103 protein-coding genes and 1 pseudogene (2 of these 104 running past the window's edge) are annotated in these 115343 nt (G+C 43.4%); 48 read left to right on the top strand and 56 right to left on the bottom strand.

Annotated features, from left to right (window positions below; genetic code table 11):
* The 4 genes from OCU38_RS07435 to OCU38_RS07420 form a co-directional block, all read right to left on the bottom strand.
* Positions 1 to 634: the 5' portion of a hypothetical protein gene (locus tag OCU38_RS07435; RefSeq protein WP_261822590.1), read on the bottom strand. Its footprint begins 248 nt before the window's first position; only the first 634 of its 882 coding nucleotides appear in the window; it begins with the start codon at positions 632 to 634; its stop codon lies off the left edge, out of view.
* A gap of 592 nt (positions 635 to 1226) precedes the next feature.
* The gene (locus tag OCU38_RS07430; protein WP_261822589.1) at positions 1227 to 1919 is read right to left on the bottom strand and encodes a pseudouridine synthase; all 693 of its coding nucleotides are present in this window, start codon (positions 1917 to 1919) and stop codon (positions 1227 to 1229) included.
* A gap of 149 nt (positions 1920 to 2068) precedes the next feature.
* A complete protein-coding gene (locus OCU38_RS07425; protein ID WP_261822588.1) occupies positions 2069 to 2659 on the bottom strand; it encodes a hypothetical protein in 591 nt (196 codons plus the stop codon).
* 103 nt (positions 2660 to 2762) lie between these two features.
* On the bottom strand, positions 2763 to 3113 hold the full coding sequence (locus OCU38_RS07420) for a hypothetical protein (RefSeq protein WP_023403659.1): 351 nt from the start codon (positions 3111 to 3113) through the stop codon (positions 2763 to 2765).
* 202 nt (positions 3114 to 3315) lie between these two features.
* Between OCU38_RS07420 and OCU38_RS07415 the strand changes: the two genes are divergently transcribed.
* A complete protein-coding gene (locus OCU38_RS07415) occupies positions 3316 to 3570 on the top strand; it encodes a YdcH family protein (protein ID WP_261822587.1) in 255 nt (84 codons plus the stop codon).
* Positions 3571 to 3679: 109 nt separating this feature from the next.
* Here OCU38_RS07415 and OCU38_RS07410 read toward each other — a convergent pair whose 3' ends face one another.
* Complete coding sequence (locus OCU38_RS07410; protein ID WP_261822586.1) at positions 3680 to 4588, bottom strand: hypothetical protein; 909 nt, start codon at positions 4586 to 4588, stop codon at positions 3680 to 3682.
* 216 nt (positions 4589 to 4804) lie between these two features.
* Here OCU38_RS07410 and ompV point away from each other — a divergent pair, with 216 nt between their 5' ends.
* The gene (ompV, locus tag OCU38_RS07405) at positions 4805 to 5581 is read left to right on the top strand and encodes an outer membrane protein OmpV (RefSeq protein WP_261822585.1); all 777 of its coding nucleotides are present in this window, start codon (positions 4805 to 4807) and stop codon (positions 5579 to 5581) included.
* A gap of 14 nt (positions 5582 to 5595) precedes the next feature.
* A complete protein-coding gene (locus tag OCU38_RS07400; protein ID WP_261822584.1) occupies positions 5596 to 6054 on the top strand; it encodes a CC0125/CC1285 family lipoprotein in 459 nt (152 codons plus the stop codon).
* A gap of 396 nt (positions 6055 to 6450) precedes the next feature.
* Here the strand turns inward: OCU38_RS07400 and OCU38_RS07395 are convergent, their stop codons facing one another.
* The 8 genes from OCU38_RS07395 to OCU38_RS07360 form a co-directional block, all read right to left on the bottom strand.
* Positions 6451 to 7809, bottom strand: coding sequence for an ATP-binding protein (locus tag OCU38_RS07395; protein WP_261822583.1), 1359 nt, complete (start codon positions 7807 to 7809; stop codon positions 6451 to 6453).
* An 18-nt stretch (positions 7810 to 7827) separates the two neighbouring features.
* Positions 7828 to 8520 carry a response regulator gene (locus OCU38_RS07390; RefSeq protein ID WP_261822582.1) on the bottom strand — a complete coding sequence of 231 codons (693 nt, stop codon included), beginning with the start codon at positions 8518 to 8520 and terminating at the stop codon, positions 7828 to 7830.
* Positions 8517 to 8903, bottom strand: coding sequence for a DUF3019 domain-containing protein (locus OCU38_RS07385; RefSeq protein WP_261822581.1), 387 nt, complete (start codon positions 8901 to 8903; stop codon positions 8517 to 8519). The genes OCU38_RS07390 and OCU38_RS07385 overlap by 4 nt, the downstream gene beginning before the upstream one ends.
* Before the next feature lie 8 nt (positions 8904 to 8911).
* Positions 8912 to 9802 carry a MipA/OmpV family protein gene (locus tag OCU38_RS07380; protein WP_261822580.1) on the bottom strand — a complete coding sequence of 297 codons (891 nt, stop codon included), beginning with the start codon at positions 9800 to 9802 and terminating at the stop codon, positions 8912 to 8914.
* A 218-nt stretch (positions 9803 to 10020) separates the two neighbouring features.
* Positions 10021 to 11142 carry an ABC transporter ATP-binding protein gene (locus tag OCU38_RS07375; protein WP_261822579.1) on the bottom strand — a complete coding sequence of 374 codons (1122 nt, stop codon included), beginning with the start codon at positions 11140 to 11142 and terminating at the stop codon, positions 10021 to 10023.
* Between the two features lie 106 nt (positions 11143 to 11248).
* Positions 11249 to 11731: a glycosidase gene (locus OCU38_RS07370; RefSeq protein ID WP_261822578.1), complete on the bottom strand. Its 483-nt coding sequence runs from the start codon at positions 11729 to 11731 to the stop codon at positions 11249 to 11251.
* Positions 11732 to 11850: 119 nt separating this feature from the next.
* Positions 11851 to 12882: a UDP-3-O-(3-hydroxymyristoyl)glucosamine N-acyltransferase gene (gene lpxD / locus OCU38_RS07365; protein WP_261822577.1), complete on the bottom strand. Its 1032-nt coding sequence runs from the start codon at positions 12880 to 12882 to the stop codon at positions 11851 to 11853.
* Positions 12883 to 12905: 23 nt separating this feature from the next.
* Positions 12906 to 13949 (bottom strand): porin, encoded by a 1044-nt coding sequence (locus tag OCU38_RS07360; RefSeq protein ID WP_261822576.1) that lies wholly within the window; start codon positions 13947 to 13949, stop codon positions 12906 to 12908.
* A 410-nt stretch (positions 13950 to 14359) separates the two neighbouring features.
* Here OCU38_RS07360 and OCU38_RS07355 point away from each other — a divergent pair, with 410 nt between their 5' ends.
* The 5 genes from OCU38_RS07355 (at position 14360) to OCU38_RS07335 (ending at position 20459) form a co-directional block, all read left to right on the top strand.
* Positions 14360 to 15586 carry a sugar ABC transporter substrate-binding protein gene (locus OCU38_RS07355; protein WP_261822575.1) on the top strand — a complete coding sequence of 409 codons (1227 nt, stop codon included), beginning with the start codon at positions 14360 to 14362 and terminating at the stop codon, positions 15584 to 15586.
* A gap of 9 nt (positions 15587 to 15595) precedes the next feature.
* Entirely contained in the window at positions 15596 to 16879 is a 1284-nt protein-coding gene (locus OCU38_RS07350) for a carbohydrate ABC transporter permease (protein WP_261822574.1), read from the top strand.
* A 2-nt stretch (positions 16880 to 16881) separates the two neighbouring features.
* Complete coding sequence (locus OCU38_RS07345) at positions 16882 to 17715, top strand: sugar ABC transporter permease (protein ID WP_261822573.1); 834 nt, start codon at positions 16882 to 16884, stop codon at positions 17713 to 17715.
* 17 nt (positions 17716 to 17732) lie between these two features.
* Positions 17733 to 19514 (top strand): glycoside hydrolase family 13 protein, encoded by a 1782-nt coding sequence (locus OCU38_RS07340; RefSeq protein WP_261822572.1) that lies wholly within the window; start codon positions 17733 to 17735, stop codon positions 19512 to 19514.
* Between the two features lie 114 nt (positions 19515 to 19628).
* Positions 19629 to 20459 (top strand): TrmB family transcriptional regulator, encoded by an 831-nt coding sequence (locus tag OCU38_RS07335; RefSeq protein ID WP_390625214.1) that lies wholly within the window; start codon positions 19629 to 19631, stop codon positions 20457 to 20459.
* 302 nt (positions 20460 to 20761) lie between these two features.
* On the opposite strand, the gene OCU38_RS07330 is transcribed toward OCU38_RS07335, so the two are convergent.
* From OCU38_RS07330 to artP, 5 genes are all read right to left on the bottom strand, one after another.
* Positions 20762 to 22426, bottom strand: coding sequence for an AMP-binding protein (locus OCU38_RS07330; RefSeq protein ID WP_261822571.1), 1665 nt, complete (start codon positions 22424 to 22426; stop codon positions 20762 to 20764).
* Positions 22427 to 22609: 183 nt separating this feature from the next.
* A complete protein-coding gene (gene artM / locus OCU38_RS07325; protein WP_261822570.1) occupies positions 22610 to 23281 on the bottom strand; it encodes an arginine ABC transporter permease ArtM in 672 nt (223 codons plus the stop codon).
* Positions 23278 to 23967, bottom strand: a complete 690-nt coding sequence (artQ, locus tag OCU38_RS07320; RefSeq protein ID WP_261822569.1) for an arginine ABC transporter permease ArtQ — start codon at positions 23965 to 23967, stop codon at positions 23278 to 23280. The genes artM and artQ overlap by 4 nt, the downstream gene beginning before the upstream one ends.
* Position 23968: 1 nt before the next feature.
* Complete coding sequence (locus OCU38_RS07315) at positions 23969 to 24703, bottom strand: arginine ABC transporter substrate-binding protein (protein ID WP_261822568.1); 735 nt, start codon at positions 24701 to 24703, stop codon at positions 23969 to 23971.
* A 57-nt stretch (positions 24704 to 24760) separates the two neighbouring features.
* The gene (artP, locus tag OCU38_RS07310) at positions 24761 to 25489 is read right to left on the bottom strand and encodes an arginine ABC transporter ATP-binding protein ArtP (protein WP_261822567.1); all 729 of its coding nucleotides are present in this window, start codon (positions 25487 to 25489) and stop codon (positions 24761 to 24763) included.
* 439 nt (positions 25490 to 25928) lie between these two features.
* On the opposite strand from artP, the gene OCU38_RS07305 reads away from it, so the two are divergent.
* The 3 genes from OCU38_RS07305 to recQ all read left to right on the top strand — a co-directional run bounded on the left by OCU38_RS07305 (position 25929) and on the right by recQ (position 28967).
* Positions 25929 to 26222, top strand: coding sequence for a hypothetical protein (locus tag OCU38_RS07305; RefSeq protein ID WP_261822566.1), 294 nt, complete (start codon positions 25929 to 25931; stop codon positions 26220 to 26222).
* A 20-nt stretch (positions 26223 to 26242) separates the two neighbouring features.
* Complete coding sequence (locus OCU38_RS07300) at positions 26243 to 26587, top strand: rhodanese-like domain-containing protein (protein ID WP_261822565.1); 345 nt, start codon at positions 26243 to 26245, stop codon at positions 26585 to 26587.
* A gap of 163 nt (positions 26588 to 26750) precedes the next feature.
* Complete coding sequence (gene recQ / locus OCU38_RS07295; protein WP_261822564.1) at positions 26751 to 28967, top strand: DNA helicase RecQ; 2217 nt, start codon at positions 26751 to 26753, stop codon at positions 28965 to 28967.
* A gap of 47 nt (positions 28968 to 29014) precedes the next feature.
* Here recQ and OCU38_RS07290 read toward each other — a convergent pair whose 3' ends face one another.
* The 7 genes from OCU38_RS07290 to OCU38_RS07260 all read right to left on the bottom strand — a co-directional run bounded on the left by OCU38_RS07290 (position 29015) and on the right by OCU38_RS07260 (position 36434).
* Positions 29015 to 30712, bottom strand: coding sequence for an RluA family pseudouridine synthase (locus OCU38_RS07290; RefSeq protein WP_261822563.1), 1698 nt, complete (start codon positions 30710 to 30712; stop codon positions 29015 to 29017).
* Positions 30713 to 30886: 174 nt separating this feature from the next.
* Positions 30887 to 32695, bottom strand: coding sequence for a bifunctional molybdopterin-guanine dinucleotide biosynthesis adaptor protein MobB/molybdopterin molybdotransferase MoeA (locus OCU38_RS07285; protein ID WP_261822562.1), 1809 nt, complete (start codon positions 32693 to 32695; stop codon positions 30887 to 30889).
* 3 nt (positions 32696 to 32698) lie between these two features.
* Positions 32699 to 33268 (bottom strand): molybdenum cofactor guanylyltransferase MobA, encoded by a 570-nt coding sequence (mobA, locus tag OCU38_RS07280; RefSeq protein ID WP_261822561.1) that lies wholly within the window; start codon positions 33266 to 33268, stop codon positions 32699 to 32701.
* Positions 33265 to 33993, bottom strand: a complete 729-nt coding sequence (locus OCU38_RS07275) for an ABC transporter ATP-binding protein (protein ID WP_261822560.1) — start codon at positions 33991 to 33993, stop codon at positions 33265 to 33267. Before OCU38_RS07275 ends, mobA begins: the two co-directional genes overlap by 4 nt.
* Positions 33994 to 34005: 12 nt before the next feature.
* Positions 34006 to 34704 (bottom strand): ABC transporter permease, encoded by a 699-nt coding sequence (locus tag OCU38_RS07270; protein WP_261822559.1) that lies wholly within the window; start codon positions 34702 to 34704, stop codon positions 34006 to 34008.
* On the bottom strand, positions 34704 to 35564 hold the full coding sequence (locus tag OCU38_RS07265; protein ID WP_390625257.1) for a substrate-binding domain-containing protein: 861 nt from the start codon (positions 35562 to 35564) through the stop codon (positions 34704 to 34706). Before OCU38_RS07265 ends, OCU38_RS07270 begins: the two co-directional genes overlap by 1 nt.
* Positions 35565 to 35582: 18 nt before the next feature.
* A complete protein-coding gene (locus OCU38_RS07260; protein WP_261822558.1) occupies positions 35583 to 36434 on the bottom strand; it encodes a formate dehydrogenase accessory sulfurtransferase FdhD in 852 nt (283 codons plus the stop codon).
* A gap of 130 nt (positions 36435 to 36564) precedes the next feature.
* On the opposite strand from OCU38_RS07260, the gene OCU38_RS07255 reads away from it, so the two are divergent.
* From OCU38_RS07255 to OCU38_RS07215, 9 genes are all read left to right on the top strand, one after another.
* A complete protein-coding gene (locus OCU38_RS07255) occupies positions 36565 to 36990 on the top strand; it encodes a DUF3305 domain-containing protein (RefSeq protein ID WP_261822557.1) in 426 nt (141 codons plus the stop codon).
* Between the two features lie 36 nt (positions 36991 to 37026).
* Positions 37027 to 37779, top strand: coding sequence for a DUF3306 domain-containing protein (locus OCU38_RS07250; RefSeq protein WP_261822556.1), 753 nt, complete (start codon positions 37027 to 37029; stop codon positions 37777 to 37779).
* Between the two features lie 192 nt (positions 37780 to 37971).
* Positions 37972 to 39642 carry a 4Fe-4S dicluster domain-containing protein gene (locus tag OCU38_RS07245; RefSeq protein ID WP_261822555.1) on the top strand — a complete coding sequence of 557 codons (1671 nt, stop codon included), beginning with the start codon at positions 37972 to 37974 and terminating at the stop codon, positions 39640 to 39642.
* Positions 39643 to 39650: 8 nt separating this feature from the next.
* Positions 39651 to 40250, top strand: coding sequence for a TorD/DmsD family molecular chaperone (locus tag OCU38_RS07240; RefSeq protein ID WP_261822554.1), 600 nt, complete (start codon positions 39651 to 39653; stop codon positions 40248 to 40250).
* 15 nt (positions 40251 to 40265) lie between these two features.
* A complete protein-coding gene (locus OCU38_RS07235) occupies positions 40266 to 40466 on the top strand; it encodes a hypothetical protein (protein WP_261822553.1) in 201 nt (66 codons plus the stop codon).
* A gap of 12 nt (positions 40467 to 40478) precedes the next feature.
* Entirely contained in the window at positions 40479 to 43334 is a 2856-nt protein-coding gene (locus OCU38_RS07230) for a formate dehydrogenase subunit alpha (protein ID WP_261822552.1), read from the top strand.
* Positions 43335 to 43347: 13 nt separating this feature from the next.
* Positions 43348 to 43956: a formate dehydrogenase FDH3 subunit beta gene (gene fdh3B, locus OCU38_RS07225; protein ID WP_261822551.1), complete on the top strand. Its 609-nt coding sequence runs from the start codon at positions 43348 to 43350 to the stop codon at positions 43954 to 43956.
* Positions 43957 to 44011: 55 nt separating this feature from the next.
* Entirely contained in the window at positions 44012 to 45007 is a 996-nt protein-coding gene (locus OCU38_RS07220) for a formate dehydrogenase subunit gamma (RefSeq protein WP_373277886.1), read from the top strand.
* Complete coding sequence (locus OCU38_RS07215; protein WP_261822550.1) at positions 45000 to 45419, top strand: hypothetical protein; 420 nt, start codon at positions 45000 to 45002, stop codon at positions 45417 to 45419. The genes OCU38_RS07220 and OCU38_RS07215 overlap by 8 nt, the downstream gene beginning before the upstream one ends.
* A gap of 77 nt (positions 45420 to 45496) precedes the next feature.
* On the opposite strand, the gene OCU38_RS07210 is transcribed toward OCU38_RS07215, so the two are convergent.
* Positions 45497 to 46732: a DEAD/DEAH box helicase gene (locus tag OCU38_RS07210; protein ID WP_261822549.1), complete on the bottom strand. Its 1236-nt coding sequence runs from the start codon at positions 46730 to 46732 to the stop codon at positions 45497 to 45499.
* Between the two features lie 27 nt (positions 46733 to 46759).
* Positions 46760 to 47236: a YehS family protein gene (locus OCU38_RS07205; protein ID WP_261822548.1), complete on the bottom strand. Its 477-nt coding sequence runs from the start codon at positions 47234 to 47236 to the stop codon at positions 46760 to 46762.
* Between the two features lie 227 nt (positions 47237 to 47463).
* On the opposite strand from OCU38_RS07205, the gene OCU38_RS07200 reads away from it, so the two are divergent.
* Entirely contained in the window at positions 47464 to 47766 is a 303-nt protein-coding gene (locus tag OCU38_RS07200; RefSeq protein WP_261822547.1) for a DUF3861 domain-containing protein, read from the top strand.
* A gap of 132 nt (positions 47767 to 47898) precedes the next feature.
* Here OCU38_RS07200 and OCU38_RS07195 read toward each other — a convergent pair whose 3' ends face one another.
* Positions 47899 to 48855, bottom strand: coding sequence for an AEC family transporter (locus OCU38_RS07195; protein WP_261822546.1), 957 nt, complete (start codon positions 48853 to 48855; stop codon positions 47899 to 47901).
* 225 nt (positions 48856 to 49080) lie between these two features.
* Between OCU38_RS07195 and OCU38_RS07190 the strand changes: the two genes are divergently transcribed.
* Entirely contained in the window at positions 49081 to 51072 is a 1992-nt protein-coding gene (locus OCU38_RS07190) for a peptidase U32 family protein (RefSeq protein ID WP_261822545.1), read from the top strand.
* 350 nt (positions 51073 to 51422) lie between these two features.
* Positions 51423 to 52349 (top strand): hypothetical protein, encoded by a 927-nt coding sequence (locus tag OCU38_RS07185; RefSeq protein WP_261822544.1) that lies wholly within the window; start codon positions 51423 to 51425, stop codon positions 52347 to 52349.
* Positions 52350 to 52474: 125 nt separating this feature from the next.
* On the opposite strand, the gene OCU38_RS07180 is transcribed toward OCU38_RS07185, so the two are convergent.
* The 4 genes from OCU38_RS07180 to OCU38_RS07165 all read right to left on the bottom strand — a co-directional run bounded on the left by OCU38_RS07180 (position 52475) and on the right by OCU38_RS07165 (position 58034).
* The gene (locus tag OCU38_RS07180; RefSeq protein WP_261822543.1) at positions 52475 to 53686 is read right to left on the bottom strand and encodes an IS256 family transposase; all 1212 of its coding nucleotides are present in this window, start codon (positions 53684 to 53686) and stop codon (positions 52475 to 52477) included.
* A gap of 226 nt (positions 53687 to 53912) precedes the next feature.
* A complete protein-coding gene (locus OCU38_RS07175; protein ID WP_261822542.1) occupies positions 53913 to 55412 on the bottom strand; it encodes a HEPN domain-containing protein in 1500 nt (499 codons plus the stop codon).
* A 339-nt stretch (positions 55413 to 55751) separates the two neighbouring features.
* Positions 55752 to 57020, bottom strand: a complete 1269-nt coding sequence (locus tag OCU38_RS07170; protein ID WP_261822541.1) for an NRAMP family divalent metal transporter — start codon at positions 57018 to 57020, stop codon at positions 55752 to 55754.
* A gap of 153 nt (positions 57021 to 57173) precedes the next feature.
* Positions 57174 to 58034: a DMT family transporter gene (locus OCU38_RS07165; RefSeq protein ID WP_261822540.1), complete on the bottom strand. Its 861-nt coding sequence runs from the start codon at positions 58032 to 58034 to the stop codon at positions 57174 to 57176.
* A 374-nt stretch (positions 58035 to 58408) separates the two neighbouring features.
* Between OCU38_RS07165 and OCU38_RS07160 the strand changes: the two genes are divergently transcribed.
* Positions 58409 to 59329: a ParB/Srx family N-terminal domain-containing protein gene (locus OCU38_RS07160; protein ID WP_261822539.1), complete on the top strand. Its 921-nt coding sequence runs from the start codon at positions 58409 to 58411 to the stop codon at positions 59327 to 59329.
* 94 nt (positions 59330 to 59423) lie between these two features.
* Here the strand turns inward: OCU38_RS07160 and OCU38_RS07155 are convergent, their stop codons facing one another.
* Complete coding sequence (locus OCU38_RS07155) at positions 59424 to 59879, bottom strand: DUF411 domain-containing protein (RefSeq protein WP_261822538.1); 456 nt, start codon at positions 59877 to 59879, stop codon at positions 59424 to 59426.
* A gap of 115 nt (positions 59880 to 59994) precedes the next feature.
* On the bottom strand, positions 59995 to 60393 hold the full coding sequence (locus tag OCU38_RS07150) for a hypothetical protein (protein ID WP_261822537.1): 399 nt from the start codon (positions 60391 to 60393) through the stop codon (positions 59995 to 59997).
* Positions 60394 to 60760: 367 nt separating this feature from the next.
* Here OCU38_RS07150 and OCU38_RS07145 point away from each other — a divergent pair, with 367 nt between their 5' ends.
* The 4 genes from OCU38_RS07145 (at position 60761) to OCU38_RS07130 (ending at position 65933) form a co-directional block, all read left to right on the top strand.
* On the top strand, positions 60761 to 61177 hold the full coding sequence (locus OCU38_RS07145; RefSeq protein WP_261822536.1) for a MerR family transcriptional regulator: 417 nt from the start codon (positions 60761 to 60763) through the stop codon (positions 61175 to 61177).
* Positions 61174 to 63924: a heavy metal translocating P-type ATPase gene (locus OCU38_RS07140; protein WP_261822535.1), complete on the top strand. Its 2751-nt coding sequence runs from the start codon at positions 61174 to 61176 to the stop codon at positions 63922 to 63924. The genes OCU38_RS07145 and OCU38_RS07140 overlap by 4 nt, the downstream gene beginning before the upstream one ends.
* A 207-nt stretch (positions 63925 to 64131) precedes the next feature.
* Positions 64132 to 65472 (top strand): hypothetical protein, encoded by a 1341-nt coding sequence (locus tag OCU38_RS07135; protein WP_021712816.1) that lies wholly within the window; start codon positions 64132 to 64134, stop codon positions 65470 to 65472.
* A gap of 26 nt (positions 65473 to 65498) precedes the next feature.
* Positions 65499 to 65933 (top strand): hypothetical protein, encoded by a 435-nt coding sequence (locus tag OCU38_RS07130; protein WP_261822534.1) that lies wholly within the window; start codon positions 65499 to 65501, stop codon positions 65931 to 65933.
* On the opposite strand, the gene OCU38_RS07125 is transcribed toward OCU38_RS07130, so the two are convergent.
* On the bottom strand, positions 65917 to 67278 hold the full coding sequence (locus OCU38_RS07125) for a BamA/TamA family outer membrane protein (RefSeq protein ID WP_261822533.1): 1362 nt from the start codon (positions 67276 to 67278) through the stop codon (positions 65917 to 65919). The two genes, OCU38_RS07130 and OCU38_RS07125, sit on opposite strands and share 17 nt — an antisense overlap.
* Before the next feature lie 340 nt (positions 67279 to 67618).
* Between OCU38_RS07125 and OCU38_RS07120 the strand changes: the two are divergent.
* Together OCU38_RS07120 and OCU38_RS07115 are read left to right on the top strand one after the other, a co-directional pair.
* A pseudogene (locus OCU38_RS07120) lies at positions 67619 to 68635 on the top strand (IS110 family transposase).
* A gap of 663 nt (positions 68636 to 69298) precedes the next feature.
* Positions 69299 to 70087 carry an HNH endonuclease signature motif containing protein gene (locus tag OCU38_RS07115; protein ID WP_261822532.1) on the top strand — a complete coding sequence of 263 codons (789 nt, stop codon included), beginning with the start codon at positions 69299 to 69301 and terminating at the stop codon, positions 70085 to 70087.
* A 253-nt stretch (positions 70088 to 70340) separates the two neighbouring features.
* Here OCU38_RS07115 and OCU38_RS07110 read toward each other — a convergent pair whose 3' ends face one another.
* From OCU38_RS07110 to OCU38_RS07100, 3 genes are all read right to left on the bottom strand, one after another.
* A complete protein-coding gene (locus OCU38_RS07110) occupies positions 70341 to 71726 on the bottom strand; it encodes an SLC13 family permease (protein ID WP_261822531.1) in 1386 nt (461 codons plus the stop codon).
* 307 nt (positions 71727 to 72033) lie between these two features.
* Positions 72034 to 73443 carry a PTS glucose transporter subunit IIBC gene (ptsG, locus tag OCU38_RS07105; protein ID WP_261822530.1) on the bottom strand — a complete coding sequence of 470 codons (1410 nt, stop codon included), beginning with the start codon at positions 73441 to 73443 and terminating at the stop codon, positions 72034 to 72036.
* Between the two features lie 325 nt (positions 73444 to 73768).
* A complete protein-coding gene (locus OCU38_RS07100; protein ID WP_261824253.1) occupies positions 73769 to 74248 on the bottom strand; it encodes an opioid growth factor receptor-related protein in 480 nt (159 codons plus the stop codon).
* A gap of 256 nt (positions 74249 to 74504) precedes the next feature.
* Between OCU38_RS07100 and phnD the strand changes: the two genes are divergently transcribed.
* The 4 genes from phnD to phnE (OCU38_RS07080) all read left to right on the top strand — a co-directional run bounded on the left by phnD (position 74505) and on the right by phnE (OCU38_RS07080) (position 78001).
* The gene (gene phnD / locus OCU38_RS07095) at positions 74505 to 75443 is read left to right on the top strand and encodes a phosphate/phosphite/phosphonate ABC transporter substrate-binding protein (protein ID WP_261822529.1); all 939 of its coding nucleotides are present in this window, start codon (positions 74505 to 74507) and stop codon (positions 75441 to 75443) included.
* 130 nt (positions 75444 to 75573) lie between these two features.
* The gene (gene phnC, locus OCU38_RS07090; RefSeq protein ID WP_261822528.1) at positions 75574 to 76392 is read left to right on the top strand and encodes a phosphonate ABC transporter ATP-binding protein; all 819 of its coding nucleotides are present in this window, start codon (positions 75574 to 75576) and stop codon (positions 76390 to 76392) included.
* Positions 76389 to 77189, top strand: a complete 801-nt coding sequence (gene phnE, locus OCU38_RS07085; protein ID WP_261822527.1) for a phosphonate ABC transporter, permease protein PhnE — start codon at positions 76389 to 76391, stop codon at positions 77187 to 77189. Before phnC ends, phnE (OCU38_RS07085) begins: the two co-directional genes overlap by 4 nt.
* On the top strand, positions 77189 to 78001 hold the full coding sequence (phnE, locus tag OCU38_RS07080; protein WP_261822526.1) for a phosphonate ABC transporter, permease protein PhnE: 813 nt from the start codon (positions 77189 to 77191) through the stop codon (positions 77999 to 78001). The genes phnE (OCU38_RS07085) and phnE (OCU38_RS07080) overlap by 1 nt, the downstream gene beginning before the upstream one ends.
* Before the next feature lie 74 nt (positions 78002 to 78075).
* Here the strand turns inward: phnE (OCU38_RS07080) and OCU38_RS07075 are convergent, their stop codons facing one another.
* The gene (locus OCU38_RS07075; RefSeq protein WP_261822525.1) at positions 78076 to 78744 is read right to left on the bottom strand and encodes a YoaK family protein; all 669 of its coding nucleotides are present in this window, start codon (positions 78742 to 78744) and stop codon (positions 78076 to 78078) included.
* A 197-nt stretch (positions 78745 to 78941) separates the two neighbouring features.
* Complete coding sequence (locus OCU38_RS07070) at positions 78942 to 79103, bottom strand: hypothetical protein (RefSeq protein ID WP_162889469.1); 162 nt, start codon at positions 79101 to 79103, stop codon at positions 78942 to 78944.
* 228 nt (positions 79104 to 79331) lie between these two features.
* On the opposite strand from OCU38_RS07070, the gene trhA reads away from it, so the two are divergent.
* From trhA to OCU38_RS07050, 4 genes are all read left to right on the top strand, one after another.
* On the top strand, positions 79332 to 79985 hold the full coding sequence (gene trhA, locus OCU38_RS07065) for a PAQR family membrane homeostasis protein TrhA (protein ID WP_415846785.1): 654 nt from the start codon (positions 79332 to 79334) through the stop codon (positions 79983 to 79985).
* Between the two features lie 63 nt (positions 79986 to 80048).
* The gene (locus tag OCU38_RS07060) at positions 80049 to 80747 is read left to right on the top strand and encodes a hypothetical protein (protein WP_261822523.1); all 699 of its coding nucleotides are present in this window, start codon (positions 80049 to 80051) and stop codon (positions 80745 to 80747) included.
* Positions 80748 to 80751: 4 nt separating this feature from the next.
* The gene (locus OCU38_RS07055) at positions 80752 to 81306 is read left to right on the top strand and encodes a DUF2301 domain-containing membrane protein (protein ID WP_261822522.1); all 555 of its coding nucleotides are present in this window, start codon (positions 80752 to 80754) and stop codon (positions 81304 to 81306) included.
* A gap of 132 nt (positions 81307 to 81438) precedes the next feature.
* Positions 81439 to 81849 (top strand): VF530 family protein, encoded by a 411-nt coding sequence (locus OCU38_RS07050; RefSeq protein WP_040890200.1) that lies wholly within the window; start codon positions 81439 to 81441, stop codon positions 81847 to 81849.
* 30 nt (positions 81850 to 81879) lie between these two features.
* Here the strand turns inward: OCU38_RS07050 and arfB are convergent, their stop codons facing one another.
* The 6 genes from arfB to OCU38_RS07020 form a co-directional block, all read right to left on the bottom strand.
* Positions 81880 to 82293: an alternative ribosome rescue aminoacyl-tRNA hydrolase ArfB gene (arfB, locus tag OCU38_RS07045; protein WP_021712833.1), complete on the bottom strand. Its 414-nt coding sequence runs from the start codon at positions 82291 to 82293 to the stop codon at positions 81880 to 81882.
* Position 82294: 1 nt separating this feature from the next.
* Positions 82295 to 84862 carry a DEAD/DEAH box helicase gene (locus tag OCU38_RS07040; protein WP_261822521.1) on the bottom strand — a complete coding sequence of 856 codons (2568 nt, stop codon included), beginning with the start codon at positions 84860 to 84862 and terminating at the stop codon, positions 82295 to 82297.
* A gap of 16 nt (positions 84863 to 84878) precedes the next feature.
* Complete coding sequence (locus tag OCU38_RS07035) at positions 84879 to 85472, bottom strand: class I SAM-dependent methyltransferase (protein WP_261822520.1); 594 nt, start codon at positions 85470 to 85472, stop codon at positions 84879 to 84881.
* Positions 85473 to 85614: 142 nt separating this feature from the next.
* The gene (locus tag OCU38_RS07030) at positions 85615 to 85887 is read right to left on the bottom strand and encodes a hypothetical protein (protein WP_261822519.1); all 273 of its coding nucleotides are present in this window, start codon (positions 85885 to 85887) and stop codon (positions 85615 to 85617) included.
* 438 nt (positions 85888 to 86325) lie between these two features.
* Positions 86326 to 87555, bottom strand: coding sequence for a peptidase T (gene pepT, locus OCU38_RS07025; RefSeq protein WP_261822518.1), 1230 nt, complete (start codon positions 87553 to 87555; stop codon positions 86326 to 86328).
* A 129-nt stretch (positions 87556 to 87684) separates the two neighbouring features.
* Positions 87685 to 88623, bottom strand: coding sequence for a 1-aminocyclopropane-1-carboxylate deaminase/D-cysteine desulfhydrase (locus OCU38_RS07020; RefSeq protein WP_261822517.1), 939 nt, complete (start codon positions 88621 to 88623; stop codon positions 87685 to 87687).
* Positions 88624 to 88736: 113 nt separating this feature from the next.
* Between OCU38_RS07020 and OCU38_RS07015 the strand changes: the two genes are divergently transcribed.
* Positions 88737 to 89117 carry a GtrA family protein gene (locus OCU38_RS07015; protein ID WP_261822516.1) on the top strand — a complete coding sequence of 127 codons (381 nt, stop codon included), beginning with the start codon at positions 88737 to 88739 and terminating at the stop codon, positions 89115 to 89117.
* 127 nt (positions 89118 to 89244) lie between these two features.
* On the opposite strand, the gene OCU38_RS07010 is transcribed toward OCU38_RS07015, so the two are convergent.
* The 4 genes from OCU38_RS07010 to OCU38_RS06995 all read right to left on the bottom strand — a co-directional run bounded on the left by OCU38_RS07010 (position 89245) and on the right by OCU38_RS06995 (position 96627).
* Entirely contained in the window at positions 89245 to 90627 is a 1383-nt protein-coding gene (locus OCU38_RS07010; RefSeq protein ID WP_261822515.1) for a peptide MFS transporter, read from the bottom strand.
* 342 nt (positions 90628 to 90969) lie between these two features.
* A complete protein-coding gene (gene sstT / locus OCU38_RS07005) occupies positions 90970 to 92178 on the bottom strand; it encodes a serine/threonine transporter SstT (RefSeq protein WP_261822514.1) in 1209 nt (402 codons plus the stop codon).
* Between the two features lie 288 nt (positions 92179 to 92466).
* The gene (locus OCU38_RS07000) at positions 92467 to 95538 is read right to left on the bottom strand and encodes an efflux RND transporter permease subunit (RefSeq protein ID WP_261822513.1); all 3072 of its coding nucleotides are present in this window, start codon (positions 95536 to 95538) and stop codon (positions 92467 to 92469) included.
* Between the two features lie 3 nt (positions 95539 to 95541).
* Positions 95542 to 96627, bottom strand: a complete 1086-nt coding sequence (locus tag OCU38_RS06995; RefSeq protein ID WP_390625213.1) for an efflux RND transporter periplasmic adaptor subunit — start codon at positions 96625 to 96627, stop codon at positions 95542 to 95544.
* A gap of 142 nt (positions 96628 to 96769) precedes the next feature.
* Between OCU38_RS06995 and OCU38_RS06990 the strand changes: the two genes are divergently transcribed.
* Positions 96770 to 97369 (top strand): TetR/AcrR family transcriptional regulator, encoded by a 600-nt coding sequence (locus tag OCU38_RS06990; protein ID WP_261822512.1) that lies wholly within the window; start codon positions 96770 to 96772, stop codon positions 97367 to 97369.
* A 195-nt stretch (positions 97370 to 97564) separates the two neighbouring features.
* Positions 97565 to 99190, top strand: a complete 1626-nt coding sequence (locus OCU38_RS06985) for a peptide ABC transporter substrate-binding protein (RefSeq protein WP_261822511.1) — start codon at positions 97565 to 97567, stop codon at positions 99188 to 99190.
* A gap of 140 nt (positions 99191 to 99330) precedes the next feature.
* Here the strand turns inward: OCU38_RS06985 and OCU38_RS06980 are convergent, their stop codons facing one another.
* Positions 99331 to 100119: a lipase family protein gene (locus tag OCU38_RS06980; protein WP_261822510.1), complete on the bottom strand. Its 789-nt coding sequence runs from the start codon at positions 100117 to 100119 to the stop codon at positions 99331 to 99333.
* A gap of 161 nt (positions 100120 to 100280) precedes the next feature.
* Between OCU38_RS06980 and OCU38_RS06975 the strand changes: the two genes are divergently transcribed.
* Entirely contained in the window at positions 100281 to 102755 is a 2475-nt protein-coding gene (locus OCU38_RS06975; RefSeq protein WP_261822509.1) for an MMPL family transporter, read from the top strand.
* 85 nt (positions 102756 to 102840) lie between these two features.
* On the opposite strand, the gene OCU38_RS06970 is transcribed toward OCU38_RS06975, so the two are convergent.
* On the bottom strand, positions 102841 to 105279 hold the full coding sequence (locus tag OCU38_RS06970; protein WP_261822508.1) for a YgiQ family radical SAM protein: 2439 nt from the start codon (positions 105277 to 105279) through the stop codon (positions 102841 to 102843).
* A 125-nt stretch (positions 105280 to 105404) separates the two neighbouring features.
* Here OCU38_RS06970 and OCU38_RS06965 point away from each other — a divergent pair, with 125 nt between their 5' ends.
* From OCU38_RS06965 to OCU38_RS06955, 3 genes are all read left to right on the top strand, one after another.
* Positions 105405 to 106586 (top strand): BamA/TamA family outer membrane protein, encoded by a 1182-nt coding sequence (locus tag OCU38_RS06965; protein WP_261822507.1) that lies wholly within the window; start codon positions 105405 to 105407, stop codon positions 106584 to 106586.
* Positions 106587 to 106640: 54 nt separating this feature from the next.
* Complete coding sequence (locus OCU38_RS06960; RefSeq protein WP_261822506.1) at positions 106641 to 107336, top strand: hypothetical protein; 696 nt, start codon at positions 106641 to 106643, stop codon at positions 107334 to 107336.
* A gap of 82 nt (positions 107337 to 107418) precedes the next feature.
* Positions 107419 to 107619, top strand: a complete 201-nt coding sequence (locus OCU38_RS06955; protein ID WP_261822505.1) for a DUF4250 domain-containing protein — start codon at positions 107419 to 107421, stop codon at positions 107617 to 107619.
* 80 nt (positions 107620 to 107699) lie between these two features.
* Here the strand turns inward: OCU38_RS06955 and OCU38_RS06950 are convergent, their stop codons facing one another.
* From OCU38_RS06950 to OCU38_RS06940, 3 genes are all read right to left on the bottom strand, one after another.
* Entirely contained in the window at positions 107700 to 108239 is a 540-nt protein-coding gene (locus tag OCU38_RS06950) for a hypothetical protein (protein ID WP_261824251.1), read from the bottom strand.
* Between the two features lie 356 nt (positions 108240 to 108595).
* Entirely contained in the window at positions 108596 to 109093 is a 498-nt protein-coding gene (locus OCU38_RS06945; RefSeq protein WP_261822504.1) for a response regulator, read from the bottom strand.
* Between the two features lie 23 nt (positions 109094 to 109116).
* Positions 109117 to 111009, bottom strand: coding sequence for an ATP-binding protein (locus tag OCU38_RS06940; protein ID WP_261822503.1), 1893 nt, complete (start codon positions 111007 to 111009; stop codon positions 109117 to 109119).
* 163 nt (positions 111010 to 111172) lie between these two features.
* Between OCU38_RS06940 and OCU38_RS06935 the strand changes: the two genes are divergently transcribed.
* Complete coding sequence (locus OCU38_RS06935; protein WP_261822502.1) at positions 111173 to 112438, top strand: YdgA family protein; 1266 nt, start codon at positions 111173 to 111175, stop codon at positions 112436 to 112438.
* Between the two features lie 182 nt (positions 112439 to 112620).
* Complete coding sequence (serC, locus tag OCU38_RS06930; protein ID WP_261824250.1) at positions 112621 to 113706, top strand: 3-phosphoserine/phosphohydroxythreonine transaminase; 1086 nt, start codon at positions 112621 to 112623, stop codon at positions 113704 to 113706.
* Positions 113707 to 113772: 66 nt separating this feature from the next.
* On the opposite strand, the gene OCU38_RS06925 is transcribed toward serC, so the two are convergent.
* Positions 113773 to 114681, bottom strand: a complete 909-nt coding sequence (locus OCU38_RS06925) for a LysR family transcriptional regulator (RefSeq protein ID WP_261822501.1) — start codon at positions 114679 to 114681, stop codon at positions 113773 to 113775.
* A 106-nt stretch (positions 114682 to 114787) separates the two neighbouring features.
* On the opposite strand from OCU38_RS06925, the gene OCU38_RS06920 reads away from it, so the two are divergent.
* A protein-coding gene (locus OCU38_RS06920) for a zinc-binding alcohol dehydrogenase family protein (protein ID WP_261822500.1) crosses the window boundary here: on the top strand, positions 114788 to 115343 show its 5' portion. The gene runs 440 nt beyond the window's last position; 556 of the gene's 996 nt are visible here — the first part of the coding sequence; its start codon is at positions 114788 to 114790; its stop codon lies off the right edge, out of view.

Genomic DNA, 115343 nt, shown 5'->3' with positions numbered 1-115343 from the left:
AAATTTGGTACGTCGTATCAAGGGTTAAGCCTAAGCTGTATTCAGTTAGGTTTGTGCCGCCAGCGGTTTTGTACTTATTAAAGTACTTAGTGACCGATGGAGTAAGAGATAGGCTCAAACCATCAACATAACGGTCTACATCAAATGAAATTGGCACATAGCCTTTTAAACCAAAGTAAAGATGAGTGTCTTGAGAGTATTGTGTGGTTGGTAAAATGACTCGACCTTGCACACCAATAGTAGTGAAATCATCAAAGAAGCTATAAAGGTTGTTGTATTTTGCATACAAAGAAGTTGATGACATACACCAGTAATCTTTGGTGTGTGTAGAACAGTAAGCGGTATCTAGGTAGTAAACACCGGTAATAACGCCTGCGCTGAAATTTGGTGTGAACTGATAACCTAATTTTAGGTCAATAGAGAAACTGCGATCGTCTCTATAATCGCTTGCCCAATCATCGGAGTAGGTGCCGGCGACATAACCAGTAAATGCTGGTTGGAAAGTTTGGCTTGAATCTGTGTCTGCATTTTGATTATTAGCTATAGTCGTTTCATTTGCCAAAGTCGTTGTCGCGGTTAGCGAAAGTAGGGCAAGTAAAACTCCGTTTTTTACCACTAGATTTGATCTGTTCAATTTGATATCTCAATAAAAATGAAAGTGTGTACGTATTGAGAGGGATTAAGAAACAATCAATAGCACTATAATAGGTTAATAAACCACTCTTAATGCAATCGACAGTTTCTGTAGATGTATATACGGGTAGTTGAATATTCTGAGTAGTTATAGAATTAGCAATCCTTACTAACTATAAAGCGAACAAACTCATTAAACCTAATTAGCGATAACTCAGATAGGCATAAAACAACTAACGACAATACTTAGTTAATAAAGGTGATCGAAAGATTGACTTATATCTATGCGAGCTAGTTCCCTCACACGCGTGTTACTAAATTTTATAGTATATTACTCACTTATGCTTTTGATATAAATCAATATAAAAAAATCAAAATCATCCATATATAAGAACAAAACTTTCATTTTTCGTCACTTAATAACCAATAAGTATTAGGGTGAAGTAGTTGCAATCATTAAAAATGAAATATTAAAAACCATTTATATATTAATGAGAAATGAATTCTATTTATAAGTTAATATGTGACTTGATTTCTATTAATTGAATTATTATTTAGGAAACGTGGAATTTATTTGAAATAGTGAATAATGACTATTCTTTGCTAAATGAATGCACTTCTTGTGGTGAAAGGTAACGCCACTGCCCCGGCTCAACATCTAATGTTAATGTGCCTATTTGCTCTCTGTGCAGGCTAACCACTCGATTGCCTATTGCTGAGAACATGCGCTTCACCTGATGGAACTTCCCTTCAACGATACATAGACGAACGTCTTTCTCTGATAGCACCTCTAAAGTAGCAGGGCGCGTAGGCGCAGACTCTCCTTGCAGTAAGATACCTTGTTTAAATCTCTCTTTGGCATCAGCTGCAATATCTTTAGCAAGAGTGACACGATAAACCTTGGGGCACTTATGCTGTGGATTGGTGATAGCAAATGACCAGCGTCCGTCATCCGTGATTAATACCATACCTGTGGTATCGGCATCTAAACGTCCGGCGATATGCAGCTCTGAGACCTTCTCTATTTGCATTGAATTAAATAATGAGGGATAGACTTCGTCGATATTAGAACAAATAGTGCCACTTAGTTTATTCATTACAATATACCGAAAAGGTCGAGGGGTAAGCACTTGATTATTTAACTTTATGACATTGTTTTCATGTACTTGGGTTTGTTCTTTCGTCTCTATATTGCCATTAATAGAAACGTGCCCGTTATGAATATGAAACAATGCATCTATTTTATTTAAGTCGGTGCTTTTACAAACAAATTTATCAAGACGCATAGCTATCACATTGCATTATTTTTAACCTTTATCTTATTTTTCAATACGCTGCTGTTTAAAGCATGGATACTTAAAGCATAGTTACTTGAAACATAGTTACTTAAAGTACAGTTACTCAAAACATAGTTAGGTGTTAATTAATTTAAGTATTAGTTAAATACTCGATCTCTTACTTGTTGCTGCAGTTCAAATAGATGGTTGGCCGCTTCCATATAATCAGGGTAGTCAATAAAGTGCTTTTGATACTCTGGCGTCATAATATGTATTTCTTCAGCGCGCATTAACTTCCAATAAAGCGGGGTGGTATGCAACATGGTGGCTAATGGTTTAAACACTTGTTTTTCATAAGCTAAAAAGAGATCTTCTAATATGACTTCACGCTCATGTTCACTTTGGATTGACGCTTGAATAGACGCTATTGCTTTTTGGTAGTGAGGATTGCCTTGTAGCGCCGACATTACCGAAATATTGTCTTTGGCTAACTCTTTCAGTTGCGTATGCACACTCTCAAGCCATGCCTGCTTGGTCAACTCTTGCGGAGCGACACTGTCAAACTGATGACGGATTTTCTTTTCCAGCTTTACTTGCGAACTGACTAACGCTTTACGAACTTTTTGAAAAGAGAGTTGATAGGTTTTACACAGTTCAATGATTAAGTCATGAAAGCCATTCTCAGGAAAGTGCATACAAGCTTTAAATGTGGCAATGGCGTGTTCTTGTTGAGGGGTTAGCTCACTCATTGTGTCTTGATCCTTAAACTGTGTGTAACGGTATACTGTCTTTCAATGTGCGCTTAAATGCGCGCTAAAGCAAAGTTGAAAATAGATGGGCAATTTACAGGGCTTATAAACCAAAGCCCACTTTAGGTAACATACGCACCGAGCGTACCCCCCAAGGAGTTAAATCAGGTTTAGGCTCGCCAGTATAGTTACCCAAGCAAATATATCCTTTTGATAGATAACGATATAAGAAATCCCCACCTTCTTGCTTAGCGGTTCTCTCATCATATAAAGGCAAAGCAATACGCTCCACACGCAAATCAGAAGCCTGCTTAAAGGCTGGATAAACCGAAGAGTTAACCTGATGAGCATCCAAATTCTTTAACAGCGCTTTGTCCGACATTGATGCTTTCTTACGAATAAAAAGCATAATCATGCGTTTCTGCTGTTCCGATGAAACAATGAGCATTTCCATAACGATAATTCCTTTGAAAGAAGCGCAGTATATAAGAAGTGCGGGGTCAGGTCTTGAAATTTGCACGCCTAGTTTTTACAAGTGTAGTTTTGCCTAGCATAGATACCAGCAAAGGCCGTCAATTCTTAGCTGTTCTATCCAGACTCATTATTGAATAAATGCTTCTATACTCTGTAAAAGAGCATCAACGGAGAGTTTTAAAATGTTGAACGAAAACCACGCCTTTATTATTGATTTTCCTGAGTTAAAGCTCGATATCGTTCAGTTAAATCATGACTATCCCTTGTTTAAAGCCAAGCTTGATGAATATCATCAACTCGATTATCAGATCCGCGAACTGGAAGTCTCTGGCAGCCCAATAGAAGACAATGAGATGCATGACCTCAAATTAAAACGAATGGAACTAAAAGACAGTTTGTATCTTCAGTTGACGCAACACCATGGGGTCAGGTCTTGAAATTTGCATGGTTGGTGCGACTGTGTGTGGTGTGGCTAGATGTATTACCTAGCCAGGTTCATAAGATAAAGGATGGCTGCAGTCGTTAGGCGGAAGTATTTAGTAGAGATTAAAGGTTCTGTTGTTGGTGAATTTGATACAAAAAATGCTCGGTTTCAAGTGCCAAGACTTCAGTCAGTTTACCTCTTGTATTTGCATCATATTTGTTTGAGAACCAAGTTCTAGGCTTATACCATTTTCTCATCAACAAATCGTTTTTCTCAATTGCACTTAAAATTTCAGTTGCTACGATGTCATACCTAGATGTTATCTCATTGATATAGATAGAACATTTTGTTGCTTTATTTAGCTCTGTTTGTGCAAGAGGAAGAATCTCTTGCAGCTTGATGATATTTGATTTTAGCTTTTCAGTTTCTTCTAAGATTCGGCTTGCTTTATTGTAAGCTCCTTTAGCTGCAAAATAAAAAATAGGCACTATTGCTATACCACTAATTACAGCCATTCCTCCCGCCATTCCTGCGCCACCAACTGCTAACGATCCTCCACCAAACCACGCCAAAGTTGCATTGGATGCAGCTACACCAGAAAGACCTGCAATACTGGCTCCGGTGGAAGCACTGCCCATTGTCGAAACTAATGCCCATGCGCCAACAGCAGAAGAACCGCCAACTATGCCTCCAAAACCAGCATTGGCAGCGGTATTATATGAGGAACTAAAATCGTTGATATCCTTGATAGTTTTTGAAGAGGATACGATGTTGACTTGATTATCAATTGATAGATTTCGATTTAGCTCATTCTCAACTCTTCTTAATAGGTCATTCGTTTTCTTTAGACGATATCCTATTTGTTTAAGCACACACTCAGTCTCAGCTTCGATACTTTTAAGTTCCTCAAATATCGGTGCATATTGGTTGTATAGATGATCGTATTCTTGTTTTGCAGATTTGACCTTTGTTGAGCCACCAAAAGTTAGAACTTTTGATGTGAAATTTAAAGTGTTGCTGACCAACGGCATGCTTGTCTCTGATAGGTTGTCTATGGAAAATTAATTGTACATATTTAAGCCGTATAAAATGGAATATGCCTAATTCCTATTTATGGTCTCTCCAGATACTTACTCCCTGCAAATTTCAAGACCTGACCCCAAGATACATTCGGTTACAAACTTTTTTCTCGCGATGAAATATAGTATTTCCAACGTAAATTGAATCGAGCGAAAAAGGCATCAATTATGAAAACAATTAGTTTAGCAATCTCAGCGATTTTATTATCACATGCAGCGTTAGCTGATACAGGTAACACATACGTTCGTAACGGTAACATCTATACACATGAAGGCCATGCAGTAGTCGGCGCTGGTGTAATTACTGGTAGCAAAATGTACAAAGGTCAAAAAGACCATACTAGTGCTTACATCAATGGTGGTTACCATGGCGTTGATTTTAACGCGGACTTAAACAGCGTTAACTACCGTTTCTTGGGTAACAACGAAGATACATTCAACATGAGTGTGTTCGTGGCAACTAACCCTGGTTTAGATGCGGATGATGCGACAATCCTTAAAGGTATGAAAGACCGCGACATTAGCGCTGACCTAGGTTTGAACGCCGATGTTCATCTTGGTCAAGGTACTCTTTCTGGTAAATTCCAACAAGATGTAACTGGCGCATATGAAGGCTTCCAAGGTGACTTAACTTACTACCACCCATTAGCATTTGGTAGTGTTGATTTTGTTCCTTACGCTGGTGTTCACTACTACAGCGAAAAATTTGTTAACTACTACACTGGCGTTTCTGCTGCTGATGCAACTGCTGAACGTCATGAATACAAAGGTGACGGAGCGTTCGCTTATAAAGTAGGTTACGCAATGGTTATCCCTGTAACTGAGCACGTTGATATTACTCAATCAACTGGTTACTCATACTTAACTTCTGACTTTGCTGATTCACCACTGATTGAAACTCAAAATCAATGGTCATCAACACTGGGTGTGAACTATACATTCTAAGTAGAGGATGAATGATGAAACTATTTAAACGTATATCAGTCATTGCCATATTTGCATGTATGTTGTCGGCGTGTGCAACGCCGTACAACACTGAAAAAAGTTTTTGGACCTTTGGTCAAGGTTTTGAAACCACGCAAATAGCACCAGATAGCTGGCAAATTAGTTTTGTAGGTAATGATCACACTGATAGAGCTTTGATGCGAAAATACGTTATGCATAAATCTGCAAAATTATGTCATGACGCAGGTTTCCCATACTTTATCTATACCACCGAGCAGACAACGCGTGATGCGGTTGGCGGTGTAGGAGTGGGAACTAAAATCAATAAAGACTTTATGTTCAACACGTCAAGTACGTTGCAAAAAGGGACAAGTATTGTTGAGGTCACCGGCCTAAAAACAAAACCTGCAAATCCAACAGGTCGCGTTTACGATACAGAGTTTTTATTGAAGCACCTAAAAGTAGACGAATAGTTTCATCCTGACCAACAACCTTAAATAGCTAAAACGCCATATTTTCTAATGTGGCGTTTTTTGTTTTTAGCGGCAAACTTGCGGGGTCAGGTCTTGAAATTTGCACGCTGCAGATGGATTGCGCTATACCGGAAGAATAGTCGTCAATTGTAGTGATTAGAAAGGTGCAAATGCCTGTTTTAGATAGCGTTGAAGTGTGTAGTCGGTTGGCGAATCTAGACAACTAAAAAGCACATTCCTTAGAACAGAAGATACCTAAGTTAGATGTATGGGCTAATTATTCGCTAGTTTTATCAACTTATTGAATGGGCCAATCCGTACATAAACTTACTGCCAACGCCCCAATAACAAACCTAACGTTTCAGTTATACCTGCAAATTTCAAGACCTGACCCCGTCACTTGATTTCGTCAATCATGGAGAAGGTTAATTGCATGCTGGCGCCGCCAAGTTCGGGGGAGCGGTGAATTGAAAGGGGGGAGCCCATCCAATGGCCGATGCGGTTGACTATTGCTAGTCCCATGCCGTGGCCGGCGTTGTCTCGGCTTTGTTGGCCGCGGACAAAAGGTTTGATTACTTGCGCAGCTTCTTGTTCATCAATGCCTTTGCCGTCGTCATCTACACTGAGTATGGCGTTGTGCTCTGTCGTTGTTAGCTGAACTTTGATGGTAGATTGCCCAAAACGTTCAGCATTACTCAATAAATTGCCCACTTGCATAGACAGATACATAGGATCGCTATGTACCCATATAGCATTTGAGCTCGGGGTAAAGATGAGCTTATGTTTATCCATTGAGTAACTTGCCAGTTTTGTCTGTAACCAACTATTGAGTTCTACAGGCTCTAATTCTGGCTTAATATTGGCTTGGTCAAGCCTGGCGTAGCTCAAAAGCGTCGATACGAGTTCTTCCATAGAATTAAGATCATGATTTAAGCGCGCAAAATACTTAAGTTTAAGCTTTTCGTTATCGGTTTCTTCTAACGCTTCAATTCCAAATCTTAGGCGCGCAATTGGCGTTTTCAAATCATGGGATACGGCGCGACTTAGTAACTTATTATCATCAATAAGCTGTTGTATGCGGTCAGCCATACCGTTAAATTCATGTTCTATCTCAGAGATATAAGACGATTTATGTATTTCAATACGATGCTGCAAATCCCCCATGCCAAACGATTTTGTCGCCTTACTTAGGTTCAATAATTGCTTAATTAAAGGCGATACCCACAGCAGTAATATAATGACGATGCCGGTATAGAAGAGCGCGGTGTACATCTTATTAAGATCCATCGATTGTTCTTCAACAGGCATCAACTGGGTCTGGATATTAAGCACTTGCTGTGTTTTTGGCAGTCGATAATGTAGAGAAATACCTTCATCGGATTGCAATGTCAGTTGCCCGTCGCGAATAAATTGTGTCCTTAATGAAGGGGGCAGAGGAAAGCTAGCTTCGTTAACAACAGACAGTTGCTCTTGGTTGTGCTTATTCCAACTTTCCAGAAGGCTTTGGCGAGTATTGGTATTAGTTGTTTGACCGTTACGTTGCGCATTGTTTTGAGAATTATTTTGCGCATTGCTTTGGTCATCAAAAATCTGAGCTAAGCTATTGCCTGCAAGTTTTAGTGCTTGTATACGCTCTGCGGTGGTAACGGACGCCACTTTACTTTCATGCTGCTGCGCATACTGACTGATTGACCAACCTAAGATCACTATCGATGCAAGAACAGCAATCACCAGTGAGACAATGAGTTTTCTCATACTAATACTTCTACCTTGTTATTCGTCTTCACGACAAAATAGATAACCTTTACCTCGAATCGTTTTGATTTTGTAAGGTTGCGCGGGAGCTTCTTGCAGTTTTTTACGTAAACGAGAAATGCGAATATCGATTGAGCGATCAAACCCATCATATTCGATGCCGCGCAATTGAGTGATAAGCTCAGTTCTGGGTACCACAGTGCCTTCTTTAGAAGCCAGAGCCCAAAAAGCGTCAAATTCGTTGGAGTTTAGATCCAGTTGATGTTCATCAATCGTGACCGATTTTGCTGTGGCGTTTAAAGTCAGAGAGTCAAATTGCAAAAGCTCTTTTGGCACTTCATCACTGGCGCGGCGCAACAAGGCTTTAATATGAGCGAGCATCACTTTAGGACGGATGGGTTTAGTCAAATAATCATCCGCGCCAACTTCTAAGCCTTTGATTTCATCACCGTCTTCAACGCAAGCGGTCATAAATAGGATAGGGCCGGAATAAAACTTTCTGGCTTCTTTACAGACATCAAAACCGTTTTTTACCGGCAACATGACATCCAGCAATACCAAATCTGGTGTTTCTTCTTCAATCATTTCTAGCGCATAGTCGCCTTGACTAGCAATGGTGATGTTGTAGTCATGATCAAGGAGGTAATCGCCAATCCATTCTGAAAGAGAGGCATCGTCTTCAACGACTAAGATGTGTTTTTTATCGGTCAAAATAGTCTCCATCCTGATTGCGATTGCTTAGGTGCTTTATATACCCAAGTGACCACCACTTTGACTTCGGCTAACGGTTGTGCCGTATTTTGATCTATTAAGCGAAACTTTGTGGTTTTATTATTACTGAAATTGTATTGATATTCTTGCATCAAACGGCCTTGCCAGCAGATCACTTGTTCACCAGTATCGGATTGTAATAAACAAAACTTTCCATCTAGCGGTGTTTTCCATTGAAAAACAATGTCTTGATAACAGGTCTGTCCCTTATGCAGTGCGACACATTGTTCCGGTGTGGCAGTGAAAGAGACATCTTTTCCTTTCGCCATGACAGGGGTTGTGCCCGCTAGCGATAATAAACAGCAGTAAAGTAGTCTATTCATATCGCCTCCTAAAATACGTAGCTAATTGACACGTTAAATAACGAGCTGTAATCAGCTTGACTAAAGGGGCTGTCAGTTATTTCATCAGACAATGCCGTTACGCGATAGGTCGACCGGAATACTACATTTTGTGTAATAGGATAGGCTGCGCCAAATTCAAGGCCGTAGTTAAAAGCCGCTCCAGCATCATATTGTTCAAATTGCGTAGTCGCTTCTTCATGGCTTACGCCATAAATATTATTAGTGAGCTTACTGGAGAGATAGGAAACGCTGCCGAGAGTGTACAGATTCCAGTTTTTAACTTGCCAAGACTTACCTAGCTTAATAGAGCTTTGTAGACCCAAGTTGTCGGTGTAATCACTGACTATACGGAATTGGAACACATAATTGTCATCCCAATAACGGGTAGCACGAAGACCTGCGCCAACAAAAACGCTTTCATCGGCCAGTAAATAATTATTACGTTGCGTCTCATTGAGCGCACTAACATTGACGTCTTTGTCCCGTAGCCAAGTGGTTTCAACATTCGCCGCTAAAAAATCAACAGACCAATCTTCAGAATTCCAGAAGTTGTAACCTAGGTTGGCGCCGTCTTGAGAGAGGTGCACCAGCTCAACAAATAAACCTTTATATTGATATACACCACTAAGCAGTAGCGTTGGCTGAAAATCTTTGTGTTCAGTGGCGCGCACGTCCACTTGATTGGTCACAAGACCCGATGCCCCAACTTCAAAGTAGCCTCCGTTTTCATGGCGTCCGCCATTTTGAGATGAGCTAGCGGTGATATCCGCCGCCATACTCGGCATGGCGAAAACTAGCCCTAATAGCAGGGCAGATGGCCTAACGAAATCACGTAGCAAAAGGGGCATTTTTTGTCTATCAACAAAATACGGTTTCACTGTCTTGTTCCAAACTATTTCTTAACGCATTTAACTATTATGACTGTGTGTTAAATGTGAGTCCAATATAACAAGATAGTTATTATAGAATAATAAGGTTTAGTGAAACGATAGGGGAATCATATTGATTTTCGACGGTTTCTTTTTAGGTTGCAGCAAGGTTAGGCATGAAAGTACTGCCGCCTTGCTGCAATGGGAGTGTCAATGTTGGCATCTCGTTAGATCACCAAATTCTCTTCAGTTTGAAAATCAAAAATATGGCAATAGTGAGTGTCGAGTTTGAAGCGAAATGATCGGCCTATGTCTGATGTGGTAATGTCTTGGGCGGTGGTTCTTGCAATGAGCTCTTTACCGTCGACTTTAAAATAGAGGTACTTTTCATTGCCCATATTCTCGACAACGGTTAACTCGCCTGCAACGGTGTTTACCGTGTCGTCATCTGAGGCAATTGAAATGTGTTCGGGACGAATACCAAAATACACGGCTTCATTAATATGCGAAGCAAGTAAGGTTTGTTTTTCTTTGGGGATATAAATACGAACGTTTGGCGCAATTTCAACGAAAATATCGTCATCGTGCTGACCAAGCGCTGTTTCCACCAAGTTCATTGCTGGGGAGCCAATAAAACTGGCGACAAATTTGTTTTGCGGCGCATTATAAAGATTCGTTGGCGTATCGACCTGCATGATATTGCCCTGATTTAATACACAAATACGATCGCCTAACGTTAAGGCTTCGGTTTGATCGTGAGTGACGTAAATCATGGTGGCAGGGTTGCCTTCTTCTTTTAAAGACTGGTGAAGCTGAGCGATTTTTACGCGCATAGACACGCGCAATTTGGCATCAAGATTTGATAGAGGCTCATCAAATAAGAACACTTCAGGTTTGCGCACAATCGCTCGCCCGACCGCCACGCGCTGACGTTGCCCACCGGACATTTCTTTGGGTTTGCGATCTAATAAGTCGGTAATTTCCAGCTTTTCAGCCGCTTCTCTCACGCGCTTATCAATCTCTTGCTTCGGCTTTTTCTGCATTTTTAGGCCAAAAGCCATGTTGTCAAACACAGTTTTGTGAGGGTATAGCGCGTAGTTCTGGAAAACCATGGCAATCCCACGATCTTTAGGTGCCAAGGTATTGACGACTCGGTTTCCAATGTGGATTTCGCCACCGCTGACTTCTTCAAGACCCGCAATCATACGTAAGGTGGTCGATTTCGCGCAGCCAGAAGGCCCCACAAACACCATAAATTCGCCTTCTCGAACTTCAAGATCAATACCATGAACAGCAGCAAAACCGTTCTCATATTGTTTTTTTACTTTGCGTAGGCTAACCGTTGCCATGTGATACTCCGCATTCGGATTAGATGTAATTAATACGATTGAATAGTCGATTCAATGAAAGAAAGCGCACGCAACGACTCCTTGTTGGTGCGCCTTCATGTTTACTTTAAGGACATTTTTTCACTAAAGCTTTTACTGGCTTCTTGTCGCTTGCAATCTGGATGCTCCATAGGTATTTGCCATCTTCAGGAAGATTGATCAGTGTATTTTTGGCAAATCCGCCACGTTTTAGCTCTTTAACTTCACCAACCGTCATTTCCAGACCTGCGGCAGTGAACTGCGGATTCCAACTCATGGTGGCAAACTGCACACTCACGTTGCCGGCTTTTTCTTCGCTAACAACTTGATAAATCCCATCGCCTTTATGACTCATTTGGTGCTCTTCAGTATGTAGCCATTGCCCTTCAGGGAAGGTCCCCAGCACATATAGAGAAGGGCGAATCGGCCCTCTATCATCTACTGATGCGACATTACAATCAGAAAATGGACCCGCAGATGTGATTTGTGGCGCAGTTGTGTCTTCAGTGGTACTAGCACAACCCAGTAGTGCTGTAGATATCATTGCTGTCAAAATTAATTTACGTTTCATTATTATTCACCGCATTGTTATGTGTAGATGATGATTAAATGTGTTGGTTTGTGTAATAAATTGCTTGCTGATAACTAAAAATATTATTTGGATGCTGAATTACTGATATTCGGCGTTATTTACGCGCGAGATAAAAATAAAGCATTCCATAATTTGCTCAGTGTCGGAGTTGATGCCGCATCTTTCCCTGCATCTTCAGACTTGTTCTTAACTTGTTTGTTACTGAGTCGATTGAGCACCGCTAAGTTTTTGTAGTAAGCGCGAGCGTCTTTTGCCGGATAACCAAACAGATCACTATTTTTCGGAAATGAATGACTCACGCCTGATTTGGCTTTAATCACAGAGTTTGCGCCAATGGTAAGGTTTCCTGCTGTGCCTGCTTGACCATGCACAATTACGTTATCTTCCAGGGTGGTGTGTCCTGCAAACCCAGTTTGTGATACTAGAAGGCAGTGCTTGCCTATGTTGCAGTCATGACCAATTTGCACCAAGTTATCAATTTTGGTGCCTTCCCCAATACGGGTATCACCTAAGGTGCCGCGATCTATGGTGTTATTGCAGCCAATTTCAACATTGTCCTCAATAATGACGCGGCCAACGCTTTCAACGCGTTCATAGCGAGTGCGTTTTCCTGTCATATATTCAAAACTAAAATTACCGATGGAGTTATTCGAATCAATAGTGACGTTATCGCCAATAACCGTGCCTTCTTTAATGACAGTGTTTGCATGAATAGCGACATTGTCACCGATGCTGACACCATTCATTATTTTTACTCCCGGCATAAAGTGACAATTTTTGCCGATGCTACAGTGCTTCCCGATATAAACATCAGGGATCTCTGAGGTATTACCTTGGTCAAATAACTGGTATTTGTGCACCTTATAAAGTTTTAGAACATGATTTAATTTTTCAATGTCTAATTGTTCAGTAACGATTTTTATTTTTGCGTCACTTTCGAGTATTTTCTTCGGGCCAATAATCACATCAGAAAAAGTCTCAGAAAGAGCATTAAGATCTTTCTTGGCAAAGACAATGGCGAGGCCACCCTTTTTAGTGCTGCGCACAGGGCGAATAAATGAAATTTCACTTACTCCTTCACCTATTACTTCGCCGTCAATAATCGCGGCAATTTCGGAGACTTTTATCATAATGTTTTACTCTCTAGGTTAAATTAGAAACGATAAAGTGCTTGAGCGAAAAATGTGCTTTGTTCAACCGTTTTGGATTCACCTTCTTTTAAGGTAAAGGTTTCATCGTCTTTAGCCCATTCGTATTCGGCTTTTACTAGCCAATCGCTGCCAATGGCTTGCTCATAACCGATGGTGGCCTTACGAATGTCTTTGAAATAATCTTCATCTTTGGCCCAACCATCACTGATTTTGGTTTCGTTTTCGCCAATTCGGGTGCGTACGTAAAGCGTGCCAGCATCTTCAAAGCTGTATTGTACAATTGGTTCAATATACTTTTCTGTGAAGTCACTGATTTCATTGACAGAACCGTCGCCATTTTTCGCGTCGTTCTCTTTAATTTGATAATAAAATTCAACGGCGAACTCCCAATTCCCCATTCGTTTATACGGCTTGAACAAGAAGCTATAGCCTTCTTCTTCTCGTGTGCCCCAAAGACTTTTGTCTTCGTTGTTGTATAGGTATTCAAGGTTGGTGTAGAAACCTGCGTTGTAGGTATTATTCCAGTAGGTTAGGTATGGACGAACGCTATGCTCACCTTTGGTGCTTTTTAAGCCTTGCGTTCCGCTGGTGCTATAAATTTTACCGCTGGTATATTCTAAGTCGTAAATTAAACCTGTAGTCCAACCTGAACCAAGATCAAAGCCTTTATTTAGCGACATTAAATGACGATATGATTCTTCTAGCTCAGAATAACTAGAGTTTTTGTTGGTTTTATTTCTATCGACTTGTTTTAACGCATAGAGCGCAGAAAAATCCCATTTTGAGTTTTTATAGAAGACCCCAAAAATTTCATGAACTTTTGTTCGCTCATTAAAGTCGCCACCCCACGAAGCATAATCGGTAACGTCTTTATCTTCATATTCATAAGAGGTTCCAACATGTCCGCCAAATTGCATTGCATCGTTAAGGACAGTGTCATAGATACTGTCTTCAATTTTGAATCCACGCTGATTTTCTAGTGCAAAAGCACTGGTACTAATAATTAAAGCATTTGCTACAACAACCGAAATTAATGTTCTGTTCACAACATATCCTTATCAACTCATTCGAGCCGCGAGTAAGAGCTAAGATCAATCAAAATATTTAGTAGTTCATCTTGAACGCCTAAATATTGTTCTGTATTTAATTTAATTTTTCTTCTTGATTGGTTAATAAATGTGGTGACGGTCACGATAAATGGTCATTTTGCGTGATGTTTATCACGTAATTGCGTTGGATTTGGCATCAGGAATTGCTGAGGTAATACTTGGTTCTATCGAATTGTGTGTTGATGTGTGATTAACCTGAATTAGATATAAGTTATTGTTTTATATGTGTTGGTGATGTGCGTCACAATTATCCTACTGCTAGATTGATTACTTATTGACTTACTTTTTCACTCGCCTAACCTAGTAGTACGCAGTGAACGACCAGTCTTGTTATGAAGGGTGTAAAAATGAAAAAGAATTTATTAGTAACCGTACTATTAGCTTCTATGTTTCAGGGAATAGCAGTTAATGCACAAGAGATAAAACCAGAGAAGAATGCAAATTTACTTATCTGGACAGACAAAACCACAGTTGACTATATGCAGTATGCATCCAAGCAATTTAATGCCGATTTTGGCTATGATGTAACGTTTACATTTCGAGGTTTGTCGCCGATAGATTCCGCATCAAGATTAATACAAGACGGTGGTTCGGCTCGCGTCGCCGATGTCGCTGAAATTGAGCATGATTTATTAGGGCGCTTGGTAGTAGCTGGTGGAGTGATGGAAAATCTAGTCTCAGCAGAGCGAGTTGATCAGCAATTCTTAAGTAATGCTGTTGCTGCTGCAAAATCAGAAGGGACGGACTATGGATTTCCGGTGAGCTTTGCAACCACCGCGCTTTTTTATAATAAAGATCTATTGCCTCATGCGCCTAAAACCTTTGAAGAGTTAGTTGAATTTTCTAAAACGTTTAATGACAAAAAAGCGCACAAATATGCCTTGTTATGGGACATACAAAACTATTATGAGTCTCGCATGTTTATCACTTTATATGGCGCGTATGAGTTTGGTAAAAACGGCACCGATGCAAAAGATATTGGTATTAGCTCGGAAAAAGCGCAAAAAGGGCTAGCGGCAATGAAAACCTTGCAAGTGGCGAACAGCTCAAATCCAAATGACATGCGTAACCCGCAAGTTCGTCGCGGATTATTTAGTGAAGGACGAGTGGCTGCAATTATCGATGGACCATGGGCAATACAAGGATATGAAAGCTCTGGCGTTAATTATGGTGTGGTGGCAATGCCCACTCTGGAAGGGCAACAACCGAGAACCTTTTCGACGGTGCGTTTAGCGGTAGTTTCTTCTTATACGGAATATCCACGCGCCGCTCAATTATTTGCAGACTATATTTCATCAGCCAAAATGCTGGAAAAACGCTATGCAATGACCAAGTCAATTCCACCGATTAAATCGGTACTAGATAAAATTATTGTCAATGCTGATGAGGCAACCAAAGCCATTATCACCCAAAGCTACCACTCTGATGCTATGCCTTCCATTCCAGAGATGGGCTTTATATGGTCACCAATGGCCAGTGCAATTACCGCTACCTGGGTGAGCAATAAGACACCGAAAGAATCATTAGATAGAGCTTTATCCGTCATCAAAGAGCAAATTGAGTTACAGGATTAAAGAGGATTTATGCAATTAACTGACACAAAAGTAGAATTTAAATTGCCTGTATCCCTACTCATTATGGGGGGGACTCAAATACAAAATGGTCATTGGGTAAAAGGCATTTTCTTTCTAATTATTCAGCTGCTCACTGTATTTATGATCCCCGATTTTGTGGAGATGATACGCGGGCTTATTAGTTTGGGTGATGTTGCTCAAGTCCGTAAAGGATTTAACATTATTCAGGGCGATCATTCTATCTTTATGCTTGTGGAAGGGGTTATTGCATTAATATTGCTGTGCGCTTTTGCTGTTATTTATATTGCGAATGTAAAAGATGCGAATCGATGTAAAGTCACCACACAGTCACCTTGGCAGCAGCTGAAAAGCATTTATGACAACCACTTTGCTTTTATTGTGTTGTCTCCGGCGATGATAGCAGGTATCGCATTTATCATAATGCCGATTGTAATTACTGTGCTGGTGTCTTTTACCAACTATTCTGCGCCTCACCATATCCCGCCTCGCAATTTGGTGGATTGGGTTGGTTTTCGAAATTTCTTTTCACTGTTTGAGTTGAAAATTTGGTCGAGCACTTTCTTTGGCGTAGCCAGTTGGACCGTGATTTGGGCGCTATTTGCCACTGTATGTACTTGTGGATTTGGCTTTCTGTTAGCGTTAGCACTTGAAAATAAACAGATAAAAGCAAAGAAGCTGTGGAGGTTTGTTTTTATCTTACCTTATGCCATTCCTGCGTTTGTTACGTTATTGATGTTTCGCTTGCTACTCAATGGAATTGGTCCGGTAAATGGAACGCTAAATACTTGGGGGTTTGAGTCCATCGCGTTCTTATCTGACCCTGTTTTAGCGAAAGTGACGGTTATTGCTGTCAGCGTTTGGGTAGGGGCACCATACTTTATGTTATTGATTTCCGGGGCATTAACTAATATTCCAACGGAACTTTATGAAGCGAGTGAAGTGGATGGAGCCAGTAAATTTCAACAGTTTTGGGAAATAACCTTACCTATGGTTTTGCACCAAGTCGCGCCTTCATTAGTGATGACGTTTGCGCACAATTTTAATAACTTCGGTGCGATATATCTGCTAACAGAAGGTGGGCCTATTAACCCAGAATACCGTTTTGCAGGACACACAGATATCTTAATTACTTGGATCTATAAACTGACCCTTGATTTCCAGCAATATCAAATAGCATCGGTAATTTCGATTATTATTTTCTTATTCTTATCTGGAATTGCAATTTGGCAATTTAGAAGAATGAAGTCTTTTAAAGATGATGTGGGTATGTAGTTATGAATAATATAATGCAAAAGTTAGGGACTTTTATCGTCTACATATTTTTAAGCATCAATGCCTTGTTGGTCTTAGGGCCTGTTATTTGGACGGTATTGGCATCCTTTAAAAAAGGGAACAACTTATTTAGTACTTCGTTCTTTGATATTGATTTTACTTTGCAGCACTACAGTACCTTGTTTACCGATACTCCGTATTTTGATTGGTATAAGAATACCTTTATTCTTGCCACATCTAACATGCTGATATCACTGGTTATTGTCACCATGACGGCTTTTGTATTCTCTCGATACCGCTTTAAAGGCAAGCAAAATATCATGATGAGTATTTTGGTTTTGCAAATGTTTCCGGCCTTTTTATCTATGACAGCGATTTATATATTACTGTCAAAAATGGGTTTAATTGATACCTATATTGGTTTGCTTTTTGTCTATGTGACTGGCTCTCTACCATTTTTGGTCTGGCTAGTGAAAGGGTATTTTGATGCGATTCCGACCTCGTTAGATGAGGCAGCTAAAATTGATGGCGCAGGGCATTTAACCATATTTATTGAAATCATATTACCTTTGGCAAGACCTATTTTAGTCTTTGTCGCTTTGGTCTCTTTTACCGGACCTTGGATGGATTTTATTTTGCCAACTTTGATTTTACGCAGCGAAGAAAAAATGACGTTAGCAATTGGTATTTTCAGTTGGATATCTTCTAACTCAGCAGAGAACTTTACTTTGTTTGCCGCAGGATCTTTATTAGTGGCGGTGCCAATCACTCTCTTATTTGTAGCCACGCAAAAACATATTACGTCTGGCCTTGTCAGCGGCGCTGTAAAAGAATAACGACTAGGATAAATACAATGATTACTAAGAGTTCCTTAATACACTCAGCCAAGAGTGCGGACAGTTATGCCTACGATAACGAGACATTACATATTCGATTTCGCAGTACAAAAGGGGAAATTGAAAGAGTTTCTTTGTGGATTGGCGACCCATATCATTGGGCTGAAGGTGGCTTAGACGGTGGCAACCTAGGTGGCAGTGATGCCCATGGCTGGGTTGGCGGAAATCATGTTGAAATGCAACTTGAGGGCAGTACGGAATATCATGACCATTGGTTTGCCGAATTTAAGCCGCCAAAACGTCGCACTCGCTATGGGTTTATTTTGTATGGCAAAGAAGGAGAGAAAATACTGTTTGGCGAAAAGAAGTGCGTTGACTTGTCCGACGAACAAGTTGCCGAATTAGAGTTGAGTAATTTAAGTAACTTTTTCTGTTTTCCGTATTTAAACCCGCAAGATGTGTTGAAAACGCCAAGCTGGGTTGCAAAGACTGTTTGGTATCAAATTTTTCCAGAGCGTTTTGCCAATGGACGCCCTGAGATTTCTCCTGATAACGTTTTAGCGTGGGGAAGTGAGCCTACCTCTGACAGTTTTATGGGAGGCGATCTATGGGGAGTCATTGATAAGCTTGATTATCTTCAAGATCTAGGTGTCAACGGATTGTATTTTTGTCCGATTTTCACCGCCAATGCCAATCACAAATATGACACCGTCGACTATTACAACGTCGATCCGCACTTTGGCGGCAACCAAGCATTTAAAGCCTTAGTAAACGAAGCCCATAAAAGGGGCATGCGCGTAATGTTAGATGCGGTATTTAATCATATAGGCGATCAATCGCCACTTTGGTTGGATGTGGTTGAAAAAGGGAGTGAGTCGCCATATGCCGACTGGTTTTGGATCAATCAGTTTCCGGTCTATCCAGATACACCTAAGAGCGAGTGGGATTTTTGGAACTTCAATTACGAGACCTTCGCAAATGTCATCGAAATGCCGAAATTGAACACCGAAAATGCGCAATGTAGAGAGTATCTACTGGACGTAGCAAGGCATTGGGTAGAAGAGTTTGATATTGATGGGTGGCGCTTAGATGTGGCAAATGAGGTTGATCATAGCTTTTGGCGCGACTTTAGAAAGCGCGTAAAAGGCATTAAACCTGATTGCTATATCCTTGGCGAAATTTGGCACGAAGGCATGCCTTGGTTGCGCGGCGATCAATACGATTCTTTGATGAATTATCCTCTTACACAAGCAATGACTGACTATTTTGCGCTGGGGCAAATCGACAAAAATCTGTTTATGCATAGCGTCAGTCAATCCTACTTTGCCTATCCAAAAAACGTCAACGAAGCGATGTTTAATTTATTGGATAGCCATGATACAACGCGAATTTTGAGCTTGTGTGAAGGTAACAAAGACAAAGCAAAACTGGCTTATCTGTTTATGTTTACTCAGGTTGGTTCACCTTGTATTTACTATGGTGGCGAGGTGGGATTGCAAGGACGGCGCAGTATGAGCCTAGAAGGCAACCGTAAATGCATGCTATGGGATGAATCCGAACAAGACCTTGAGTTTAAGGCATTTATTCAATACCTCATTGCATTGCGTAAAGACAATCCCGAGTTCAATGAGGCTTCAATTGCGTGGTTGGAGGTTGATGATGAGGATTGTGTTGCCTACACCCGAGGTAACTATCAGTTTGTGTTAAACAATTCTGCATACAGTAAATGTGTTGAGATCTTAGGTGAGCAAATAGCCTTGCAGCCTTTTGGTTACCAGATCACTGAGCGTGCGGCTTAAGCTTTACACAGCGTTTGGTTTAATGCTGATTGATATTTGTTTCGTTAACTATTGATCAGCATATAAAAAGTTAGAGTCAAACTGGCGGGAATGATAATCTTAGGTAAAGAATTCATGAATAGTTTCAAGGGGCATTTAGTGTCAGATGTGGTAAGCAAATTGATGGACTTTGGGTTCACTAAAACCGATTCGTTGGTGTATATCACCTTACTGAAAAATGGACGTTCAAGTGGTTATAAAATCGCGAAAGACATTTCATTGTCACGTTCATCGGTATACTCATCGATAGATAATTTGTATCACAATGGTTTTATATTTTTGTCTGACGGAGAGACAAAAGAGTATGAAGCGAAATCCCCTGAACTTATCTTTAGCCAAATCGAAAAGAAAACCATGTCCAATATCGCCATCTTGAAAAAAGAACTGGCGAAAATGGCACTGCATGAAGAAAAAGAGTTTGTTTACAATGTCTCTGGCTATGAAAACCTAGTTCAAAAAGCCAAAGAATTGATCAATCAAGCCAACGTCGAGATCTACTTAAACTCCGATTTTCGCTTAGATTTGTTCAAACGCGAATTGTGCGAAGCGATTGAGAGGGGAGTACGAGTCATCGGCTTTTCGTTCAATCGCTTAGAAACGCCACATGAGAAAATGGAAATGTATTCACGCTCTGAAGAAAGCGAACAAGAATACCCATCACACCGATTTATGTTGGTTGTAGATATGAAATTAGCCTTTGTATTTTCTCATCGAGCAGAAAGCACCGGCTTATTTACCAACAATAAACTAATGGTAAAAATGATTTCTGAGCACATCCACAGTGACATTTACCTGACCGAATATGAACGCAATAACCCCGACCTAAGAACCCGAATCAACACCATCCACGAACAATCCAACGAGATGGTTCAAGACGATATCCTAAAAGACGGGGTCAGGTCTTGATATTTGCATAAATCAGACAAATCCTCAGTTCAATAGCTCACATAACTTCTTCTTCAATAAAAACACAGCAACCATTAGCGATAAACCAAGGTTGCTGTTTTTCATTATCCGGCGGCTGGTAAAGATGGGGTCAGGTCTTGATATTTGCATAAATCAGACAAATCCCCAGCTCAATAACTCGCACAACTTCTTCTTCAATAAAAAAACAGCAAGCATTAGTAATAAACTAAGGTTGCTGTTTTTCATTATCTGGCGGCTTGATAAATATGCATTCGTGCAAATTTCAAGACCTGACCCCGCAATTAGTCACGTAGTTCACGGCGTAGGATTTTGCCTATGTTGGTTTTGGGTAGTTCGTCTCTAAATTCGATGACTTTAGGGATTTTGTAGCCGGTGAGGTGTTGGCGGCAGTGTTTCTTGATATCGTCGACGGTGACAGGGTCACTTGTGACTACGATTAGTTTTACGCGTTCTCCTGCTACGTCATCGGCAACGGCTACTGCAGCTGCTTCCACAATTTTGGGGTGTAGAGTGGCGACTTCTTCTATTTCGGTTGGGAAGACGTTGAATCCTGACACTAAGATCATGTCTTTTTTTCTATCTTCGATATAGAAAACGCCATCTTGATCCATTCTGCCAATATCACCAGAGCTTAACCATCCGTCGGCAGTAAGAACCGCTTTGGTTTCAGCGTCTTGCTTCCAATAGCCTTTCATGACTTGTGCGCCGCGCACTTGAATTTCACCCACTTCATTGGTGGCTAGAGGCTGTCCATTATCGTCGACAATTCTTAGCTCTGTGCTTGGCAGTGGCACGCCTACCGCAGAGACATACTCTTGTTGGGTGTGAACGCCGCCAGCAACCACTGGAGAGCACTCTGTCATGCCGTAGCCTTCGATAATGGGCATGCCTGTTACTTTTTGCCATTCATCAGCGGTGTGCTTTTGAGTCGCCATTCCGCCAGCGATGGTAAATTGGGCGCTAGAGAAATCCAGTGCTTTAAATTTGCTGTTGTTGAGCAGAGCTGCAAATAAGGTATTGAGACCAAAAATCATGGTAAACGGGTATTTGCCAAGGTCGGTAACAAAGCTTTTTAAATCACGCGGGTTAGTGATAAGCAAGTTTGTACCGCCCATATACATCATTAGCATCATACTCACAGAGTTAGCAAAGATGTGGTAAAGAGGAAGGGGAGTAACCGCAAGCTCGTTCTCTTTGGCAGTTCTTGGGCCAAAGTGGGCGAACACTTGCAGTACATTGGCAATGATATTTTTATGGGTAAGCATCGCCCCTTTTGCAACCCCAGTGGTGCCACCTGTGTATTGCAGGTAGGCAAGATCGTCATGTTCGATAGTGGGCGCGTTAAACTCCATGCGTTTGCCTTCGGTTAACACGCGGCGCAATGAGATTGCGCTAGGCAGGTGATATTTTGGCACCATTTTCTTGACGTATTTCACCACAAAATTGACTAAGGTGCGCTTATGTGGCGCTAACTGGTCGCCAATACTGGTTAAGATGACGTGTTTAAGGCTAGTTTGGTCGATCACTTTTTGTAAGCTATCACCGAAGTTTGTTACCGCGACAATGATGCTAGCGCCAGAGTCTCGAAGTTGATGTTCAAGCTCTCTTGGAGTGTAAAGCGGGTTTACATTCACTACCACCAATCCTGCTTTCAGTGCGCCAAGAATAGTGATTGGATACTGAAGAAGATTCGGCATCATTAGCGCAATTCTGTCGCCTTTTTTCGCTTTTAACTCAGTTTGTAAATACGCGGCGAAGGCGTCACTTTTATCATTCAATTCTTGATAGGTGAGCGAGTGACCCATGTTAATGAACGCGGTTTTATCTGCGAATCGGTTAAACGAGTCATCAAACATTTCATTAATATTTTTATATTTGTTTGGCTCTATAAATTCTGGGACGTCGCTAGGATAGGTGTTTATCCATGGTTTATGGCTTATGCTCATTGGTATTCTCACGCTTTTTGTATATGTGTATTTTAATAGATTATTCTAAGGAAGGAATTAATTTAGTGATTATTCAAATAATAATCAGTTTGTTAGATGATTTTGTGAGCAAATATGAGCGGGGTCAGGTCTTGAAATTTGCACGCAACGCGTGCAAATTTCAAGACCTGACCCCGCATTTAGCTAGCGAGCGTTTTCGAAGGCTAGGGCTTTGCGTTCTATGTGGCGGAAAATCAGAGTGAGTATTCCGTTTACGCTGAGGTAGAACACACCGGCTACACCGAAGACGGTGAGGGTGTCGTAGGTTTGTGCGTTGATGCGTTGTGCGTAACCCATAACATCCATAATGGTGATAGTACTGGCAAGGGATGTGCCTTTAAATACTAAAATCACTTCGTTGGAGTAGGCTGGGATGGCGCGGCGAATCGCGTAGGGTAGCAATACTCTTAGGCTCTGTGCGTTGTTCATGCCTAGAGCACGACAGGCTTGCCATTGTCCTGATGGGATCGCATTGTATGCACCCTTGAACAACTGGGTGCTGTACGCGGCCGTGTTAAGTGCCAGTGCTAACATAGCGCAAAACCAAGGCTGACTTAGCCAGTGCCAAATAAAGCTGTTATGTATGGCTTCAAATTGACCTGGGCCGTAATAGATCAGAAAGATTTGTACTAATAGAGGCGTGCCGGTAAACAGCGTAATTACGCCACGGCTTAACCAATGAACGCCTGGAGTACGTAGGATCAGGGTTAGCGTCATCAATAGCGCAAGAATACAGCCAACAATCAGTGAAACCACAGTGAGGTGTACACTGGTCATCAACCCGTCAAGCATTTGGTAGAAATGTTGTGAATTCATGCTTTTGTTCCTGCACTCGTAGAGGCTTCTTGAAGAGAGAAGCGTGCGTCGATGATCTTAACTATTTTCTGAGTAATAATCGTAATAATTAAATAAATGGCCGCCGCAGTCGCATACCAAGTAAAGGCTTGGTGAGTCGTTGCTGAGGCAAGCTGAGCTTGTTTCATCAAATCGGTGACGCCGATCAAAGAAACTAAGGCAGTATCTTTTAATAGCACTAGCCATTGGTTCATCAAACCCGGCATAGCATGACGCACCGCTTGAGGCAGTACGATTTTAACAAAAGTGCGAGAACGACTTATACCCAGAGCTTTAGCCGCTTCAACGTGCCCACTTGGCACCGCTTTTAACGCGCCGCGAATGGTTTGAGATGCATAAGACGCAAAAATTAAACCAAGTGCAATTACCCCTGAGATAAAGGGACTAATATCGACAAACTCACCGGTTATAATGAAGATAACTTGAGTTGAGCCAAAGAAGATAAACAGCACTACTAGAAGCTCAGGAAGCCCTCTAACAATGGTGATAAATAGAGTCGTTGGCCATGCCAACCATTTGTGGCGAGACATTTCACCACAGGCAAACAATACGGCTAAAATTAAGCCCACGCATAAACTAACAAAAGCAAGTTGGACCGTAGTCCAACTTGCTTGTGCGAGAGACGCGGAGTAACCCGTCAATTCCATATTACTTACCGAAGTACTTTTCAAAAATGGCTTTATATTCGCCGTTTTCTTTTACAGTTTTCAGTGCAGCATTGAGTTGGTCAAGCAGAGCTTGGTTGTCTTTATTGACTGCGATACCAAAACCGTTACCGAAGTACTGTTTGTTGGTTACTTGCTCGCCAACATAGCTAAGTTTGTCGCTTTTCTTAAACCATTCAGCAACAACCGCAGTGTCACCAAATACAGAATCAATACGGCCATTTTGCATGTCGATGAATGCGTCTTGGTAGCTTGCGTAAGGAACCGCAGTCACACCTGGTTTTTGTTCAATTAGGTATGATTGGTGCGTAGAACCATTTTGTACACCAACGCGTTTGCCTTTCAGTGCTGTTTGGTTTTCAACTTTACCTTTAACCGCGATGAAAGCCGCTGAGTTATCGTAGTAAGGTTGAGTGAAGTTCACTTGTTGTTGACGCGCTTCAGTAATATCCATACCAGAGATAGCTGCATCATAACGTTTGAACTTAAGGGCAGGGATCAAGCTATCAAAAGATTGGTTGTGGAACGTACATTTCGCTTCAATCTGCTTACATAGAGCATTTGCAAGATCAACGTCGAAACCTTGGATTTCGTTGTTTGCATCTACGTATTCAAATGGTGCGTAAGTTGCTTCCATTACAAATTTAATTTCTTGCTGAGCTGCCATCGCATGTGCTGACGTAAGACCAATCAAGGATGCTAATAAGATTTTTTTCATTTGTATTTCTCCAATCATTGCGCTGCCTAAAACTTGTCAGCGTCTGTAGGCGTATAATTAGTGGGTAAGGTAATCTGCGAAATTTTGTGTCGTTGGCTTATTAAACACTTCGTTAGTGCCATTTTCCACAACTTTTCCATCTTCTAAATACAACACATGACTCGCTACTTTACGGGCAAATTCGACCTCGTGAGTAACAACAACTTGTGTAATTCCGGTTTTGCTTAGGTCATTGATGACCTTGGCGACTTGAGATGTGATCTCTGGATCGAGCGCCGCAGTAGGCTCATCAAAAAGCAGTACGTCTGGCTTCATCATCAAGGCTCTAGCGATAGCGACACGTTGCTGTTGACCACCGGATAATTGCAGTGGCCATGCATCGGATTTATCACCCAATTGCAGCATGTCTAAAATTCTTTTGGCTTCTTCTTTGGCAGCGATTTTAGAAAGACCTGTTACGCGCACTGGCGCTTCAATCAGGTTTTCAATGACGGTCATATGCGGCCATAGGTTGTATTGTTGAAATACCATGCCCACTTTGTGTCTTAGTTGCAGACCTTGTTTTTCGGTCACGCCTTTTGCAAAATCAAAAGACATACTTGCGACTGACATATCGCCACTGTTAGCACTTTCTAACAGATTCAGTATACGGAGCAGTGAGCTTTTGCCAGCTCCACTTGGACCGAGTAATACTAAAGTGTCACCTTTATTGCACGTAAAGCTTACGTCGTGCAGTACTTGCGTCTCACCGTAGAATTTATTGACCTGATTGACTTGAATACTCATGCTAAAAAACTGTCCTATATCTCTTCAGTCAGCATCTTACCAATTTCGATTGTTTATGCAAATAAAATGTATAAAAAAACGGAAAATTTGGTTTCATTAACTACATATGAATAAAAAACCAGTATATGTGATTATATAGTAGCCAATGGCTTAGTTTGTTGTATATGTGTTTTATTTCACAAAACAACAGTAAGGTTTTTATTTGAGTTATGCAAAGATTGCGAGCACTTTCACATTGCCTGAGCTTGTGAATTATCGTCTAGCCTCGACATAAATAGCGGCGCTAAATATCGACGATAAGTAGCCACCTTATAGTCTCTAGCTCCCTTGCTATTTTTATTTATCTCTGTACAGAAGTAAATGTGAGATACATCCTTTGCTTCAATGCGCGTCTATGGTGTTATTGAGCCAGTGATCACTTTTTTATAGGGAAATAATTATGCGCCTTATTGCAACTCGCAGTGACGAATGGAATCTATACCGTGCTGGAGACCAGTATTTTGAGTCGAGCATCCAATTAACAGAGCAAGAGCAGGCCACCAATGGCGAAGAGCTGTTGACCAACTCTGGCAACTTAAAACAACTCGCGTTTAATTTAGACTCTATTAATGGCTGGTTTAATGCCAATAAAACGCCAGAGGATTTTCAACGGGTGATCGTGGCATTAGAGCCGATCATTATCCAGCTATGGCAAGAGAAGAAACTGGGCTCTTGGGTTATGGAAATTTACTAATCGCGGTTAATTGGTCGAATATGTCTAAATTTTTAGGATTGTGCGCGCTACTATTTTCCACATTCGTGCTTGCCAGTGAACGAGCGCAACTGGCTTGGGATTGGATTGATTCTGGGGCGGTCGTGATTGATGTCAGAACGCCGCAAGAATTTGCCTCTGGGCATTTAGATAATGCGATTAACATTCCAGTGCAAAATCTGGCGCACGCCGATCTTTCGTTTATTAAAAGTCGCGATCAGCTGGTGGTGTATTGCCGAAGTGGCAATCGCTCTGCAAAAGCTAAGCAACTGTTGCTGACGCAGGGCTATAAACAAGTGCATAATGGCGGCGGATTGCAAGAAATGTTGTCAGTAAAGCCTGAATAACTCTAAATTCACACTATTGCCAGTCTTGGCAATAGTGTCTCATTGCTATCTTTTCTTATATCAACGCAGTGTTTAACTGATCATTCTAACTCGCTAGAATGATCAGTTAATAATTGCGATAGGTATGCTTACCTTTCTATCACATCGATTAGGATGACGCGCTTTGAGCCACTTTGAACACACTAATACCGAATACAGCCACTCTTCACAGCTAAACTCTTCGCAAGCAAACGGCCCACAACCGTTAGACGTTTTGAAAAACGTGTTTGGCTACGACAGTTTTCGTCATCAACAGCAAGAGATTGTGGATAGTGTAGTCAGTGGGCAAGACGTTCTAACCTTAATGCCAACCGGTGGCGGTAAATCGATTTGTTATCAAATTCCGGCCATTGTGCGCTCAGGCGTTGGGGTAGTGGTATCCCCGCTGATTGCTCTGATGAAAGATCAGGTAGATGCATTAAGACAAGTGGGCGTGTCGTGCGCATTTTTAAATTCCACTCAAGACAGATATGAGCAAATGGAAGTGGAAGCCTTAGTCACGCGCGGCGAGATACAACTGCTGTATGTCTCTCCTGAGCGTCTTTTGCTGGAGCGTACGTTAAATTTATTGGAGCAATCGAATCTCTCCCTATTTGCCATTGATGAAGCGCACTGTGTAAGCCAATGGGGACACGACTTTAGACCTGAATACCAACAGCTGTCTATCTTGCCGCAACGCTTTCCTAATGTGCCGCGCATTGCCTTAACCGCCACCGCCGATGAGCGCACCCGACAAGAGATCATCAGTCAGCTACAACTTGGCGATGCTAAGGTTTTTGTACACAGCTTTGATAGACCCAATATCCGTTATCACGTCAGCGAAAAATCCAATGCCAAGCATGAGTTATGGGATTTTATTGAACACAATCATCCGCAAGATGCTGGGGTTATTTACTGCTTATCGAGAAAGAAAGTGGAAGAAACCGCCGCTTGGCTGGCCGAAAAAGGCCGAGTGGCCTTGCCTTATCATGCCGGTATGTCCATCGAGCAAAAAAATCAAAACCAACAGCGCTTTTTACGTGAAGATGGGGTGATTATCGTTGCGACGATTGCCTTTGGTATGGGCATAGATAAGCCCGATGTACGTTTTGTCGGTCATCTTAGCTTGCCAAAAAGTATCGAGTCCTACTATCAAGAAACCGGTCGTGCTGGGCGTGATGGCGCACCTGCAAACGCATGGATGGCGTACGGCTTACAAGACTTAGTGATGCAAAAGCAAATGCTGGAAAACTCTGATGGCAGTGCGCAATACAAACAAGTGCAGGTGGGTAAGCTTAATGCACTGCTTGGCTATTGTGAGTTGAGTACTTGTCGTCGCCAGACATTGCTCGGTTACTTTGGTGAAACTCTCGCGCAGCCGTGTGGCAATTGCGATAACTGTTTGCATCCGCCAAAAACGTGGGACGGCACCCAAGCGGCGCAAAAAGCCCTTTCAACCGTGTATCGCTCCGAGCAGCGATTTGGCGTGACCCATTTAGTGAATGTTCTGCTCGGTAAATCTGATGACAAAATTAAACGCTTTGGGCATGACAATTTATCCACCTTTGGTATCGGCACCGAATTAACCGCTGAGCAGTGGCGAGGCGTGTTCCGCCAACTTATTGCGATGAATTATCTAAAAGTTGAAGGCATGTACAACAACCTAAAACTGACGGAAGCTTGTCGCGCTGTGCTTCGTGGTGAGCAAAGCATCGAATTTCGTGAATTGCGCAAGAGCAAAAAGAAAAAAGCCAGTAGCACGAAGAAAAGCAGCGCCTTGTCTGAACAAGATTCAGCCGTGTTTGAAAAACTGCGCGAGCTTAGAGCAAGTTTGGCAAAAACGCAGAATGTCCCTGCCTACATTATTTGTCACGATGCTAGCCTTGCCGAAATTGCACTGCAGCGCCCAGATAGCCTAGACGCATTAGGGCAAATCTCTGGCTTTGGTGAGGCCAAACTGGCGAAATACGGTGAGGCAATTGTGCAACTTATTAATGAGCAGCCTAAGCCTGCACCTACGTTAAGTGCGACCGAGCAAACCAGCTTGTCGCTGTTTAATCAATATCACAGCGTTGAACAGGTCGCCGCAGAGCGAGCTATTGCGGCTACTACGGTGCTGAGTCATTTAGCAAGTGCGATAGAGCTTGGTTTATGTCCATTACAACAAGTGATTGAGCTTGATGAGCAAGCCCTTGAGCAGTTCGGCTCCGCGGTTGTTTTGCTTAATATCTTAAGCGAGCAAAAGCTAAAGCCGTTATTTGAGCACTTTGAAGGCAAATACGACTACGGCGTATTGCGCTGCATCGTTGCGCACTTTTCCTATCAGCAACAATTGGCGCAATTATCCGAGCAGTCTGCTTAATAGAAAGCAAAAAACGGAAAGCAAATAAATAGAAAACGAAGAAAAAGCTAGAACGGAATATCTGCGGTAAATGTCATCCACTCCTTAGTGACGGGGTGGGTGAAGCTTAATTTCTGAGCATGTAAATACAGTCTAAGGTCTTTTTTGCCGTATAAGCTATCGCCAATGATGGGCATGTTCAGGCCATCTTGATGGGCGCAGTGGACGCGAAGTTGGTGAGTACGTCCGGTTTTTGGGTATAAAAATACCTTTGATTTTCCGTCCACAACCTCGATTAATTGATAATGAGTATGTGCGGGCTTTCCATGTTCAACGCTCACCATTTGTCTTGGTCTATCTAATAGGTCGGGACACATTGGCAATTCAATATCTCCCTCATTTTTGATGTGAGTACCATCGATTACGCCGTCAATGAGCGCGGCGTAGCGCTTAGTCACTTCACGGGCAATAAACTGTTTTTGCAGATGTTTGTTGGCACGTTTGGTCAGTGCAAATACCAATAATCCAGAGGTCGCCATGTCTAAGCGGTGCAGGGCAAACGGGCCTTCTGCATCGCTATAGATTTGCTTCAGGCGATGCCATGCTGAATCTTGAATATGGCGTCCCGGCACAGACAAAAAGCCTTCCGGTTTGTTGACCACCACAATATGCTCATCTTCATAAATGATAGGCAGAGGCTTGTCTTTGGCTGGGTTTTCCAATAGCGGATTATCATCCACCAGTAACCCTTTTAGCATATGCGACAAAATAGGGTGGCACTTACTCATGCACGAGGGGTAAAACTGCTTATGTTGACGTATCTCAGATTTTGGGGATTGTCCCCACCAAAATTCCGCCAGTGTAATTGGGGCGTAATGATTTAAATAGGCATATTGCAACAGCTTTGGCGCGGCGCATTCACCGGCGCCTGCTGGTGGCACTTTAGACGCTGTTTGAGCAAAAATTTGATTGAGATCTTGGCGCTCATTATCAGCATTTAAAAACGAATATTGAGTGAACAGCTTATGTTGCATCTGGTTAGAAAGATGCGCTCTGCGCGAGCGAAGCTCACTGATTTGACGCTCAAATTCTTCTATTTCTAATGTCAGCGTAGCTTGTTTTTCCGCCCACTGCGATTTAGTTGCTTTAAGCTGATTTTTCTCAAACACGCTTTGCTTGGCAAGTTGCTGCTCTAGCTGTTGGTAATCATCAAGGCTTAAATCTTGTTTGGCTTGTGAACGCTGCTGTTTTCTCAGCTTTCGGTTGTCTGCCATTTGTGCTTGCTGAGCTTGAATTTGCGCGCTGGCTTGGCGGTTAATCTGGGCAAGCTGCGCTTTTAACTGAGCAATATCGACGCTGTTGGTAAACGCATTTAGCTCACTTGATACCGCATTTATTTTGTCAAACTCTTCTCGAACAAAACCTTCACTGTCGAGCATGTCATACACAGGTGGCACAAAGCCCTGATGATGATTGGAATCATCAATTTTGCCAGAAAAAGCGCTTAAAAAACCCAGCTCACCGTCGCAATTTTTTACCACTAACACGCCAAACATTTTGCCTTGTTTTTGGGACACACTTGATGACGCGTTTGACTCTAAATCAAACTGGCAGTCAAAAGCCGAGTGCAGCTGTTTTTGCAATTGTTCGGAAGCTAACACGCTTAGCGGGTGGGGCTCATAATAAAAGGGGAATGTGAATCGCTTTGGCAGCGCAACTCCTGCGATGGATTGCTCAAATGGCGTGAAAAGCGGGTCGCTGCTCATGGGATAAGGTCTACCTATTTATGTACGTTGGCGCGTGAATATGCGGTTTTAGCTGATTGTATTGAATCCCATCGAGAACCGCCAGTGTATGTTTATGATCCTTATATTGTTAGAAATTGAGCACAATAAAAAAGGGCTCTAACAATAGAGCCCCATAAACCGTTAGCTAATACTCTAGATATTAAGCGGAATGATGGTGACTAACTCACCCGGCTCAACTTTGGCGTATAGCGGATCAATTTCAATCAAACAGTTCGCTTCGCTCATCGAGCGTAAAATGCCAGAGCCTTGTTTTCCTGTGCTCGACACCACCAATTGCCCAAACTCATTTAACTGATAGATACCGCGAGTAAACTCAGTGCGACCATGACGAGAGCGCAAAGCTTCGCTGGCAATTGCACGCAATTTGGTCGGTTGCCAGTTGCTTTCACCTTGCATTTTATGGATAGCGGGGCGTACAAAATTAATAAAGGACACCATAGTGGCGACAGGATTTCCCGGCAGTCCGAAGAAAGGGGTATCGCCGATAGTGCCAAAGGCGAGAGGGCGACCCGGTCGCATATTGATGCGCCAAAAATCGATATTACCGTTTTGTTCTAAAACATCTTTGATGTAGTCGGCATCACCCACAGACACGCCGCCGGTAGTCAGCACCATATCAGCACTTACAGCAGCTTTAGAGACCGCGTGTTCAATCGCTAAATGATCGTCTTCTAAAATGCCTAAATCGATAATTTCACAATTAAGTTGGCTGAGCAGTCCCATCAAAGCGTAACGATTTGAATCATAGATACAGTTTTGTTGTTGCGGCTGGCTTGGGTGCTGCACCTCATCTCCGGTAGAGAAAATTGCCACTTTTAGCTTACGCATCACCGCACATTCATTGATGCCAAGAGAGGCAATCATGCCCATTTCAGCGGCGCCAATTTTTTGGCCTTGGCTAAATACGGCCTGTCCAATGGTAAGATCTTCTCCAGCTAAGCGTACATTTTGTCCCGCTTTCACTAATGCGCCGTTAAAAGTGACGAAGTGTTGTCCATCTTTTTCATAGGTATCAGATTGCTCACGCATGATGACGGTAGTGCCATTACTTGGCACGGGTGCGCCAGTCATGATTTTTACTGCTTCACCGGCATTCAGTTCAGATGGATAGCTTTGGCCTGCCATCACTTCACCAACCAGTTTAAAGCTTTCCAGCGCCACATCTTGGTCGCGAATCGCGTAGCCATCCATTGCGGAGTTAGTGTGCTGAGGCACATTGATGCTCGATATAATGTCTTGCGCTAATACGTGATGTAAGGCGTGGTCAATTGCCACTGTTGTGCTTTCAGTCAGTGGCGATACCGCATTTAAGATGCGCTCAATCCCTTGCTCTACCGACAGAAAAGCCGGTGATAGGGTATCGCAACATTGCGCAGCAGCATTGGCGTCAGCGTTACTTTGTTTGGAAGGCGCTACGGTTTGGATGATAAAGCTCGCTATTGCATCAAGATCGTTGATATCAAACTGAGGCAGCGCCGCGTTAAAGCCCTTGCTGAGTTCTTTTTCGGTATCAATATCAGTGGCAACGGCAATGATATTGTCGTCGTTCGGGTGCATCCACGGATTGTCTAGCGCTTGACGGCGCAGCTCAATTTTGGGAAATGACTGGCTTTTAAAACCCTCAATTAAAATCACATCTAGGCTTTTGTGATCAAATTGTTCTAGCAACTCTTCAAAAGTCGCTTCTTCGTCAGGGGTTTCGGTGATCATGGCATGACGGTAGCGCGAGCTAATATACATTTGTGTCGCGCCCGCTTTACGCAAGCGATAACTGTCCTTGCCTTGTTGGTCGATATCGAAATTGTGATGCGCGTGTTTTAGTACGCCAAGTTTTAGCCCTGCTTGAGTCAACTTTGGAATGATCTGCTCAAGTAAGGTGGTTTTTCCGGTGCCACTAAAAGCAGCAAAGCCAAGGATGGGAGTATTACGAATCGTCTTCATAGATTACTGCTTAAATTGTTGGAGTTCTTGTTGAGAATTAAGGTTCACGAAGCTGTCTTTGATGTCACTAAAATCGATTTGGCGCGTGTTACAGCGGTCGTAAAAGAGAATGATTTTGCGTTCGCCATCGTCTAAAAATTGCTGTAAACGCTCCAGTACGCGGCGGTGGAATACGGTAAATACAGGCTGAACAAAGTCACCGTCGTGGGCGACAAGGATTTCGTCGTCGTCGCTGATTTCTTGTTGCATGCGCTGTATCAGCGTTGGTGAAATTTGCGGGCAATCACAAGGTACAAACCCCACCCAATCACTGTCAACGTGAGTTAATCCGGCGTGAATACCGCCCATAGGCCCAACAAAGCCTTGATAATGATCGGCAAACACAGGCGCGTATTCTTGATAGCGTTCTTGGGAACGATTGGCGTTGATGTAGATAGAATCCGTATATGCTTTTAACACTTCAAGCACATATTCGATAAGAGGTTTTTGATTTAACTCGACCAAGCCTTTGTCTTGTCCCTGCATACGTGTGGCTTGACCACCGGCCAAAACGACCCAACTGATTGACTTCATGTTTCGTTACCTAATTTATTATTTGTTATTGGTTTTATTTTTTTGGTTTGTTCGTCGATGACTCTAAGGTGCGGCGTAACCGTCAGACTTTGATTTTCAATAGTCCATTGCGTATCACAAAGATCAGTCAGCCCATTTTGCTGGTGACTGGTAATCACAATACTTGCCCCTCTATCTAACAGATCTTTAGCCAGCGTAATGATCCCCTGCGTTGATTCAAGATCCAGAGAGGCGCTAGGCTCATCCATTAGCAAAATAGACGGATTGACTATCCAAGCTCGTGCCATCGCCAAACGTTGTTTTTCGCCGCCTGATAATACCGAGCAATGTTCATCGGCAAGGGATTCAAGCCCTACCATTCTAAGCGCATTAATCGCTTGGCTGCGACTGTGTAAGCCTCGTTTTGAGGCAAAGGGCAGTGCATAGCGAATATTATCCAGCAAACTGGCGTCAAACATGTACGGGGATTGGTGCAAATAGACCACATCTCGAAATAACTTACGCGAAAAAAGTCGATAAAAGGTCGAGATTTCAATGCCGTTGATCGTTCCTGTGCTGGGCGTGGTTAAGCCTGCCAGAATTTTAAGCAATGTGGTTTTCCCCACACCGTTTTGTCCTTTGAGATAAATGGCGTTGCTTGGACCGATTTGTAAATGAGGAATGTGAAATAAGACCCGGTCTTCATAACGTTTGGATAAGTCTTGAGTTCTTAACTGTATGGTCATTGATGCTCGCCTCTAGACTCGTAGGTGACTTTGCCCGCGCATGGCGGTTAAGACAAAATTTAATATCAAGGCAAGTAACAAAAGTACGATGCCAAGAGCAACCCCTTGCGCAAATGCACCGCGCTGACTTTCTAAGGCAATCGCAGTTGGGATATTACGTGTATGACCTAGAATATTCCCTCCTACCATCATAGAACAGCCCACTTCTGTAACAATACGAGAAAATGCGGTGACCACAGCCGCAATCAATGCAAAACGGGTTTCCCACATCAATGCTTTAAAAATTTGCGGATAAGACTTTCCAAGCGTGATCGAGGTTTCGACATTACGCATGTCGACGCTTTGAAATCCAGCTTGTAGCATTGAAATAAGAATAGGCATTGCGATAAGTATCTGCCCAAGAATCATCGCTTTTTGTGTAAATAACCATTGCCAATCACCGAGAGGCCCAGAGCGCGATAAGGTCATATACAGTAGCAGTCCTATCACTACGGTAGGTACGGCTTGTAATGTATTGATGATTGAGAGGAGAAAATTTCGCCCAGGGAAAGGCGCATAAGCGAGCAATAAAGCCAGCCCAATAGCTGGCAATAGCGATAAACTCAACGCAAACAAGGATACACTGAAGGAGATAGAGACTACCTTCCACAGTGTAGGGTCAAAATTTAGAAGCAGCTTGACCGCTTCTATACTTGTTGCACCAATATCCATTATTTAGATGTTTTAGCGTTAGCCGTAAACAGTTTTTGTCCTTTTACTTGGAAGTCATTGATAAGCTTTTGTGCTTTATCGCTGATAAACCATTGGCTCAAGGCTTTCGCGCCAGCCGCATTCAATCCGCTGTAACGTTCAGGGTTGACTCGAATGATTTGGTATTGATTAAACAAAGCTGGGTCGCCTTGCACCCAAATTCCAAGATCAAGCTTCTCTTGATACGCAAGCCAAGTGCCTCTATCGGTTAGAGTATAGCCTTGTAATTCAGAGCTCATATTAAGAGTCGGTCCCATGCCTTGACCAATTGAGCGATAGTTTGACCAGTCGTGCGCGGTATTATTGATTGCCCACAGCGCCAACTCTTTTTTATTGGTACCAGAATCGTCACCGCGAGAAATAAACACAGATTTACTGTCAGCGATTTTCTGTAAAGCCTGCGCTGCATTGTCAGCATCTGTTAATTTAGCTGGGTTGTTTTTAGGGCCAACAATAATGAAGTCGTTATACATTACCGCGTGAGGGTCAACGCCAAAATTCGAGTCTAAAAAGGCTTTTTCGGCTTTTGGTGAGTGAGTAAGAACAATATCAACATCGCCCATTTCGCCCATTTTTAACGCTTTTCCTGAGCCAGTAACTAGCAACTGCACTTCGTAACCGGTTTGCTGTTTAAATTTAGGTAATAGGTAATCGAGCAACCCAGAGTGATAGGTGCTGGTGGTGGTAGCCATTTTTAGCGTTTTTGAGTCAGCGTGTGCGGGCAGGGTAAAAAATAACGCACAGGCTAAAGTGAGAATGATGGTTTTGCTGCGTTGTATGCGTTGCAGAAAAGCACGTAAAGAGAGAGCATGTAAAGACATAGCTTGTAAAAACATAGCTTACTGATCCTTGTTGAGTGTGTCATTAGTGGCAGATTTGCCGTCAAATTCAATTTTTTCAATGCCGTGATAAACCTGAAAACGCAGTCCTTTAGCGCGGGCAATGATGGTGATACCAAAACGCTCGGCAAGCTCTAAACCCATTTGCGTCACCCCTGAGCGAGACAACAGAGTAGGGATGCCCATTTGCGCCACTTTAATTACCATCTCGGAGGTCAAACGGCCAGTGGTGTAGAAAATTTTATCGTGTCCTGATTCTCGGTTGAGCCACATTTCACCGGCTAATGTATCCACAGCGTTATGCCGACCCACATCTTCCACAAAAGAGACCACTTCGCCTTCTTTACAAATGGCGCAGCCATGCACCGCGCCGGCTTTTTTGTAGGTGTCGTTATAGTGAGTCAGTGCCATCAAGGTGGCATATAAGCCACTTTGCTTAATGTTAGTTTGAGGCACTTGGTAGTTTTCTAAGCTTTTCATGACGTTGCCGTACATGGTGCCTTGGCCGCAACCTGAGGTGACAGTTTTCTTTTTCAGCGCAGTTTCTAGAAAATCCGTGTTCTCTTTGGTGACCACTGCCACACTGTTTGTCTCCCAATCTATCAACACCGAATCAAGTTGGGTAGGGTCTGTTAAGAAGCTTTGATTTTTTAGATAGCCCAGAACCAGTGCGCCGGGGTGAGAACCTAACGTCATCAAAGTGACGATTTCACGCCAGTTCAGCAGCACCGTAAGGGGACACTCACACGCAATGTCTTTGCTTAGAGGTTCTCCGTATTCATCAAAAACAGTCACTGTTTGAGTCTGAGAGGGGGGCTGGCCAACCGCTACGATATTAGGGGTTTGAGGCATTTGAATATCCTTTTCTATACTGAATAGTGATTGAAGAAATGTGGCAAGCAAGGGATGTCGACTTGCACACAATCACGATGACTCATGTAGAACTATATAGATAATAATAAGTTAGCTTAACGAGGTAGTAATGAAAACGGAAGATAATTGGCCCGTTCGATGTCAGATTATTCTACATCAGACACAAAATTCTAGATGGCAAACCAGTAATTGGCAGGTTGATGAGATATTTCTAGACCCTTGTGCTAGCGAACTTGGCGTAGAATCTGAGATCCAACTTTTTAAAGATGAACGTACGGATTACCGTTTTAACCTCAATTCTGACAACCCTAAGCTATTTGTGGTTTTGGAAAATGACATTGAAAGGTTAAATTTGGTCAGTGTCACCGTTTCTCAAAGTGTTGCTGGCAGTTATTTAGACGGTGACTATTTAGTGCTATCGGTTGATCTACCTTTACCGGTGCAAGTGTGGATGGAAGCCTATTTGGCGCGCCATGGCGAGCTGATTGAACACAAGCGTAAAAAGCGCAAGGGAGCAGGGCGTGCCAGTCAATAATTTGTTATCAAAGCCGTTTATCTTTGGAGAAGCATCATGAGTCGAGGTTTGTTTGAAAGATTACTGCATAAACATGCTTCGCCAGTAGATACTGAAGACGAACAACGCAAAAGTGACCATATTGCAGATTCTGCAACAGAAAATGTCGAACTAGAGCCACATTCTCTCGATACTCTTCCATTAGATGATGCTGCGCTCGATTCTTCTAAGTTAGATTCCTCTACGCTAAATGAAACAGACGCTCTTATTGAAGTCGAAGAACTTGAGAGCGAACAAGCAGTTGAAGGGCTGAGTACTGATAATGAATTGGCGAGCGAGGATGTTGAAGGTGTTGAAGATGAAGAACGCAAGCAAGGCAATGCTATGTCTGCGCTGCTGGCCTCAGATTCCGCTCCAGAGATAAAAAAACGCGCTTTACGCAGTTTATTCTTTAGCGGCCAATTTAGTGAAGTGGATGAGCTTAATGATTACCACCAAGATTTTAGCCAAATGAAACCGCTAAGCGCAGATGTTGCCAGTAAGTTAAGGCATTGGGCGGGTGAGAAAGCCAGCGATCTAAGCGAAGAGATCATCGAACAGTCCGAGATAGATACTGAAAATAGCCCTTTAGCAGAAGAAAAGCAGGTAAACACAGACAAAGAGTTGTGTGAACATTCCGCTTGTGAGCCAAGCCTTGATGATGAAGCGCAAAAGCTAGAGTTAGCTAAGCAGGAGAGCTCAGAGCAGGATTTGGCGGATAATACTTTGAATAATAAGCCTGAAAGTGGATCTGATCCTTTTAAATCTTAATGAGAATTATTATCTATAATAGTAAATTTTTTTAAATTAAAATGCTTATGAAATCACATAGTTAACAATTTTATCCGTTTAACACCTCAAATTTATTAAGGTTTTAACAACGTTATACAAAAAATCTGCAATCCTTAATGAAACGATGCGCTTACATTAGGCACGCTTATTTCATTAAATTACGGAATCAGAATGCTAAAGGAATTTTTGGCGCAATCAACATCTAGCAATGGCCTAGCACGCAGTTACGCTTGTAACAACACGTTAGAGCTTTCAAATCTTATTCCCCCGACAGTGAGCTATGAAAGCCAAGGGGCATTGCTGATCATTGCAAATGAGCAAGATTTAGAAAACTTACAGCAACAATTCTCATCCATGGCATCTGTCACCTTTGCTGTGTCAGCCGGAACAAATACCAAGGGTGCTATCAATCCATATTTTTTCTCATTAGCCCAATTATCTGGGTATCTAGGACGTTTCTCGTTTCATATTTTACAAACGAGCTCTATTTCTAAGGTAGAGCTTGCGCCTGTGGCGATCGCGCAACCCCATTTTGATCTGGTGCTAGATTTTAGCGCAGAGGCGTTGATTGACAGTGAAGTGCCTCCGGTTGGGTATTTTCCTGTTGGCAGAGGCTATCCAAAACTGGAAGACGCTATCGAAGAAATTAATGCCTTAATCGGAACCTTTGATAAGCCTAAATTCTTCCGCCTTGATACCGACAAATGCGCGCACAGTTCGCGCGGAGTGAAAGGGTGCGAGCGTTGCATTCTTTCTTGTCCTGCCGGGGCGCTGACAAGTGAAGGGCGAGACGAAATTGGCTATAAAATTGAGATCAATCCTTATCTGTGTCAGGGCGTGGGCACTTGCGCCACGTCTTGCCCAACGGGCGCGATTGAATATGCCTTGCCTTATCCAAATGAAACCCAAGGGTTTATTGAGCGCACCTTACACAATTATCAAGCGCAAGGTGGCACTAATCCCATCGTGCTGTTTTGTAGTGAAGAGCACGAAACCTACAACCTTATGGCGCTAAGAGCACTGCCCGATAATGTGATTCCTATTGTGGTAAATGAATTACCGTCAGTGGGCATCGATACTTGGTTTGCCGCACTGAGCAACGGCGCATCACAAGTGTTGTTTGCCGCGAGTCGCCGTATGCCAGCCACCATTATTCGAGTATTAAACGAAGAAGTGACGGTGGCGAAAACCTTACTCAGACAGCTTGGTATTCACGCTGAAAGTATCGATATTTTATACCTTGAAGATCTCAGACAAAGTAAACCTGTACTAATTGAAACGCCGCTGAATGTGCATGTGGGCGAGATAGAAGGCGATAAGCGCGCAAGACTATTTCAATCACTAGATGCATTGGCGCAATCATTTACCCCTCTGCAAGCGCAAGCGGCTCTGCCACAGGGCGCTCCATACGGCACAGTGGCATGTGATACCGATAAGTGCACCTTGTGTATGGCATGTGTGGCAGTTTGTCCAACCATGGCTCTGCACAACGAAGGGCAAGTCCCTATGCTTAATTTCATTGAGCAAGATTGCGTGCAATGTGGTTTGTGTGAAGGAGCTTGTCCAGAAAATGCCTTGGATTTAACCCCAAGAATTAACTGGGATCAGCAGCAGCGCAGCAGTGCACTCACCTTAAATCAAGACGAGCCTGCTTTGTGTTTACGCTGCGACAAAGCCTTTGCTCCTAAGTCGATGATTACGATGTTACAGAGCAAATTAAAAGGCCACAGCCACTTTTCAGATGAGCAAGCCATACGCCGAATTGCCATGTGTGAAGACTGTCGAGTCGCCGATATTTATCAAGAAATGGCGAAAGATCCTACAAAACAGCTAAAATATTAAGGGTGAGCATGCATAACCAAGTACCACAATCACCGCGATCAGACATCTATTTGCTGTTAGCAACATTGTTTAGACAAGCGCCAGATGCTCAGCTAATGCAGTGGTTGGCACAGTTAAACAATGAGGAAGAGTCAAGCGCCATGAGCGCTGATTGGCAAGCACTTAGCCAGTTGGCAACAGAGGCGTCACTTGAATCAGTTGCAGAAGAATATCAAGACCTATTTATTGGCATTGGGCGTGGTGAAGTGATGCCTTTTGCATCGTGGCACCGAAATGGCGCATTAATGGAAAAACCGTTAATTGAACTTCGCCAAGACCTTTCATCATTGGGCTTTGAGCGCAACGACAGCGTTAAAGAACCAGAAGACCACATTGCCGCTCTCTGTGAAGTGATGGCGATGTTGATAGAAGAGAACTCACCTCAGCAGGGGGTGTTTTTTAATCGTCATATTGCGAGTTGGTATAAAGATTTAGTGAAACAAATTCAGGATGCAAAAGCAGCTGAGTTTTATCGAGTTGTCGCAAACCTACTAGCCCAGTTTATGGAGCTAGAAGAGGTTGCGTTGAGTGAGCAGAGCATTGCTGTTCGTTCTAGTGAGTTGGATTAGGTTGAGGATGGAGTCATGAAAAATAAAAAAGAAATTGATAATCATCGTCGCAGAGCTATTAAGGCTCTAGGTGGCGGTGTTGTTGCAGGTGCGATAATGACAACCGCAACGACATCAGCGCAGGCGAGTCAGACCAAGGTGGAAGCCGAACAGTCAGAGGATGATAAGGGTTATCGAGAAACTCAGCATATCCGTGATTACTACAATTCACTTTAGGAACCCATCACTATGAAACTGACTAAACGTTCTGAAAGTACCTCAAGCCCTAATAAAAAGTTTGGTATCAGCCGTCGTACCTTTATGCGCAATTCATCACTGGCCGCTGGTGGCGCAGTGGTTGGCGCAGGGTTGCTAGCGCCGAGCATGATGCGAAAAGCCCAAGCCCAGCCAGAATCGGGCGATGTTAACGTAGAGATAAAGCGCACTATTTGTTCACACTGTTCGGTAGGTTGCGGCATTTACGCCGAAGTACAAAACGGCGTGTGGACAGGGCAAGAGCCTGCTTTTGATCATCCGTTTAACCTTGGCGGTCATTGCGCAAAAGGTGCTGCCTTGCGTGAGCATGGTCGCGGCGAAAAACGTCTTAAATACCCAATGAAACTTGAAGGCGGTAAGTGGAAAAAACTCACTTGGGAACAAGCCATCAATGAGATTGGCGATAATGCGCTTAAAATTCGTCAAGAGTCAGGGCCCGATTCAGTTTATTGGCTCGGCAGTGCAAAACACAACAACGAACAAGCCTATATGTTTAGAAAAATGGCGTCGTTGTGGGGCACAAACAATGTCGATCACCAAGCCCGTATTTGTCACTCCACCACAGTATCAGGGGTAGCAAATACCTGGGGTTATGGTGCAATGACCAATTCCTTTAATGACATGCACAACTGTAAGTCAATGCTGTTCATTGGTTCAAACCCAGCCGAAGCGCACCCCGTTGCCATGCAGCACATCTTGATCGCGAAAGAGAAAAACAGCTGTAAAATTGTGGTTGCCGATCCTAGACGTACTCGCACAGCGGCAAAATCCGATCATTACATCGCTCTGCGTCCGGGTACTGATGTGGCGTTTATTTGGGGCTTGTTGTGGCACATTTTCCAAAACCAGTGGGAAGACAAAGAGTTTATCCGCCAACGTGTATTTGGCATGGATGAAATTCGTCAAGAAGTGGCGAAATGGACACCCGATAAAGTGGAGCACGTAACGGGCGCTTCTAAAGATCAAATGTACAAAACCGCGAAGATCTTATCGGAGAATCGACCGGGGTGTATTGTTTGGTGTATGGGCGGCACTCAGCACACCACAGGTAATAACAACACTCGTGCATACTGCGTTTTAGAGCTGGCTCTTGGCAATATGGGTAAATCGGGCGGCGGTGCCAATATCTTCCGTGGTCACGATAACGTACAGGGCGCAACTGACCTTGGCGTATTGTCACATACACTGCCGGGTTATTACGGTCTCGCACCGGGGGCTTGGAAGCATTGGTCAAAGGTATGGGATCTTGATTATCAATGGGTTCAAGACCGTTTCGATCAAACCAAATACCGCGGCAAGCAACCAATGAATAACATGGGTATTCCTGTTTCTCGTTGGGTCGATGGAGTGTTAGAAGACAAACAGAATATCGAACAAAACGACAATATCCGCGCCATGTTCTATTGGGGGCATGCGGTGAACTCGCAAACCCGTGGTACGGAAATTCGTAAAGCGATGCAAAAGTTGGAGATGATGGTTATTGTCGACCCATATCCAACGGTGGCGGCGGTCATGAATGACCGTACTGACGGCGTGTATCTACTCCCTGCAACAACACAATTTGAGACACACGGCTCAGTCACCGCATCAAACCGCTCATTGCAATGGCGAGATCAAGTTGTTGAGCCGTTGTTCGAATCAAAACCTGATCACGAAATCATGTATCTGTTGACCAAAAAATTGGGTTATTCAGATCAAATGTTTAAAAACATCGCAGTCAAAGATAACCAACCGGTGATCGAAGATGTGACCCGTGAATTTAACAAAGGCATGTGGACTATCGGCTATAGCGGTCAAAGCCCAGAGCGCCTTAAAGAACACCAGCAAAACTGGCATACCTTCCACAAAACGACCTTGTCGGCGGAAGGTGGCCCTGTCAATGGTGAAACCTATGGATTGCCTTGGCCTTGTTGGGGTACGCCAGACATGAAACACCCAGGCACGCATATTTTATATGACACTTCAAAAACCGTTGCTGAAGGTGGCGGTAACTTCCGTGCTCGCTTTGGTGTGGAATTTGAAGGTGAGAATTTGCTTGCTGAAGACAGCTACTCGAAAGGGTGTGAGCTTGAAGATGGCTTCCCTGAGTTTAGTGATAAGTTGCTGAAAAGTTTAGGCTGGTGGGACGATCTTACCAGTGAAGAAAAAGCCGCCGCCGAAGGTAAAAACTGGAAGACGGATCTGTCAGGCGGGATTCAGCGCGTTGCCATTAAACACGGCTGTATTCCTTACGGTAATGCTAAAGCCCGCGCGGTAGTGTGGACATTCCCAGACCGTGTGCCACTGCACAGAGAGCCACTGTACACGCCTCGTCGCGATCTGGTTAAAGATTATCCTACATGGGATGACAGCGAATCTATTTATCGTCTGCCTACTTTGTACAAGAGTATTCAAGGTGTCGATAAATCGAAAGAATACCCAATTGTACTGACCACTGGACGCTTGGTGGAATACGAAGGGGGTGGTGAAGAAACACGTTCTAGCCCTTGGCTTGCCGAGCTACAGCGAGAAATGTTTGTCGAAGTCAATCCAAAAGATGCTAACGATCTTGGCATTCGAGATGGTGAGATGGTTTGGGTTGAAGGTGCAGAGAAAGGCAGAGTGCATGTGAAAGCTATGGTGACGCGTCGCGTAAGTCCGGGATTAGCCTTTATGCCGTTCCACTTTGGTGGCAAGTTCCAAGGCGAAGACTTAACCGAACGCTACCCTGAGGGCACTGTTCCTTATGTCATTGGTGAAGCCGCCAATACAGCAACCACTTATGGTTATGACCCAGTTACGCAGATGCAAGAGACCAAAGTGACTCTGTGTAATATTCGAAAAGCGTAAGGAAACCTAAATTATGGCTAGAATGAAATTTCTCTGTGATACCAAGCGTTGTATCGAATGTAACGGCTGTGTCACCGCATGTAAAAACGAAAATGATGATGCCCTAGAGTGGGGTATTCAGCGTCGCCGCGTGGTAACCCTTAACGATGGTGAGCCGGGTGAGAGCTCCATTTCTGTTGCGTGTATGCACTGTACGGATGCGCCTTGTAAAGCGGTATGTCCGGCAGATTGTTTTGAATACACCCCTGACGGCATCTTACTACACAATAAAGACTTGTGTATTGGCTGTGGTTACTGCTTATTTGCCTGTCCTTTCGGCGCTCCACAATTTCCACACACGACCGCCTTTGGTGAACGAGGCAAGATGGACAAATGTACGTTCTGTGCAGGCGGCCTTGAAACCGAAGCGGGCTCTGAGGAAGAGCGATTAAAATATGGTAGTAACCGTATTGCTGAAGGTAAGCTTCCTATGTGTGCCGAGCTATGTTCGACCAAAGCACTACTGGCTGGTGATGCAGAAATTGTTTCTGACATCTTCCGTCAACGTGTTGTAGAACGTGGAGCGAAAGGTGCCGGCTGGAGCGATGGTGAAGATATTGCGTTTGATGCGACTAAGAGCTAGTTAAAGGAGCATTCAAATGCAGTTAGCGAAACAATCGACTCTGTTATTGTTAGCGATGTTGGCAAGTGTCTTAATGGCATTTAGCTTGCCAACGTATGCTGAGCAAAAACACAACGACACTGCGCAAAAAGAGATGGTGCAATTGGCTGGCGCGGATTATTGGCGTGAGGTCAAAGGAGGCGTGGAGGGTACTACCACTTCAGCGTCTCCTGAGCACGGCATTTTGATCAGTGTGCCGGGTCAAACTTGGTTCATTTTAAAAGAGAAGTGGATGTCACCTGCGGCCGCTGTCGCTATCTTTGGTAGCATCATGATGGTGGTATTGGCGTATTTCTTAGTTGGCCCATTAATGCTAAGTAAGCCTCGCACTGGAAGAAAGCTCAAGCGCTGGAGTCGTATGGACCGAGCGCTGCACTGGACGATGGCATTTACCTTTTTAACCTTAGCCTTTAGCGGTTTGATGTTGGTTTACGGTAAGCACTTCTTAAAGCCTTATATTCCTTCCGATATATGGGGTTTAGTGATTTATAGCGCCAAGCAGTATCACAACTATATCGGTCCTATTTTCTATATTTTGCTTATCTTCATGTTCGTGAAATGGTGGCGAAAATCGCTATTTACCAAAGTGGATTTGCAATGGTTTATGAAAATGGGCGGTATGGTCGGAAAGCATAAAGGCTCACATCCATCGGCTGGATTTTCTAACGGTGGTGAGAAGGTGATCTATTGGTTACTGATTGTGTTTGGTGTGGTGCTTGCAACCAGTGGCGTGATATTAGACTTCCCAATTTTTGACCAAACTCGCCGCGATATGGAAGTGGCTAACTTAGTGCACATGATTTCGGCACTAGTGCTCATCTGTGGTTTTGTATTCCATATCTATATTGGTTTAGTGGGTATGGAAGGGGCGCTTGAAGGCATGGTGACAGGCAAGGTTGATGAAACTTGGGCCAAAGAGCATCACGATCAGTGGTATGCAGAGGTGAAAGATCAATTGGAAGAGGCACCGGTTAAAGACAAAAGTAACAAGGATGGGGTAAGCAATGAATAAACATCATAAGGGTATTTGGTACGCTTACATTGGCAGTTTTTTGACCCCATTTACATTACTGCTGTCGGGTGTGATCGCTATTGTCTATGCAGGTTATCGTCTAGATAAAGATGAAGACAGCGAAGTGGTCAACTCGCATTATTACGGTCTCATACGCAGCTTCTTTTTGTTTTTGACCTTTTTTGTGGTGCTTATCGTAACCATTGCCACCTCTAATGGGGTGTTAATCGGTGTGAATGATTATTGGTTTAGAAACAGCGCACTGGAAGAAGTGGCGCACGTTATCCCCATTGCGGGTGGCATCATTTCGGCTGTGGCTATTTTGATTTGGTTTGTACGTATGTTTAAAGGCATGCGCCTGCTAAAGCAAGATAAACCGATCACTCAAGCCAAGTCGTTGCATCAGTTTTAACGCCATGTTCTGAATACAAAAACGCCAAGCATCTCGCTTGGCGTTTTTTCGTTTAGTGCGTTAATGACTGACAAGAATCAGTGCTTACTTTTAAACTGCTTAATGCTTTTCTTTGCTTGAGTACGGCGGTTCGCTTTTTTATCTCTAGGTGCTCGTTTACTTTGACCTGAAGAGGGCTTATCCGTAACAGGGAAACCTTCAAGCTCTTGCAGTGCCAGCTCTCGCTGGGTAAGTTGACGAATCGCGCTTAAATACTCAGTTTCACCATGACACACCAATGAAATTGCAATGCCTTGCTCACCAGCTCGCGCAGTACGCCCAATACGATGTACATAAGCTTCAGCATGTGACGGCAGTTCAACATTAATAACCACAGGCAAGTGCTCGATATGAATGCCACGCGCCAGTAAGTCGGTCGCAATAAGAACGTTGACTTGTTTTTGTTTAAACTGCTCTAGAGTTGCTTCACGCTCTTGCTGAGATTTATTGCCATGCAAAGCCGCAGCTAAAATGCCGGCTTTATTGAGCTTTTTGCAAAGCGCATCGGCGTTATCTTTAGCGCCAATAAACACCAACACTTGCGGCCAATTGTTTTTCTTTAATTCAGAAATAAGCGCATTGGCTTTGCTGCCTTTATTCACCAAATACAAGGTTTCTTCAATGCCTTCGACAAGGCTATTGGTTACTGTGGTTTGAATACGTTTAGGCTCATTGAGTAACAGTGCAGCTTGGGTTTGTAATTCACTAGAAAAGGTTGCTGAGAACATGGCGGTTTGATGTTTTGACGTTTGATGTTTTGACGGCAGTAATTCAATGATTTTTTGAATATCAGGCCAAAAACCCATATCTAATAATCGGTCAGCTTCATCTAAAACCAGGCTATGTAAACGGCTCACATCGATGGCTTTATCAAGTAACAAATCAAGCAGGCGACCTGGAGTTGCCACCAAAATCTCAGGTGATAGCAATAGTTGCTGTTTCTGAATGTCTTTGTCTATGCCACCACAAAGAGAGATAGCGCTGACGTCTATCGCATTGGCATATGGCAATAGTGATTCGCTCACTTGCTGGGCAAGCTCACGCGTTGGCACTAATACGATGGCTTGTGTCGTACATGGGCTCAGTCGTACTTGCTCAAGTAAAGCGATACCGTACGCCAAGGTTTTACCACTGCCTGTTTGTGCTATCGCTAACACATCTTTATTTTCCAATATGGAAGGAATAGCAAGCTGCTGAACTTCGGTTAACGTCTTAAAGTTAGCGGCTAAAAGAGTGCTAATTTCAGGACAAAGTGGCAAGTTAGAGTACGGCATAGTCATTATCTTATTGGTCTGTATCAATTAATCGTTTTCAGTATCTGTTGGGCGAAGTTGCAGTTGCACACCCGTTAAAAAGTTGCGCAGGATTTGGTCTTTACACTCGCGGTAATGCTTGTTGTCAGGCTTACGGAAAAACGCGCTTAGCTCGTGCTTACTCACATTTAAGTCAGCCACTTTTAACGTGTCCAAAATGTCTTCGGCTTTCATGTTTAACGCAATGCGAAGTTTCATGAAAATCATATTGTTGGTTAAGCGAGACTCAGGCTTAGGTTGTTCCCCTTCACGTTTACCACGTTTTATATTGATAAATCCGTTTAGGAAAATAGCCAATTCTTTGTCGATGATCTTACAAAACTGTTCGTCTTCCTCTCTCTTTAGCCAGTTACTCACTTGAGATCGTGTAACCTCAAGATCAGCGGCAGCAAACACATTAATCATGTCTGCGTCTTTAAGGTCAAAGGTATAGCGAATACGGCGTAAAATATCGTTATTAGTCAAAATAATTCCTAATGGAGTGGGGTACTAAGTGTAAGTGAGCGTGCACCTTAACACAGACCCTAGGGTGAATATAAATATTAGTTGGATATTCTGGGGGGATGTAGCGATTCATCGTATTTTTGCTATTTGATAAGAGTATGCTCTACGGCGTCATCAATAATCAAGTTGACTAAATCAACTATTGTAATTATAGTTGCTGTTATCAACTTAATTAAAGGAAGTCATCTATGATTCGTAAAGCAAGAAAAGATCATCACTACAGCGTAACTATTGAAGAAACTACCGCAGAAGGCGAAGTGCAAAAATTACAATTTGAATTCGAAGATCGTGAAGATATGTTTAACGTGGTAGCGATGATGAATAAAGATACAGACTTAACTTTAGAGGAGGCGACAAGAGTGGGCGTGGCGCTGAGATTGCTTGGGCCTGTGGTGATGGTGAACCGAAAGCACACACTGTTTTCTGAGTTCATGCCGCACTTTAAGACGTTTATGCAGAGTTTGAAAAAGGGCTTAAAGGCGCAGCAATAAGCGCAAAGTGATTAATGCTATCAATCGAACTGAAAGTGATAAGGGTATGAGAATTTTATTGGTTGGGAAAGAAACAAAGGCCGCATAAGCTGCGACCTTTATTCATTTATGTTCTGTTGTGAAGTATCGCTATTAATACAGTAAATTCATACTATTTAGAATTACCAAACCAATAGTGGTGGTAATAACCGACAAGATAGTGGTTAGAGCGATAATATTGGCTGCCAGAGTTGAGTTTCCGCCCATTGAGCGAGCCATAATATAACTGGCGGCGGCGGTTGGCGCTGCGGTCATAAAGAAGATGATGCCTAGCGCTTCGGCGCGAAATCCTAGCGCGTAGGCTAATAAACAGCTAAATATTGGTGCAACAACCAGCTTAACTACAGTCGCAAGCCAAGTGGCAAAGGTTTCTGCTCGCAGTGATTTAAGATCCAGTGAACCGCCTGTACAAAGCAGCGCAAGAGGTAAGGTCATGCTAGCAAAGTAATGACCGGCGTCTGAGGCAACCTTAGGGATCGGCAAGCCTATAGCAGAGTAGAGCAGTCCTGCAATAATTGAGATGATCAGTGGATTGCTAGTAATGCTTTTGCTCATGGCTTTTATTGCGCTACTGCCTGACTGTTCGCCTTTCGGTGTTAACGATATAACCGCCAATACGTTATAAAGCAGAGTTGTTGCCGCCACGTATATTGCCGCTGTAGCAACGCCATCGCTACCGTAAATATTAGCGACGTAGGCAAGGGCAATAATCCCGGTGTTCGAGCGAAATGCCCCTTGTATGGTAACGCCGTTGTCTTTGTTTCCTTTTAATATCACGCCAACTAGCGCAGTACAAAAAGCAAAAAACAGCAAGCTACTGCCCACAGTAAAGCCCACTAACGAGGCGCTGGTGGCAAAGTCATGATCGGCTTCCACAAGGCTAAGAAACAGCATGGTCGGTAAGGTGACTTTAAAGACGAGGTTGGATGCGCTCTGTATAAATACGTCATTAATTACGGATGTCTTTTTTAGGACAACGCCCATAACCAAGATTAAACAGATTGGCCCAGTTACCGAGATGGAAAAAGCGAGCTGATCTAAAAGTCCCATAAATGCCTGCAAAATGTTAAGTGTGACGGGAAAAACTCATGATGTGGTTTTGTACTACAAATGAGCAAGGCGCATATAATGCCATGATTATCACATGCTTGTAAAAGTCATTCCTACCCAGAGCGGTCAAAGTTATGCTGATTGTGAATTGAAGATCTGTGACCTAAGGTTACTTTTTGTGTTTTATGACGTAAGATGTGCGCCTAATTTTCTCGGGGATACATTGTGAAAAGAGAACAGTTCGAGCTATTGGCACCTGGCGGTGATCTAGATTCAATTAAAGCGGCAATCGCAGCCGGAGCAGACGCAATTTATTGTGGTTTAGACAGGTTTAACGCTCGTAATAGAGCCACAAACCTGACTTTAGATAACCTAAATGGTGTGATTGAACTGGCGCATCAGCATCAATGTAAAATCTTTGTCACGCTTAACGTATTGATATTAGAGAGCGAATTGCCTGCTATTGTGCGTTTGCTCAGTCAGCTGAACACCACAAAAGTGGATGGCGTTATCGTACAAGATTTAGGCTTAGCCTACCTGCTTAAACATCACTTCCCAGAGTTAGATGTGCATGCTTCTACGCAGTTGAACACGCACAATGAAGGACAAATACTGTTTCTGAATCAATTAGGCACCAGTCGCGTGAATTTGTCGCGTGAGCTTAATATTCAAGAAATCAAACATCTTGCGCAATTTGGTTTGCAGCACGATGTATTGATGGAAGTGTTTGTGCATGGCTCTTACTGCATTGGTTTTTCTGGCTTGTGCTACATCAGTTCGGCAAGAAACGGAGCATCTGGCAACCGAGGTCGATGCAGTCAGCCTTGTCGCGATCAGTATCAAACGACAGAAATGGGCAGCCATTACCCGTTAAATTTAAAAGATAATTCTGCTTTTGGCGATCTCGAAGCGCTAGTTGATGCTGGTGTGTATTCATTGAAAGTAGAAGGGCGCATTAAAAAATCTCACTATGTGTTTACTGTGGTGGATAATTGGCGCAAGCAGATAGACAGATTTTGCGATGGTGAGCCACTATTAACCGATAAAACTGAGCTGTATACCGTATTTAACCGCGATTTCTCGAACGGCTTTTTGCAGGGCAACTTTGGCAAAAACATGTTCATTGATAACCCAAGAGATAATGCGGTTACGCATTTCTCTAAAGTGTATCAATGCACCTCAGAAGAGCAGGTCAACAGCGTTAAAACCAAGCTTTACGATGATAAAACGCAAATCATTGAGCATGTGGCTAAGGCAACCGCTGACTTTGATGTGACCGCCGAAACAGGGCATGGTTCGACGTTAAAAAGTGGTATTGATACCTCGAAGATTTTAACTTTGTCTCATCATCAACCAGAGAACGCAGTGGCGCATCTTTCAGTGCTGATTTCATCGCCAGAAGATGTGAGTCTACTGTCTCATTGTGATGTGGACGTGTATTACCAAATGCCAATGGGCGTAAAGGCAGAGCTGGCGAAACTTATCACACTCTTTACTGAGCACCCACAGCTTAAACCTTGTTTCCCTGCCATTTTGATTGGTGAGGATTTCTCCGCTTCAATAGAGTTTTTAGCGGCTGTGCGCCCTGAAATGTTAATCACCAACAATGCAGGTGTGGCGTATCAAGCGCAGCAGATGAATTTAGCATGGGTGGCAGGGCCGCACATGAATACGTCAAACTCATTTGCGATGCATTGTCAGCAACAAGAATTTGGCGCAACTGGTGCGTTCATCTCTAACGAGTTGAGCAAAGTGCAAATTCGTCAGTTAAAGCGTCCACAAAACTTCAGAACCTTCTACAGCATTTATCACCCAAATACTTTGCTAACCAGTCGCCAGTGTTTATTCCAACAAACCGAAGGCTGTAAGAAAATCAAAGTGAATAAAGGCTGTTTAAAACGCTGTGAAAAACGCACGTCCATTATCAATCTAAAAGATAATCCGTATGTCATTCAAAAGCATAAAGGCAGCCACAACAGCATCTACAGTGAGCACAACGTGCTGAACTTAGAGATACTTGCAGATTTCCCTAACTTGCTGACCGATGTAATGATTGATCTTCGAGACATTCAAACTGAAACGCAAGTGGCAGTGTCAAAAGGGCAGTTAATCGAACTCTTTTTAGATGCACTCAAGCAAGGTGAAGAGGGTGCAGTGGGCAATGTCCATAATGCGTTAACACCAACGGTTAATCAGCAGTACCATAAAGGTATCTAGATAGGTTTTTATTCTTTTATTTGGGATGGGACAGAAAAAGGAATCGTGATGCGAGCCATTGCGTTTTAGCCTTGTAAATGCACTCAAACGCCTCAATGCATAGTCACTTCAGACTCATTGAGGCGTTTTTATGGGGGAAACCGATTAGGGATTAAAAATTTGAAATACCAACACTTCTACTTAGGCAAAGCCAAACATTATCTCTGATGGGCCTATGGAAGGAGGCGTACCACTATCCGTACTTATTAGCGGAACCTAAATTACCATTAAACTAAGTGTTTCAAATGGAGCTCTAGCAATATAATAGCGTTTTATTTATTCAGATAGTACATCCAGCAAAGGAAAACGCAGTGGCACATCTCAAAAAGAATCTTCTAGTTGGCGTCGTGATGCTGCCAACTCTTATTTTAACCGGTTGCGGTGGTTCCAATACTCCCACACCAAAGAAGGTTGAAGTTACTAATCCGGATCAAGCCGAACTTATCAACAATATGGTTGATGCCCACAATGATTCAATCCCGGCAACTGCGCTTACACCCGCTATGGCTTATCCAGAGAAGGCTCCTATCGTTGTGCCGCCAAAAGTACCACAGAAAACGCCCGATAAAATACCAACTCATTGCCTAGTGAGTCAGCCAGCTGAGTCACAGTGGACAATTTACAATCTTAGGGTGGCTGACGAAAAGCTCGCTTCAGAATATGCTGACTATACTGACGCAACCGGCATCGCTTATCGTGGTTTTGATGATATTTGCCAAGCGTTTGCTTTACCTGTGACTAGTGCTAGCGAGATGACGGGCGGCGTCGCGATCAACCAAATAGGCATTAAGCGCTTTAGTGGCTACGTTAGCGCAGATCTGACTTATGAGAAAGCCATCAGTGCTAAGAGTAACCGAAAATTACTAATATCGGTTTCAAACTACTATCGATTGCCTGTCACCGCAACGACCATTGCAAGTGCCACTCAAGATGACGGGACAATACGCACGCAAACGATTAACGAGTTTGCTGTGCGTTGGAATAGTAACATCAGAGGCTTTGAAATTAAAACTGGTACCGTCGGTTACGGTGCTACATCCTTTACCCGACAAGCTGCGGGCGGGTATTTCCAGTTAATGGATTACTACGTGTTGAGGTCTTGGGGTGATGAGCGCCCAGAGATTAAAGCTCTCATCTCTGGTCAAGCACTTGGCGATACCGCAGAAAATACAAACGACGAGTTGAGGAGAGTGGCCAGCTTTCTAGATGCACAAGTTTCATCAGTGCCAGCAGCATAAGGCAATAATGAGCCACCCAAGTTGGTGGCTTGCCATTGGAAATATAAAAATGAGAAACGTAATTGAATTAATCAGTCAATTTAAGACACCAATTGAGGCTGTAACAGATTCTGTGTAATTGCCATTTAGTTAATGTGCTTTTCGAGACGTTCCTCGAACTCGATAATAAACCGACTCATAGCCTGACGCCAGTTTTGAATGGGCATCGTCCATTTCTTGCTGGCGTCTTTGATCGCTAGGTATACCATTTTTGTTGCAGCCTCATCGTTTGGGAAGATCTTTCGTTTTTTTAGTGCTTTACGTATCACGCTGTTGAGAGATTCAATAGCATTAGTTGTGTAGATAGCTCTACGAATATCTTCAGGGTAGTTGAACAGCGTGTTGAGGTTCTGCCAATGATTGCGCCAGGACTTGGAGATTTGTGGATATTGACTATCCCAGGCTTCGCCAAAGCGCTCTAGCTCAAGTAAAGCCTCATCTTCTGTAGCTGAGCGATACACACGCTTTAGGTCAGCTGTGACGGCCTTATAATCTTTCCATGACACATACTTTAATGAGTTTCGTACCATATGGACGATACACAGCTGAATATGCGTTTGGGGGAAAACCGTGTTGATGGCATCGGGAAACCCCTTTAATCCATCCACACAAGCAATAAGAATGTCTTCAACACCACGTTGATTGAGCTCAGTTAAAACACTCAACCAAAATTTAGCGCCCTCGTTTTCTGCTATCCACATGCCCATGAGTTCTTTCTGACCATCAGTGTTAATACCTAGAGCGAGGAAGACCGACTTATTGATAATACGTTTGTCTTGGCGGATCTTGACCACAATACAATCGAGATAAACGATGGGATAAATGGCGTCAAGTGGCCTAGATTGCCACTCAACTATTTCTTCTATTACCGCATTTGTCACTCGTGATACGAGGCTAGGTGATATATCTGCGCCATACCATTCATCGAAAGCATTGACGATATCGCGAGTACTCATTCCTTGGGCATAGAGCCACAAGATTTTGTCATCCATAGAGGTAAATCGTGATTGGTGTTTTTTGACCAGTTTAGGTTCAAACGAGCCAAGGCGATCCCGAGGAGTATCAAGTTCAAACTCTCCATCTTCGGTTTTTACGCGTTTACTGCTCTTGCCATTGCGGTAATTATTAGACTTAGAGGGCTTATGTTTTTCGTAGCCAAGGTGCGCATCCATCTCTGCATTGAGAGCAGCCTCAACCGTTATTTTCTTCAGCATTTGGCTGAACTCAGTTAAGTCTTCAGGAGTTTTAATTCCTTTAGCAGCTTCCTTAGCGAAAGCTTCAAGTTCTTTCTTATTCATATTGCCTATCCTTAGCCTTTAAGGCTTAGTTTAGGCAATTACACAGAATTTAGGACAGTCTCCACCAATTTGATTCACAAAACTTGATCGTATCCTTCCTTTCAATGCGGATAATCATAAGGCTTAAGGTTAGCGCCGTCTCCGTAGAGGGGGTGAGCACTTGGATAACTGTACGTAACTCCTCTCGCTCTGAGCCCTATCATGAGACAAGACAATCTAGTTACTTTTATGTTATCGAGCGTAATTCAGCTAGGTAATGAGGATAAGAGATCAAGTATATCCCTACCTTATGGCTTGGGATATATGGATTACACCAATCGTCAAACTTCCAACCACATTCTATTAAATCTGAAACTACAAATATAAATTCTAAAGTATCAATAAAGAAGTTGACCATATCAAAGTGCAATTCATAATCAAATTTCTTATTACCACCATGAACAAAATAATTCCTACAGTCTACAGCTTGATGAGCAACAAATCTCAAATCATCGAATGCGAAATCACTATTTGAATAAATAATGTCTATACGATCGTCAATTTTATACTTAAGCGTTTTTGTACCTAATCTACCGAGAGCTTGCAGGATTGATTGCTTTTCTAAACTATCCGGTAACGCTCTAAAAATTTTACGAGCTTGAGCCTTTGCTTCATTAATATCTTCAGGCAAGTCCACCTTAGACTTATCTGGAATTAAATCAAAAACATTAGCGCATCTAACTACTCTATCTATATTATATTTATTGGAGGAATATGTGAGGCACAATTGATTTCTCGAATCCTTCCATTCCTCGTCCCTATCAAACCATGCTTGAAAGATTTTGCTTAAATAGTCCTTTCCCATTGTTGTATTTAATAGTGAATCAAAGTGCTCATCCGTTTGTTCTACGTGGTCGGTTGATATATAGATTTCAAAATAGCCACCTTTGTTATCTCCTTTTTTTTGGATGTCTACTTTTGATAGATAGCCTTCTTTACCACTAAGCACATTAATAAAGGTAAGAACCTTCCAACACTCATAAATTATTTTCTGTACACTAACCGATTCATTCAAAAATATATAAAATTGTGTCAATATGTCAGATTTTATCCCACTACTACCATACGATCTTTGACCTTCAATATGGTATAAAGAAAAGTCACCAAAGCTGGTTTTGAACGAGAGTATTTCTTTACTTCCAGTGTATATATAGAGAGAAGGATGAGTACCCATATCATGATATTTTTTAACAGCATGATTATCGATATTGGCTTGATAGCCAAATTTACTCTCTGAACTCTCTAGGTCTTGCTTAATCAAATCATTAACTAAACTCTCATCGACATTAACCACCGTTCTAAATGCGTGATGGTCATGAAAGACCTTCTCGAGTTTATCAGTAGAGAACCATACTTTTTCTATACTAGCGGTGTTTTCAAGCCATTCTGTACCGATAACAACAAATCTTGGGTGTATAACACAACTATACCGACTAACATACTTATCACCCTGTCTGACACTCGATGTACCATTTTGGGATAGAAAAATGGAATCCATAAGTGTAATATGCTTCATCCCGTCATATATAAGACCATTAATATTGTCACTGACATTATTAATTATAATTGGCTCACTAGACCATATCTCAGCCTTTGTATTCATACCATTAAAGATAATTTCACCAAAGGTTTTGCAATCGCCAATTATAAACTCACACGAAAACTTCTTACCATTATAATTATTCATATCAGACCATATTCTCTATCTACCAACAGAAACAAAAGAAGCAACAGAGTTTTCAAGAGCTTCATTACATCCACTAAACTGATGCTACCCCAATTCTAAAGACAGGTTAATGACATTATAATATCTACGGGATCAGGTCTTTCTTTTTGCATAATATTTTACCCCTAGCAGGAGAGGGGCATTTTAAGTTCACCAACAATCCCTGATCACAAACAAAAATCACAAACTTAAAACCTAACTCGCATACTAAAGGGGCTTAATACGCCCCTTTAGTATTACCACCACCAAAGCGCTATGCCTTGATCGCGATGATTCCATTTTTGCTATCAGCAGAATGGTTTACATAAACCACTTCCACCACACAAATAGAGCTAAGAAACCAAATAAATAGATAAGCCCAACAATGGACAGTGCTTTCAGTTTTGGTCCTACCGCAAGCTCGGCAGGTAGTGGGGTGCGCGTAACTAAAATAAAGTTCAGCAGTGCGAAAAATGGCGTTGTAATAAATGCCAATACCATTGCAAAGTTCAGCATTGGTAGCAGCGCTTTGGCCAAAAAGACCACGATAAACAGTGCTGATAGTGACACCACTAGCATCCAAATTTGATTGGTCATTGGATGAATGGTTTGGTCTTTACGCAGTAATCGCTGAGATTCGGTAATGACGCGTGAATAACCATCAATCACGGTGATGGTACTGCCAAAGATACAGAAGAAGGCAATGATTGCCACCAAGTAGCGCGACCATTCGCCAATGGTAGAAGCGTATAGTCCAATTAGCTGATGAGAAAAACCAACTCCAGAAGCTTGCAGTTCAACACCTGAGCCATGTAGCAATAGTGCACCCAAAGAGACAAACACTAAGGCTAAGATTGCTGTTCCAATATAACCCACGTTAAAGTCAAACAGTGCCGATTTTGGCGTCACCTCTTGATCTCTGCACTGACTTTTTAGCCACATTGACGTTAGGCTCGATATTTCGATAGGGGCGGGCATCCAACCCATAGTCACGACAATAAAACCAATTGCGGCAAGCGTCCAAGGCGAGGGTGATACAAAGTCTGGCTCTGGTGTTACAGGATTACCAAACGCTATCGCCACTGCAATTAATGTGGTGATGGTTAATACCACCATGATGATTTTTGATAAAGCATCTAATGCTTTGTAGTGCCCAACAAATAAAATACTTAGGCATGTCACCAGTATGATGATGGACAGTGTGGTCATCGACAGATCAAAAGGAATGAAATAGGCCAATAAACTGGCGCTAAACATCAGCAGAGCGGCGGTGTTGACCACAGACGAGATAACACTTAATAGAGCAAATAAAATCAGGTAAGGCTTACCAAGATTGGAGTAACCTTCCACTAAGCTGGTTTTTGTTCCAACCGTGTATTGCACGCCTGCTTTAAAAAACGGGTATTTTAGAAGGTTCACAAGCAAGATCAAAATAGCCAGTTGCCAGCCATAAATAGCGCCAGCTTTGGTGGAGGCCACTAAATGAGACCCACCGACAGCGGCAGCGGCGGCCATGATACCTGGGCCTAATGAGCGAACCAGTGTTCCTAATCGAGTAGGAGAATTGGCTGAAAGAGTGGTATTTGCCATTGATTATTTACCTAGTGAATATATGTCAATATCATCTATAAATATCACACACTAATTTAGTGTCAACATATTCATACACTAGTGTTTAAATCTTTATACTCGATCACCTAAGTCGATGGTTTTATAGGCTATTTTTAGTAATTCTGCTGTCAATTATTGCTTATTTAGTTTGTGTGTGGATTTTTGATACAGGGTAAGAGCGATACCACCGAGGATCAAAGCCATACTAAGAAGTCCGCTTAATGTCAGTGCTTCTTCAAGAAAAATAACACCCATCAATAAAGCAATAGCCGGTACAGTCAGTTGTGATAATGACGCATTTAATAAGCTCATCTTAGGCACTACCGCATACCAGAGCACATAGCCAACACCCGAGGTAATTGCGCCTGATATCACGCCATAAACCAGCCCTTGTGTGGTGAAGTTATCCGGCGAGAACAGCCAAGGCGTTAAGCCAATAGAGATAACCGATGCCACAATAAAGCCTTTGGTCGTGGCAGGAAGCGCGGCATTGGCTCGTTGCCCGAGAAGAGTAAACCCAGCCCAGCTAATGCCAGATAACAACATGCTAAGTACAGGTACAAAGCTAAACCCTTGCGCGGAAGGGTTCACCAGCCAAATAAAGCCAGAGCATGAAAGAACAATCCCTAACCATTCAACTGAGCTAAAACGATGCCCTCTAAATAGATGTGCACCCAATAGCGAGAATTGTACTGCGCCAAATAAGATAAGCGCCCCTGTGCCTGTGGTGAGTTGGGTATAGGCGAGTGAAAACAGCAGTGCATATAAGAATAAGCATATCCCAGAGAATATCCCGAGCGACCATTGCTGATAAAAGCCTTTTATGCCGCTGCTAAAAAGCAATATTACACTCAGAGTTGCCGCGCCAGACATGATGCGAATTAAGGTAAAGACTTGCGCTGACGCCGCGCCGTCGATAAGAGCCAGTCGAGATAACAAAGAATTGGCGGCAAAGGCAATCATCGCGAGGCTAGTTAAGAGTAAAATACGCATTAATGATCACCAAAATAAAGGGGTGAACATGCCAGCAATGGGCATGTGAATACTCTCTTATGAATAATGCAGGGTAGATTGCGGATATCTTTTGAAGTGCTAAGCATTATTTCCTTATAAAGCGAGTCAGGCAAACCTTGGTTTGATTTTGTTATGGGAGACCAAGGTAGCATAGGGCTGCTAAGGCATAAAATCTAAATCATTATCAGTCCTAACTTAGAGTTATATAGAAAGGCTTACACGAGGTGGTTCATATTAAAAGTGACACATCTTCGTCATATGCCAGTCACGCAGTGTTCCTAAGATGTCCATAACTTGCGCTGGGGCATTTAGCCTTATGCGTATCTTCAATGATCAATTGTTATGGATAGAAAATGAATTGTTTGAATAAGTCTCTAATCGCCTTGACCGCTCTTGTCAGCATGCACTCAGCATTTGCACAGGATATTTCACAAGTAAAGCAGGGTGATGTGTATCAAGCTGTACTTTCCGAGTTAAAACCGACTCAGCCATCAATTGGTTATGATCAGGTCTATTACAAGCTTGGGCGTTATCAACACGACGTTAAAAAGCAGTTCGATGAAATCTGTGAGGCAAATGGTCAAAAAGGTCTGGTTTCTTTTGATACTAATTCTAAGCCTTCAGACCCAAGCACATTTGAATGTGAACAGAACGTTGGTGATGTGCGTAAAGATATGAAAACCATCGTAGTTGCGCCAAACAACGCTATCTATCTAACGGATGGACATCATACTTTCAATACCTTCACTCACATGTCTGGCGGCGGTAGTGACTTTAAAGTACACGTTATCGTAGAAAAAGATTATCGCCACCTAAAATCTATGGATGAGTTTTGGGCAGAGCTAGAAAAAGATAAAAACGCATGGCTGTTTGATCTTAACAACAAGCCAGTTGCACACACAGACTTGCCGCAGCAACTCGGCATGAGCAACTTTGCTAACGACCCATACCGCGCTCTAATGTATTACTCACGTGACGTGAGCTGGAACAAGCCTAAGCAACCTGTTCCTTTCCTAGAGTTCTACTGGGCAAAAGAGCTAAAGCCAGTATTTGATATCAACCGCTTTGATCTCACTACTGAAACAGGCTACATGGAAGCTGTAAAACAAGCCGCTGACGTGATTCTAGCGCTAGATACCACCAACCTAGGTGGCTCAGGTCTAAGTGCTAAAGAAATGGGACAATTTGATAGCTTTGATAATAAAGAATTCAAGAAAATGACCCGTAAAACCAGCAAGCTGAACTACATGTTAGGTTATAAAGCGTCGTTGTAATGTGATTGCTTAGCTACTTGTGGGCAATTGCCCAGTAAAGGCTCCTTAGTTGGAGCCTTTATTTTATCTAGGGAAGAGTCATTAAGATTACGTGCTAATACTGAGCGTAAACGCGAGTACTGCCATCCTCTAAAAAGGCAATCACCTGAAAATCTTTATAGGCTTCACCTTCTTTTGCCATACCCGGTGAGTGCATCGGCATGCCCGGAGCGCTTAAACCTTTTACGCCTGCTGGGCGCTCTTTGAGCAGTTTGGCAATCTCTTTTTCTGGCACATGACCTTCAATTAAGTAGCCGTCGATAATGGCGCTATGACAAGATTGCAACTCGCTTGGTAGCGAATGCTGCTGCTTGATTTCATGCCATTGACTTCGTTCATGAACCTCCACCTGATAGCCTTTGCTTTGCATGATTTCAGCCCACTCGGTACAACATCCACAGTTCGGTGATTTATACATTTGGAACTGAGTGCTGGCGTAGCTTAGGCCTGTGAATAATAGTGAGGCAGAAAGCAGAGAAGTGGTGCGCATTGTTTTTAACAAGGTATTCATTGTGTACTCCAGAGGTATCACTCGCAAGATAGGCAGATGATACGTTTTGTTTAAGATGTGCTGTGTTTAATAGCAACTGTTTTAAGCATTATTTGGTTAGTGTTGATTGATAATGCTAAACAATAGGAGGACGAATAAGTTGTTGCAGGTGCGGACTTAGTAGTTGTGATTTATTGCTCATTAAAGGGTCGGTACTTGCAATAGAAGTTAAGGCTAACAGAGGGTACGCGTTCAAACCGAGCACAGTGCCACAGCTTTGTCCTGAGCAAAGGTGCTCAACACAATCATCGCTCATACCTATATCAATTCCTTGAACGGAATGGTTGGCGCAGTGCACTTGGGTTAAATGCGTGGCATGAGAAGATTGCGCGCTTTCAACACTTGCTTGCGTCATTGCATTTGCTGGTATTGCGTGTTGAGAAAAGGAATTAAACGACGGCGTCATGCTGGCTACTAGCAGAGCTAGTATCCCTAAAATGGCGCAAAAATTGATGTAATGGTGTCGTTTAATCATTGTTCTACTCTAAACCTTGTCGTTTGTTTATAGCTTAGGCGGTCTTTTTTGGTCAAGGTGAATTTCCTTAGTCGTGATGTCAGTTAAATAACAGCAAATCAGCGAGTTAAACTGTTTGACCTATGCCTAGCACGCAGGTTTTAGACTGTTACGGGAAAGAATTGCATCATCAACAAAGGAAACAGATTATGGGTTGTTGTAATAAAGCGCCATCGGGCGGCACTCGTTCATTAGCACCATTTTTAAAGCTGGTGGCCGCGGTATTTGTGATTATTTTCGTGATCGCACTCGTAACAAAATAATCGCTTGACCTGTGTGTTGCTCCTAGGTTTTACACTAAGCTTAAAGTAACAATGAGAGATGAAAAATGATTACTTCAAAACTTGCCAAATTAGCCAATGTGTCACCGGATACAGTGCGTTACTACACCAAACGAGGTTTGATTGTGGCGACGCGAAACCCTGACAATGGTTATAAAGAATATGACCGCGCCGCTTTGCAACGTTTAAAGTTTATTCATCAAGCTCGCGAGATAGGTTTTGCGCTAAAAGAGATTGAAGCAATTTTAGCGTCAGCGGAAGAGGGAACCTCTCCTTGCCCGAAAGTGAGGCAAATGATGACCGAAAAAATCACCGAAACTGAGCAGCAGATCTTAAGGTTGCAACAACATGTCAGCATGTTGAAAACCACCTTTGCTAGTTGGGAAAGTTTAAGTGATGGTACGCCGACCGGAGAGTCAATTTGTTGCCTGATAGAGTCTTGGACTAAGGATGATAACGCATGAGTCATTTTAGTCTGCGTCTTGGTGGCGTGTCGTGCCAAGGGTGCATCAATAAAATAGCGAAAAAGGGACTATCACTTGATGAAACCTTTGCTATTGCAAGCACTGTTGCCAATAAAACAGAGCACAATACCGACTTTATATCAGCGCGAGTGAGCACTGCTCTTTCGCTGGATGAAACGATAAATCTCATTGAATCGCTAGGCTTTACCGCTGAGCAAGGAGCATTGCCATATTATGTTGGCGCTGTGCAAAACGTGTCGTGTCAAAAATGCGTAGGCAAAATTACTAGTGCACTGCGTGAGCTTGATGAACTGGCTGAAGTTAGCATTGATTTAGATAAGCAAAGTATCGAAGTGATCGGTTTGTTATCGCCTCAGCAAATAACCTCGAGCTTAACTGATCTCGGTTACGCGCCTAATCACAATGAAACACAGACTTCTACTGAACAAGACAATAGCAACTGCGCCGCACCGCAACAGGTGAACACTAGCGCGCAGTTAGTGCGTTTAAACTTATTTGGCGTGACTTGCGCAAGTTGTGTTGCAAGCATCGAAAAGGCGGTGAATGCGGCTATTGCAACTGAATCTGGGCATGAATCCGTAACCATTAATTTCGCCAACCGCACCGCAAGCGTTTACTCCTCATTAACTGAGTCTCAACTTGTACAAACCATAGAAAATGCAGGCTATGGCGCATCTGTGATTGTGGATGAAACGGCTGCTGAATCTGAGCGTGAGCAAAGACAGCAACAAGAATATCAACACAAGATCAGACACACCATAGGCGGTTTAAGTTTAGGTATCCCTCTGATGCTGTATGGCATGTTGGGCGGTTCGATGACCGTAAATACCACGCAGCAACAACTGGCATGGGGCGTGGTAGGTTTGCTGACGTTGGCAGTGCTTTGGTTTAGCGGTCGACACTATTTTATTGGCGCAAGCAAGGCATTTAAAAACCGCAACGCTAACATGGATACCTTAATTGCCTTGGGCACAGGCTCAGCGTGGCTGTATTCCATTGTGGTAGTGCTCATGCCGACGTTATTGCCTGACAGTGCCCGTCATCTGTATTTTGAAGCCTCGGCGATGATCATAGGTTTGATTAATCTTGGGCAAGCGCTGGAATTAAAGGCGCGCGGCAGAACCTCACAAGCCATTAAACGTCTGTTGGATTTACGAACCAAGACAGCGCTGGTAATAAAAAACGGTAAAGCTATTACCTTGCCCGTAGAGGAGGTACAAATCGGCGATTTGGTATTGATTCGCGCTGGTGAAAAAATTCCAGTGGATGGTCAGGTTATTGAAGGGGAATCTTTAATCGATGAATCCATGTTAACCGGTGAGCCGATTCCGGTACTGAAATCCATCAAGGATACGGTATCGGCAGGCACTATTAATGGCGAGCAAAACCTGACTATTCAAGCGTCGAAAGTGGGCAGTGACACTATGCTGGCACAAATTATTGAGATGGTGTCGAATGCGCAAAACTCCAAACCGGCGATCAGTCATTTGGCGGATAAAGTATCGAGCGTGTTTGTACCCACAGTGATGATTTTATCCATTATTACTGCGCTCATGTGGTACAACTTTGGCCCTGCGCCAACGGTGATCAACATGTTGGTCACGGCAACTTCGGTACTTATCATTGCTTGCCCGTGCGCCCTTGGCCTTGCAACGCCAATCTCCACCATGATTGGCATTGGTAAATCTGCCGAGTTTGGCGGTTTGATTCGCAATGGTGATGCTTTGCAAATGGCAAGTAACATCGATGTGGTGATTTTGGATAAAACCGGCACCATCACTCAAGGCAAACCCAGTGTCGCCAACATTAAGCATGTGCGTGAAAACCCATTCACTCTGGACTACCTGACTGCGCTTGAGCAAGGCTCTACCCATCCATTAGCAAACGCAGTGGTCAGTTATTGCGCGCAACATAAACCGAAAATTGCGTCTTTAGCCGTGGCTGATTTTGTCAATCTAACGGGTCGAGGTGTCACCGCTAATATTGATGGTCACAGTTTGTTATTGGGCAATCAAAGACTGATGCGTGAGCAGGGCGTCGATATTGCAAGTGTTGCAACAAAAGCCGAGCAGTGGGAAGCGCTGGCGCATACCGTGATTTATTTTGCTATCGACAAGCAATTACACACTTTGCTCTCTATTAGCGATCCCATAAAAAGTGAATCAGCTTCCGCTATTAGCGCATTAACTCAGCTTGGCATTAAAGTGATGATGTTAACCGGTGATAACGAGCACACAGCAAAAGCTGTCGCGGAGCAAACGGGCTTAGATGAGTTTCATGGCGAATTGCTACCGCAAGATAAACTGCAATGGGTTGAAACTCTGCAACAGCAAGGTTTAGTCGTCGCTATGGTAGGAGATGGCATTAATGACGCGCCTGCGCTTGCTAAGGCTAACGTCGGCTTTGCCATTGGGCAAGGTACAGATGTAGCCATTGAAAGTGGCGATATCACTTTAATACGTGGCTCACTGTTTGGCGTCTCTCAGGTTATTGAAGTGAGTAAAGCCACTATGCGTAATATCAAACAAAACCTTTGGGGCGCATTTATCTACAATTCGGTGGGTATTCCCATTGCCGCAGGCGTGTTGTATCCGTTGTTTGGCGTGTTATTAAGCCCAATAGTGGCCGGAGTAGCGATGTCGCTGTCGTCAATTACGGTAGTCAGCAATGCCAATCGTTTAAGGTTATTCAGCCCCAAAGCTCAAGGAGAGAAAATCGATGGTTAATCTGATCGGCATAGCGCTAATTGTATTCATTGTGTGGTGGTTCTGGTTGAAGTAACAGCAAGCATGTAAACTTCTGTTAGTATCGGTTGCGTTTTTATTAACTAATTCAAATATCTATATGTAGTAAATTGACTTACGCTGTATAATGTCAACGGTGTTACAATCCACTGTAACGTATCGAGGGTAGCGCTAAGGATGGCAGAATAGATGTTAGATTTGAAGATAACGGCAAAGAAGAGTATTGAGCTGCAACAAACACTCTCCGCCGCTTCACAATCGGAAACCACCGTTGAGTTCGTGATACCAAGCAGTATTGATTTGGGTGACACCTTTTCCGCGGGTGATTTTTTTGACAATGCATTTACTCAAACGCGCCGTTTTCATAAAGGAAAAAGCATCAGCTTAATGCTGTTGTACATCAAAATACTGGAAAAAGAACAGCTTCCGTACGAATCGTACAAAACCTCTATCAGTTTATTCGCGTATCTCTTTATCAATGAGATACGCTCTTTTAAGACCACTCAAGAAAAAGAAGAGCAAGCAGTAGAAGAGATCATTGCTAAGGCAAAAGGTCACTCTAATATCTTAACCTCATTCCGCCGTTTTAAATTAGAAGATGACCAAAAGTTTGAACGCTTTCGTAAAGTGGATGCCATTCTCTCTTATGAATTTGAGCAATATTTGCTAAGACAAACTGCGTATGTGCAAAACATCAAAGGGGCGACAGTTGCTCGCGATTATTTGTCACAACTCTCCATAGCCGAAGATGAATATCGCATCACGCAAATGTACGAAGGGATTTACTCGGTAAAAAGCATAGAAGCAGAAGACCAAGAAAAGCTCACTCGAATTTTTAACCAAACTGACCTGCAAAAGAAATTGCTAGAGTTGCCACTTCGGGTACACAGCAGCAGTAAGCGAGTAGGGGAGAAAGAGCGTTATCTGTCCCTTGCCATTGCCACAGGCCTGATTATGTTAGGTTTCAGTGTGGTGATTTTTCAGTTTCGTTTAATGGGGCTGGATACTGACTTGCAGTTTGTATTGGCGTTCGCCGCGCTGTATGTGGTGCGTGATGTGTTTAAAGAGAGCATTAAATCTTGGGTGTTTGATAAGATCATTCGTAAAAAACCGCGCGTGGTGTCCACCTTTAGTAAGCCGGATAAAAAAACCGATATTGGCTCGGGAGAGACGTGGTTTAACTCGCAACCTAACTCTAAGTTGGCGATAGCAAACCGTGAGAATATCTCGCTGTTTTTCAAAGAGATCGTTAATTTGAAGAACTTTGAATACAACGGTTTTAAAAAGATAAAAACCAGCACCACCGTCGATCTTGGCCCAATTATGCGCTGTTTCCCAAGTGAAAATCGCGATATGTATGTGTACTCCACATCTAACAAGTCGCGTAAAGTGAGTATTTCTCGTCGTGGTCGAATTGAAGTGAAAATTCATGAAAAGAAAACTGAGCCGGGCGGCATTAAAGAGCGTACCGCACGTTATCGAGTGACCTTTGATCGCACTAAGATCATCAAACTTGAACCTCTGCAATAGTCTCGTTTCTTTGTGGTTGGTGAGTGATGAATATGCCCGAACTTAGCTTTGAGCAGTGGGCTCTGATTGCCGATATTTATACGCCCGTGTTGGCTGTTATCAGCTTGAAGTTGCTTTGTTTATCGTCAGGAGATCCAAGGAAAGCGGACATCAAAGCATTGTTAGCCACAACCGCAGTTGTGTACGTTTCCATGTTTTTAGATGACTATTTCAGCATTTGGCCGACGTTTAGCGCAGATTACAGCACTCATAGCGGCATTGCTTTAGTGTTTGTAGCGCATATTGTGATTAAAAGTGCGTGGCGAGCACGAATGCTCGCCATCGGCTCGTTATTAGCCTATCTGCAATTAATGCATCACCAGCACTATCACACCTATTTAGATATGAGCTCAACGCTTGTCTACTTACTGCCACTATTTTGGCTAACTTGGCATCGATTTGTGCCTAAAAGGGCTGATTGACCATAAACCACATGTAACTGCCTTCTTCTGACATCGCATAATCAAGGCGCACCACTAAACCTGCTGCCAATGCGCGCACCGCAACGCCACCATCCAATTTCATGTCTGAGGTAAGCTCGCCCAAATCGTAACTTGGCGCAACTTGTCCCGCCTCGGCAAAGGCGACTAACTGGAACCAATCTATATTTAAAAACCTTAGCCAAGAGACTTCTTTGATTGGGTTGTGGCGTAAGGTATATCGGTATTCAGCGGTGGCGTACAAACTGGCTTTGTCATGAAAGCGATTCGAATCAAATCCGCGCATTCGATATAGACCACCGAGCGTTGCGCCTTCGTTATACGGCGGCGCGTTTTCAACTTGGCTATTTTGCGAATCAACCGAAGTGACTTTCCAAGAAGGGGAATAGCCTGTCCAAAAGTTTAAAGCGATAATGCGTTGCAGTGCCCAATTGCTCTCGCCGATGGAGATGTATTTACTCATATCCAGTTCGACAAAATCCCATTTGCTGTCTTGAGAGATAAGCGTGCCTTCATAGGAGTAGCCGATATATTGGCGGCTACCCATGGAGGGGTTGGGCGAAAAATCGGTATTATCATATTGGATGCCGAGCTCAAAAGCGTTCATATCGCCGTCTTGTTTGGCTTCGCCTGGATTGGTGTAGGATTGATAGCGATTAAACTGACGCAGTAATAATACGGTAGAACCCGTTTCCAGTGGGTTCCAATAAGTGCTGCTTGGCGCGTCGGTTAATAGGCCATTGCGCAGATGATAATGCGCTGTGGGGGAGTGCTTGGCCGAACCTAGGGGCAGAACGTATTCTATTTTGAAATCTAACCAGTTTGAAAAGCCATCCCCTTGGATATAATCATCTTGGCTTGAACCAGAACTGCCCGGTCTTGGACTGTCGTTTGGCCATGAACCTGCGCCTATGGTATAAGCGCGCTGATCAGGAAAATAGGCGTACATGCCAGATACAGAAATAAAAGCGCGATTGGCAAACCAAGGTCGATAGTTCCAAAGCCCAGCCGAAATCCCGTAGCTTTCTTCGCCTCCCCAAGCCGTTCCGCCAATTACTAACTGCTCTTGCCCAATCCCTTGGATCACGCCACCGATACCGGCGTTTAAGCCCATAGTTTCAGTAGAAAACAGATACGGCAGTGCCATGGCGTTTTTAGTATCGTTAGCATTTTCGGCGCGAGTAATGGTGTATTTCATGCCTACGGGAGTGGCGGCATCGACACAAAGCGACAAAGCTAAAGCTGGCAGTAGCAAACTGCGATAGGAAATTTTAGCTAAGCTAGAAGCTATATAGGTAGAAGCCATATGATTTTTTTGTTTATTCATCAGTGAGATATGAGCATCCTGCTCTCGTTGATTAACGTCCACTAATGATGATACAAATAAAAAACGCGAAGGAAAAGATAAGAAACTATATGTTGTGCAATGGATTTGTTTTGCGGGGTTAAATGATGTTAGGAATCCCTAAAAGGGTAACATCTATCAAAATGGTTAATATCTAAGATTATGTGGGGGAGTTGAAAGAAAGCATAGTTCTTATAGGAGCAGTGTTTCCTTTGCTGATTGGGATCGAATAGTGGCGATGTTGACACTCTCATTAATTAGATGGTACGCCCCACACCCACGCTAAAATTAGAAATGTCGATGAACATTTAGAGGTGCCATCATGTCAGTTATTAAAATTATTGGTATAGATCTTGGGAAGTCTGTTTTCCATTTAATTGGCCACGACTATTCTGGTCGCGAAGTTTTCCGACACAAGTTGAGCCTAGCTAAGCTCATTCAATTTATCTCACAACAAGAATCTACAACGATAGCAATGGAAGCATGCTGTGGTGCGCATTGGTTAGCTCGAAAGTGCAAAGAATATGGTCATCAGATTAAGCTGATACCTGCACAGTATGTGAAGCCATACGTTAAGAGCCATAAGAATGATTTTATTGATGCCGATGCTATTGCCGAAGCTGTCACTAGACCTAATATGAGGTTTGTTTCTCCGAAAAGCGAACAAGCTCAAATTAGTACGGTGATTAGGAAAATAAGAACAGGATATATTCGTGAAAGAACCTCCTGTATGAATAGAATTGGGGCAATATTGCTCGAATTTGGCATGGGTTTTCTTCGCGGGCATGCCAACATGAAAAAGTTATTCCAGTGGTTAGCAGATAAAGAAGCTATAGTCCCACCACTGCTCATTCGTGAGCTTCGAGACCAACTGGACTATTACAATCAATTAAATGAAAAGATTGCTGCTCAAGACCAAAAATTAGTCGAACTCAATAAAGAAAATGAGCTATATGCTTTACTTCAAACAATCCCAGGCATAGGGCCTATAACCGCTTCGTGTTGCTTATCTTCTGTCGGTGACCCAAAAGATTTTGCTAATGGGTGAAACTTTGCAGCATGGATAGGGTTAGTACCGTTTCAATATACAACGGGAGGGAAACCTCGATTGTTAGGTATATCGAAGCAAGGAAATTAAGAACTTAGAGAATTATTTGTTCATGCTGCTAGAGCTGTGATGTGGAGAGATGCTTCAGCGGAGCGTTACTTCGGTGCTTGGCTTATTGATTTGAAGTGCCGTAAATCGTTCAACGTTACTGTTGTCGCATTAGCTAATAAATTGGCTCGTATAGCATGGTCAGTGATGAACACTCACAAAGCATTCGAGGTAAAAGTATAATCAAAGTTTTGCATATGATAAATCAAGATGACAAAACGGTTAGACCACCAGATTGAAAACCTGAGGGGCAGAACAGCATTTAAAGTGCTTTCTCATTTATGAGGACAATCTGGCGCGGATCTCATCGTAGAGCTGGGACTAATGAACGTTTCAAATAGACTCTGAATACATTAGTGCAAACCGACTCCGTTATTTTTGACTTTTCACTTGCAAAACGGGGCGTACCATACATTTGTCCCGAAACCGTTTAGCGTAATTACTCTGCACATTTACGACTACCAATCGATGTGAATTTTTCTAATGCGTAGGAATAACTATACCAGCCTTATGAGCTGGCTGTTTGTACAGTTTATTAGGTTTATCTGACTATAAAGCATGAGAATGGCTTGTTTTGTCGTTCGCTCAATCTCGTCTTGTCGGTAGGTGCTCTTATAAGGTACTGCTAATAAGGGGGTTATCGTTTTCCTCATCTAAGATAACGAACATTGTTAAAAAGAGATAATATGCACGCTCGTTTTTATGTAAAGACAAAATACGAAACGTGATGTATGTGCCTTATATTTTATTGGTTTATGGTAGCCTAAATGAAAGATAGGTAAGCAGAAAAACGAGCAGGCCTGTTATTAAGAATGTTATGCCTCTCGGAGTATAAAGGATATAAAAGTGGCAATTAGTCAAGCTGATATAAAAAAACTTTTCAGTCGTTCGGCGGGTCAGTGCAATATTTGCAAGCGGAATGTAATAGAGGACGAAGTGGTTATTGGGGAAATGGCCCACATAATTGCAAAAAGTCCCAAAGGCCCCAGAGGCAATGAAAATACGCCCAAAAACGACACGTATGATAACCTGATTTTGCTTTGCTCGATTGATCATAAAAAAGTAGATTCACGACCATCAGACTATTCTGAACATCGGCTTCGTGAAATTAAATCAAAACATGAGGCTGATATCACAACGCGCCTTAATAGGAATAGAGACTACGAGCAGGATCTCAACTCATTAAATGTTCTCTTTGAATTTATACCATTTTTGGAGTTGAGAGGAATGGCGATGGATTTGCCTTATAAACTATCCTCAGACTTTGATATTTCAGACGTTTTTTTTAACTTTAGGAAGGGAAATCCTCAAGCATATCCTTTTTGGAATAAGGAACTCACTCGGTTGTGGGAAACATTCTTATCAAATGCAGTGGAAATAGAAAACTTCACTTTAAGCAATATATGTGGGGATAAGTTTTATCCATTCGGTAAGTTTGGAACTGACTATACCTGTTACAACACGTATGTTAGCGATTACAATGGAAATTTTGTTGTAATGAACAAAAGATTCCTCTCATATGAACAAATAGGCCTTGTCGAACAAACTGTGAGCCCACTTGTACAAAGCTTTATCTATAGTCACACAGCATTGGTCGATTATATTCGTTTTCAATTCAAAGATATTAAGTGGTAAAGAGGCACACAAGCATTTAAGAGTGATTCGCAACGCTTGGCGTTTTCGCTTTGCTCAAGTATAGCCAAGCGCCGCTCACTCCTTACTGCGGCATTACTTTTCCATACCTCTGCTAATCAGTTATATTCTAATTTAACAATATAACTGACAAAGTTTTGTCCAGATACATGTTACATACGTATGTACGCATAAATGATGAATAAAGAGGCAATGCTTGATTACCTCTTTGTGTGAATTGCTCGTAATAAATCGGCTACCAGAATACAGTCGCAATAAAGGTAAGCGCTACAATACACGCCATATTTAATATGATGCCGACTCGCATCATCTCTTGTTGCTTGATGTGTCCTGAGCCAAACACAATCGCATTTGGCGGGGTGGCTACTGGAAGCATAAAGGCGCAGGAAGCGGCGACCGCAATCAATACCGAAAGGATGACGGGCGACATGCCAAACACTTCTGCCACCGTGGCAAAAATGGGTATTAGTAGCGCCGCACTGGCGGTGTTGCTGGCAAATTCGGTTAAGAAGACCACAAACAGCGCAATGATGGCGATAATGAATAAGATGCCAAAATCTGAGATCAGGCTACTTAATGTATTGGCTAAGAAAACACTGGTGCCGGTAGCTTTTAGAACATTACTTAAACAAATACCGCCGCCAAATAAGATCAATACGCCCCAATCTGCGGTTTTTTCTATGTCTTTCCAGTGCACGACTCGCGCAAAGCTGACCAAGACAATCGCGCACAAAGCAACAATGGTATCAAAGCGCGAAATGCCGCCTAACATGGCGTTTATCGGTTTGCTAAATATCCAGCAACATACGGTCAACGCAAAGATAGACAAAGTGACGATCTTGCCTTTATCCCACACTACCGGCTCACGGTTTAGCTCAAAAGTGCCTTTTAAGTTTGGCTTTAGCACCAAATAAAGAGTAGTCACGGCAAGTGGCAGTAAGATGACAGTGGCAGGGACGCCAAATGCCATCCATTCGCTAAAGGTTAGTCCCACTTCGGCCGCGGCAATGGCGTTTGGTGGCGAGCCGACTATGGTTGCGATGCCGCCAATACTGGCACTGTATGCTACGCCAAGCAGAACAAAGACATAGGTTTTGCGCTCTTTACCGGCATCCACTTTGCTGAGTACGCCGAGCACTAACGGAAGCATCATTGCCGCAGTCGCTGTGTTACTGATCCACATGGATAGGCCAGCAGTTACGCCAAACAACATAAACACCGCGGTGCTCATTTTGCCTTTTGCCATAATCAGCACTTTATCGGCGATGACCTTATCGAGCCCTTGTACATGCATCGCTGCGGCAAGCGCAAAGCCCCCTAAAAAGAGAAAGATAATAGGGTTAGAAAAGTTGTTGAGGGCTGTTTGGGTATTAAAAATATCAAAGGCGACAGCCAAAATAGGCACTAAGATGGCAGTGATAGTCACGTGCAATGCCTCGGTTAACCAAAGCACGGCGATAAACACTAATATGCTAAGGCCAAGCACGACCTGCGGTTCAAACGGCAACAGATTATATAGGGCAATAAACAGTGCGATATCAGCAAGGACTATCAAACTGTTTTTATGCATTAGCCATTCTTTGGTGTTGCTAGGGAGGGGGACGGTGTCATTTTTATGCATTTTATTTCTCCTCTTTGTAGCCTTTGACGATGTTATTTTTATTAATTCGCTTAATGTAGGGTGTACCACTTTGTGGTTATTAAATAGTCACATTATTTGTAGGTATATGAAACGAAGTTATTGCAATTTTGTTAACTGAAATGGGCGTGGGAGATTTTGCTGATTTGGAATGTGTTATCTGTCACAGCTTTATGGCAAAAGAAGCAGGGGGAGTTTAGTTAAGTTGTGTGGATAAATCTTTTAAACAAAAAAAGTGCCCCCCTTATTGGAGAGCACTGTTAATTGATAGCGTTAAACTAAATTGAGTTTAGTTATTTTTCATATGATCGAGCATTTGTGTTTTGTACACATCACTGTTGCCACCAAAGATAGCTTGTACGCCAGTACCTACACGTACTACGCCTGCTGCCCCTAGTGCTTTTAGTCGATCATTATCTACTTGGTCTTGATCTTTAACCTGCATTCTCAAACGAGTAATACAAGCATCCACAGACACTATATTTCCTTTACCACCAAAGGCTGCCACAAGTTCTTTAGTGAACTCGTCACCTTCTAGTTTTTCAGAAGTGTCTTGCTCTCCTTCTTCACGACCCGGTGTTTTCAAATCGAAGAACTTGATAAACCAACTAAATACCGCGTAGTAAATGGCAGCGTAGGCAAGGCCCAGTGGGATGATCATCCAACCTTTAGTTGAAATACCGTAGAAGGTTAAGTAGTCAATCAAACCAGCACTAAAGCTGTAACCGTGTTTCACGCCCAAAATAATACATAGCGGATAAGCAAGACCTGCCATGATAGCGTGGATTGCGTATAGCGCTGGTGAAATAAATAGGAATGCGAACTCTACAGGTTCAGTAATACCGGTTAAGAATGAAGTAAGAGCCGCCGAAACCATGATCCCCATCACTTTGACTCTATTTTCAGGTTTTGCTGCGCGACCCATTGCAATAGCCGCTGCCGGTAGACCAAACATCTTGAACAGATAGCCGCCTGCTAGGTTGCCTGAGTTTGGATCGCCAGCGAAGAAGCGAGGAATTTCACCATGGAATACTTGACCTGCTGCGTTAGTAAAGTCACCGGCTTGAAGCTGAATGATAACGTTAATAACGTGGTGTAAGCCAAATGGGATAAGAGCACGTTCTGCGGTGCCGTAGGCCCAAAATGCCATGACTGGGTTTTGTTCTGTCGCCCAGTGACCAAACGCATCGATACCTAAACCGATAGGTTGCCAAATAAAGGCAAGTGCGATACCCAGTAACAACATAGCAAATGAAGTGACAATCGGTACAAATCGTTTACCCGCAAAGAAGCCTAAGTAAGCTGGCATCTTGATGGTGTAGAAACGGTTGAACATGTATGCGCCTACCGCACCTGAAATGATACCACCGAGTACCCCCATATCGATGTGATCAACGCCTAGTACGCCTGCCATAACCTTTAAGGTTGCAATCAGTACGTAATAACCGATACCTGCAGCAACGGCCCCCACGCCGTCATTGTCAGTAAAGGAAATTGCGACACCCAGTGCGAAAATAAGTGGCAAGTTACCAAAGACAGCGCCACCGGCTTCAGCCATAAGTTGTGACACGATAGGAGGGATAAACCCGAAGTTAGCGGAACCGATACCTAGTAAAATACCGGCGGCAGGCATAGATGCTATTGGTAGCATCAATGCTTTACCAACCTTTGAAAGGCTCGCAAAGAAGTTTTTGAACATATAATTACCCTGATATTATTTTTTTGATTTCGCGCCGAAAACTAACGGTTTTGTCGTTATTACTCAAAAGATTTCGGTGGAAAATAATTCTCAGTTTTTGGTACAAAAAATCATGATTTTCAATGATCTAGAATTGGTGAATTATGGCGAGATAAGTCAAGAGGCGTTGAGGTGTTTTATGAACTTAATCACTACTACCAAAGGGGTAAAATTAATGTTTAAGGGGTGTTTTTGGGTCACTAATGGTGATTTTTGAATCAATGAGAGCAGCGGGTGCGCTCATTGTTTATTCATAGATTAGGTCGGGGATTTGCTAACTTGAACTTTAAATAATATGTGCGTTTCGCCAGTAGTTGAGTGACTCCTCTTTTACGTTACCGTGTTGCAAGGCAACTTCAATCATGCCTTTTTGAAAAGCCAGTCCCAATTCTTCTTGTCCAAGAAGCGTTAAACTTCGAATAATGCGGGTGATACATCGATGGCTGTAATCGTCATAATTGAGCCAGCTATGTTCGTTGATCATAAAGTCGGGCTTTGGGACGACAATACCGTTCACGAGTTGCATGTCATAAAAATTTAACATGACGTTCAATGAGCGACGTTGAGCTTTTTTAAGGGGCTTACAGGTTGAAAAATAGTCACGAGTGGTCTGACACACTAAAGGGACGTGTAGTTGATATTTACTGGGAGTGTCAACGGGGAATAACCATTGGATGTACTCCCGATCATACTGAAGCCAAAAATCATCTAGAGCCCATATTTGCTCTATGTTTCTTTTTTTATGATCTAGATGATGGCCAAGCATAAATTGGCAAAGAACATTCATTTTTTTATGCGAACCTTTCAATACTACGCCGTACGTAGTCTATTACTGTCTTATGCATAATAGCTGTGGACAAGGCAAATATCTATTCTATCTAGTTATTAATAATAATTATTTACATTTAATATGTTAAGGGAGTAAATAATTGATATACATAATTAATTCACAAACCTTAAACTTTTCTGTCATTAAACTCAACTAACTTACTTTCCAACTTAAACCCGTTTAGGAAAAGACAATGAAGTTAGTTAAGACTGCAGTTGCTACTGCATTAATGTTCTCTGCAGCCGTTTCAGCTATGGATGTTCGCTACCAAGATCGCACTGGTAACCTAGTGGCTGATGTTCCTCAAAATGAAGCAGAATGGGCTAACCCATCAACTCTTATTTTTGCTTACACTCCTGTTGAAGACCCAGCAGTATACGCTGACGTATGGAGTGAGTTCTTAGCGCACCTTGAAAAAGAAACAGGCAAGAACGTTCGTTTCTTCCCTGTACAAAACAACGCAGCTCAAATTGAAGCGATGCGTTCAGGTCGCCTACACATTGCCGCATTTAACACAGGTTCTACGCCGCTAGCGGTAAACTGTGCAGGTTTTGCACCATTTACTATGATGGCAGGTAAAGATGGTTCTTTCGGTTACGAAATGGAAATCATCACTCACCCTGATTCTGGCATCAAAGCAGTTGAAGATCTGAAAGGTAAGAACCTAGCATTTACTTCTCAAACGTCTAACTCTGGTTTCAAAGCACCTTCAGCTATTCTAAAAGCTGAGTACGGTCTAAACCCTGAAGCGGATTTCAAACCAGCATTCTCTGGCGCGCACGATAACTCTATCTTAGGTGTTGCTCACCAAGATTACGATGCGGCGGCAATTGCTAACTCTGTACTAAACCGCATGCTAGCGCGTGATGTTGTGAAGCCAGAGCAATTTACTTCTATCTACAAGTCTCAAACATTCCCAACTTCTGCTTACGGCACAGCGCACAACCTAGCGCCTGAGCTACAAGAGAAGATTCAACAAGCATTTTTCACCTTTAACTGGGAAGGCACCAAGCTTGAAGAAGAGTTCGGTCGCAACGGTGAAGCACAATTCATCCCAATTACTTACAAAGAGCATTGGGAAGTGATCCGCACAATCGATACTGCAAATAACGTTTCTTACACGTGTAGCTAATCAATCGCTGATTGGTAACGAATATCGTTATTTACTCTCTCTGGATAGGTAAGGTTTTTCATAAAGCTTACTTATCCAGAATTTTGTTTTACAGGTTTATCAAGCCTTCTAAATTCTCCAAATGGAAGTTATGTCTACTCTAATTCTTAAGGGTTTAACCAAGCACTATTCAGCATCGGATAAAGCATTGACCGATGTGAGCTTTACTGTCGAACCCGGTGAGGTCGTTGGTTTAATTGGTCCGTCTGGCGCAGGAAAATCGACGCTAATACGTTGCATCAATCGTTTAACAGAGCCAACAAGTGGTCAGGTCATCTTTTCAGATAAAGACCTAGTCCAGTTATCTAAATCTAATCTGCGACAAGCGCGCCGTGAGATTGGGATGATCTTCCAAGAATATGCGTTGATTGAGCGTCTAACTGTGATGGAGAACGTATTATCTGGTCGTCTTGGCTATGTGGGTTTTTGGCGCAGCTTTGCGCGTCGTTACCCAGAGCAAGATGTACAAGCGGCCTACGCATTGCTTGATAGAGTAGGGCTACTAGAGCACGCCAACAAACGCGCGGATGCACTCTCTGGTGGTCAACGTCAACGTGTGGGTATTGCACGAGCGCTGGCGCAGCAACCAAAACTATTATTAATTGATGAGCCAACGGCGGCACTTGATCCGAGAACGGCTCGTCAAATTATGCGTCTGATTAGTGAAATCTGTGAAGAGCATCAGCTTCCTGCCATCATTAACATCCACGATGTTGAATTGGCGAAACAATTTGTACAACGCATTGTCGGCTTGCAAGCCGGTGAAGTGGTCTTTGACGGTAAGCCAAGCGAGCTTAACGAAGATGCGCTAACCAAAATCTACGGTCAAGAAGATTGGAGCGCATCGACAACTGACAGCGATGAAGAAGAAGAGATCATTGCCGCACCTTTTACTGAGGCATTGGCATGAGTGGCAACTATCCAACTTACTGGAAAAAGCCAGCACTGATCAGTAGCGCATGGTTGCGCTGGGGCATTACGTTATCGGTAGTGATCTATTTATACCTAGCAACGCAATCGGTTGAGATCAACTGGGCTCGAATCTACGAAGGCAGTGAGCGCGGATGGCGCTTTATATCGGCATTCTTTAATCCTGATTTTACTGGACGTTGGGACAACATCTCGCAAGGTTTGGTTGAAAGTTTAACCATGACTCTGACCTCAACTGTTGCTGGTGTGATTCTTTCTGTGCCTTTTGGACTTGGCGCGGCGAAAAACTTAGCCCCTAAGCCGGTTTACTTGTTTTGTCGTGGCTTTGTTGCGGTAGCGAGAAGCTTCCAAGAAATCATCATCGCTATTTTGTGTGTGGCTCTGTTTGGATTTGGTACTTTTGCCGGCTTTGTAACCTTAACTTTTGCCACAATTGGCTTTTTAGCCAAGCTGTTTGCTGATGAGATTGAAACCATTGATCCTGCGCCATTAACGGCGATGAAAGCTACTGGCGCATCATGGTTACAACAAGTGAACTATGCCGTGCAAGCGCAGGTGATGCCGCGTTTTATTGGTTTATCTATGTATCGTTTGGACATTAACTTTCGTGAATCAGCGGTGATCGGCATTGTTGGTGCTGGTGGTATTGGTGGCACATTGAATACTGCAATGGATCGCTATGAGTACAGCGCCGCTGCCGCCATTTTATTGATCATCATCGGCATTGTTATGTTGTGTGAATACACCTCAACCTTGATTCGTAAGCGAGTACAGTAATGACCCAATTAAATTCTTCGCTTACTGTTTGGCGAAAGTATGACGAAAAACAGACTCTGATTCGCTGGAGTGCATGGCTCGCTTTTGTTGCTTTGGTTGTGTACGCATGGCAGTTGATGAACCAAGACACCATTTGGTACTTCGTGACCGATGCGCCGAATCAAATCTCTGATATTGGTTCACGTATGTGGCCGCCACGTTGGAGCTACCTTGAGCATTTATGGCTACCACTTTGGGATACGCTAAACATTGCTACGTTAGGGACATTGCTCGGAATTGTAATGGCGTTTCCAGTGGCGTTTCTTGCGGCGCAAAACACCACCCCTAGTGCACTATTTATTAGACCGATTGCGCTGTTTATTATTGCGGCAAGCCGTTCTATTAACTCGCTAATTTGGGCATTGTTGTTAGTTGCAATTCTTGGCCCTGGTTTGCTCGCGGGTATTATCGCGATTGCACTGCGTTCAATCGGTTTTATCTCAAAGCTGATGTACGAAGCCATTGAAGAGGTGAACGTCACTCAAGTATCAGCGATTCGCGCCACGGGCGCATCGCCACTGCAAGTGCTGGACTACGGCGTATTGCCACAGGTCATGCCAAGTTTCATCGGTACTAGCTTGTTCCGTTGGGATATTAACATTCGTGAATCTACAGTACTGGGTCTAGTAGGAGCGGGCGGCATTGGCTTGAAACTACAAGAATCTATGGCGGTACTGGCTTGGCCTCAAGTAACTGTGATTTTCTGTGCCATTTTGGTGACAGTCGTCATTTCAGAGTGGGTATCGGCAAAAGCGCGCCACGCACTGATCTAGTTTAGAGATACAACGAACGAATAAAGGTACTGAGACCAATAAAGGCTCAGTACCTTTTTTGTTTTTGATTGGCGTTATTCGATTTCAGGATGATGCTTAATATAAATTCGATAATAGAAGGCGATAATCACACACAAAATCGACGGCATAAATAAGGCATAAAACGAACAGTGCAGATAAATATACGCACCCACACTGGCACCGAGAATAAAGCCCGCTGTGATATAGATAAATAACATCAGTTTTCTTGAGTTCACCTCTTCGCCGCGCAAATAATGCCCCAGCATCAAACCAAGGTCGGTGATGATCCCAGTAAGGTGAGTAGTACGCACAATGGCGCCGCTATAAGTGGTGACCATGGCATTTTGCAAACCACACGCCGCCGCGGCAGTAAAGTCACCATACGCACTGCCGTTTAATAGCAAATAGATAGTCAAAAATAATAAAGACGCTTCTAACAGCAATGGCGTTTCATAATGGCGCTTGAGTTTTAAAGAGGATGATTTAAGCACAAAGCCTGATATTGCCGCGCCAAAGAAAAATGACCCCATAACGCCTGCAAGGTGCAGACTTTGCCCAATGGAAGATGTAAATAGCTCTGTCCCAAACAGAGTCGCAGTCCCTGACAGGTGAGACACAGACTGATGGTCTAGTCCCAACAAACCAATAGCATTGATAGATCCGGCAATAAAGGCAAGCAACAAAGCGCCATATTCAACCCATCTCGGTAATCTTGTAATCACGATATGTACCCAAAAAGTGCGGGGTCAGGTCTTGAAATTTGCATGTATGCACGAATTAGGGACGAGATCCTAGTGGCCTAAGATCTCAGAAGCTGGACCTGAGATGTTACGCCAATCGCAATAATGAATGTAGCGCTCTAGCCTGTTAAAGCTATTTTTGAACACTTAATTATTACGATTGGTATTCGGTTTACGATTTATTCAAATACGGAAAGAGCGCTGGCTTTCATGCATTTGCTAGGGAATTGATGTTGTACAGCGCTAACTGATGAACATACTTTAGAGAACGCGGTGTTGTTGTTCCAGATAAATAGCCAAGCAATAGCGATAACTGCAACGATAACAAGAGGTTTTTTCATGTGCATGTATTCCGTATTTAAATTGAAAACTGAGTTAAAGATCTGGGTTAAGGATAGACCAATCTTTGTTATCTACTGCATATGAAAACAAAGGTTTAGGATCTGGGCGTATATTCTAAAGAGTGCACATCTAAGTGCTTGATAAAGTTATAGAGAAAAAATACATGTTACGAATAAACAGTAAAGCGTGTCATACTCAGTTGAAGCCAGTTAACTAAAGTAATGTCCATGTCGACAACAAGTAACAATCAATACAGTAAAAATGAAGAGATAGCGAACTCACTCACTCACGGCATTGGGATGATTTTCGGTATTTTTGCATTGGTTTTATTAGTGCGCAAAGCCTTGTTACATGATGCCGACGTACTCACCATAACCAGTATGGCGATTTATGGCAGTAGCATGATATTGCTATTTTTAGCCTCGACGCTGTACCACGCTGTTCCTTATGAAAAAACCAAACGTCTATTAAAAACCTTCGATCACAGCGCCATTTATCTGCTGATTGCTGGCAGTTATACCCCGTTTTTATTAGTGGCATTACGCACGCCACTGGCGATAGGTTTGATGATTGTGATTTGGTCTATTGCACTGGTGGGCATTGTGATGAAAGTCGCGTTTGTGTATCGCTTTAAACGCTTCTCTTTAATTAGCTATATCGTTATGGGTTGGCTGTCATTGGTGATGGTGTATCAACTGGCAATGACAATGCATACCGGAGGCTTGGTATTTTTAGCCGCTGGTGGTTTGATCTACTCATTAGGCATTATTTTTTATGTCGGCAAGCGTATTCCGTTTAATCACGCCATTTGGCACTGCTTTGTGCTAGCGGGTGCGGCATGTCACTTTTTGGCTATTTATTACTATGTGCAACCTGTGTAAATCGAACGTACGTCATTGAATAAGATAGTGGCTTGTCCTAGTTTTGAGTAGGGAGGAGTCACTATGTTTAATCTGGATAAAAAGACCAATTTTAGCTGTGCTTTTCTACTATCAACGCTGGTGTTAGGCGCAGGATGTCAAACAAGTTCCATACCTTCTGTTTCTGCTCCTCCTCCTCGCGACCCAATACTCAAAATATTGTTCGACCAAGTCACACTTCCTGAAGGTTTTACGGCTAAATCAGATGCTTTTGTTTACGCTTATGCAGATCTTAACGGCGATAATGAAGACGAATTATTGGTATTAATGCAAGACGCCCATTTTTGTGAAGCAGAGGGCTGTACTGGTTATCTGTTTGATTCATCAGAACAATTGATGGCGACGTTTAGTTCAATAAAGCGTCCTATTTTGCTTTCGCGTACCGGTCATCATCAATGGAAGAACATTGTCGTTGCCAGTGGTAATACGCTACGTTTGCTACGCTACGATGGGCGCAGTTACCCAAGTAATGTGCTCAGTGAACCTATTTTTAATCGCAACTCTGGCAAAGCCATTGCGCATAAACTGGTGGTGAATAGCGACCTCTATCAAGACGGCGGCTATCAATTATCTGAGCGAAGTGACGTGCCGATATTAACGCCGGTAGAGCAATTTAAATTTCAGTTCAAACGAGAGTCCGATAGCAATAGTGTCTTTGTGGCAACCGCCAATACGATAACTCGTGATGTCTTTTTTAATAAAGAAGTGAATAAGGTAGATTAAACTCATGGCCAATCCTGAGCATACAGAAACGCTAGATGGATTAGATAAAGTCAGTGTAGTGATATACAGAATAGGGATTAGCCTAGTGTCTGTATCGCTATTGATGCTCGCGTTTGCTGAAATTCTGTGCGTGATTGAAAGTGACATGGCCGGCTTCATGCGCCATTTAAGCATTCATATTGTGGCGATTTCTGCTGCTATGTGCGCGGCGACAATTCATATCTATGATAAGAAAATCCGCACCCTGATTGTCTGGTCAGGGTGGTTAGGGCTAGTGACTTTTATTGCATTGCCTACCCACGACTGGCTGTTTGTCGGCTTCTTTTTTATTACCTATTCTGGGGTCGCATTAAAAGAGTCGTACTGCTTTAAAATTAAAGGGTTAACGCTAGTGCCTATGCTACTGATTTTATCGGTATTGGTGATTTGGATGAAAGATGCGGCGCTGCTTGCCATTCTTAGCGGTATTAGTGGTGCAATTTTTGCTTTCTTGGCATTTAAAAAATGGCGTATGCCTTTGCATTTTGATATTGGTAAAAAAAGTAATTATCAAATTTAAGCGTCGTTTGCGCGCGAATTGAACAGTGCACAGTAAAATGACTCGCTTGAAGGAGCTTAGGGTGATATTTCTGTTACCTGTTAAGCGCTTGGATTGTTATACTCCACCCAAATACACAACAGTGAACCTAGCATGAGCATCAATAGAGAAGAATTACAAAACAACCCATTACACGGCCTAAAATTGGAAGACATGGTCAAAGAGCTGGTAGACCATTACGGCTGGGATATTCTCGATACAGCAATGCGTTTTAACTGTTTTCATACCAACCCATCAGTGGCAAGTAGCGTGAAATATTTGCGTAAAAGTGACTGGGCAAGAGAGAAGCTAGAGGCCTTTTATCTGTCTCGCTTTAAACGTATGCCACGCCCAACGGAAGAAGAAAGAGAAATTCCGCCAAGAATGCGCACCTTTGCCAACGGCATTGAGCCAAGAGAGCCAATGGAACTTACCGTTGATTCTATTTTAGCCTCGCAAGCCAAAGCCGCTTCTGCCTTTAAAGCCAGAAAATCTCAAGAGCGTAAATCTCGCTCACGCCGCTAGAGCAAAATACCGAAATACAGCGGGGCAGGGTTAGACGACTCGGCCCCGCATTGATTTGGTTTGTCCCTTTTTCTTTTTCGCATCCACACGTCGCCTTTGTGAAGCGCGCGTCGGCTTAGTTGCGCGACGAATCTTTGGCACAATGGTGACGCTCTTAATCAAGATCAGCAGACGATCTAATGCATCTTGTCGATTCAACTCCTGCGTCCTATGCGCCTGCGCTTTAATCACAATCACGCCATCACTGGTAATACGACTATCCGACAATGCCAGCAATCGCTCTTTATACACTTGCGGCAGTGTAGAACGATTAATATCAAATCGCAGATGGATGGCGGACGAGGTTTTATTGACATTTTGCCCACCCGCACCTTGCGCGCGAATGGCGGTCATTTCAATTTCCCAGTCGGCTAGGGTGACGGTGTTGGAGATTTGCAGTGGCATGTTAAAACTCAAAATAGGTTTTGCTAAGCGTGATGCCTAACTTTTGGAAGTAGTTTATCCCATCTTGAATCATTTGATCTTGTATTTTTACCCAATCTTGTTTGCTAAGTTTATCCCATAGCAATGAATCCATAGCGGTGAGAGAGAGCTCTTTCGATTGATAGAAGAAACGCTTACGTTCAAATTTTTCAAATGGGTTATTGGCAATACTGCGCGTTAAGTATTTTAGATCTTGCAGATGTTCAGTGCGGTTTAGCGGATTGTTCTCTTTTTCACACTGCCCAAACTCTGTGAATAATCGTTGATAAAAGGCTTGGTAGTGTTTGGCTATTTGCTCAGTTTGCGCTTCGCCGTTTTCATCGCAGTTAGCATGAAAGGCAAGTAAGAAAATGATTTTGTACGAGAAAGTGTAATCTCGTTTGCCCAAAAACTCCCAGAAATCGTCAAAGCGGGTGGCTTCTGTGCGAGGTTTTATGTTTTTCTCGGCTCTGATCTGCTCTATGCTTTCTTGAGAAAAATAGTGTAATTGGCTTTTGCCAAACGGGATGGAGCGAGTAGGGGTAATATCTTGTTTTTTAATCCAATTTCTAACGGTGCCTGTCGAGATAAATAGCTCTCTTGCCAGTTGCTCCTCACTGAACAGATCTCCAAACTCTTGTTCAAAGTTGAAAATATCAATGGGCTCAATTTTACGCTCTTGTTCGTATAAGCCATCCAGCACCAATAATTCATGTTGCGGCACAGGGTGTTGATAGCCACCGACCTCAGCGAAAGCGCGGTAATGCTCGATATTAAATAAATTATGTAGGTTCCAAGGTTGCAGTAAAGCCGGCCCATAATTATCAATAATATCGATAACATACAAGGCTTCTTTGTTTGGCGCTAGGCGAGTGCCTCTTCCCAATTGTTGCAGATACAGGGCTTTTGACATGGTCGGTCTCGCCATAACCACCACGCTGGTTTGCGGCGCATCCCAACCTTCGCTGAGCAATTCACAAGCGCAAAGAAACTGAACCTCTCCTGCAAAATACTCATCGATAGCGGAGCGATCCTTAGCATGCACAGATTTAGCATTAATGCCTACTAAGCGCAGAGCTTTTGCCATGCGCTCGGTATGTTTTACATCCACACAAAAGATAATGCCTTGCTTTTGTAATGCGCCATCAACAAAGTATTTTTGCAAAATATCGGCAATCAAGTGATCTCTTGAAGGGATTTGAATCGTTTTTTGCAGATCGGATTTTACAAAGTCTTTGCCATTAAAGCGCACTTTAGAAAAATCGATATTAGATTCAAGACGAAACACTCGAATAGGCGGTACTAACCCATGTTCCATCGCCTGTTGCAGTGTTAAATCAACATGATAATGACCAAAGATATCTTCTAGCTTTTTCTGGTCAAGTCGTTCGTCGGTGGCGGTTAAACCAAGTAAGGTGCGTGGCGTGAAATATTCCAGCGCCTTGGATAACCCAGTGGCAGCTGCTCTGTGGGCTTCGTCAACTAATATATAGTCAAATAGTTGGCTTGGTAGGTGCTGATAGTTACGCACTACCGCTGCATTGGTGACAATGGTCAGATCCAAAGGCGTATTTATCTCGGTACTGATTTCAACCAGCGGCAGATGTTGCTGAACTCTCTCCACTAATTGATCTTTCAAATTCACCGTAGGAACAATGGCTAAAGCGTGTTGGGTTGTGCCTTGTTGTAACTGACGGCGAAAGTCTTCAATAAAGACTTCGGTTTTGCCTGTGCCGGTGGGTAAAACAGTGAGAAAGGTGTTTTGACCTTGCGAGCGTTTGTCACTGATGGATTCTATGGCGTCTTTTTGGTGAGCGTAGAGATCAAAGCTGACTTGTCTTTTTCCTTTAAAATAAGGCGTGGCTCTAAATTGTGAGGTATCACCAAAATAATCTTTAAGCTGCTCTTTAAATTTAAAATCGTCACGCATACCGCGATTTGACCATCGATAAACTAATAGCCCGTCGTGTACCAGTGAGTTTTGCTTATATAATTGCGAAAGATATTTCTGCTGCGAAATTAATAGCGGGTGGTGGTAACGTTCACCGTTAAGCTCTATGGCAATATTGCCTTGGCTACGATGCAAAACAAAATCAATATAACGTCGATGACCATTTAAGTCGATATAAACTTCTTCGGGTCGCAGTGCGTATAAATATTGAGAGCCAAACACTTCTTCAAAGGTAGTGTGGAAATTAAATTCTGGCGGAGTAGGGTCTAAATGGGTTTCATTGCGATGAGCGCCGTAGGTGTGTATCGCCATATCCGCGACTTTATGTTGCAAGTCTAAGCGCAAGAAATTTTCAAGTTGGGAATGCAGTGCATGTTCAGAGAGAGCGAAAAAGCGATAAATCCCCTGATATTGGTGCATCAAGCGATTTTGCAGGCTAGTGTACTCAACGTAGTGATAGTCGCTGGGTGGAGCGTCCCAAAAGTCTACCACCACCATTTGTCGATGCTTATCTTCATATAAGCAACCCAGTTTGTGCTCTTGCATGGCTGAAAAGCCAAAGCAGGCCATTACTTCATTCACTTGTGACTGGCTTAGCATGATCTACGCTCTTTAATTAGGGATGACGTTTTAGGATGGCGTTTAACCACTTTTCGTTTTCTCTATTTGGGCGTAAATCGGCGGTTTCCCACCAAGATTCAATGTTTAACACCTGCGTGTCAGCTAAAGTGGTCTTGAGCTGAGAGAGGGTTAAATCTCGGAAAAAACGGCCGTTGCGATCCAATTCTGAACTGCCGAGTTTAAATGAACAATAGAAATAGCCACCGGGTTTTAAGAATTGAGTTAAATGGGTAAAGGTTGCGCTTAATTGGCTTTGCGGAACATGCAGTAATGATGCACAAGCCCAAATGCCGTCGTAAGTGTTAGGATTTGCTTGGAAATCTAAAAACGTCGATTGGGTGACGTTACTTTTAGTCAGCTTTGCCGCGAGTTTGGTCAGTTCTTCACTAGCATCGAATGAGTCAACCTTATAGCCAAGGTCTAAAAACGCTTTGCTATCACGACCAGAACCACACCCAGCATCAAGAATACGACCATTACTGGGTAACAAAGGCAAGAATTTTTGATAAAGAGACTGCATTTCAACATCGACGGTCGAATCAAAAAATTGCTGTGCGTTTTGGTTGTAGTATTGAGTGGTGCTATTCATCGGCATTCCTTTATGTAATGCACTAATGGTAGCAAATTAGAGTCGCAGTGGGGAAAGATAAGTGGCTGTCATATCTAAGATTATAGTTTTATGAAACAGAGCAATAGCCAAGTGGCACATATTGCCACTTGGCTGAGTCTGTTTACGCATTTTCGTGTAATTCCAATGGTACTGGGCTTTCCATGTGCTCTAGAAATTCTTCTAGGACGACTCGGTTTTCTGCATTGATAGTAATACCCCATTTAGGCTCTTGGATATTTTTATCAACAAAGATGATTTGATCTTCATCGGATTCCCAGAATCGAACTGAGGATGCATCAAAATAGTCGTAGATATTCTCAGACAGTGTGCTTTTCAGGTTTGAACAAAGCTGAGAGTTATTATCGCTTGGCATTAAAGTAACGGAAAACATCATATTCCTCTCTGTGATTATTTGGATTAATAATTGATAAAATCATAAATAGATTAACACTGTGTATGATTGTATTTTATCCAATGGGTCACAGGAATACTTATCATTATGCGCCAGTTCACATTTAAGGCTTATTAATAGCTGAGAAAAAAGAATTGAGTCTAAAAAATCTTGTTTATCATGCGAATGAGTAATAAGTGGATGTTTTTGAGGATAAAAATTCACAAACTGCTTAGAACTCTCCAAGAGGTAAAGTGTGAAATGTGTATTGTTATGCTGTTGGTTTTTGCTATCTAACCTTGGACTTTCTTTGATAGAAAAAAGGCTGCTAGAAGGAAGGCTGATAGAAAGAATGATTGGTACAAAGAAGAATAAACAAGATGCCTAGCTTTTACTAGACATCTTATCGTTATTTAGAAAGTGAACCGTTATGGCGCGAACTTACTGCGCATTTTTCGCCGTATTCTCTGCCAGTTTCACAATCACTTGTACGGCTTGTTGCATGCCATCAATGCTGATGAATTCATGGATGCCATGGAAGTTGTAGCCACCGGTAAATATGTTCGGGCAAGGCAGTCCCATAAATGAAAGACGCGCACCGTCTGTACCACCGCGGATAGGTTTAATGTTTGGCTGTACTCCGCACTCAAGCATGGCTTGTTTTGCCAGTTCAATAATATGAGGGTGCGGCTCTAGCATTTCTCGCATATTGAAGTAGCTGTCTGTAAGTGCAAGCTCTACATGACCTTTGCGTAGTTGGCTGTTTAGCTCATCCACTTTTTGTTGCATGAAGGCTTTACGCTCTTGTAATTGCTGACGGTCAAAGTCGCGCAAAATATAAGAAAGCTCGGTGCGGGCAACACTAGGTAGCATTGATTTTAGATGATAGAAACCTTCATAACCTTCGGTCGTTTCTGGGGTTTGTTGCATTGGCATAAGCAATTGAAATTGCGCTGCGATGTTCATGGAGTTGATCATTTTGTTTTTGGCTGTGCCTGGATGAACATTCACGCCATGACAAATTACGGTCGCGGTAGTGGCATTGAAGTTTTCGTATTCAAGCTCGCCAACCGGGCCGCCGTCTATAGTGTAAGCCCACTCGGCGGCAAATTTCTCGACGTCAAATAGGTTGGCGCCTCGCCCAATCTCTTCATCGGGAGTAAAGCCAATACAGATGTCGCCATGTTTGATACTTGGATTTGCTTTTAGGTAAGCGATAGCGGTGATGATTTCGGCGATGCCAGCTTTGTTGTCTGCACCTAATAAGGTAGTGCCATCGGTGGTGATGAGGCTTTGGCCGTGTAATGTGTTGAGGTCTGGGTATTGCGCTGGCGATAACACTTCGCCAGATCCACCTAACGTTATCTCGCCACCTTGATAGTTTTCTATGATTTGCGGTTGGACATTTTTACCAGACGCATCTGGCGCGGTGTCCATGTGCGCAATAAAGCCAATCGCAGGTACTGCATGCTCGACATTGGCTGGGAGTTTTGCAGAAATATAGCCGTTATCATCTAAGGTCACATCGGTAAGTTCAAGCTCTAGCAACTCTTGATATAACTGCTTGGCTAAGACACGTTGACCTTCGGTACTTGGGCAGTGCGATATTGCGCCATCTGATTGAGTATCAAAACTGACGTAGCGAAGAAAGCGTTCAACTAACTTATCCATTTGTGTTTACCTTATTTGTTCTTAATCCCCTTAGTATCCGGCGAGCGCTAGGAAGATGAATTGCGATAAATCAGGTTTAGTGAATTTAATGGCGTTGTTAGATGAACCTTGCTTAAACTTTGCTCACTATTATCGCGCAACCACTTGGTTGTTCGAGTTGGAGGTGTCAGGCTCATATTTGCGCTGATATCTAGATAGCATGGTTTCGTTGCCCAATATGCCACCTTGATGAATATACAAAACGCAAATATCTGGGTGTTCGTCCATCCACGGCAGTAGGCATTGCCACATATAGGGGTCGTACAATAAATCGAATTCAACGTTGGTGTATTTTTCTAGATCTCGCCAAATTTGATATTCGTCTTTATACAGCTTACCAAAATGATGTTTGTAATCGGCATGCAAAATGGTTGGAGTGTCGTCTTCGCCCAACTCTTGCCACTGCTCCCTTAGATAGCTTTCACCGCCTACACAGGCACAGGTGAGCACAGGTAGGTTGTGTTGTTTGAGATGTTTGTGCAAATACAATGCGGTCGTGCCTGTGCCAGAGGGCAGGGCGATGGCAAATTGTTGATTGGGTTTGTAGCGAGTCCATTCTAAAAGCTCATTGGCAAGCCCCTGAATGCCTTTTTCGGCTAAATAGCTACGGCCACCTTCAGGTATCACTAAACAGTTGGCTTGTGGTTTGCGGATTTCTTTTATGTATTGTTCTGGCGTCATTTCATCGCTAAATGCGTTGCTGCACTCAATGATTTGCGCGCCTAAATCCAGTGCACCGCGGTAGTTACCGCTGGGTTTCTCTTTTAGCCAGTTTGGTATTCTTTGCACATAAAATTCAAGTTTCCACTTTTTAATTCTGCACAGCGCCGCCAATGAGTACAAAGAGTTGGCTTGAATGGAACCATAACCGATAAGGGTATCAATACCAGAGTAGTCTTCTTGCAACAAACGCATGAACTTGCGCGCTTTGTTACCAGAGAAATGTTGATGCAATTGTTCGTCACGTTTTAGGTAAAAATTATGATTACGAAAAATATGCTGTGTTACTGGGCTAGTATTGAGTTTCATAAGGACTGTTTCGTGTTTATTATAAGACGAGCCAAATTAGAAAAGGCGCTCATCTTAGACCTATTTATTCGTCAAACCAAGATGATTTACTCACATTTTTATAAGGGGATGGGATGAAAAACCACCGTTTTGTTCGTTTTGCTATGGTGGGAGCTGTTGGTTTTGTGGTAGATATCAGTGTTTTCTCGATATTAGTGTATTGGCTTGGGCTACCGACAATGTTAGCGCGAGTGCTCTCTTTTGTGGTTGCAGCGACCGCAACTTGGCTTGGAAACCGTATTTATACCTTTAAAAGTCGCGCGCAACATTTCGCGCAGTGGAAGCGATTTTTTATTTCAGCCAGTTTATCAATGCTACCCAACTTATTGGTGTTTAAAGGGATATTGCTATCTCTAGGGGAGAATTACGTTACCCATGCTGTGGCGTTTGTGTGCGGGGTAGCGGCGGGGCTTGTTGGCAATTATCTACTGAGTTCGCGTTGGGTTTTTAAATAAGCCGAGCGTTTAATAATAACGGCTTGTAATAATAAAGGTCTGCAATAAAAATGGGTCGCTGATTGCGACCCATTTTTGTGCGTAACGCTTGCGCTGTTAAAAGCGCTATTTTAAGAATGGCTTCGAGTTAAATAACCGCGTGATCCAACTCTTGATCTTCTTTTAAAGTAGGTTTGTTTTCTGCGCCATGCATCCAGTACACCAAAGTGTTGGACATGAACAACAAGATAATACCTGAGATGGTTGCCGCAACCGCGATGCCACCAAAGATAGCCATAGCGCCAAAGTCACCAACGTGTGAGCCAATTAGGCCTGCGACGTAGTTTGCGATAGCGTTAAAGCCAAACCATGCACCCATCATCAAAGAAGCTAGGCGAAGTGGAGCCAGTTTTGTCACCATAGATAGGCCGATAGGGGAGATACATAGCTCACCTAAAGTATGGAAGAAGTACGCACCAACCAGCCAAATCATTGAAGTTTTAACACTTTGATCGCCACCTTGTTGTAGCACTGCGCCAACCATGCACAAGAAACCAACTGACAAGAAGAATAGAGCGAAGGCAAATTTAACCGGAGATGAAGGTTCACGTTTGCCCAGTTTCACCCATATCGCCGCCAAGATTGGAGCCAGTAGCATGATGAATAGTGGGTTTAATGATTGGAACCAAGCCGCAGGAACTTCAAAGCTACCTAGCATACGGTCAGTGTATTGCTGAGTGTAGATGTTCATCAAGCCGCCAGCTTGTTCAAAGCCCGCCCAGAAAATGATCACGAATAAGCCCATCACTAGGACAACTTTTAGACGGTCAACTTCTTCTTTAGTGAGTGGCGTTTTGGTTTTAACACCATTCTTGTGGCCTAATTTAGCCGCAGGAACGGTACCAATTTTACCTAACCAAGAGTGGCTTAAGCTGATTTGTAAAATAACGCTGAGCATCATACCGATACCCGCTACAAGGAAACCAGCGTTCCAGCCGTAGGCGTTCGCCGCACTACCTGCCACGATACCTGCTAATAGCGCACCTAAGTTGATACCCATGTAGAAGATGGTAAATGCGCCATCACGACGGTTGTCACCTTCTTCATAGAGATCACCAACCATAGTGGAAATGTTTGGCTTGAATAGACCGTTACCTAAAATAAGCAGTGTTAAGCCTAGGTAGAAAGAGGTGTAAGCATCAATGCCAAATGCGCCCGCAGGAAGTGCGAGAGAAAATTGACCTATGGCCATCAAGATACCGCCAATAACAACGGATTTACGTTGACCTAAGTAGTTATCGGCAATCCAGCCACCGATAAGTGGTGTGACATATACCAGTCCGGTATAGATACCGTATAAATCCAGGGCGTCTTTTGTGCTCCAGCCTAAGCCACCGTTAATGGTTGTGTCTGTAAGATATAAAACCAGAATGGCACGCATAGCGTAGTAGGAAAAACGTTCCCAAAGCTCGGTGCTAAACAGCAGAAATAGACCACGAGGGTGGCCCAATATTGTTTTTTGATTAGTCATTGTTGTGTCTGTCTATATTATTTTTTTGTATGAACAGAACTAGATATACAGCTCAGATAGCATTACATCAATGGCACTGAAACAGCTTACACAGTACGGTTATTTTTATAACTCATTGTTTTTAAAGATCTAAATGTGGGTAATTTGTATTACAAATGCTTAATGCAAACTAATATTGCATTTATGTAGCTTTGTGGTGGTATGGGTGAATGTTGTACAGGTATCGATTGAGATGTGAACGAGTGGGGTGCTTAGTGAGCGTTTGGTGTGTTTTGTAGGCAAAACAAAGGCCGGTTGCCCGACCTTGATAATTAATGTGATTTTAGCGAATAAACGTAAAGATTATTTCGCTTGTTCAGCGCGACACGCAGCAGCGGTAAATACAACGTCAGTTGAGCTGTTTAGCGCAGTTTCTGCAGAATCTTGGATTACGCCGATGATGAAGCCAACACCAACCACTTGCATTGCCACTTCGTTTGGAATACCAAACAAGCTACACGCTAGTGGGATAAGCAGTAGAGAACCGCCCGCAACACCTGATGCGCCACATGCAGAGATAGCAGCAATTAAACTAAGTAGTAGTGCTGATAAGAAATCAACTTGAATACCTAGAGTATGCACCGCCGCCAGAGTCAGTACCGTAATTGTGATTGCCGCGCCGCCCATGTTGATGGTTGCGCCTAGAGGGATAGAGACAGAGTAAGTATCTTCATCCAGTTTTAGTTTTTCACACAACGCCATGTTCACTGGAATGTTTGCTGCACTTGAGCGAGTGAAGAACGCAGTTACGCCACTTTCACGCAGACATTGTAGAACCAATGGGTATGGGTTTTGCTTCGTTTTCACCCAAACAATAATTGGGTTAACCACCAATGCGATCACTAGCATTGCGCTTAGTAGTACAAATAGTAGGTTCGCGTAGCCTAGTAGAGCGCTAAAGCCTGTGCTTGCAAACGTAGCAGCAACAAGACCAAAGATACCCAATGGTGCTAGACGGATAATAAAGCGAACAATTTGCGATACGCCGTGGCTTAGATCTTCAAATACTGATTTAGTGGTGTCTGATGCGTGGTGCAGCGCAAGACCAAGACCGATACCCCAAGCAAGAATACCAATGTAGTTAGCATCCATTAGTGCGTGAACTGGGTTATCAACCAGTTTAAACAGCAACGTATGCAGTACTTCAGCAATACCTTGTGGAGGCGTTACGCTAGTCGTGCTTTCTACTAAGGTTAATGTTGTCGGGAAAGCAAAGCTTAATACAACAGCGGTGATCGCAGCTAAAAAGGTACCAATTAAATACAGAATGACGATCGGACGCATGTAAGAGTGTTGGTTTTTCTTTTGGTTGGCAATTGACGCTGCCACCAAGATGAATACCAAAATAGGTGCAACGGCTTTAAGTGCACCAACAAATAGACTCCCTAATAGACCAACACTAGTGGCAGTAGAAGGAGAGAGAGTCGCGAGGATAGCGCCGGCAACGATACCGACTAAGATTTGCATAACAAGGTTGCCCTTGGCTATGCGTGCAATGAGTGTGTTTAACATAGTACATCCATATAAGTGGGAGTAAAAAGTCTCTCCCAAATGATTTATTAGTATTAGACGCCGACTTAAGCGTAATTAATGAACTTTTGAACCTTTAAATAATGTTGCATTTTAAGGTAATCGTCATCTAGCATAAAAGGAATAACTAGAAAGTCTAGTAGATAATGGCCTAAATATTCATTTTCAAAGTGAATTCTGTTGACTGTCACTTGTTTCACAATAATGAGAAAAATTAGTTAAAATTTGGGGTGGGAAAAGGGGAGCGAACTCCCCTGATGAACAGTGAGTTTATAAGTTAGCCTTAAGTTTTTCTTTTCTCATTAACAACTTAAAGAGTGCAGGTACAAAATAGAAAGAGATTAAAGTGGTGAGAGTTGTTCCTCCTGCGATTGCGATAGCAAACGGAGGCCAAAATCCGCCACCGGCAATAATAAGCGGAAGAAACCCGCCGACGGTGGTGATAGTGGTGGAGGTGATATGACGAGTACAACTCATCACCGCCTCTAGAATGGCGCTTTCATCACCTTGGCAAGCTTCAGGGCTGGCTTTTAATTCGGCTAAAATAACAATTGCCGCATTAATCGCCAAACCGACAATCCCCAGCATTGCAATAATGACCGTAAAACCAAACGGATAGCCAAACAGATACACTGACAAAATCCCCAGCCCTGCCGATAGCCAAGCGACTGAGAAAATGATGTTGCTCAACCTAAATGAATTAAAGGACAAAACAACAACCAGAATCATTAAGGTAATGACCATAGCCAGATTGGCCATTAAGCTATTTACCGATTCATCGCGCTCCGCTGATTCACCGCCAAATTCAACGCGATAGCCTGTTGGCAGTGAATAACTCTCTAAAGAAGATTGGAAGTCGTTTAATACCGTTTGTGGCAACACGCCCGCTTCGATATAACCTTCAATCGTATTCACTCGCTGTCCATTACGCCTAGGTATTGCGCCGCGACTAGGGGTGAGGCTGAGGTTAGCTATGGTGGAAATACTGATGCCGGTGCTATAGGCCTCCGAGGCAATCGGCAGGCGCAAATTGCTAAGGTGACTGATGTTTTCTCTTTCACTGTCGCCCACTCGCACTCTTACTGGAATTGATTCACTGGCTTCGATAATACTGCCACTTTCACGTCCAACTAACGATGATTGCAGCAAGTTTGCGACATCACTGAGCGTCATGCTGTTGAGCTTAGCCGCATCTTGGTCAATATCTAGCCATACTTTCGGCGTGCCTGGTTGCAAGGTTTCACGGGTGTGAGTGACGTGCTGAGTATTGGCTAAGATCAAGCGAATGTCTTCACCTATGCTTTTTAGCTGATCCAGATTATCCCCATAAATACGCAGCTCAATAGGGGCTTTAAACGGAGGGCCTTGTTCAAGCTTTCTTACCAGTATTTGCGCGTTGGGAATAGCATGATTTAGGTGATGCTGTAACTTTGCGATCATGTCATTGGTCGATTGAAAGGTATCGGTTTTGACCATTGCTTGCGCAAAATAGGGCGCTCGGCTTTGTGAGGCTTGTAAGTTGTAGTAAAACGATGGGAAGTTGCCACCGACCAACCAGTTAACTTGTTCAACGCCTGTATATTGTCGAATGATCGTATCGACCTCTTCTGCAACATTTTCAGTGGCATAAATACTGGCCTGCGGTGATAGGTAGACCTGAACTTCGAACATGTCTCTATCTGACGGCGGGAAAAACTGCTCAGTTAATTGTGAAAGGCTGATATAGCCGGCAATTGGCACTGTGATGACCAGTGCGATGGCAATCAGCGGACGACGTATTGCCAATGATACGGTTTTGGAAAAAGCGCACGTAACAGGTGCAATGCGGATACCTGTGTTGTACCAACGGTTAGAAGACGAATGGCTAGGCAAAAAGTGCACCGCAAAACCTGCGATGATGGTGTGTGAAATAATATACGAGCCAATCAGTGAGAAAGAGACGGTAATAGCAATCGCACCGACAAATTCACCACTGGCGCCAGGCATCAAGAAGATAGGGGCAAAGGCCAAAATGGTGGTTAAAGTAGAGCCTAACAGAGGCACCCAAAGATGCTCAATCGCCGCCAGTGCTGATTCAAGTTTGGCTTTGCCTTTTAGGCGGTAGGTTTGAATGGTATCCACCATGACCACAGCGTTATCCACCATGATCCCTAATGCGACAATAAGACCGGTTACCGACATTTGATTAATGGGGATGCCGGTAAACTTCATCAACATTAGGGTCAGCATTGAGGTCAGTGGTAAGGCCACGGCCACCATAATCGCGGCGCGAAAACCTAAGGTAAGCAGTAACACAACTAAGATAATGCTAAAGCCAAGTAGCAAACTGTCGCCAAGATCGGATAGGCGAGTTTGCGTATAGCCTTGCTGACTAAAAAGGGTCTCTACTTTGATATTACTCGGCAGTTGCTGTTGATAGCGGGCAATTAATGCTTCAGCGCGCGGCGTCCATTTATCCACTCGTAGATTCGATTGCATGCGCGCGGCAACAATCACGCCGGGCTTACCATCAATAATGGCAATTTCGCCTGCGGGCGTTTTTTGCGTGCGACTGACTGTGGCGATGTCTTCTAAGCGTATGCGATGGCCTTGCTCATCTATCGCAATAGGTACTTGGCGGATGCGCTCTAGGGAGTCTAAGTCAGCGGCAATTTCTAAGCCAAATCTTGAATGTCCGTTAACCAGCTCACCGGCTGAGTTTTTAGCATCTGCGCCATCTAAGCTCTGCGCAATACTGGCACTGGAATTGCCTAACGCTACGGCTGAGCTGGTATCAAGGCTAACTAATATTTCCTCTTCTGGCATGCCGTAGCTGTCAACAAATTCGGTGCCAGATAAGGCGCGCAATTGAGAAGAAAGCTCTTTGGCATAGCGGCCAAGGGTCAATAAATCGCTGTCACCGCTTCCTTGCCATGTGAGGGCGGTAATGAGCGTGAATGCGTAGGTGTGGTCACTATCAAACTCGGGTGCAAATGCGCCTACAGGCAGCAGTGGCGGTGTATCGGAAAGCTTATCGCGCGCTTTAGACCATACGGGATCAGGGTGGGTTATCTCATCATTGAGTTCAATATTGATGATAGATACGCCGGGACGAGAGGTGGATGAAATCAGTTTGATTTCGCTGAGTTCGCGCAGTTTGTTTTCCACAACCTCAGTCACCAGTGCTTCTACGCGTTCGGCGCTGGCACCGGGATAACTGGTGGTGACCGTGGCAAAACGGTTACTGATGACGGGATCTTCGGCGCGAGGCAAAGTGTTAAAAGCAGAGAAGCCACTGACCAATAAAAACGCCGTCATCAATATTAATAAGCGAGTGTTAGAGACGATGTTGATGATTTTCATCGTTTATTCTCCGCTTGAAATAGGCGCAACTTTTTGTCCGGGAACAATGCGGTGCAGACCATCTTTAATAATGCGTTCGTTTTCGGAAATAGCTCCTTGCACATAAGCGTTTTGGCTATCGGCAAACAGCACTTGTACACTGCGACGCTCGACTAGGTCTTCATCCGTGACCACAAACACGTTCCATACTCCGCGAATACCGTCGGTTAATGCGGTGTTTGGGAGCCAATACCCATTTTCAGGCATGTTTTCTTGGTAGTTAAGGTACGCCAGTTGTCCATCGATAAGCTGCGCACTATCAGGCAACAGATAACGAAGCCCCACACTTCTAGAGTTTAAGTCCACCTGTGCGCCGGGGTTGAGAAGTTTAACTGCATAGGTGTTATCGGCAACGCGGATTTGTGGCTGTTTAAGTTGGCTAATATTGGTCAATTGCGCGGTGGGAATACCGATAAAGGCTTCTTTATTGTCCTGTGCCAGCAAGGTTAAGGTAGGCGCGCCGGCATTAACCACATCACCAAGGGAGACATGACGCTGGCTGACAATGCCAGCGTAGGGCGCTGTAATGGTCGATTTACTTTGCTTAAGTGAATTGGCTTGAATACTGGCATCAAGGCGTACGGTATTGGCTTGCAACACCGCTTTTTCACTGGTGAGTGCATCCATTTCGGCTTCGGCGCTAAATCCTTTTGATTTAAGCGATCTTTGGCGTTTTAAGTTAGCATCAACCAGTTGTAATTGCGCTTTAATTTCATTGCGTTGCGCGTGTAACTGCTTCGCTTCGGTCTCTAATAGTTGCGTATCTAAACGAATCAGTGGCGCATCTTTTGTCACTTTGTCACCCACATCGACCAAAATAGCCGATATTTTTCCGGGAAACTCAAACCCAAGACGAGATTGCTGGGATGCCTTGATAGTGCCCACATATTCTCGCTGCACTTGATAGTGATCGCTTTGCTTAAGTGAATAGGTGTGTACGCTCAAGTGTTGGCTTGGCTCAGCTGGCTGCGCCGATGAGTCAAAGCAGCCGCTGAGTGAGACTGTCATACTCAGTAGTAGCGCAGTTTTTAGGTGTGATGTGAGTAGCATTGCCATCCCTGATATGCATTAAGGTTACTATTGTGCAATTAAACAATAATCAAACTAGACTGTCCAGTTTGATTGTTCTAAAATTTAACAATAGTGCCAGTTTTTAGAAATAGCTTTTAGTGAAAGTATTTGAGGAAAAGCGGTGAACAGACGCGAGCAGAAGCAACAGCAGATCTTATTGGCGGCAGGGCAGCTATTTGCCGAACACGGCTATCGGGTCAGCATGGATGCGATATCAAAAGCGGCGAATGTGTCAAAACAAACGGTTTACGCCCACTTTGGTACTAAAGACGCGCTGTTTGAAACTTGTATCCAATCAAAGTGTATTACGCATCGTATTACTGAGGGCGAGTTTAACTATGATCTTCCATTGCAACAGATGCTGGTGGAATTTGGGGTGCGCTTTCAAAATATGTTGCTGGAAGATGGCGTTAAACAGACGTATCGCAATGCAATCAGTCAATTAGAGACACATCCCGATCTTGCCTCTTTGTATTTAGAATCTGGGCCGAAAACCACTATAGCAACGTTAAGTCATTATCTGGTGGAAAAGTTAGCACGTGAATCTTTGACGTTAATGATGCCAGTAGAAGATGCGGCAATGCAGCTATTGTTGCTGTTTCATGGTCGGGCGGTGTACTTTGCTAATCTTGGTGAGGATTGCCAAGAAAGCGATGCGCAACGTGAGGTGTATATTCACCGTTGTGTGGAGCTATTTTTAAAGGGAAATGGACTGCAATAACCGTGTTTGTTGTTTCTAAGAGGTGATTTCTGAGCCAATTTTTGGGGCTCATTTAGCTCATGAATGCTCAAAAAATACCTCTATTGCGCTGTAAATTGTCGTTCATCCTCTGATTAAGCACAGTTTCATCTCGTTTTTTAAATGAGTTGTGCGACAATTGATACAACGTAAAAATTTAGTCGATAAGGACATTTCATGACATTGCCTTCACTCAGCATGATTGCAACCTCTGTGCTATTAGCCACTCAACTGTTACCTCAAGCACAAGCGAATCCATTGCCGCAAGCCAGTGAATTGGCGGCTAAGCAAGAGTTGGTGCGAGCCAACGATGCCGAGGTGGCGACATTAAATCCATTAAATGCTGAGGGCATGCCAGAAATACACGTAGTGCGTGACTTATTTGAAGGCTTAGTGATTCAAGATGGCGACGGCAATGTGATTCCCGGCACTGCAGAGCGTTGGGATAATCAAAATAATCAGGTGTTTACCTTCTATCTGCGTAAAGACGCGAAATGGTCTAACGGCGAACCGGTTACCGCGCAGGATTTTGTATACAGCCTACGCCGAGCGGTTAATCCAAAAACGGCCTCACCGAACGCGTGGTATTTGAAACTGACCAATATTCAAAACGCTGAAGATATTATTGAAGGCAAAAAGCCTGCCAGCGAACTTGGTGTTAATGCCATTGATGATCACACGTTGCGTTTTACATTGGCTAAGCCCGTACCTTATTTCTTAGCCATGACAGGGCATACGGTAATGATGCCCATTAACCGAAAAAGCGTTGAGGCACATCCTGATACATGGGCAAGACCGGGAAATCTTGTGTCTAATGGCGCGTTCAGTCTAGATTCTTGGGTGGTGAACGAAAGTATCACATTGAAGAAAAATCCGCTGTATTGGGATAGCAAGGATACCCACTTAGATAAAGTTACCTACATTCCATTTGAAAACCAAATGGCGGCCTATAACCGCTACCGCAGTGGTGAGGTTGATATTACCTCAGATGTGCCTGCGCAAATGGCGCAAAAACTGAAAAAAGATCTGCCTGATGCGTATCAAATATCGCCAATGCTATGTACCTATTATTACGCCTTTAATACGCAGCGTGAGGTGTTAAAAGACCCGAGAGTGCGCAGGGCATTGTCGTACACCATTATGCGTGATGTGGTAACGCACGGCATTACGGACAGTGGGCATCTGCCGGCTTATACCTTTGCTCACCAAGATGTCGCAGGGTTTCATGCTACGCAGCCAGAGTACGCCAATCTCACACAAAAACAGCGCGACCAACAAGCCAAAGCCTTGCTTGAAGAAGCAGGTTATAACGCGCAGCATCCACTGTCTTTGAACTTGCTGTACAACACATCAGAGAGTCATAAAGCGATTGCAGTGGGGATTGCTTCGATGTGGAGCAAAACTTTGGGCGTAGATGTGACTTTGGAAAATCAAGAGTGGAAGTCTTATCTTGAATCAAGAAAAGAGGGGCAGTTTGATGTGTTACGCGCCTCTTGGTGTGGGGATTATAACGAAGCGTCTACCTTCTTGAGCTTATTTACCTCAGATAATGACCGTAATTTTGCCTTCTATTCTAACCCTAACTACGACGCGGTGATGGATAAAGCGCAAGCGGAAACCGACCAAACACAACGCAATAAATTGTATGACCAAGCTGAGTCTATCTTATCAGCAGATATGCCAATTGCTCCTATCTATTACTTTATGCAAGCTCGTTTAGTTCGACCAAACGTCGTTGGCGTGCCAAAACACAATGCGGAAGGGCGCATTTACTCGAAAGATCTGTATATCAAGAAGATGTAAATGGCGACAAATGATGCAGTGCGTAGCGCTGCATCATTTACCTAGAGCTTGAATCTTAAACCTTGAACGCAAGTTGCGTGCAAAGCTGTAGTGAGAGTCAAAAACGGCAAGCGTGCAAATTTCAAGACCTGACCCCGCAATTAATGTTCATCGAAGAAGTCTTTGTTGCGGATGTATTTGCTCATTAGGTGGTAGGAGAAGGGGCGGATTACCCAGCTGATTAGGGAGCGGCCTAGGCGCATTATGGTGGGGGTGTTTTCGTAGATGCGACCGTTGTATAGCCAGAGCAGTTTTCCGACATGCCAATATGCGAAAGGGATGAGTGGCATGAAAGTGACAATATCGAGATCGCAACAGACTCGATAGGTTTTATGCGGCAGTCTATAGCGTTTTTTAAAGCGCCAACATCCTGCGGCAGGTTGACCAAAGGTGACGATACGTTTGATGGCTTTTGGGTAGCGCTGCTCTATGTAATCGCCAATGACACAACCAATTGCGCCTCCTGAAGAGTGGCCTGTGATCACAAGACGCATGCCTTTGTCTAATAAAGGTCCCACAATATCGAGCACTCTCTCAAATACTGACAAACCTAAACGATCATCTCTATGTGACGGCGGACTTTCTTGAGATAATAGATAGTGAAAGCCAGCATGAATAGAATAATTCAAACCAAAGCGTTGGCAACTTCGATGCCAAAAGGCGAGATTGAGTAGCCAGTCTTTCACGCTGTGGGAGCCTTTGATCACTAAAACGACTTCTTGACGTTTTTTATTCCATAGCACCCGAGCAATGATTTTTTGTTCAGCATTCCGTATGATTCTTTGACCATTAGGATCAAAGCCAAATGCGGTTTGCTTAAAAATGCGCGGATATGCCAGTCGGCACAATACCGCATAGCGTTCATATTGATAACGTTTAAGACTTTTCAAGGACTGACTATCTTTGACTTAAAATGATATTGTGTCGCTCGAAAGTGACGTTTTTGTGACTTTCGCAGATTTAATGACGTATAAATTTTCTCGCAAGGTATATTACGGCTTTAGTTTTTTTAGCCAATTTTTTTGACCCTTGTTCGTTAGAGGCAACAACAGTGCAACGTTTCACTAATATAATAATTCGCTTTCCAAAGTTGCTGTTATTACTGCTTGTTTCCGTCACTATGGCGGCTGCTTTTTATGGCGTTAAACACTTTTCGATCAATGCCGATCTTAGTGAACTAGTCGAACAACATGGGCCGTGGCGTGACAACCTTGATGCTGTAGAAGCCCAGTTTCCCGATACTGGCAATATTATCGTTGTGGTGTCATCCAAAGACGATCAGCAAGCCAAAACAGCCACCAAGCAATTAGTGAATGCATTTAGAAACGATAAGCAGTTTACTGATGTGTTGGCTCCTTCTACTTTGCCTTGGTTTGATCACTATGCGGTTGGTTTTTTAAGCAAAGCTGAGTTTTCCGCCTTTCAAAACAAAGTATCTCTATTGATGCCAAATGCGACGGTATTAATGGAAACCCAGCAGCTTTCCCATTATTTAGGGGCATTGGATAGCGCGCTTAGTCAGCCTAAATCCACATCAGAAATTTCAATACTGTTGCAACCCTTAACTCAAGCGGCTAATGATAAAGACGTTGATTGGCGTGGGTTGCTATTTGCCAATATTGCGCCGAAAAATGGCTATGTTATTACTCTCAATGCTTTATCTGATGTCGCGCAGGCTGATGCAAACAAATTGACCATGAGCGCGGTGCGTAATGTTATTTCCAGTGTGGGAATGTCAGCCGATGTCATGGTGCGAGTCACCGGACAAACGGCGTTAGATTTTGATGAAGTGCAAGATGCCAATAATAGCGTCAAATTAGCAGGCATTGTCTCTTTGATTGCGCTGATCCTCATTTTGGCGGTCGGGATCCGTTCATTCAGAATTATTGTGGCGAGTTATCTTGCAGTCGTCGTGGGCTTAATTTGGACATTTGCCGCAGGCTTATTGCTGGTAGGGGCATTTAATACCATCTCCATTGTGTTTATGGTGATTTTTATCGGCTTAGGGGTCGATTTTGCGGTGCATTTGAGTTTGCACATTTATGAGCAGCGTCTGAAAGGGCATGACAACGATCAGAGTTTATTGCTGTCTATACAACACAGCATCTCTCCATTAGGTTTGTGTGCGCTATCTTCGGCAATTGGTTTTTTAAGTTTCTATCCCACAGCTTATACCGGCTTAGGTGAGCTAGGCATTATTTCCGCCGCAGGCATGATTTTAGGTTTGCTGGCAACATTTTTAGTGATCCCTTTGTTTTTGCAGTTTTTTGGTTATCCAGAAGTCAAACGCAGTCATGCCAAACGCTCTAAAGCATTTATGAAGTTGGGTGAGTGGATCATCACCTATCATAAACGCATCATTAAGCTCACGTTTATTGGTGCTTGTGTCACTATTTTTGGCGCAATGCAGTTTAAGTTTGATTTTTCAACATTAGTGTTAAAGAACAAAAACTCTGAATCGGTGGAAACCTTACAATGGTTACAAGACCATAAATTAAGCTCCAACTATCAACTTTTAGCAGTAGCAAAAGACAAACAGCAAGCTCGCCAGTGGCAGCAGCAGTTAGCGAAAAAAACCGAAGTAGCGACTACGGTCAGTGCGCTATCGTACCTACCTAATGATTTTTCAAGTCGAGTGGCGCAGCTGCAAAAAATCGCAAGCTCGTCTGATAGCAGAGCATCGCATGTACATGTTAAGGCAATGAGTTTAAAGCAGTTTTTAGATAAGCATGCCGATTTACTGCAAAGCAATGGCGTGAATATCAAGCATGGCGATATGACCAATAGCAGTATCAGCACCTTACAGCGCCACTTAACTTCTGAGCTACAACCTTTATCCACCTTACTGACTAAAGGCGGTCAGATCACTGAGCCTACGGTGGCGATGTTACCTGAGGATATTCGCACTAAATATATTTCGGCAGACGGTCAGTGGTTGGTGTCGGTGCTCCCTTCTGGAGATATGCGTGATGTGAGCGCGGTGAATGCCTTTGTCACAGCGGTGCAGCAGGTTGCGCCGCTAGCAACCGGTCGCGCTGTCGCCGAGCAGAAAGTGGGTGATATCGTGGTGAAAGCGTTTTATATTGCGATAGGCATTTCTATTGTCAGTATTACGTTTATTCTCTTTTTAACCGTCGATCATAAGCGCGATATTATCTTTATTTTCATTCCGCTACTGTTAACTACCAGCACCACGCTGGCCATTGCGCATTGGTTTGGACAATCGTTAAACATGGCCAATATCATTGTGATACCGCTTATTTTTGGTTTGGGCGTAGATAATGGTATTCATATTGTGAAGCGTTTTAGGCATGAGCAAACCATCACTCGATTCTTTGCCGCGTCCACTCCCAAAGCGACTTTAATCAGTTGCCTTACCACCCTTGCTACCTTTGGCGCATTGACCTTATCTGATCATCAGGGGATGTATTCGATAGGGGTTATTTTGAGCATCGCATTGAGCGCTATACTGTGTTTTAGCTTATTAATTCTACCTGCGTTTTTGCATCGATTTGAACCTAACTAGTGCTGGGTATTAGACGGGTATACAGGTAATAAAAAGGCCGCTATATAGGAATATATAGCGGCCTTAATCGTATGCTTAGTCGAGACTAGCGGTGACGTGTTGGCTTTTTACCTGCTTTAGGTTTGCCTGCATGTGGCCTAGTTTGCTGACCGCCATTATTTTGTCCAGAGCCATTTTTCCCAGAATTGTTTTGTCCTGAACCTCTTTGACCATCGCGCCTGTGGGTTTTATTACCTTGCTGGCTGTTTCCTTGCGAGCCATTCCCTTGTGATCCATTTCTTTGCGAATCATTGCCTTGTGAATGATGCCCTTGGGGTTTACGCCCTTTACCAGCCGTTGCTTGTGGGTTGTTGCCATTGCGAGACTTTTGTTGTCCCTGTTTTGGCTTGCCATTGGAATTTGGCTTACGGATATCCGGTTGGTTATCTGTATGCTTGGTGGCAAAGCGGTGCGCACCGTGACGGCCTGACTTACGACGCTGTGCAGGCGTTTGTATGCTCAGGTCTTCCTCTGGCACAAGACAGTTCGGCTTATCGCCAATTAAGTGTTTTTTGCCTAAGTTGATCAAGGCTTCACGAATCAATGGCCAGTTGGCTGGATCGTGATAACGAAGCAGAGCTTTGTGTAAGCGACGCTGACGCTCGCCTTTGGCTACAGGAACATCTTCACGTTTTTTGTATTTAACGCGTTTGAGAGGGTTAGTCTCTGAGTAATACATAGCGGTGGCATTACACATAGGCGATGGGTAAAAGTTTTGTACCTGATCGCACTCGTAGTTGTTGGCTTTTAGCCACAGCGCGAGGTTGACCATATCTTCATCTTCGGTGCCGGGATGGGCAGAGATGAAGTAGGGGATCAAATATTGTTTTTTACCTGCTTCTTTGCTGTATTTTTCGAACATCTCTTTGAAACGGTCATAGGTGCCCATGCCCGGTTTCATCATTTTGTCTAAAGGCCCTGTTTCGGTGTGCTCTGGGGCAATTTTTAGATAGCCACCAACGTGGTGAGTGACCAGCTCTCGAACGTATTCTGGTGATTCAATGGCGAGATCGTAACGCACGCCTGAGGCTATCATGACTTTTTTCACGCCGTCCACATTGCGCGCAGCGCGATATAAGTCGATGGTGTGTTTATGATCGGTATTGAGTTTATTACAAATACCTGGGAAGACACACGATGGGCGACGACAGGAAGCTTCCGCTTTAGGGATGCTACAGCCTAAGCGGTACATGTTCGCAGTTGGACCGCCAAGATCGGAAATTGTGCCGGTAAAACCGGGTACTTTGTCGCGAATGTCTTCTAATTCGCTAATTATGGATTCTTGAGAGCGGTTTTGAATGATGCGTCCTTCGTGCTCGGTAATCGAGCAGAATGAACAGCCGCCAAAACAGCCGCGCATAATATTAACCGAGGTTTTGATCATGTCATAAGCGGGAATTTTGGCTTTGCCGTACATAGGGTGCGGGACACGAGCAAAATACAAACCAAACACATAATCCATCTCTTCGGTAGAAAGAGGAAATGGAGGGCGGTTTACCCACAATTCACGATTGCCATGACGCTGAATAAGCGCACGTCCTGAATGAGGGTTGGTTTCTAAGTGCATGATGCGACTGGCGTGCGCGTACAAAATGCGGTCATTGTGCAGTTTTTCAAATGCGGGCAGGCGTACCGCTGTGGTTTCAGCGTCATGACGAGTAGGACGTATTATTACTGGTTCTGGTTTGCTCTCGCTGGCATCTTCCGTTTTGTCGCTACAGTTGCTTTCCACCTCATAAGGGTTGGTTGGCACAAAGGCTTTACCCGGTTTCTCAATACGTGAGGAATCGATAATGCTGTAGCCCGCAGGTGGCTCAGCAAGGTTCACGGCTGTACCGCGGATATTGGTCAGTTCACTGATATCTTCACCGTCGGCAAGACGATGCGCCACTTCAATTAAAGCGCGCTCAGCGTTACCAAACAGCAGTAAGTCCGCTTTGGCATCCAACAATACGGAGCGACGCACTTTATCAGACCAGTAATCGTAGTGGGCAATGCGGCGCAGGCTGGCTTCTATGCCACCTAACACAATCGGGATGTGCTTGTAGGCTTCACGACAACGCTGAGAATAGACTAAAGTTGCGCGATCAGGTCGTTTACCCCCTTCATTATTGGGCGTGTACGCATCGTCGTGACGCAGTTTTCTGTCTGAGGTGTAACGGTTGATCATTGAGTCCATGTTACCGGCGGTGATGCCGAAAAACAGGTTGGGTTCACCCAATGTCATGAAATCGTCTTTGTTGCTCCAACGTGGCTGGGCAATGATGCCGACCCGAAAGCCTTGCGCTTCTAAAAGACGACCAATAATCGCCATCCCAAAGCTAGGGTGATCCACATAGGCGTCACCGGTAATGATGATGATGTCGCAACTATCCCAACCTAACGCGTCCATTTCTTTGCGGGTGGTGGGTAAAAAGGGTGCAATTCCGTAGCACTCAGCCCAATATTTTTTATGTTCGTAGATAGGGGGTATAGAGTTGTGCATTGTTAGCCTCTGTCAGCAAGCTGTGCATTATATCTATTCGTGTAAATGTTAGCTAGCGCATGGCCTAATTATATATATACTGAAGCAATACTCCTTTAATTTCATATATATAAGATTTATTGAATATGATGAGAACCTTGTGTCGATGTACGTTAGGGCTTGGATTAGCCAGTTTGGGTGCCAATTTTTCTTACGCAACCAGCTTTACTGATCCATTGGATGGTCAGTTCGATATGGGAGAGTACCTAGCGGAAAACGCTTACGGATTTTTGCCTATTCCAGTCATCATCACCGAACCTGCGGTGGGCTATGGATTTGGCATGGTGGGGATGTTTTTACACGAAACGGAAGCGCAAAAAGAGCAAAGGCGCAAAGTAGCATTGCAATCTGTCGATGGCGGAGCGCGGCTTATTCCTCCTGCGGTAACGGTGGCAGGTGGCGCCATGACAGAAAACGGCACATGGTTTGCTTTATTGGGGCATCGCCGAGTGTGGAAAGAAGATTCGATTCGCTATTTAGGCGGGATAGGATTTGGCTCCGCTATTATGCAGTTTTACCCATTTTCGTCTGATGCATTAAAAGACAAAGGGGTGGAGTTAGAAACCGAAGGTTTTGGCGGCATACAAAAACTGCAATTTCGCCTGCCAGATACTTCGCTGTTTGTTGGTGTTCAGCAGTTTTATGCCGACAGTGAGGTGACGCTAAATAGCGGTATTGGTAATGGCAATTCGTACAGCTTAGGCAAAACTAAGAGCTCTGGGCTAGGGTTTAATCTTGAATATGACGCGAAAAACAGTCTGTTTTATCCGACCAGTGGTTGGGATTTTAATGCCGAGTATTTGTGGTTTCGAGAAGGGTTTGGCAGTGACAATAACTATGAGACGTTTTTAGCCGCTAGCCGAGTGTATCTGCCTATTGCGGCGCAATGGACGCTCGCCTTTGCCGCGGAATACAACGCATTAACCACCAATGAATCGCGCCTGCCTCCTTTGGCGTACCCAGATATTAATTTGCGCGGCATTGCCGCTAATCGATATCAAGGAAACCATACCAGCTCTTATCAAAGCCAATTAATGTGGCAGTTTACCCCTCGTTGGAGTGTCTCTTTGTTCGGCGGAGTAGGTGGCAATAGCGGTATTGGGTCGTCTAATGAAGGGGCCAGCAGTATGTTTGATGACATGCATTGGGCGTATGGCACGGGTTTTCGTTATCTCATTGCTCGCAGATACGGCATTCACAGCGGAATAGACATCGCATTTAGTGAAGAGGATAGCGCTTTTTACTTTAATGTGGGAACAGGATTGTAATCGAGGTGATGATAGTTACACTACTGCCTTTACAACATTCTGAACAACGGTTTTATGCACATTTACGCTCAATTATCGACTCATATTCTACTGCCCATGACCATAGGCGCATTGGCTGTATTGATTATCGCGCTACTTAAAGGTGAAATTTGCCCTGGGCAAAGAGGGCGTTTGCATCGCCAAATTCCGATTATCGCCTGTCTGTTTTTCGTCAGTGGCGGCGCAATGCCGGTATTTGTTATTCCCGCGGCGTTATTGGTGTACTTCTCTGTACAAAGCAAAACCGGTAAAACGCGAGACAGTGGGCCGATATTTTTGTTGTGGCTGGCACTGTTGTCATCGTTAATGCTTTGGTTAGCCTCTATTGTTAACAATCAAAGTCTATTTCTAGCCGGCTCATTAAGCTTAGCCATTTCAGAGCTTGTTTTTTTAGGCGCGGTGCTGGCGCATGTGCTGATGATCAGAGCCAAAACACGTTTGCAAGCTTTTCATACGCTGTTGCCCGTTGCCGGCGTGATTTCTTTAATGCTAGTGGTAGTGTCGGTATTGATTCAGGCCTATTGGGTGTGGCCTAGCGATACAAAATGGGTGCTAAATGCGATTATCTGTGCATTTTCGGCGTTAATTTTGGCGGTATTTGCCTGGTGCTGGCATCTGTTTCGTTCATCAACGGCTCATATACTGCAAGTAGGTACGGCATGGCTATGTTGCATGTTGGGAAGTTACTTTCTGTTACCGCTATTTTATTAAAATTTTGCCTGCGATCACTGTCAAATCAGCGCTGAACAACTAATCTTATAGTAAGGATTTTGGGCAGCGCAGAGGTGGAACGATGGATTTAAGTAATATTAAACGTTGGGATAGCAACATCTTGTTGGGTATCGTCAATGAAAAACTTCGTCTTGAGTGTGACAGTATCGAAGAGCTAGCAAGTGTGTATGAAATTGATGCCAGTGGTTTAGCCGATAAACTTGCAGGCGTGGGTTATCAGTACGATCCTTTAACCAATCAGTTTAAATCCCATGAGTTTTAACCGTTAAAATTTATCAGGATCAAACAAAAAATGGCTACCTAATAGGTAGCCATTTTTATATCGAATCATTCGCTTAATGATTAGAACACAAAGCGTGTGGTCAGCATTAACTGATCGCCATAGAAGTCATTGATTTTGCCTTCTAAGCCTAGAGAGAAGAGTTCAGTGGCGTGGAATCGACCATAAACGCCACCCATCCAATCGTCATCGCTGTCGATAGTCACGTAGCCAACGTGGCCGCCTACTTCAAATTGTGGACCTAACCATTGACGCCAGCCAAGGTTCACTTCCATGCCTACTTCGTTGTTGTACTTATGGTTATCGACAACGCGCAGTAGCATTTCACCGGTAATGTCTGCCCAGTTAGTCGCAGGAGCGTGGAAACCTAAACCTGCACGAAGGTTGTAGTCATCTTCGAATTCAGAATCTATGGTGGTCACGAAGTGTGCGTTTGGGTGAATTGACTTACTGAAACCAGCGCCAAAGGTCAACGGAGCCATACCGATACGGGCATCGATATAGTCATAGTTGAAGTTGCTCATTACTGCTGGGCTTTCAGCAAAGGCTGTGCCAGAAAAAGTAGCTGCTACAGCGAGTGCAGCACAGGCTAGTTTACGCATCATTCTTGATAACCTATTTGGTGTAATTGTGTGTCCTTGGCTTATGGGGATGACCCCATCATCATGCATGTGATACCAATCGTACTAAATAACTGATCATTCTAGCTTGTTAAAATACTCGATAACGGCGTTAGAATTTTTGATTGTAGAATAACTACTTATCAAAAAATTCTGCCTTGTTCTCGAGCATTTTTCCTGCGCTAGCTCTGATCACTTACTTAGTGTGATTGGTATGAAATGATGCGCCTTATGTCGTTCAAATATATTAATAGAACGTAGCTATTACCTCCACTAAAACAGAGGCTTATATAGGCTAATTTTCTGTTAAAATTTGCAAATTATCGGGTTTCGCACATTTATTCGCCAAATTGGATGCGTTTTTCTGACATTGCCTGCAATATTTTCGCCGTATCTAGGTATTTTGCCCACGGCATAGGATCGGGCTGAGTGTCTAGCACATAACGAGTTAGGTGCGCGGTGACGGTTTTGATTAACTCATCTTTGTGCCAAGGCTTGGCTATATAAAAATCAAGGCAGTGATGATTAATCGCGTTAACTGTGTCGTTGAGATCGGCTTGACCGGTTAATAGGATCTTTTTACTGCTGAGCGTTTTGGGGTTGTTGTGCAGTTCAATTAAGAAATTCACCCCAGTTTCTTTAGGCATAATATGGTCACATAAAATCATGGCTAACGGAGTGTTTTCCGCTTGATATTCCGCAATTACTTCTCGCGCTTCTGCCACTGACTCTGCCGCTTCAATATCGCAAAATTCCCCGAATTGTTGTAAATCACGCACAACGCTATCGAGAACATCTCTTTCATCATCGACGCATAAAATTAATAATTTGTTCATCCATTGCCTCCTTTATTGACGATTTATGGCTTGAAGGGCAGACGCACAATCATTTGCGTGCCTTTACCGATTTCAGATTTAACGCTGATGCTTCCTTGGTGCTGGTGGATAATTTGGTTACATACCGATAATCCAATGCCAAGTCCAAAGTCGCCTTGTTTTTTGGTGGTGAAATTGAGCTCAAATATGTGCTCCAATTGTAACGGATCAATGCCTTGTCCGTTATCTTCAACAATCACTTCTATGACATCGTCGATAAGTCTGCTGTGAATAATGAGTTTGCCATCGCTATTCATGGCATCTAACGCGTTGGAAACCAGATTGGTCCACACTTGTTGCAGCGCATTAGGTTGGCACAGAGTCGGCCCGATACTATGGTAATTACGCTCTACATCGACGTTTTTCAGACGGTTTTCAAAAATAACTAAGGTGTCTTCAATGCCTTCATGAATATCCACTTTTTTAATCGACTCTTCATCAGAGCGAGCGTAGCTCTTTAGGCTTTTCACCATATCGGCAATGCGACTTGAGCAAACGTTTATAGAGCGAAGAGTGGTGCCTGCGGTGTAATAATGCTCAAGTTCGCTCAAAATAATGCCCATTTGCGGGTCTTGGCTCAGCTGTTCTATTTCTGATTCTAATCCCATCATTATCACCATCTTGGCTTGTTGTTTGCTTTCTACAAGATGGGTGATGGCATTAGATTTTTGCCTTAATAGCGCTGTAGGCAGAGGGTTTGAAACTAAGGCTCTCTCTAGTACGCCTTTGCTGAGGCGTTTACTGATAGGGTTGAAGTATTCGGTATCACGGGTAATTTCGTGAATTAAGGTATCTGAGCTGCGTAATATGGCTGAGATAGGGTTGTTGAGCTCATGCGCTACGCCGGCAACCAGTTGCCCTAGCACCACCATTTTTTCGTTTTCGACCAGTTGTGATTGCGCCGCCTTGAGCGATTCAAAAGTGTGCTCAAGTTGTAATTTAGTATGGATACTGCCTTGCAATCGACGGTTAAAGTGGCGCAATAGCAAGTTGGTAAAAAGCGGCAACAAACTGCTGTTGGAGTGCATGACCTTAGTAAAGGTATTTTTGCTGAGCTTGATGACCTTAGTGGGGCTTAAGGTTAAAGCGGTAGAAAAGGACTGCTCGCCACTGACAAAAGACATGCCGCCAATGATGCCACCTTTGCCGTGCAGGGCAACTTCTCGGCGTTTACCGTGTTCATCTTGTTTATATAGCGCGACTTTCCCATCCAGAATAAACCACAAATACTGATTAGATGAGCCTTCTTTGGTGAGCAAATGTGAGGGTGAGTAATAGCGTATGGTATTGTCTTTATTGTGTTTGGTGAAAAAGCGGTCTAGTTCGGCACACACTTTTTCTGATAACTCATCATCACTGATGGAGTGATAGTCACGAATAAAATCACTGCGATAGGCATGGATGCGTTTTTCTATGTGTGCGCGCATGATTTTTTGGCTGTCTAATACCGAACCGTAAGGGAGCCAATCTATCTTGGCCTGAGAAATAATAAATTCTGTTAGTTCTTTCTTAATGACGGTATGGGTATTGTCGGCCTGTAAAGGGTAGGTAAAACAGTGGTCTAAACGCCCTTCATTGATCGCCACCACTAGGCTTTGCAATTGATTTGGGTCACAGGCGAGGATTTTTCGGCAGTTGGGGTAGTTGCGTCCAATCTCAGGCAACAACTGAGAACTGTCGTGATACAGGCTTTGCGATGCCATCACTAGGGCAATTTCAGCCTTGTTTTGTTTGATATATTCAATATGCTGCTGCGCTTGTAGTACATCTTTTGCAAACAGCAGTGTAAACTTGCGCTCAAAAGGTTTGAAGGCAAGTTGTAACAACGACAGTGAGTAAGGACAGTCTTCGATACAAAGAACGCAATATTGAGCCATAATCAACCCAGTTTTTTATTGCACTTTAGCAGAGATATTTTCAGCTGAATGAGAGCCAGTTAATGTTACGGTTAGTAAACAATAAAAAACACAGTAAATGCTGATTTATCTCAATTAGTTCTGTATAAACATATTTAAACGTCAGAAATAGATATTATAAAAAATGAAACAATTAAAACTTATGGCCGCTGCCGGCGGTGCAATTGCTATTATCGGGATTTGGCCACTTGCAGTTGGACAAATTGGACAAACGATTCTTACCGATGGTGTGAAGAATTTTACCAATTCAGATGTGAAGGTTGAGCTTGAAGAATACCACAGAGGCTACTTTACCTCTGAAGCGAAAACCTTAGTCACTGTCACTGATCCGCAAGCCTTAGCCCAATTGCAAGCTTACCGCTGGCCTACACAGTATGAATTTGTGCATGTGATTCATCACGGCTTATTTAGCATTGCTGGCGAAACCTCTTACGCGCAAAATCCAGCATTGGTGTTAAATACCAAAACTCAGCTTAACGGCAATACCGAGTTTTCTACTGATATAAAAGATCAGCAGTTTGAATTTGATGGTGCCACGCCAATGAAAGTGCTCTTAGAATCGTTATCATTAAATGGTTCTGTGTCTGTACTTGGACAAATCAATTACCAATTGGATATGCCATCGGTTGAGCTAGATTACCAATCGGGCAGTATGGTGCGCCTTAGCGGTTTAGCCAGCAAAGGCGATGGTAAAGTTGAGCAAGAATTATGGCTTGGCGAACAAACTGTGTCGATTGATAGCTTTGTGATTGATGACAACGAAGGCGTTAACCTTTTAGAAGTGAACGGCTTTGACTACCAATTCCAAACCAGCGAAGACGAAACAGCCGATACTTTGCAGGGCGAATATCAGCTTGCAGTGAAAGATTTTAAAAATCACGACGGTGAAGCGGCGAACCTAAACCTGAACTTTAGCGCAACGGGTTTTGATCGTTCTTCTTTCTTAGACATCACGCAAATGTACCAAAGCACCCCACAATGGACGCACGCTGATACGGAAAAAGTATTACCTAAAGTGGATGCATTGCTGGCAAAAGGGTTCACTTTGTCGCTGAGCAAGTTCAATGTGGATATTGATGAAGGGCATTTTGCAACGGACTGGAAACTGGATTTGCCAGCAGGCAGTGCAGACTCATCAAAAGACATGCTGCAATTGCTGAACCTATTCAACGGTAACTTGAATGCGTTTGTATCGAGCGATTTGGTGATGGCTTATCCGTTCATTCAGCAAAATCTAGATGAACTGTTGATCATGGAAGTGGCGACGCAAACCGATGATGGCTATAGCTTGTCACTACAACTTGACGACGGAAACATTAAATTTGCCAATGGCAAAGAGGTTCCTGTGGTGTCGTTATTGGCTCCGATGCTGATGCATCAAGTTCAATAAAACCAATAAGATAATGGTGCCAATCGTGGTAATTACTGCGCTTGGCATGAAATATTAAGCCATAGCGAGGCATTTTATTCTCGCTATGGCTTTTTTATATCAAGATGAGACTTAATTCTTGTTTTAAGCTGGGGTATAGTCAAAGGATACATTGATTGAATCACTTGGAGTATGTAAACAAAATGGATGCCATTTATAATTTTAGTGCCGGACCTGCAGGCCTACCAAAAGCTGTGATGGAATTAGCTCAGCAAGAGCTTGTAAACTGGAACGGTATGGGTCGCTCAGTGATGGAAATCAGTCACCGCAGTAAAGAGTTTATTGAAGTCGCCAATACCGCTGAAAGTAATTTACGTGAACTGCTTCAAGTACCGAGCAATTATAAAATATTGTTTTGTCAGGGTGGGGCGCGCGCGCAGTTTTCAGCTATACCAATGAACTTACTCGGGACATCCACTAAAGCTTGTTATGTTGATGGCGGATATTGGGCACACAGTGCGATTGCAGAAGCGAACAAATACTGTGACGTTCAAGTGATTGATGCAAAAACCGAAATTGATGGCAAAGTTGCGATTACTCCAGCAGCCTCTTGGTCGGTAGATGCGGATGCTGCATTTGTGCATTACTGTCCAAATGAAACCATTGATGGTATAGAAATCAATGATTTGCCTGTTACTGACAAACCGATTGTAGCGGATATGTCTTCTACCATCTTGTCTCGCAAGATCGATGTGAGCAAATTTGGCGTTATTTACGCTGGCGCGCAAAAGAATATTGGCCCTGCGGGCATTACTTTGGTTATCGTACGTGACGATCTATTGGATCTGGCCAGCGAGATTTTACCTAGCACCTTGAGCTACAAGTTGTTGGATGAAAAAGATTCTATGTACAACACCCCACCCACTTACGCTTGGTACTTATCTGGCTTAGTGTTTAAGTGGTTAAAATCAATCGGCGGTGTGGCTGAGATTGAAAAACGCAACCGCAATAAAGCCAAGGCGCTGTATAAAGCCATTGATGAGTCAGATTTTTACAAAAATGACGTACATCCAGACAACCGTTCATTGATGAATGTGCCGTTCCAATTAGCCAAACCTGAGCTAGACGCTATCTTCTTAGAGCAAGCAGAAGCAAAAGGTCTAGTGGCATTAAAAGGACACCGAGCGGTGGGTGGCATGCGTGCTTCTATTTACAACGCTATGCCAGAAGAAGGTGTAGCGGCGTTAGTTGCCTTTATGCATGAGTTTGAGGCTAAGCACGCCGCTTAAGCCGTGCCCCAAGCTTGCGCGAAATTACTGTAAATAGGCCATAGAGCATTCGCTCTGTGGCCTTTTTTATACGTCACATATTTCAGCAAGTCTTTGTTGCAAAAAGCTCTTTAGTTCTTTCACTAAGCTGCTGTATTGACTGCGGTCGGTGAATATCATGTATAACGGGGCGTGCTCTCCGCGCCACTGCTGCGCTAGTGGCACTAATCGACCGTTTTGCAAATCATCCAGCACATCTAAGCGCGATTTATACGCTACGCCATGCCCATTGACTGCCCATTGGCGCACCATCTGCCCATCACTGGTTTTTCGATTGCCGGTCACATTCACAATGCACTGCTGCTGATTATCACTGTGAATAAAATGCCAGCGATTGTGCAGTTTATAATTTAGAGTAAAGCATAAGCAGTTATGATCTTGCAGATCGTCAGGATGATGAATGGGACTATGGCTAGCAAGGTAATCCGGAGAAGCGCACAAAATGCGGTAGTTCTCTTTGTATAAAGTAATCGCCACCATATTCGAATCTTCTGGCTCACCAATGCGCAGTGCCACATCCACGTTTTGCTCATACAGGTCGGTGTAATCATCTGATAAGTGTGCATGCACAGTCACTTTGGGATGCAGGGCAAGAAACTCATCAATTAACGGCATGATCACCGCCCGCCCAGTATCCGATGGCATGGATAGGGATATGTTGCCAGATAGCTCTTTATCGGTCTCAGTCAGCTCATCAATGCCTTGTGCGAAAATCAACATAGCTTGCTGACAACGTGGAAGAAATAACTCTCCTTGCGAAGATAGTCTAAGCTTGCGAGTAGAGCGGATAAATAAGGGGACGCCTAATTCAGCCTCTAGCCTTTGAATGGTGCGACTGATTGCCGCTGGAGTTTGGTCTAAACTTCGCGCGGCAGCAGAAAGGCTACCCAGTTTGGCGGTTTCTAAAAAAACCCGAATATCATGTAACGATTTCATTATTAACTTTTGGTAAAAAGTAATTTAAATGTAGCTTAGTTTTTCAATTCTAACGTGTCAATTAAACTGGTTGTATAGTTGGATATATGTACATGGAGAAATAACGATGAAAGCGATTGGGTATCAAGTAAATTTACCTATAGATGCAGAGGAGTCTTTACAAGACATTGAGCTAGATAAACCTTCTGTAGCTGGGCGCGATATCTTAGTAAAAATACAAGCGGTATCAGTGAACCCTGTAGACACCAAAATTCGCGCCAATGTTGCGCCAAAGTCAGGTTATAAAGTCATTGGCTGGGACGCCGTTGGCGTCGTGGATGAGGTGGGTGAGAAGGTCTCTTTATTTAAAGTGGGCGACTTGGTGTGGTACGCCGGCGATTTAAATCGCTCTGGCACCAATGCCGAATATCAGCTGGTGGATGAGCGCATTGTCAGCAAAGCGCCGACTTCGGTAAGTGTGGCGCAAGCGGCGGCTTTACCCCTGACCAGTTTGACTGCGTGGGAGATGCTATTTGATCGCATACAAGTGGATAGCAGTGCCAATAAAACCTTATTGATTATCGGTGCGGCGGGCGGCGTAGGTTCGATTATGGTACAGCTGGCTAAAAAGCTCACCAAGCTTAAAGTCATTGCCACCGCATCACGTCCTGAATCTGTGCAGT

The organism is Vibrio neonatus, assembly GCF_024346975.1.
Classification (GTDB): Bacteria; Pseudomonadota; Gammaproteobacteria; order Enterobacterales; family Vibrionaceae; genus Vibrio; species Vibrio neonatus.
This window is presented reverse-complemented; position numbering and strand designations above follow the sequence as displayed.

What these genes read in the sequence shown, in the direction of transcription:
- OCU38_RS07370 (WP_261822578.1), bottom strand. Translation starts at nt 11,731, where the DNA reads ATGAAACGTAAATTAATTTTGACAGCAATGATATCTACAGCACTACTG.
- OCU38_RS07155 (WP_261822538.1), bottom strand. Translation starts at nt 59,879, where the DNA reads ATGAATACCTTGTTAAAAACAATGCGCACCACTTCTCTGCTTTCTGCC.
- OCU38_RS07140 (WP_261822535.1), top strand. Translation starts at nt 61,174, where the DNA reads ATGAGTCATTTTAGTCTGCGTCTTGGTGGCGTGTCGTGCCAAGGGTGC.
- OCU38_RS06965 (WP_261822507.1), top strand. Translation starts at nt 105,405, where the DNA reads ATGATGAGAACCTTGTGTCGATGTACGTTAGGGCTTGGATTAGCCAGT.
- OCU38_RS07060 (WP_261822523.1), top strand. Translation starts at nt 80,049, where the DNA reads ATGTTTAATCTGGATAAAAAGACCAATTTTAGCTGTGCTTTTCTACTA.
- OCU38_RS07235 (WP_261822553.1), top strand. Translation starts at nt 40,266, where the DNA reads ATGAAAAATAAAAAAGAAATTGATAATCATCGTCGCAGAGCTATTAAG.
- OCU38_RS07165 (WP_261822540.1), bottom strand. Translation starts at nt 58,034, where the DNA reads ATGCGTATTTTACTCTTAACTAGCCTCGCGATGATTGCCTTTGCCGCC.
- OCU38_RS07335 (WP_390625214.1), top strand. Translation starts at nt 19,629, where the DNA reads ATGAATAGTTTCAAGGGGCATTTAGTGTCAGATGTGGTAAGCAAATTG.
- OCU38_RS07135 (WP_021712816.1), top strand. Translation starts at nt 64,132, where the DNA reads ATGTTAGATTTGAAGATAACGGCAAAGAAGAGTATTGAGCTGCAACAA.
- OCU38_RS07210 (WP_261822549.1), bottom strand. Translation starts at nt 46,732, where the DNA reads ATGCCGTACTCTAACTTGCCACTTTGTCCTGAAATTAGCACTCTTTTA.
- arfB (WP_021712833.1), bottom strand. Translation starts at nt 82,293, where the DNA reads ATGCCACTGCAAATCTCCAACACCGTCACCCTAGCCGACTGGGAAATT.
- OCU38_RS07430 (WP_261822589.1), bottom strand. Translation starts at nt 1,919, where the DNA reads ATGCGTCTTGATAAATTTGTTTGTAAAAGCACCGACTTAAATAAAATA.
- OCU38_RS06985 (WP_261822511.1), top strand. Translation starts at nt 97,565, where the DNA reads ATGACATTGCCTTCACTCAGCATGATTGCAACCTCTGTGCTATTAGCC.
- OCU38_RS07375 (WP_261822579.1), bottom strand. Translation starts at nt 11,142, where the DNA reads ATGGCAACGGTTAGCCTACGCAAAGTAAAAAAACAATATGAGAACGGT.
- OCU38_RS07215 (WP_261822550.1), top strand. Translation starts at nt 45,000, where the DNA reads ATGAATAAACATCATAAGGGTATTTGGTACGCTTACATTGGCAGTTTT.
- OCU38_RS07175 (WP_261822542.1), bottom strand. Translation starts at nt 55,412, where the DNA reads ATGAATAATTATAATGGTAAGAAGTTTTCGTGTGAGTTTATAATTGGC.
- OCU38_RS07125 (WP_261822533.1), bottom strand. Translation starts at nt 67,278, where the DNA reads ATGAATAAACAAAAAAATCATATGGCTTCTACCTATATAGCTTCTAGC.
- OCU38_RS07230 (WP_261822552.1), top strand. Translation starts at nt 40,479, where the DNA reads ATGAAACTGACTAAACGTTCTGAAAGTACCTCAAGCCCTAATAAAAAG.
- OCU38_RS07270 (WP_261822559.1), bottom strand. Translation starts at nt 34,704, where the DNA reads ATGGATATTGGTGCAACAAGTATAGAAGCGGTCAAGCTGCTTCTAAAT.
- OCU38_RS07195 (WP_261822546.1), bottom strand. Translation starts at nt 48,855, where the DNA reads ATGGGACTTTTAGATCAGCTCGCTTTTTCCATCTCGGTAACTGGGCCA.
- OCU38_RS07100 (WP_261824253.1), bottom strand. Translation starts at nt 74,248, where the DNA reads ATGCTTGGCCATCATCTAGATCATAAAAAAAGAAACATAGAGCAAATA.
- OCU38_RS06950 (WP_261824251.1), bottom strand. Translation starts at nt 108,239, where the DNA reads ATGCGTAAACTAGCCTGTGCTGCACTCGCTGTAGCAGCTACTTTTTCT.
- OCU38_RS07290 (WP_261822563.1), bottom strand. Translation starts at nt 30,712, where the DNA reads ATGAGCAGCGACCCGCTTTTCACGCCATTTGAGCAATCCATCGCAGGA.
- OCU38_RS07150 (WP_261822537.1), bottom strand. Translation starts at nt 60,393, where the DNA reads ATGATTAAACGACACCATTACATCAATTTTTGCGCCATTTTAGGGATA.
- OCU38_RS07010 (WP_261822515.1), bottom strand. Translation starts at nt 90,627, where the DNA reads ATGACTAATCAAAAAACAATATTGGGCCACCCTCGTGGTCTATTTCTG.
- OCU38_RS07395 (WP_261822583.1), bottom strand. Translation starts at nt 7,809, where the DNA reads ATGAGAAAACTCATTGTCTCACTGGTGATTGCTGTTCTTGCATCGATA.
- OCU38_RS07285 (WP_261822562.1), bottom strand. Translation starts at nt 32,695, where the DNA reads ATGAAGACGATTCGTAATACTCCCATCCTTGGCTTTGCTGCTTTTAGT.
- OCU38_RS07180 (WP_261822543.1), bottom strand. Translation starts at nt 53,686, where the DNA reads ATGAATAAGAAAGAACTTGAAGCTTTCGCTAAGGAAGCTGCTAAAGGA.
- OCU38_RS06955 (WP_261822505.1), top strand. Translation starts at nt 107,419, where the DNA reads ATGGATTTAAGTAATATTAAACGTTGGGATAGCAACATCTTGTTGGGT.
- serC (WP_261824250.1), top strand. Translation starts at nt 112,621, where the DNA reads ATGGATGCCATTTATAATTTTAGTGCCGGACCTGCAGGCCTACCAAAA.
- OCU38_RS07385 (WP_261822581.1), bottom strand. Translation starts at nt 8,903, where the DNA reads ATGAATAGACTACTTTACTGCTGTTTATTATCGCTAGCGGGCACAACC.
- OCU38_RS07410 (WP_261822586.1), bottom strand. Translation starts at nt 4,588, where the DNA reads ATGCCGTTGGTCAGCAACACTTTAAATTTCACATCAAAAGTTCTAACT.
- OCU38_RS07400 (WP_261822584.1), top strand. Translation starts at nt 5,596, where the DNA reads ATGAAACTATTTAAACGTATATCAGTCATTGCCATATTTGCATGTATG.
- phnD (WP_261822529.1), top strand. Translation starts at nt 74,505, where the DNA reads ATGAAGTTAGTTAAGACTGCAGTTGCTACTGCATTAATGTTCTCTGCA.
- OCU38_RS07425 (WP_261822588.1), bottom strand. Translation starts at nt 2,659, where the DNA reads ATGAGTGAGCTAACCCCTCAACAAGAACACGCCATTGCCACATTTAAA.
- pepT (WP_261822518.1), bottom strand. Translation starts at nt 87,555, where the DNA reads ATGGATAAGTTAGTTGAACGCTTTCTTCGCTACGTCAGTTTTGATACT.
- artQ (WP_261822569.1), bottom strand. Translation starts at nt 23,967, where the DNA reads ATGGAATTGACGGGTTACTCCGCGTCTCTCGCACAAGCAAGTTGGACT.
- ompV (WP_261822585.1), top strand. Translation starts at nt 4,805, where the DNA reads ATGAAAACAATTAGTTTAGCAATCTCAGCGATTTTATTATCACATGCA.
- phnE (WP_261822527.1), top strand. Translation starts at nt 76,389, where the DNA reads ATGAGTGGCAACTATCCAACTTACTGGAAAAAGCCAGCACTGATCAGT.
- OCU38_RS06960 (WP_261822506.1), top strand. Translation starts at nt 106,641, where the DNA reads ATGCACATTTACGCTCAATTATCGACTCATATTCTACTGCCCATGACC.
- fdh3B (WP_261822551.1), top strand. Translation starts at nt 43,348, where the DNA reads ATGGCTAGAATGAAATTTCTCTGTGATACCAAGCGTTGTATCGAATGT.
- OCU38_RS07070 (WP_162889469.1), bottom strand. Translation starts at nt 79,103, where the DNA reads ATGAAAAAACCTCTTGTTATCGTTGCAGTTATCGCTATTGCTTGGCTA.
- OCU38_RS07260 (WP_261822558.1), bottom strand. Translation starts at nt 36,434, where the DNA reads ATGCCTCAAACCCCTAATATCGTAGCGGTTGGCCAGCCCCCCTCTCAG.
- OCU38_RS07170 (WP_261822541.1), bottom strand. Translation starts at nt 57,020, where the DNA reads ATGGCAAATACCACTCTTTCAGCCAATTCTCCTACTCGATTAGGAACA.
- OCU38_RS07240 (WP_261822554.1), top strand. Translation starts at nt 39,651, where the DNA reads ATGCATAACCAAGTACCACAATCACCGCGATCAGACATCTATTTGCTG.
- OCU38_RS06995 (WP_390625213.1), bottom strand. Translation starts at nt 96,627, where the DNA reads ATGCTACTCACATCACACCTAAAAACTGCGCTACTACTGAGTATGACA.
- OCU38_RS06925 (WP_261822501.1), bottom strand. Translation starts at nt 114,681, where the DNA reads ATGAAATCGTTACATGATATTCGGGTTTTTTTAGAAACCGCCAAACTG.
- OCU38_RS07050 (WP_040890200.1), top strand. Translation starts at nt 81,439, where the DNA reads ATGAGCATCAATAGAGAAGAATTACAAAACAACCCATTACACGGCCTA.
- OCU38_RS07415 (WP_261822587.1), top strand. Translation starts at nt 3,316, where the DNA reads ATGTTGAACGAAAACCACGCCTTTATTATTGATTTTCCTGAGTTAAAG.
- artM (WP_261822570.1), bottom strand. Translation starts at nt 23,281, where the DNA reads ATGAATTCACAACATTTCTACCAAATGCTTGACGGGTTGATGACCAGT.
- OCU38_RS07040 (WP_261822521.1), bottom strand. Translation starts at nt 84,862, where the DNA reads ATGCTAAGCCAGTCACAAGTGAATGAAGTAATGGCCTGCTTTGGCTTT.
- artP (WP_261822567.1), bottom strand. Translation starts at nt 25,489, where the DNA reads ATGAGTATTCAAGTCAATCAGGTCAATAAATTCTACGGTGAGACGCAA.
- OCU38_RS07305 (WP_261822566.1), top strand. Translation starts at nt 25,929, where the DNA reads ATGCGCCTTATTGCAACTCGCAGTGACGAATGGAATCTATACCGTGCT.
- OCU38_RS06940 (WP_261822503.1), bottom strand. Translation starts at nt 111,009, where the DNA reads ATGGCTCAATATTGCGTTCTTTGTATCGAAGACTGTCCTTACTCACTG.
- OCU38_RS07330 (WP_261822571.1), bottom strand. Translation starts at nt 22,426, where the DNA reads ATGAGCATAAGCCATAAACCATGGATAAACACCTATCCTAGCGACGTC.
- OCU38_RS07255 (WP_261822557.1), top strand. Translation starts at nt 36,565, where the DNA reads ATGAAAACGGAAGATAATTGGCCCGTTCGATGTCAGATTATTCTACAT.
- OCU38_RS07245 (WP_261822555.1), top strand. Translation starts at nt 37,972, where the DNA reads ATGCTAAAGGAATTTTTGGCGCAATCAACATCTAGCAATGGCCTAGCA.
- OCU38_RS07220 (WP_373277886.1), top strand. Translation starts at nt 44,012, where the DNA reads ATGTTGGCAAGTGTCTTAATGGCATTTAGCTTGCCAACGTATGCTGAG.
- OCU38_RS07350 (WP_261822574.1), top strand. Translation starts at nt 15,596, where the DNA reads ATGCAATTAACTGACACAAAAGTAGAATTTAAATTGCCTGTATCCCTA.
- OCU38_RS07160 (WP_261822539.1), top strand. Translation starts at nt 58,409, where the DNA reads ATGAATTGTTTGAATAAGTCTCTAATCGCCTTGACCGCTCTTGTCAGC.
- OCU38_RS07035 (WP_261822520.1), bottom strand. Translation starts at nt 85,472, where the DNA reads ATGAATAGCACCACTCAATACTACAACCAAAACGCACAGCAATTTTTT.
- OCU38_RS07420 (WP_023403659.1), bottom strand. Translation starts at nt 3,113, where the DNA reads ATGGAAATGCTCATTGTTTCATCGGAACAGCAGAAACGCATGATTATG.
- lpxD (WP_261822577.1), bottom strand. Translation starts at nt 12,882, where the DNA reads ATGATAAAAGTCTCCGAAATTGCCGCGATTATTGACGGCGAAGTAATA.
- OCU38_RS07250 (WP_261822556.1), top strand. Translation starts at nt 37,027, where the DNA reads ATGAGTCGAGGTTTGTTTGAAAGATTACTGCATAAACATGCTTCGCCA.
- OCU38_RS07015 (WP_261822516.1), top strand. Translation starts at nt 88,737, where the DNA reads ATGAAAAACCACCGTTTTGTTCGTTTTGCTATGGTGGGAGCTGTTGGT.
- trhA (WP_415846785.1), top strand. Translation starts at nt 79,332, where the DNA reads ATGTCGACAACAAGTAACAATCAATACAGTAAAAATGAAGAGATAGCG.
- OCU38_RS06935 (WP_261822502.1), top strand. Translation starts at nt 111,173, where the DNA reads ATGAAACAATTAAAACTTATGGCCGCTGCCGGCGGTGCAATTGCTATT.
- OCU38_RS07110 (WP_261822531.1), bottom strand. Translation starts at nt 71,726, where the DNA reads ATGCATAAAAATGACACCGTCCCCCTCCCTAGCAACACCAAAGAATGG.
- OCU38_RS07200 (WP_261822547.1), top strand. Translation starts at nt 47,464, where the DNA reads ATGATTCGTAAAGCAAGAAAAGATCATCACTACAGCGTAACTATTGAA.
- OCU38_RS07315 (WP_261822568.1), bottom strand. Translation starts at nt 24,703, where the DNA reads ATGAAAAAAATCTTATTAGCATCCTTGATTGGTCTTACGTCAGCACAT.
- OCU38_RS06970 (WP_261822508.1), bottom strand. Translation starts at nt 105,279, where the DNA reads ATGCACAACTCTATACCCCCTATCTACGAACATAAAAAATATTGGGCT.
- OCU38_RS07300 (WP_261822565.1), top strand. Translation starts at nt 26,243, where the DNA reads ATGTCTAAATTTTTAGGATTGTGCGCGCTACTATTTTCCACATTCGTG.
- OCU38_RS07055 (WP_261822522.1), top strand. Translation starts at nt 80,752, where the DNA reads ATGGCCAATCCTGAGCATACAGAAACGCTAGATGGATTAGATAAAGTC.
- OCU38_RS07130 (WP_261822534.1), top strand. Translation starts at nt 65,499, where the DNA reads ATGAATATGCCCGAACTTAGCTTTGAGCAGTGGGCTCTGATTGCCGAT.
- sstT (WP_261822514.1), bottom strand. Translation starts at nt 92,178, where the DNA reads ATGTTAAACACACTCATTGCACGCATAGCCAAGGGCAACCTTGTTATG.
- OCU38_RS07030 (WP_261822519.1), bottom strand. Translation starts at nt 85,887, where the DNA reads ATGATGTTTTCCGTTACTTTAATGCCAAGCGATAATAACTCTCAGCTT.
- phnC (WP_261822528.1), top strand. Translation starts at nt 75,574, where the DNA reads ATGTCTACTCTAATTCTTAAGGGTTTAACCAAGCACTATTCAGCATCG.
- OCU38_RS07275 (WP_261822560.1), bottom strand. Translation starts at nt 33,993, where the DNA reads ATGACCATACAGTTAAGAACTCAAGACTTATCCAAACGTTATGAAGAC.
- OCU38_RS07000 (WP_261822513.1), bottom strand. Translation starts at nt 95,538, where the DNA reads ATGAAAATCATCAACATCGTCTCTAACACTCGCTTATTAATATTGATG.
- phnE (WP_261822526.1), top strand. Translation starts at nt 77,189, where the DNA reads ATGACCCAATTAAATTCTTCGCTTACTGTTTGGCGAAAGTATGACGAA.
- mobA (WP_261822561.1), bottom strand. Translation starts at nt 33,268, where the DNA reads ATGAAGTCAATCAGTTGGGTCGTTTTGGCCGGTGGTCAAGCCACACGT.
- OCU38_RS07265 (WP_390625257.1), bottom strand. Translation starts at nt 35,564, where the DNA reads ATGTCTTTACATGCTCTCTCTTTACGTGCTTTTCTGCAACGCATACAA.
- OCU38_RS07345 (WP_261822573.1), top strand. Translation starts at nt 16,882, where the DNA reads ATGAATAATATAATGCAAAAGTTAGGGACTTTTATCGTCTACATATTT.
- OCU38_RS07340 (WP_261822572.1), top strand. Translation starts at nt 17,733, where the DNA reads ATGATTACTAAGAGTTCCTTAATACACTCAGCCAAGAGTGCGGACAGT.
- OCU38_RS07145 (WP_261822536.1), top strand. Translation starts at nt 60,761, where the DNA reads ATGATTACTTCAAAACTTGCCAAATTAGCCAATGTGTCACCGGATACA.
- ptsG (WP_261822530.1), bottom strand. Translation starts at nt 73,443, where the DNA reads ATGTTCAAAAACTTCTTTGCGAGCCTTTCAAAGGTTGGTAAAGCATTG.
- OCU38_RS07355 (WP_261822575.1), top strand. Translation starts at nt 14,360, where the DNA reads ATGAAAAAGAATTTATTAGTAACCGTACTATTAGCTTCTATGTTTCAG.
- OCU38_RS06945 (WP_261822504.1), bottom strand. Translation starts at nt 109,093, where the DNA reads ATGAACAAATTATTAATTTTATGCGTCGATGATGAAAGAGATGTTCTC.
- OCU38_RS07020 (WP_261822517.1), bottom strand. Translation starts at nt 88,623, where the DNA reads ATGAAACTCAATACTAGCCCAGTAACACAGCATATTTTTCGTAATCAT.